General features: G+C 38.1%; 99 protein-coding genes and 3 tRNA genes (2 of these 102 cut by a window edge). 50 read left to right on the top strand and 52 right to left on the bottom strand.

The annotated features are described in order from the left end of the window. From IR083_RS11885 to IR083_RS11925, 9 genes are all read left to right on the top strand, one after another. Positions 1–1249, top strand: the 3' portion of a protein-coding gene (locus tag IR083_RS11885) for a SusD/RagB family nutrient-binding outer membrane lipoprotein (protein ID WP_194224493.1). It extends 230 nt beyond the left edge of the window; only the last 1249 of its 1479 coding nucleotides appear in the window; the start codon falls outside the window, past its left edge; it ends in the stop codon at positions 1247–1249. Positions 1250–1260: 11 nt separating this feature from the next. Then, the gene (locus IR083_RS11890; RefSeq protein ID WP_199343226.1) at positions 1261–2259 is read left to right on the top strand and encodes a metallophosphoesterase family protein; all 999 of its coding nucleotides are present in this window, start codon (positions 1261–1263) and stop codon (positions 2257–2259) included. An 851-nt stretch (positions 2260–3110) separates the two neighbouring features. Next, the gene (locus tag IR083_RS11895) at positions 3111–3278 is read left to right on the top strand and encodes a hypothetical protein (protein WP_242052406.1); all 168 of its coding nucleotides are present in this window, start codon (positions 3111–3113) and stop codon (positions 3276–3278) included. Between the two features lie 19 nt (positions 3279–3297). Further along, a complete protein-coding gene (locus tag IR083_RS11900) occupies positions 3298–5379 on the top strand; it encodes an efflux RND transporter permease subunit (protein ID WP_194224495.1) in 2082 nt (693 codons plus the stop codon). 7 nt (positions 5380–5386) lie between these two features. Then, entirely contained in the window at positions 5387–6619 is a 1233-nt protein-coding gene (locus IR083_RS11905) for a TolC family protein (RefSeq protein WP_194224496.1), read from the top strand. Between the two features lie 11 nt (positions 6620–6630). Beyond that, on the top strand, positions 6631–7524 hold the full coding sequence (locus IR083_RS11910; RefSeq protein WP_194224497.1) for a radical SAM protein: 894 nt from the start codon (positions 6631–6633) through the stop codon (positions 7522–7524). 10 nt (positions 7525–7534) lie between these two features. After that, positions 7535–8509, top strand: a complete 975-nt coding sequence (locus IR083_RS11915) for a beta-ketoacyl-ACP synthase III (protein ID WP_044215437.1) — start codon at positions 7535–7537, stop codon at positions 8507–8509. A 498-nt stretch (positions 8510–9007) separates the two neighbouring features. Continuing rightward, complete coding sequence (locus IR083_RS11920) at positions 9008–9292, top strand: hypothetical protein (RefSeq protein WP_006798111.1); 285 nt, start codon at positions 9008–9010, stop codon at positions 9290–9292. Next, positions 9279–9716 (top strand): RteC domain-containing protein, encoded by a 438-nt coding sequence (locus IR083_RS11925; RefSeq protein ID WP_052303045.1) that lies wholly within the window; start codon positions 9279–9281, stop codon positions 9714–9716. Before IR083_RS11920 ends, IR083_RS11925 begins: the two co-directional genes overlap by 14 nt. Before the next feature lie 350 nt (positions 9717–10066). Here the strand turns inward: IR083_RS11925 and IR083_RS11930 are convergent, their stop codons facing one another. Together IR083_RS11930 and IR083_RS11935 are read right to left on the bottom strand one after the other, a co-directional pair. Continuing rightward, positions 10067–10270: a hypothetical protein gene (locus IR083_RS11930; protein WP_006798115.1), complete on the bottom strand. Its 204-nt coding sequence runs from the start codon at positions 10268–10270 to the stop codon at positions 10067–10069. After that, positions 10251–11306 (bottom strand): mechanosensitive ion channel family protein, encoded by a 1056-nt coding sequence (locus IR083_RS11935; RefSeq protein ID WP_044215361.1) that lies wholly within the window; start codon positions 11304–11306, stop codon positions 10251–10253. Before IR083_RS11935 ends, IR083_RS11930 begins: the two co-directional genes overlap by 20 nt. Before the next feature lie 604 nt (positions 11307–11910). Here IR083_RS11935 and IR083_RS11940 point away from each other — a divergent pair. The 11 genes from IR083_RS11940 (at position 11911) to IR083_RS11990 (ending at position 20397) form a co-directional block, all read left to right on the top strand. Next, positions 11911–12168: a GlsB/YeaQ/YmgE family stress response membrane protein gene (locus IR083_RS11940; RefSeq protein WP_006798118.1), complete on the top strand. Its 258-nt coding sequence runs from the start codon at positions 11911–11913 to the stop codon at positions 12166–12168. A 110-nt stretch (positions 12169–12278) separates the two neighbouring features. Further along, entirely contained in the window at positions 12279–13721 is a 1443-nt protein-coding gene (locus tag IR083_RS11945; RefSeq protein WP_044215362.1) for an alpha-amylase, read from the top strand. Positions 13722–13750: 29 nt separating this feature from the next. Continuing rightward, positions 13751–14650 carry an SDR family oxidoreductase gene (locus IR083_RS11950; protein WP_006798120.1) on the top strand — a complete coding sequence of 300 codons (900 nt, stop codon included), beginning with the start codon at positions 13751–13753 and terminating at the stop codon, positions 14648–14650. 210 nt (positions 14651–14860) lie between these two features. Beyond that, on the top strand, positions 14861–15919 hold the full coding sequence (locus IR083_RS11955; RefSeq protein ID WP_006798121.1) for a lactonase family protein: 1059 nt from the start codon (positions 14861–14863) through the stop codon (positions 15917–15919). A 76-nt stretch (positions 15920–15995) separates the two neighbouring features. Further along, positions 15996–16484 (top strand): DUF421 domain-containing protein, encoded by a 489-nt coding sequence (locus IR083_RS11960; RefSeq protein WP_006798122.1) that lies wholly within the window; start codon positions 15996–15998, stop codon positions 16482–16484. 639 nt (positions 16485–17123) lie between these two features. Beyond that, entirely contained in the window at positions 17124–17666 is a 543-nt protein-coding gene (locus IR083_RS11965; protein WP_006798123.1) for a ferritin-like domain-containing protein, read from the top strand. Positions 17667–17894: 228 nt separating this feature from the next. After that, on the top strand, positions 17895–18071 hold the full coding sequence (locus tag IR083_RS11970; RefSeq protein ID WP_006798124.1) for a DUF3008 family protein: 177 nt from the start codon (positions 17895–17897) through the stop codon (positions 18069–18071). 92 nt (positions 18072–18163) lie between these two features. Continuing rightward, positions 18164–19138, top strand: coding sequence for an SDR family oxidoreductase (locus IR083_RS11975; protein ID WP_317174719.1), 975 nt, complete (start codon positions 18164–18166; stop codon positions 19136–19138). Between the two features lie 53 nt (positions 19139–19191). Next, positions 19192–19422, top strand: a complete 231-nt coding sequence (locus IR083_RS11980) for a hypothetical protein (RefSeq protein ID WP_006798126.1) — start codon at positions 19192–19194, stop codon at positions 19420–19422. A 416-nt stretch (positions 19423–19838) separates the two neighbouring features. Beyond that, the gene (locus IR083_RS11985; protein WP_006798127.1) at positions 19839–20222 is read left to right on the top strand and encodes a hypothetical protein; all 384 of its coding nucleotides are present in this window, start codon (positions 19839–19841) and stop codon (positions 20220–20222) included. Between the two features lie 22 nt (positions 20223–20244). Then, on the top strand, positions 20245–20397 hold the full coding sequence (locus IR083_RS11990; protein ID WP_006798128.1) for a hypothetical protein: 153 nt from the start codon (positions 20245–20247) through the stop codon (positions 20395–20397). A 247-nt stretch (positions 20398–20644) separates the two neighbouring features. Here IR083_RS11990 and IR083_RS11995 read toward each other — a convergent pair whose 3' ends face one another. From IR083_RS11995 to IR083_RS12085, 19 genes are all read right to left on the bottom strand, one after another. Beyond that, positions 20645–21097 carry a ferritin-like domain-containing protein gene (locus IR083_RS11995; RefSeq protein WP_194224498.1) on the bottom strand — a complete coding sequence of 151 codons (453 nt, stop codon included), beginning with the start codon at positions 21095–21097 and terminating at the stop codon, positions 20645–20647. A gap of 920 nt (positions 21098–22017) precedes the next feature. Then, positions 22018–22464, bottom strand: a complete 447-nt coding sequence (locus IR083_RS12000) for a hypothetical protein (protein ID WP_006798134.1) — start codon at positions 22462–22464, stop codon at positions 22018–22020. Positions 22465–22498: 34 nt separating this feature from the next. Then, the gene (locus IR083_RS12005) at positions 22499–22978 is read right to left on the bottom strand and encodes a GNAT family N-acetyltransferase (protein ID WP_006798135.1); all 480 of its coding nucleotides are present in this window, start codon (positions 22976–22978) and stop codon (positions 22499–22501) included. After that, the gene (locus IR083_RS12010; RefSeq protein ID WP_194224499.1) at positions 22965–24527 is read right to left on the bottom strand and encodes a sigma-54 interaction domain-containing protein; all 1563 of its coding nucleotides are present in this window, start codon (positions 24525–24527) and stop codon (positions 22965–22967) included. Before IR083_RS12010 ends, IR083_RS12005 begins: the two co-directional genes overlap by 14 nt. Positions 24528–24674: 147 nt before the next feature. After that, positions 24675–25799: a homocitrate synthase gene (locus IR083_RS12015; RefSeq protein WP_194224500.1), complete on the bottom strand. Its 1125-nt coding sequence runs from the start codon at positions 25797–25799 to the stop codon at positions 24675–24677. Positions 25800–25825: 26 nt separating this feature from the next. Further along, positions 25826–26131 carry a (2Fe-2S) ferredoxin domain-containing protein gene (locus tag IR083_RS12020; protein WP_135107408.1) on the bottom strand — a complete coding sequence of 102 codons (306 nt, stop codon included), beginning with the start codon at positions 26129–26131 and terminating at the stop codon, positions 25826–25828. A gap of 53 nt (positions 26132–26184) precedes the next feature. Continuing rightward, the gene (gene nifB, locus IR083_RS12025) at positions 26185–27447 is read right to left on the bottom strand and encodes a nitrogenase cofactor biosynthesis protein NifB (RefSeq protein ID WP_194224501.1); all 1263 of its coding nucleotides are present in this window, start codon (positions 27445–27447) and stop codon (positions 26185–26187) included. A gap of 26 nt (positions 27448–27473) precedes the next feature. Then, positions 27474–28904: a nitrogenase component 1 gene (locus IR083_RS12030; RefSeq protein ID WP_194224502.1), complete on the bottom strand. Its 1431-nt coding sequence runs from the start codon at positions 28902–28904 to the stop codon at positions 27474–27476. A 58-nt stretch (positions 28905–28962) separates the two neighbouring features. After that, entirely contained in the window at positions 28963–30300 is a 1338-nt protein-coding gene (gene nifE, locus IR083_RS12035) for a nitrogenase iron-molybdenum cofactor biosynthesis protein NifE (protein ID WP_194224503.1), read from the bottom strand. A gap of 19 nt (positions 30301–30319) precedes the next feature. After that, a complete protein-coding gene (locus tag IR083_RS12040; protein WP_194224504.1) occupies positions 30320–31699 on the bottom strand; it encodes a nitrogenase component 1 in 1380 nt (459 codons plus the stop codon). Between the two features lie 30 nt (positions 31700–31729). After that, positions 31730–33373: a nitrogenase molybdenum-iron protein alpha chain gene (gene nifD, locus IR083_RS12045; protein ID WP_006798143.1), complete on the bottom strand. Its 1644-nt coding sequence runs from the start codon at positions 33371–33373 to the stop codon at positions 31730–31732. Between the two features lie 44 nt (positions 33374–33417). Further along, on the bottom strand, positions 33418–33813 hold the full coding sequence (locus tag IR083_RS12050; RefSeq protein WP_006798144.1) for a P-II family nitrogen regulator: 396 nt from the start codon (positions 33811–33813) through the stop codon (positions 33418–33420). Positions 33814–33831: 18 nt separating this feature from the next. Next, positions 33832–34155: a P-II family nitrogen regulator gene (locus IR083_RS12055; RefSeq protein WP_006798145.1), complete on the bottom strand. Its 324-nt coding sequence runs from the start codon at positions 34153–34155 to the stop codon at positions 33832–33834. 72 nt (positions 34156–34227) lie between these two features. After that, positions 34228–35052 (bottom strand): nitrogenase iron protein, encoded by an 825-nt coding sequence (gene nifH / locus IR083_RS12060; RefSeq protein ID WP_194224505.1) that lies wholly within the window; start codon positions 35050–35052, stop codon positions 34228–34230. A gap of 210 nt (positions 35053–35262) precedes the next feature. After that, entirely contained in the window at positions 35263–35928 is a 666-nt protein-coding gene (locus tag IR083_RS12065; protein ID WP_044215364.1) for a sulfate/molybdate ABC transporter ATP-binding protein, read from the bottom strand. 23 nt (positions 35929–35951) lie between these two features. Further along, the gene (modB, locus tag IR083_RS12070) at positions 35952–36635 is read right to left on the bottom strand and encodes a molybdate ABC transporter permease subunit (protein ID WP_006798148.1); all 684 of its coding nucleotides are present in this window, start codon (positions 36633–36635) and stop codon (positions 35952–35954) included. Positions 36636–36694: 59 nt separating this feature from the next. Continuing rightward, positions 36695–37447 carry a molybdate ABC transporter substrate-binding protein gene (gene modA / locus IR083_RS12075; RefSeq protein ID WP_006798149.1) on the bottom strand — a complete coding sequence of 251 codons (753 nt, stop codon included), beginning with the start codon at positions 37445–37447 and terminating at the stop codon, positions 36695–36697. 27 nt (positions 37448–37474) lie between these two features. After that, a complete protein-coding gene (locus IR083_RS12080) occupies positions 37475–38743 on the bottom strand; it encodes an alginate export family protein (RefSeq protein WP_006798150.1) in 1269 nt (422 codons plus the stop codon). A 66-nt stretch (positions 38744–38809) separates the two neighbouring features. Continuing rightward, the gene (locus tag IR083_RS12085) at positions 38810–39160 is read right to left on the bottom strand and encodes a winged helix-turn-helix domain-containing protein (RefSeq protein WP_006798151.1); all 351 of its coding nucleotides are present in this window, start codon (positions 39158–39160) and stop codon (positions 38810–38812) included. Positions 39161–39458: 298 nt separating this feature from the next. Here IR083_RS12085 and IR083_RS12090 point away from each other — a divergent pair, with 298 nt between their 5' ends. After that, positions 39459–39665: a molybdopterin-binding protein gene (locus tag IR083_RS12090; RefSeq protein ID WP_006798152.1), complete on the top strand. Its 207-nt coding sequence runs from the start codon at positions 39459–39461 to the stop codon at positions 39663–39665. Between the two features lie 21 nt (positions 39666–39686). On the opposite strand, the gene IR083_RS12095 is transcribed toward IR083_RS12090, so the two are convergent. From IR083_RS12095 to IR083_RS12145, 11 genes are all read right to left on the bottom strand, one after another. Then, entirely contained in the window at positions 39687–40019 is a 333-nt protein-coding gene (locus IR083_RS12095) for a hypothetical protein (protein ID WP_006798153.1), read from the bottom strand. A 6-nt stretch (positions 40020–40025) separates the two neighbouring features. Then, positions 40026–40271, bottom strand: a complete 246-nt coding sequence (locus tag IR083_RS12100; RefSeq protein ID WP_006798154.1) for a hypothetical protein — start codon at positions 40269–40271, stop codon at positions 40026–40028. A gap of 320 nt (positions 40272–40591) precedes the next feature. Continuing rightward, the gene (locus IR083_RS12105) at positions 40592–41737 is read right to left on the bottom strand and encodes a site-specific integrase (protein WP_194224506.1); all 1146 of its coding nucleotides are present in this window, start codon (positions 41735–41737) and stop codon (positions 40592–40594) included. 269 nt (positions 41738–42006) lie between these two features. Next, positions 42007–42091: transfer RNA gene (locus IR083_RS12110), tRNA-Ser, on the bottom strand. 106 nt (positions 42092–42197) lie between these two features. Then, positions 42198–42917 (bottom strand): LytR/AlgR family response regulator transcription factor, encoded by a 720-nt coding sequence (locus tag IR083_RS12115; RefSeq protein ID WP_194224507.1) that lies wholly within the window; start codon positions 42915–42917, stop codon positions 42198–42200. Next, a complete protein-coding gene (locus tag IR083_RS12120; protein ID WP_194224508.1) occupies positions 42914–44020 on the bottom strand; it encodes a sensor histidine kinase in 1107 nt (368 codons plus the stop codon). Before IR083_RS12120 ends, IR083_RS12115 begins: the two co-directional genes overlap by 4 nt. A gap of 301 nt (positions 44021–44321) precedes the next feature. After that, positions 44322–45542, bottom strand: coding sequence for an ABC transporter permease (locus IR083_RS12125; RefSeq protein WP_194224509.1), 1221 nt, complete (start codon positions 45540–45542; stop codon positions 44322–44324). A 108-nt stretch (positions 45543–45650) separates the two neighbouring features. Beyond that, positions 45651–46403, bottom strand: a complete 753-nt coding sequence (locus IR083_RS12130) for an ABC transporter ATP-binding protein (protein ID WP_044215365.1) — start codon at positions 46401–46403, stop codon at positions 45651–45653. A gap of 4 nt (positions 46404–46407) precedes the next feature. Beyond that, positions 46408–47625 (bottom strand): efflux RND transporter periplasmic adaptor subunit, encoded by a 1218-nt coding sequence (locus IR083_RS12135; RefSeq protein WP_194224510.1) that lies wholly within the window; start codon positions 47623–47625, stop codon positions 46408–46410. 59 nt (positions 47626–47684) lie between these two features. Next, on the bottom strand, positions 47685–49013 hold the full coding sequence (locus IR083_RS12140) for a TolC family protein (RefSeq protein ID WP_006798161.1): 1329 nt from the start codon (positions 49011–49013) through the stop codon (positions 47685–47687). Between the two features lie 23 nt (positions 49014–49036). Beyond that, positions 49037–49600 carry a hypothetical protein gene (locus IR083_RS12145; protein WP_194224511.1) on the bottom strand — a complete coding sequence of 188 codons (564 nt, stop codon included), beginning with the start codon at positions 49598–49600 and terminating at the stop codon, positions 49037–49039. A 246-nt stretch (positions 49601–49846) separates the two neighbouring features. On the opposite strand from IR083_RS12145, the gene IR083_RS12150 reads away from it, so the two are divergent. The 7 genes from IR083_RS12150 (at position 49847) to IR083_RS12180 (ending at position 61478) form a co-directional block, all read left to right on the top strand. Beyond that, positions 49847–52702, top strand: coding sequence for a TonB-dependent receptor (locus tag IR083_RS12150; protein WP_194224512.1), 2856 nt, complete (start codon positions 49847–49849; stop codon positions 52700–52702). A 50-nt stretch (positions 52703–52752) separates the two neighbouring features. Continuing rightward, positions 52753–54282, top strand: a complete 1530-nt coding sequence (locus IR083_RS12155) for a hypothetical protein (RefSeq protein ID WP_006798164.1) — start codon at positions 52753–52755, stop codon at positions 54280–54282. A gap of 246 nt (positions 54283–54528) precedes the next feature. Then, positions 54529–57486: a PEP/pyruvate-binding domain-containing protein gene (locus tag IR083_RS12160; RefSeq protein WP_006798166.1), complete on the top strand. Its 2958-nt coding sequence runs from the start codon at positions 54529–54531 to the stop codon at positions 57484–57486. Positions 57487–57504: 18 nt separating this feature from the next. Then, positions 57505–57906 (top strand): septal ring lytic transglycosylase RlpA family protein, encoded by a 402-nt coding sequence (locus IR083_RS12165; protein WP_006798168.1) that lies wholly within the window; start codon positions 57505–57507, stop codon positions 57904–57906. A gap of 243 nt (positions 57907–58149) precedes the next feature. Next, positions 58150–58223 (top strand) — tRNA-Cys (locus IR083_RS12170). Positions 58224–58401: 178 nt separating this feature from the next. Then, positions 58402–60312, top strand: a complete 1911-nt coding sequence (gene rho / locus IR083_RS12175; RefSeq protein ID WP_194224513.1) for a transcription termination factor Rho — start codon at positions 58402–58404, stop codon at positions 60310–60312. Between the two features lie 227 nt (positions 60313–60539). Next, positions 60540–61478, top strand: a complete 939-nt coding sequence (locus IR083_RS12180; protein ID WP_006798172.1) for a cation diffusion facilitator family transporter — start codon at positions 60540–60542, stop codon at positions 61476–61478. A gap of 3 nt (positions 61479–61481) precedes the next feature. Here the strand turns inward: IR083_RS12180 and IR083_RS12185 are convergent, their stop codons facing one another. Together IR083_RS12185 and IR083_RS12190 are read right to left on the bottom strand one after the other, a co-directional pair. Beyond that, positions 61482–63449 carry a DUF3857 domain-containing protein gene (locus IR083_RS12185; protein ID WP_006798174.1) on the bottom strand — a complete coding sequence of 656 codons (1968 nt, stop codon included), beginning with the start codon at positions 63447–63449 and terminating at the stop codon, positions 61482–61484. Next, positions 63446–65272 carry a DUF3857 domain-containing protein gene (locus IR083_RS12190; protein WP_194224514.1) on the bottom strand — a complete coding sequence of 609 codons (1827 nt, stop codon included), beginning with the start codon at positions 65270–65272 and terminating at the stop codon, positions 63446–63448. The genes IR083_RS12185 and IR083_RS12190 overlap by 4 nt, the downstream gene beginning before the upstream one ends. A gap of 177 nt (positions 65273–65449) precedes the next feature. On the opposite strand from IR083_RS12190, the gene purH reads away from it, so the two are divergent. The 6 genes from purH to rodA are packed head-to-tail and all read left to right on the top strand — an operon-like array spanning position 65450 to position 72905. Further along, positions 65450–66973, top strand: coding sequence for a bifunctional phosphoribosylaminoimidazolecarboxamide formyltransferase/IMP cyclohydrolase (gene purH / locus IR083_RS12195; protein WP_194224515.1), 1524 nt, complete (start codon positions 65450–65452; stop codon positions 66971–66973). A 40-nt stretch (positions 66974–67013) separates the two neighbouring features. Beyond that, positions 67014–68039: a rod shape-determining protein gene (locus tag IR083_RS12200; RefSeq protein ID WP_006798177.1), complete on the top strand. Its 1026-nt coding sequence runs from the start codon at positions 67014–67016 to the stop codon at positions 68037–68039. A gap of 54 nt (positions 68040–68093) precedes the next feature. Continuing rightward, entirely contained in the window at positions 68094–68957 is an 864-nt protein-coding gene (mreC, locus tag IR083_RS12205) for a rod shape-determining protein MreC (protein WP_006798178.1), read from the top strand. A gap of 19 nt (positions 68958–68976) precedes the next feature. After that, on the top strand, positions 68977–69471 hold the full coding sequence (mreD, locus tag IR083_RS12210) for a rod shape-determining protein MreD (RefSeq protein ID WP_148401827.1): 495 nt from the start codon (positions 68977–68979) through the stop codon (positions 69469–69471). Further along, positions 69453–71420, top strand: a complete 1968-nt coding sequence (gene mrdA, locus IR083_RS12215) for a penicillin-binding protein 2 (RefSeq protein ID WP_006798180.1) — start codon at positions 69453–69455, stop codon at positions 71418–71420. The genes mreD and mrdA overlap by 19 nt, the downstream gene beginning before the upstream one ends. A gap of 27 nt (positions 71421–71447) precedes the next feature. Beyond that, on the top strand, positions 71448–72905 hold the full coding sequence (gene rodA, locus IR083_RS12220) for a rod shape-determining protein RodA (protein ID WP_006798181.1): 1458 nt from the start codon (positions 71448–71450) through the stop codon (positions 72903–72905). An 8-nt stretch (positions 72906–72913) separates the two neighbouring features. On the opposite strand, the gene IR083_RS12225 is transcribed toward rodA, so the two are convergent. From IR083_RS12225 to IR083_RS12235, 3 genes are all read right to left on the bottom strand, one after another. Continuing rightward, entirely contained in the window at positions 72914–73927 is a 1014-nt protein-coding gene (locus IR083_RS12225) for an ABC transporter ATP-binding protein (protein ID WP_194224516.1), read from the bottom strand. A 314-nt stretch (positions 73928–74241) separates the two neighbouring features. Beyond that, a complete protein-coding gene (locus IR083_RS12230; protein ID WP_194224517.1) occupies positions 74242–75273 on the bottom strand; it encodes an iron ABC transporter permease in 1032 nt (343 codons plus the stop codon). Positions 75274–75411: 138 nt separating this feature from the next. Beyond that, positions 75412–77046, bottom strand: coding sequence for a dipeptidase (locus IR083_RS12235; RefSeq protein WP_194224518.1), 1635 nt, complete (start codon positions 77044–77046; stop codon positions 75412–75414). 564 nt (positions 77047–77610) lie between these two features. Here IR083_RS12235 and IR083_RS12240 point away from each other — a divergent pair. Further along, positions 77611–78117, top strand: coding sequence for a helix-turn-helix domain-containing protein (locus IR083_RS12240; protein WP_006798187.1), 507 nt, complete (start codon positions 77611–77613; stop codon positions 78115–78117). Positions 78118–78178: 61 nt separating this feature from the next. Here IR083_RS12240 and IR083_RS12245 read toward each other — a convergent pair whose 3' ends face one another. Together IR083_RS12245 and IR083_RS12250 are read right to left on the bottom strand one after the other, a co-directional pair. Next, positions 78179–78694, bottom strand: a complete 516-nt coding sequence (locus tag IR083_RS12245; RefSeq protein ID WP_194224519.1) for an OsmC family protein — start codon at positions 78692–78694, stop codon at positions 78179–78181. 11 nt (positions 78695–78705) lie between these two features. Next, entirely contained in the window at positions 78706–80082 is a 1377-nt protein-coding gene (locus IR083_RS12250) for a tryptophanase (RefSeq protein ID WP_194224520.1), read from the bottom strand. Between the two features lie 361 nt (positions 80083–80443). Here IR083_RS12250 and IR083_RS12255 point away from each other — a divergent pair, with 361 nt between their 5' ends. Both IR083_RS12255 and IR083_RS12260 read left to right on the top strand, forming a co-directional pair. Further along, on the top strand, positions 80444–81226 hold the full coding sequence (locus IR083_RS12255) for a dihydroorotate dehydrogenase electron transfer subunit (RefSeq protein ID WP_194224521.1): 783 nt from the start codon (positions 80444–80446) through the stop codon (positions 81224–81226). Continuing rightward, positions 81214–82125, top strand: coding sequence for a dihydroorotate dehydrogenase (locus tag IR083_RS12260; protein WP_194224522.1), 912 nt, complete (start codon positions 81214–81216; stop codon positions 82123–82125). The genes IR083_RS12255 and IR083_RS12260 overlap by 13 nt, the downstream gene beginning before the upstream one ends. A gap of 78 nt (positions 82126–82203) precedes the next feature. Here the strand turns inward: IR083_RS12260 and IR083_RS12265 are convergent, their stop codons facing one another. Beyond that, positions 82204–82803: a SagB/ThcOx family dehydrogenase gene (locus tag IR083_RS12265; protein ID WP_006798192.1), complete on the bottom strand. Its 600-nt coding sequence runs from the start codon at positions 82801–82803 to the stop codon at positions 82204–82206. Positions 82804–83077: 274 nt separating this feature from the next. Between IR083_RS12265 and IR083_RS12270 the strand changes: the two genes are divergently transcribed. The 9 genes from IR083_RS12270 to IR083_RS12310 all read left to right on the top strand — a co-directional run bounded on the left by IR083_RS12270 (position 83078) and on the right by IR083_RS12310 (position 97588). Then, positions 83078–84301, top strand: a complete 1224-nt coding sequence (locus IR083_RS12270; protein WP_194224523.1) for a DUF4105 domain-containing protein — start codon at positions 83078–83080, stop codon at positions 84299–84301. Beyond that, the gene (locus IR083_RS12275) at positions 84298–85887 is read left to right on the top strand and encodes an alkaline phosphatase family protein (RefSeq protein ID WP_194224524.1); all 1590 of its coding nucleotides are present in this window, start codon (positions 84298–84300) and stop codon (positions 85885–85887) included. The genes IR083_RS12270 and IR083_RS12275 overlap by 4 nt, the downstream gene beginning before the upstream one ends. Positions 85888–85937: 50 nt before the next feature. Beyond that, a complete protein-coding gene (secA, locus tag IR083_RS12280; protein WP_194224525.1) occupies positions 85938–89252 on the top strand; it encodes a preprotein translocase subunit SecA in 3315 nt (1104 codons plus the stop codon). A 245-nt stretch (positions 89253–89497) separates the two neighbouring features. After that, the gene (gyrA, locus tag IR083_RS12285) at positions 89498–92089 is read left to right on the top strand and encodes a DNA gyrase subunit A (protein WP_194224526.1); all 2592 of its coding nucleotides are present in this window, start codon (positions 89498–89500) and stop codon (positions 92087–92089) included. Between the two features lie 23 nt (positions 92090–92112). Beyond that, a complete protein-coding gene (locus tag IR083_RS12290; protein WP_194224527.1) occupies positions 92113–93399 on the top strand; it encodes a tetratricopeptide repeat protein in 1287 nt (428 codons plus the stop codon). A 227-nt stretch (positions 93400–93626) separates the two neighbouring features. Next, entirely contained in the window at positions 93627–94727 is a 1101-nt protein-coding gene (meaB, locus tag IR083_RS12295; RefSeq protein WP_006798198.1) for a methylmalonyl Co-A mutase-associated GTPase MeaB, read from the top strand. Positions 94728–94857: 130 nt separating this feature from the next. Next, positions 94858–95820, top strand: a complete 963-nt coding sequence (locus IR083_RS12300) for an ROK family protein (RefSeq protein ID WP_006798199.1) — start codon at positions 94858–94860, stop codon at positions 95818–95820. Positions 95821–95983: 163 nt separating this feature from the next. Further along, positions 95984–97150: an AIR synthase related protein gene (locus tag IR083_RS12305; RefSeq protein ID WP_194224528.1), complete on the top strand. Its 1167-nt coding sequence runs from the start codon at positions 95984–95986 to the stop codon at positions 97148–97150. A gap of 216 nt (positions 97151–97366) precedes the next feature. Next, positions 97367–97588 carry a hypothetical protein gene (locus tag IR083_RS12310; protein ID WP_006798201.1) on the top strand — a complete coding sequence of 74 codons (222 nt, stop codon included), beginning with the start codon at positions 97367–97369 and terminating at the stop codon, positions 97586–97588. 56 nt (positions 97589–97644) lie between these two features. On the opposite strand, the gene gcvT is transcribed toward IR083_RS12310, so the two are convergent. Next, complete coding sequence (gcvT, locus tag IR083_RS12315; protein WP_194224529.1) at positions 97645–98739, bottom strand: glycine cleavage system aminomethyltransferase GcvT; 1095 nt, start codon at positions 98737–98739, stop codon at positions 97645–97647. Between the two features lie 33 nt (positions 98740–98772). Continuing rightward, positions 98773–99993, bottom strand: a complete 1221-nt coding sequence (gene pepT / locus IR083_RS12320; protein WP_194224530.1) for a peptidase T — start codon at positions 99991–99993, stop codon at positions 98773–98775. A gap of 273 nt (positions 99994–100266) precedes the next feature. Between pepT and IR083_RS12325 the strand changes: the two genes are divergently transcribed. Next, positions 100267–100340: transfer RNA gene (locus tag IR083_RS12325), tRNA-Thr, on the top strand. Between the two features lie 544 nt (positions 100341–100884). Here the strand turns inward: IR083_RS12325 and IR083_RS12330 are convergent. After that, the gene (locus IR083_RS12330) at positions 100885–102090 is read right to left on the bottom strand and encodes an FAD-dependent oxidoreductase (protein ID WP_194224531.1); all 1206 of its coding nucleotides are present in this window, start codon (positions 102088–102090) and stop codon (positions 100885–100887) included. Positions 102091–102542: 452 nt separating this feature from the next. Here IR083_RS12330 and IR083_RS12335 point away from each other — a divergent pair, with 452 nt between their 5' ends. Genes IR083_RS12335 through hemN form a run of 3 tightly spaced genes read left to right on the top strand, consistent with a single transcriptional unit; the run spans position 102543 to position 107250 of the window. Next, a complete protein-coding gene (locus tag IR083_RS12335) occupies positions 102543–104651 on the top strand; it encodes a TonB-dependent receptor (protein ID WP_194224532.1) in 2109 nt (702 codons plus the stop codon). A 9-nt stretch (positions 104652–104660) separates the two neighbouring features. Then, a complete protein-coding gene (locus IR083_RS12340) occupies positions 104661–105905 on the top strand; it encodes an MFS transporter (protein WP_194224533.1) in 1245 nt (414 codons plus the stop codon). Next, complete coding sequence (hemN, locus tag IR083_RS12345; protein ID WP_194224534.1) at positions 105883–107250, top strand: oxygen-independent coproporphyrinogen III oxidase; 1368 nt, start codon at positions 105883–105885, stop codon at positions 107248–107250. Before IR083_RS12340 ends, hemN begins: the two co-directional genes overlap by 23 nt. A 1-nt stretch (position 107251) precedes the next feature. On the opposite strand, the gene IR083_RS12350 is transcribed toward hemN, so the two are convergent. From IR083_RS12350 to IR083_RS12390, 9 genes are all read right to left on the bottom strand, one after another. Beyond that, entirely contained in the window at positions 107252–107620 is a 369-nt protein-coding gene (locus IR083_RS12350; protein WP_006798208.1) for a hypothetical protein, read from the bottom strand. A 22-nt stretch (positions 107621–107642) separates the two neighbouring features. Further along, entirely contained in the window at positions 107643–108752 is a 1110-nt protein-coding gene (locus tag IR083_RS12355; protein WP_194224535.1) for a metallophosphoesterase, read from the bottom strand. Between the two features lie 15 nt (positions 108753–108767). Then, entirely contained in the window at positions 108768–109925 is a 1158-nt protein-coding gene (locus IR083_RS12360) for a VWA domain-containing protein (protein WP_194224536.1), read from the bottom strand. 12 nt (positions 109926–109937) lie between these two features. Then, a complete protein-coding gene (locus IR083_RS12365; RefSeq protein ID WP_194224537.1) occupies positions 109938–110366 on the bottom strand; it encodes a hypothetical protein in 429 nt (142 codons plus the stop codon). Between the two features lie 33 nt (positions 110367–110399). Beyond that, the gene (locus IR083_RS12370; RefSeq protein WP_006798212.1) at positions 110400–110585 is read right to left on the bottom strand and encodes a hypothetical protein; all 186 of its coding nucleotides are present in this window, start codon (positions 110583–110585) and stop codon (positions 110400–110402) included. 12 nt (positions 110586–110597) lie between these two features. Continuing rightward, positions 110598–112889 (bottom strand): DUF5682 family protein, encoded by a 2292-nt coding sequence (locus IR083_RS12375; RefSeq protein ID WP_194224538.1) that lies wholly within the window; start codon positions 112887–112889, stop codon positions 110598–110600. Positions 112890–112897: 8 nt separating this feature from the next. Further along, entirely contained in the window at positions 112898–113443 is a 546-nt protein-coding gene (locus IR083_RS12380; protein WP_194224539.1) for a transposase, read from the bottom strand. A gap of 29 nt (positions 113444–113472) precedes the next feature. Continuing rightward, entirely contained in the window at positions 113473–114570 is a 1098-nt protein-coding gene (locus IR083_RS12385; protein WP_194224540.1) for an ATP-binding protein, read from the bottom strand. A 102-nt stretch (positions 114571–114672) separates the two neighbouring features. Further along, positions 114673–115343, bottom strand: the end of a protein-coding gene (locus tag IR083_RS12390; RefSeq protein WP_194224541.1) for a HEAT repeat domain-containing protein. The gene runs 1168 nt beyond the window's last position; only the last 671 of its 1839 coding nucleotides appear in the window; the start codon falls outside the window, past its right edge — the gene reads right to left on this strand; it ends in the stop codon at positions 114673–114675.

The raw sequence follows: 115343 nt of genomic DNA on the forward strand, positions 1-115343 counted from the left end.
GAACAGAGGGGATTATTCATATACGAAGATGAAAGACATCAGTAAGATGATGGAGGAAGCCCAAAAGATAAACGAGAACAGCTATATTGCTTTGGGTAAATTCTTTAGAGCTTATTATTTCTACGACATGGCTCTCCGGTTTGGAGACATACCTTATTCGGAAGCGCTAAAAGGTGAATCAGATAATATATTTGCGCCTGTATATGATAACCAGAAGGATGTGATAACAGGTATCCTCGACGAACTGGAGGAGGCCAATACCATTATTGAAAATGAGAAGGCTGCAATTAAAGGAGATATAATTTATAATGGAGATACAGATAAATGGCAACGCCTGATAAACTCGTTCCGCCTGAAAGTTTTATTATCCTTATCTCATAAGGAAAGCGATACAGACCTGAATGTCAAAAGCAAATTCGCTTCAATCGTTCAAAGTGAACCTCTAATGAGCGGCAATCAGGATAATGGGCAATTAGTGTATTTGGATCAGGCGGACAACCGTTATCCGGAATTCAATTCAAGTTCTTTCGGTTCCGGGATGTATATTGACTCTACGTTTATCAAACGGCTTCAGGATCACAAAGATCCTCGCCTATTCTTATTTTGTACTCAAACGAAAGAAGCTAAGGAAGCGGGAAAAGCCATTGATGACTTTACGGCTTACGAAGGCGGAGATCCGGCAGCACCATATGGCACAGTGAATGAGAAGGCGACAAAAGGGAAAGTTTCGAAAGTGTTGGAACGCTTCTATCAGGACCCGACCAATGAGCCTTCGATCTTGTTAGGATATGCAGAATTGCAGTTTATCTTATCAGAGGCTTGTGTCAGAGGCTGGATATCCGGTGATGCGGCTACATACTACAACAATGGTATAAAATCATCATTTAAGTTTTATGAATCGTATGCCAAAGGGTTAGGCGCCTATGTCAGCGAAGATATAGCAAACAGCTACCTGACTAATCCAACGAATAATTTTTCTACAAAATCGACGAATGACGAAAAAATACAAGCTATTGTGTTGCAAAAGTATTTTCAAAGTTTCTTTCAGGGAGGATGGACTCCATTCTATGAAAACTTACGAACCGGTTATCCTGAATTTCATCGCATAAAAGGCGTGGAAATTCCTTATCGCTGGATATATCCGCAATCGGAATATAACTACAATGCGGACAATGTATCAGCAGCTATAACAAGACAATTCGGAAACGGCAATGATAAAATAAATCAAAAAACCTGGTGGTTAAAATAAATATTGAATCGATGAAAAAAATAGTGTCAATATTGCTAATGCTTATATGCATTACGAATACTTATGCTCAGGGGAAGCTACATTTTAATGAAAATGGTAAATTCAAAATTGTACAATTCACTGATATACACTATAAATGCGGATCTGAAGAATCTGCAAAGTCTATCAGAATGATGAAAGAAGTGCTTGAAAATGAGAAACCTGATCTTGTCGCATTTACAGGTGATATTGTTACAGATACTCCTGCAAAGAACGGTTGGGATGAGGTTCTGGCTCCCGTTATCAGCAAAAAAATCCCGTATGCGATCGTATTGGGAAATCATGACGATGAACATGACTGGACCCGCCGGCAAATAATGGATTATGTGATTAGTAAACCATATTGCTATGCGCAGACAGGGCCTGCATATTTGACCGGGGAGGGTAACTATGTTCTTGAGATAAAGAATACCCAAGAGAAAACAGGGGCGATACTTTATTTTATGGATTCTAATGCGTATAATAAAGTAGGTGAACAAAAAGGATATAACTGGTTCGGCTTTGATCAGGTAGAATGGTACAGAAACAACAGCTCCTTCTTTACGAGAGAAAACAATGGCAAGCCATATCCGGCTCTGGCATTTTTTCATATCCCTTTACAGGAATATACGCTATTACCTGATACAACCAAGAACTATGTAAAGAATGCTCCTGTATTTGGCAATAGAACTGAGAAAGAGTGCCCCGGAATTATAAATACCGGAATGTTTGCGGCAATGGTTGAAGGTGGAGATGTAATGGGTACATTTACAGGACATGATCATGATAACGATTACATTGGATACCTGAATGGGATTTGCCTTGCGTACGGCCGTTTTTCAGGCAGTAAGACGACTTATACCAGCCTGGGATACGGGGCAAGGGTTATTGAGCTTACAGACAATGAGCGGGTATTTAATACATGGATTCATTCCAGTGATAATAATATTCTTTATAATGTGAAATATCCGGATTCCTTTGTAGGGAAATAGGGGCTACAGGACAATAATCGTTTGTTTATTAAACAGTAACAGGTTTAGACTTGTTACTGTTTGTTATTTTATAAGCCGTGACTATGTATATCATATTCAGATATTTAAAATTACAAAGTCCCTGTCACAAAGTAAAAAAGACTTATAATAAGCTCTTTTTTAAGTTATTTGTCCAATTTAGCGGAGAGAGAGCTGAACATCCCTCATACAATCGTTTACCAATCTATATTTTAAATATATTAAGATCTCTTGGGTGAACACTTTGGGATCAAGAAAAAGTCTTCTATTTTCTGACTTTTGTCCGCCTTCTTATATACTCTTCAATAGGGGGGGCAGCGGGTTTTGAAACAGGTATTGCAGGACTTTTAGTTGTGTTTTCGGTACTTTTTCAGAAAGTCGTAAGTAGAAAGTACAGCCTTCTTTTTGAATATTCGGGAGAAATAAGAACTGTCTTCAAAGCCAAGTGAGAAAGAAATTTCATTGATATTGTCAATGGTATAGATTAGCAAACGCTTCCCCTTTAAGCGAAATGACATCAGAGCCTAGTGAGTATTCGATTTCAGTCGCAAAGGTATTCCGTGTTTTGCACGCTGACAGCAAGGTCATGCCCTAAAGGGTTTGGCGAAAAATCTTCCTCTTTTCCTCCTTTGTATCTATTCGGGCGAGCGTATTTATTCGTCAAAACCTTGCACAGCTAAACACTACCCTTTTTAAAGCTTCTGAAACTCGAATACTCCTCACCAGCTCCGATACGGCATAGCGTTAAAAAAAAGGTCAGAAATTATGAAACAAACGGCAGAAAAAACAGGAAACAGCGAATCACCTACCTTCCAATTAGCATAGGTTGGGTTTTGAAAATAGTCTTAATTATCGTGGGTTATTCCTTATGGGGAGCAGGGTTTATCTGGGCTTTGGTGGGCTTGTATCTCTTCTATGATGTGATTCGGGGTATTCTTTCGTGCCTGCTGATGCTGGGTGCTGTAATAGCCTTTATTTATCTCATGCTGACTTATTTATAACCCTTTAAAATTTAGAATTATGAGCAGAATATTTTTATTAGGTGCGAACAAGGAAATAGACAGAGCCGAACAAGTGGTAGAAATCAATCAAGTCATCCAAATGGAAGGATATAGCTATCACAGCTATGTAGTGTACGACACTACAAAAAATCAATGGGGTATCACTTACAAATTGATAAACCTAATGACAAAAGATTTTCATACAGCCGATATTATCCGACCATTGAAAGAGAAGTTTGGCATTGGGTTCTATTACGACAGCGACAACCCTCAATTTATGGACAGCTTTGAAGTAGCAATATTGCTCCAAGAAGCACAAGCCAAAGCCAATGAAGAAGCGGACGAGAAAGAAAAAGAACGCATACGACTAGAGGAAGTCAAAGCGATAGGTAGCAAACGTTTTGCCGAGATACTTCCCGAAAATGCACAGGCGGTTATCGTGGCAAGATTGAAACAGAACGAGAGCGACAGCCAAAGCGACTATTTTGCATCAAGAACGACACGGACTGTCATTTTAGGCTTTTCCACCCACAAAAGAGACATCTTTTCTGAAATGCGGAAACACGCATCCAACTTCGAGGAAACAGCCTATTTAGCCGAATACAACGCAGATTATGAACATCGGGAGAAATATTCGATGATGGCTATTGGTGCGTTTTGGTTTTTCAATTTACCGCTGCGATTAATGCCATTTGTTGAAAGAGATCAATTTGCAGTAGAAATATTTCTACCCAATGGAAAATCAATATATCAAACAACAGAGATAGCAGACAGTTTGGATAATATTCTTAGAAAAGATGGTCGCGTTGTATCAGTTACCTCTTTTGTAGGTTTAAGCTCTCCGAGGTTCCATGATACTTATGTGCCACAATTCCCGTCGGATAATTTTGCGCAATTTATAGTTAATACTTCTGATAAAAAAGCAACAAAAGAGATTCTTGATGAATATAGCCGTAAATACTCTGATTATTTTCCTGAAGCGTATATAAAGTTTAAGCAGATGGATTTTTCGGAAGCCCGATATCCTGTCGAAATCAGAGTAAGCGGAGAAGATATTCTCACAATAAAACAAGCAAGCGAAACACTTATGGCAGAAATGAAAAAGATGCCGGAGTTATTACTTATAAGAACCAATTTTGAAGAAAATTTACCGGGAGTTTCAATTAGGCTAAATCAGAACGAAACGAATAAACTGGGCATCGACAAATCAATTATTGCAATGAGTACCGCCTTGGAATTGGGAGATGGATTTCCTATTACAAATATTTGGGAGAAAGATTATCCTGTAAAAGTAATACTAAAATCAGAAAGAAAACAGGAAGAATCATTTTCAAATATCGGTAATGTCAATATACCTACGATGGGTGGCATGTCAAACATTCCATTAAGACAAATTGCATCTATCTCTCCCGACTGGAATGAAGGACAAATAGTAAGAAGAAACGGTGTCCGCACATTGTCAATATTAGCCGAAGTGGAAAGAGGGTATAATGAAATAAACATAACAAATAAAATAAAAAACAAAATAGATGAAATTGAATTACCCGAAGGAATAAAAGTAAGTTACGGTGGTATGAAAGAAGCTGACGGAGAAAGACTGCCCCAAATCGTAAATGGTTTATTAATTACGGTTTGTTTGATGCTATTTATTCTAATCTTCCATTTCAAGAAAATAGCCTTAGCCTTACTCACACTAGGTTCCACAATGTTATGCTTATTAGGGACAAGTATTGGTATGCAAATAATGGGTTCCGATATCAGTGTTACCTCTATATTGGGAGTCGTAAGTTTAATGGGTATTCTATTGCGAAATGGTATCATCATGCTCGATTATGCAGAAGTTCTCAGAAAAGAGCAAGGATTAACAGTCGAGAAATCTGCTATTCAGGCAGGAAGCCGTAGAATGCGCCCGATCTTTCTTACATCTACAGCCGCAGCCGTTGGGGTTATACCTATGGTTATCGGCGGTAGTCCATTGTGGACACCGCTAGGTTCGGTTATCTTTTTCGGGACATTAATAACTATGGTATTTATTTCAACAATACTACCCGTAGCATATTCTGTAATATTCAAATTCAAGGATAAAGAACTAAATAAATAGTATTGAGATGAAAATATTTTTTCTGATATATATTTTAGTGTTGGTCAGTACCCATGATTGCTTTTCTCAACAAAAGCTAACACTAGAAGAATGTAAGGAGTTGGCAAAACAAAACAATTATGAGATGAAAAAATCGGTATTGAGCATACAAGAGGCTCAACATGGGAAAAAGAATGCTTTTACAAAATATTTCCCTTCGGTTCAAGCAAACGGAATCGGATTAAAGTCTAATTCCGGTTTATTGGAAACAAGCATAATGGGTATGGATTTATCTCTTATTAGAGAGGGTTTTTATGGAGGAATCAGTGTGACACAACCTATTTTCGCAGGTGGGCAAATAATGAATGGCAATAAGCTAGCAGATAAACTAGTTGATATTCAGAAAAATCAATCGGAGATTGTTGCAGATGAAGTAGAACTGCTCACCGAACAATATTATTGGCAATATATACAACTTAAAGAAAAACTAAAAACTCTCGAAGTCATCGAAGAACTAGTCGGTCAAACCCTCAAAGAAGTAAGTGCTTCAGTAAAGGCAGGTTTAATAACCCACAACAATGAATTGCAAGTTCAATTAAAACTGGACGAAGTAAAAGCGAGTAAAATGGAACTCTACAATAATATAGATGCTGTTAAAATGTTATTATCTCAACATATAGGAATAATATCAGACAGCATAGAAATTACAGAGGTGGCATTTGAAAATGCAATTCATCCAAACGCTTTTTCTGTTAATTCCGATGCCGCTTTGCATGCTAATAAGACATATAATCTACTAGATAAAGGTATAGAAGTATCCAAATATCAAACCCAAATTGAAAAAGGGAAATTATTACCAACGGTAGCAGTCGGAGCCAACTATTTTTTTGAAAATATGGTAGACAGAAAACATACTGTTGGAATGGCTTTTGTTTCGGTTTCCATACCCATATCTGGTTGGTGGGGAGGAACCCATTCGGTCAGACAAAAAAAGATAAATGAAAAAATAATAGTCCAGATGAAAAACTATTATAAAGAACTGGAAGTAGCCTATCAGCAAATACAAATAGCAGAGAGTTCTGTAAAAAACGCTTCAGAGAATCTAAGACTCAATAACAACTATTATAAATCAGGACTTATTACCCTGAATGATTTATTAGATGCTCAAACACTTTTGCAAAAGGCAAAAGACACATTGGTTGATAGGCATACCAGATATTTAATAAAGTTATCTCATTATAAAAAAATTACAGGTCAATAAAAAATAAAAATATGGATGTACATGATATGCACTTCACAGGAACCATATGGCGTCCTCCCTATGAAGCAAATTCCGCTCTGATTCAGGCAACAATAAGTTGCAGTCACCACAATTGTAAATTCTGTAGTTTATATCCGGATATAAAATTTAAGATGTCGCCCAAAGATGAGTTTGAACATGATTTAAAAATCATTCAACATTATCAACCCAAAGCCCGGCGACTATTCTTAGTCGGAGCAAATCCGTTTGTAATGAGTTATGACAGGCTTTTGGATATAGGAATTATGATACGTAAATATCTTCCTGAATGCAAAAGCATAGGTATGTTTGCACGGGTTACAGATATAACTAAAAAGAGTGTGGAAGAATTGAAAAACCTACGTCATTTAGGATTCAACGGAATTACAGTTGGAACCGAATCGGGAGATGATATAACATTATCATACATGAATAAAAAAACATCGGCAGCCCAAACAATTGAGAATCTGAAAAAATTTGAAGAAGCCGGAATAGAGTACTACGTATCTTATCTTACAGGATTAGCAGGGCATGGTAATGGAGAGAGAAATGCGTTGGCAACCTCGGATATGTTCAATAAGTTAAATCCTTATATAGTTTCGGTAGTTTCATTGACCGTGTTTCCTGATACTCCGTTACAAAATGACATTGAACAAGGATTCTTTAAAGAAGCTACCGAACATGAAAGGCTCAAGGAATTACGTACTTTCATTAAAAGTTTGAATATAAACACTAATTTTTTTGCAAATACAGTTTCTAACCCTGTACCAATGACAGGGTTCTTGCCGGCGGATAAGGCTAGGTTGATAAAAGAGCTTTCTACCATAATTGATAAAGTAGATGAGAAGAAACTTAAAAATTATAGAAAAAATATTAGGTCACTTTAATTATTTAACAATGAGAAGAGCAGCAATAAAAGGTGTTGGAGCTTACTATCCTGATGATATTATTACAAATGAGTATTTGTCCGAATTGGTTGATACAAATGATGATTGGATTACAACCAGAGTAGGCATTAAAGAACGGAGAGTACTGAAAGAAAAAGGCACTTCGTATATGGGGGTGAAAGCCGTAAAAGAACTTCTGGTAAAAACAAATACAAACCCGGATGAAATCGAAGTATTAATATTTGCGACAACAACCCCTGATTATGTATTTCCATCAACAGCGTCTATTACGGCCCGAGAATGTAATATAAAAAACGCTTTGGGATTTGATATACAGGCTGCTTGTGCCGGATTCATATATGCGTTGGAATTAGGTTCTAATTTTATAAAAGCAGAAAAAAATAAAGTTATAGTTGTTGCCGGAGATAAAATGACAGCAATTACCAATTACGAAGATCGTACTACATGTCCATTGTTCGGCGATGCTGTGGGGGCAGTATTATTGGAACCGACTCTTGATGATACGGGAATCATAGACTCTCTCTTACATGTGGATGGCATCGGTACATCACATTTAAATATGAAAGGAGGCGGGTCTATTTATCCTGCATCCCATAATACAATTGAAAACAAAATGCACTATGTATATCAGGAAGGAAGAATTGTATTTAAACATGCTGTGTCTCGAATGGCAGATGTGTCAACTCAAATAATGAAGCGTAACAATCTTGTAAACGAAGATATCAATTGGTTGGTTCCTCATCAGGCTAATATCCGTATAATAGAAGCTGTCGGTAACAGAATGGGACTAGAACCGGAAAAAGTAATGGTAAATATTCATAAATATGGAAATACAAGTGCAGGCACAATACCACTGTGTTTATATGAATGGGAATCGAAGTTAAAGAAAGGAGATAATCTAATTTTGTCCGCATTCGGAGCAGGGTTTACATGGGGAAGCATCTATTTAAAATGGTCATATTGAAACCAATAAAATGAAAAGACTATTAATTATCATCAATATTCTATGTGCGTTCATGCACCTCTTATTCGAGATACATATAGAGGACAGTGGAGGGATATATAGCTTTGTATTAGTAGAAAATTTAATAGTGACCTTCTCCTTTCTATTAATGGCATATCTTGTATTTGATTCAAGTAGATATATAAAAAACTTATATATCAACCTTATATTCTGGTTTACATTTGTAATAGGTGTCTTGCTTTTCAAGCCTACTGTAACAACTTTGCAAATACTTGAAGAATATTTATTCCAAATACCCCAATGGCTGATCCTTTTTGGCTTCGGCATCATTACTCTATTTTTTAATATTGTGGAAATAATAAAAAGAATTGGGAAATAAAGAGATAATTAAATGTATACGATGACACGTAATCTTCATATTTATGATGAATGGAAAGATAAAAATACTGATGTATAGTCAATTAAAAATTATTTACTATAACATTTAAATCAATTATTATGCAGAAGTTAATGCAAACGAGGTTATTTCGGTTATTATCGAAACCCTCACAAGAAGAACAATATATTTCACAATTAGAAGAATCATGTGATGAATTCGCTTTAAAGCTATTAACCAGGCTCCAATTTGAAACAACCCATATGGAATTATATTATAGCCTTGGTTTTGTCCATTTAAAACTTATCGGATTTTGTGAATTATTATCCGGTGAGAAGGGAAAAAAATGCTTTCAAGATTGTAATGAAGGCCGTGTATTTGGTTGGGTTGAGTATGCAGGTACTTGAATGGCGAATTACTACACCAAACAAAAACCTTAAATGTTTTTCTGAAAATAAATTTTCCTATTCAAACAAAGATTTGCTGTCCTATCATAATAATATAGGAAGTAATCTCCTAAATTCGAACTTGATTGAAAACCCTCCACCCCTATATCCTATATATCCTAAAACAAGGATAACTTGGACAGCAAACAAGATTGATTTGATTGAACTTATCTATGCTTGGGAAAAAGTGGGTTGTTTTAATTATGGAAATGTGAATATCAAAGAAATAGTTGCTTATATAGAAGTTGTTTTCAATATAGATTTAGGAGATTACTATGGAACCTTTAAAGAAATGCGTAACCGAATAAACCGTACCTCCTTTCTGGATAAATTGGTTAGAGTATTAAATGACCGTATGGATGAGATTGATAGAAAAAGTCAATAAGAAAAGCCTTAAATATAACCTAAATGGCATTCTCTCGAACAATGCTAATATTCAAAATTAAGAGAGGCCTAAAGATCCAATTTTATCTTATACATCAGTATTTCAAAAACACATCTATTTTTTTTAGTTACACTAGTATGTCAAAGAGAATATTAATTAAGGTTTAAAACTATCTAATTACGTAAAACGATAGGAATCTAAATTTGATTATTTATATTGGATATGATACTGGTATCATCAAGCACAGTACCAAAGAAGCACTATGTCTATTTATTTACATGGTTGTTTTATTGTACTATAAGATATTCAAATAAAGCTGATTGCTAAAAGACAAAATATTTCATCTTACTTTATTTTATATCACTTTTCATTCCCGCTTTATTATCGTCTATATATACATCCTCGCGAAACGCATGTAGATGTTCCGATTCCGTTCTCTTTTTATCGCTGCCAAGTCGGTCAGTTTTCTTCACAGAACTCCCTAATATTTTGTCTAAGTGAGGAGGAGTCATTCCGTATTTCATCATAATAGCATTAACTTGATACCTTTTCATCTGAATCATTTTTCCCTTCAAAATGTATTTGTATCGGATGAACAAATTTTAGTTTGGCCTGATTAAACGTCCTCAAAACTTCCATATTGACATCAGATGTAGTTTTTCCTATATCTCCTTCTTTATCTATAAAGTAGATGAACGTAATAACAAGTGCTGAATCGGTAAAGTCAGAAAAGTTAATGACCAGGTCATTTGGAGAAACATATTGTACTTTGGAAGGTATTTCTTTTAATATATTCATTGCGGCATTCATCATTTCATAAGTAGTATTGTAAGCCAGATTTATTTTCATTACCACCCGTCTCTTTGGTTCAACAGTGATATTAATGACATATGCATCGGCTACTTTATAGTTAGGAAAAGAGATGATTCTTTTATCATAATCCAGCATTTTCGTACTTCGTGCACCGATATCAATAATGGTACCTTCAAAATTATCTATCTTTACTGTATCGCCTATATTAAACGGTTTGTCTGTAAGTAAAGTAAAAGCCCCTAAAATATTTTTAACCGTATCCTGTGCTGCTAATGCAAAGGCAATACCACCAATGCCCAAGGTGCCCAATAATGCACCTATATTAACGCCTACGTTGCTTAATGCCATCACTAACCCTATTATCCATACCACGACGAGTAATGTACGTTTTACCACAGGTAGCATTCTTTGTGTATGATTTTTTTTGACCCAATATTCTTCTAACAGATTGCTCACTAACCGAGCTGCAAGCCATGTAATATTCAATATAATTAGTATTTTATATGCATTATCCACTGCATGGACAAAACCGTCAGGATATACAAGTCGGTGAATTGCGATCCATATTCCTATCAGCATTATAGCAAATAGAACAGGGGATCTTATCGAATCATAAATAATATCATCTAAACGATTAGAAGTCTTTTTTATAAATGAGCCCATTACTTTTTTTAAAAAGAATGAAACTAATTTTGCAATAATAAATGCACCGACAATGATGAGAATAGAAATACCCCAGTTAAGGATAGAATTTCCCCAAATTTCCTTTTCTAACATGATCATAATAATTAATTATTAAACTCTCTCGTTTACAGCACTTTTTACAGTTTTCTCGGATTCCATCATTCTCTTTTTAAGTAACTGCCAATTTTTACCTACAATATTTACTTACTACACTGAATACCTTCCAGTGTAGTAGAGCGCCCAGATAAACAGCAGTTAAGGAGATAAAGGTTATTACATCAGATAACCTTCTATTTAACAATGGATCTTTGCAGATTTAAACAGTAACAAAAAAGCAAAAGTTTAACGTAACAAGTTAAATAACCTATTTTAACGGTCATATTTACAAGCCATTAGGTACTTATTTTATTTTTATTTAAGAATAAAATAGATTCCACCTGTCTGTTTTAACATATACGCTATACATACAATACAGTCTAACCATCTGTTTATAAATAATTTAAACGAAATAGAAAAGAGTTATTTTGTTTCGGCCTAATTATTTAAAACAAATTTCATTTACAAAAAGTTCCTAATCCCACTATTTGGGTGACAATAAACAATCTATATACAGATCACGTTCTAGTTAATATCAATTCCTGCCACTTATTCTTGGTGGAGACTCGTACAGAACATAAATAATAAAAAAGGTATAATTATGGAAGGATTAGGAATACTTTGGGCCATTATTATTGGTATTGCTGCCGGTGCAATAGCCGGTTGGATAATGAAGGGGCATGGTTTTGGAATAGTAATAAACCTTATTGTCGGTTTAGTCGGAAGTCTATTGGGCGGATGGATTTATGGGTTGTTAGGTATAACTACGGGAGGAATATTAGGCGTGCTATTAATGTCTGTAATCGGTGCTGTAGTGTTACTTTGGATTATTTCATTATTCAGAAGAAAAAGTCCTTAGGCACATTCGGTTTTCAAAAGGTTCTTTCCCGAATCATAGAGAGATGAAGGGGAAGAACCTGAAAATAAGAAATAACCGGTTATTTTAAATTACAATTTTATTCTTGAAATATGAAAAATGGTGTGATGATGCAATATTTCGAATGGAATTTGCCCAATGATGGTACATTCTGGATACAGTTAAAAAATGATGCAAAACATCTTAGTGAAATAGGCGTGACCTCTGTTTGGATTCCTCCGGCATATAAAGCGGATGAACAGGAAGATGAAGGGTATTCCACCTATGATTTGTTCGATCTGGGAGAATTTGATCAGAAAAATACGGTTCGCACTAAATACGGCACAAAGGGAGAGTTGGTAGAAGCGATAAACGAGCTTCATAAATATCAGATATGCGTCTATCTGGATGCTGTGATGAATCATAAAGCCGGAGCGGATTATACCGAACGATTTATGGTTCAGGAAGTAGACCCTGAAAACCGGGATAATCCTATCAGTGAGCCTTATGAGATAGAAGGAAGGACAGGCTATGATTTTCCCGGAAGAGGTAATAAATATTCCGACTTTAAATGGAACTCGAGCCATTTTTCAGGAACTGACAAAAATGAAGCCGATGGCAGATGCGGCATCTACCGCATACTAGGTCAGGACAAATATTGGAGTCAGAGAGTAAACGGCGAAAATGGCAATTATGATTATTTAATTCGCAATGATCTCGATCTGAATCATCCCGACGTTGTAAAAGAATTGAATCATTGGGGTAAATGGGTTTCCAGGGAGTTGCAACTGGACGGAATGCGTTTGGATGCAATTAAGCACATGGACGATAATTTCATAAAACAGTTTTTGGATAAGGTAAGAGCTGAGAGAGGAGACAATTTTTATGTGGTTGGGGAATACTGGAAAGGAGACTTTGGCCTGTTGAAAAGTTATCTTGAATTCATGGAATGTAAACTCGACCTGTTCGATGTGCCTCTTCATTTCAAGATGTTTCAGGCATCGTGCCAGGGGCGTGATTTTGATTTCACGGGTTTTTGGGATGACACATTGGTAAGCAATTTCCCTGAAAATGCTGTAACCTTTGTCGATAATCATGATTCTCAATGCGGAAGCTCATTGGAATCTGAAATAGAAAGCTGGTTTAAACCACAGGCATATGGATTGATTTTATTAATGGAAAAAGGATATCCCTGTATTTTCTATGGTGATTACTATCGGATAGGAGATCAGGATTCCCCTCACAGGACGATTATAGATATTCTATTAGGAGTGCGTCAGAAATATGCTTATGGGGATGAAAATAGCTATTTCGACCATTGTAATACAGCAGGCTTTACAAGAATGGGCGATGATGACCATCCCGGTTCCGGCTTAGCCCTGCTTTTATCTAACGGCGATGATGGAGACAAAGTAATGTATGTAGGAGAACATCATAAAGATGAAGTCTGGTATGACGTGACAGGTAGTATAGATGACGAGGTCACCATCGGTGATGATGGGCAGGCTCTGTTTAAAGTCCGCGGAGGCAGACTTGCTGTCTGGATCAAGAAATAAACGGATATAGTTTTTTTAATAAAGAGAATATGAAAAAACAAGTACCAAATAAATTACAAAATCCTGTTACACAGTACAGGCAATATAGATTTTCTAAGCGAACACAGAAATATCCCGGCATACAATCCAAGATGCCGATGGAACCTGATTGTGGAGAAGAAAGTTATAAAGGAAATGGGCGCCTGGAAGGACGTAAAGCCCTCATTACCGGAGGTGATTCAGGTATAGGGCGGGCTGTAGCTATCGCCTACGCCCGCGAAGGTGCAGAGATAGCTATAAACTATTTGAAATCTGAGCAGAGAGATGCTGATTCGTTAGTAGAATTACTTGAAAGGGAAGGGAAAAAAGTGACTCTTATTCCAGGAGACTTACGCGATGAGAAATTCTGCAGGCAAATGATTAAGAAAGCTCATAAAAAATTAGGGGGGCTGGATATACTAACTTTTGTCGCTGGGAAACAAGTATCCAAAACGGATATAAAAGATATAACGACAGAACAAATAACAGATATTTTCAAAATAAATGTGTTCTCTTTGTTCTGGACTATTCAGGAAGCTTTACCTCTTCTTCCGCCGGGCGCTTCTATTATTACGACGTCTTCTTTACAAGCCTATCAGCCAAGCCCGGATTTATTGGATTATGCGGCAACAAAGAGTGCCATTATAAACTTTACCAGAGGTTTAGCAAAGCAAGTTGCAGTCAAAGGTATAAGAGTAAATTCAGTAGCCCCGGGCCCTATATGGACTGCTTTGCAATTAAGTGGCGGTCAGCAACAGGAAAGACTCTCCCAGTTCGGGAAGGGAACCCCTCTTAAAAGAGCCGGGCAACCTGTGGAATTAGCAGGTGTATATGTGTTTCTGGCATCACAGGAATCAAGTTATGTTACAGCTGAGGTTTATGGAGTTACAGGCGGAGATCATCTGAGCTAAGCTTAATAAATAGTTTTTATAAAATATTGACTATCTAAAAGTAGATTATCATATAAATTAGAACTCCCTATGAAGGCAAACATATGACAAATAAAAGCCAAAGGCTATAAATGATCAACAGGAGTATATGTCAGAAAGGATATATTACTTATACTGAAATATGCCTTTATTCTCTCTTTCAATCGTAAATAAACAGACAATTATTTGATAATGAAAAATAATATACATCTGCTCGCCGGTACCTATGCTACCGGTAAGGAAAACGGAATCTACGTCATTCGGTTTAACCAGAATAATGGTGAGTATGAAAATATAGGAAAAACTGAAGTTGATGACCCTTCTTATTTTGTCCTCTCCAACGATAGGAAATTCGTATATTCTGTTCTGGAGAATGAAGGAAGTCCTTCTTATGTAAATGCATTTTCATATAATAAGAATAAAGAAGAGCTTGATCAGAAAGACAGCATACTTAGTGGTGACAATGGCTCTTGCTATATCACTATCGACAAGGATGATAAATATGTAATAACAGCAAATTATGGAGGGGGTAGCATAAGTGTATTTCGCATCGATAAAAATGGGTTATTTTATAAAATGTCTCAATTGATAGTTTTCGAAGGACAAAGTGTTGATCCTGAAAGACAGACCAGGCCACATATCCATTGCGTTGAATTTTCTCCCGATGGAAGGTATTTATTAGCCTCGGATTTAGGTACAGATAAAATTTACCAGATAGAAATAGATCAAGAATGTGATGAATGTGGAAGAGAATTTATAATCAAAGAAACTATCAGAAATATTAAAGTCCCAGATGGTTCCGGTCCCCGGCACATTAAGTTTCATCCATCAGGACAATACTTTTACGTAATTAATGAGCTATCAGATACTATTATCACGTTTTCATATAATAAAGGTGAGATACTTCAACTACAGGAAATGCCTGTAGTAACAAATAATGCAAGAGGAAGCGCAGATGTTGTGATCACCCCCGATGGTAGATTTCTATATGCTTCGGTCAGGCTAAAAGAAGATGGAATCGCTATTTTCAGCATTAATTCCACTAATGGCATATTGGACAGGATTGATTATCAAATTACCGGGACTCACCCCCGTAATCTGCAAATTACTCCAAATGGGAAATTTTTATTGGCAGCCTGTAGAGATAGTTCTTGTATAGAGATTTATGAAATTAAAAAGGATACTGGCATATTGGAAAATATTAATAATGACATTCAGATAACAGAGCCGGCTTGTCTTAAATTCATTTAAATTAAAACTAAAATATATTGATCTACTGACCAATACACGAGTAACTGATTTTTTATAAAAGTGATTTATCTTTAATATGTTAGACAATATTCATTTAAATACCGTACTCAACTCTGCTATTATTTACATTTTTATTATTGTAGGGTTACGATTCCTAGGTAAAAAAGAACTAGGGCAACTCTCTGTTACCGACCTTGTTGTCATAATGCTTATAAGTGAAGTAGTCGGCGATGTAATGAGAGCATCGGATGACTCTCTATCCGGCGCTTTAATAGGAGCGGCTACAATTATGATCTTAAATAAAATTATTGAATGGTGGACTTATAAATCCAAAAGATTGAGGCAATTTATGGAAGGGAATCCTGTTATATTGATACGACATGGTGTATTGAATAAAAAGGAAATGAAAAAAAATAAAATAACCATTTCAGACATGGAACAAGTCGGCAGAGAACACGGTATAGGAGATATATCTAAAATTGCCCTTGCTATATTAGAAGTGGATGGGAAAATAAGTATACTCAAGGGAGAGTATATTAAAACGGAAGAAAAAGTAGGAGAATAATTATCAATAATGACTATTCAGTACTAATAGACAGTGTCCAGGATATTGTCTAGAATTACCATTCTTTGAGTCGGAACCTTTTTTGGAATTTTCATTTTTGCTCTTATTCGATCCGGATTATTTTTTTGTTCCTGAATCTTTAGAATATTCAGTTGTCTTCATAATTCATTTTTTTTTATTAAGTTACCCTCACTTATCTAATATGCTGAATGGCATATCTTTATTTTTTATTCAAAGAATTACATTCTTGCTTCAATTTTTATGTTTTGCTATACTTAGGTTTCAGAATAAAACTATTTCACCGAACCATAATAATAACCTTCACCAACTTATCTCAACTATATTAATGGTATTCCTAAAAAACAAGGATTATACCCATACTTCTCTTTAATTTATACTCATTTCAAATTACAACAAAGGATGATTTATTTAAGTTCTACTTACTGAGTTAAATATATACATTAAAAATGCAGAAATCATAAATCACTGTAAATATGGAAGATATAAACATAATTTATTTATAATTAAGGGTTTTCAGAAAACCGAGGCTATTACTTTACGGTTCTATTATGTAACTCCTAGAGCGTAAATACAGAATAGGAGTAATAAAAAAATAATTTCTAACAAAATTTTTTAATTATGACAACAACGAATAATAAAGGAAATAGTATAAAAACAAATGGAACGGATAATTCTGAGTTCCATGAATTTTTCGTGGAGGAATTAAAAGATATTTATTGGGCCGAACAACATTTGGTTAAAGCTTTACCCAAATTGCAAAAGGCATCGACAAGTCCTAAATTGGCTTCTGCTTTTGAAAAACATACACAAGAAACCAATACCCATATTACTACTTTGGAACAAGCTTTCGAATTATTAGGCGAAAAAGCCCAAGCTCACAAATGTGATGCTATGGAAGGTCTATTGGAAGAAGCTGATTCCATTATAAAAGATACAGACAAAGATACATTTATACGGGATGCGGGTTTAATTCTTGCAGCACAAAAAGTTGAACATTATGAGATTGCTACATATGGCACATTGGCAGTTCTGGCGAGGACCAAAGGTTATAATGAAGTTGCAGCTCTGTTGCAACGAATTCTTGACAATGAAAAAGCGACTGATGTAGCTTTGACTAAAATAGCCGAAAGCCATATAAACGAGCGGGCAGCAGAAGAATAATTATCTCTGAGGCTAGACGAAATAAGATTGATAAATAGTCATGTTATTAGAGTTTCTATTACTTTAATTTTATTTAGTCTTTGGCTTATATGAGCTTTGCAATTTTAAAGTATTGGATGCGTGAAACATTTTATGTTATTTAAGAACATTTATTATCTCTAAGGACAATGAATTTTTACGCATTGTTTTTTATATATAGAATATCTAAATAATAAAAAGAAAAATATTATGCCAGCAAAAAGTGAAAAACAAAGACGATTAATGGGAGCTGCTCTCGCTTATAAAAGAGGAGAAACCAAAAATGTAAGTGATGAAGTGAAAAAAGTGGCAGATAGTATGACCGAAAAAGAATTGGAAGATTTTGCTTCTAAACCGAAAAAGAATAGGAAAGAGGGAAAGTCGTAATGGCTTCTGCTTAATGACAATATACATAATCAGGCTGAAACACGGGCTTTTATCGGGTAGAGATAATGGAATCACCGGAAACAGTAACGGGCATGAGTTATTCCAAGGTTGAGGGAAAACTTACTGTTTGTATAATAAACGAACTTCAACTTTTAAACAAAGAAGAAATGAATAAAAAAGAACAAGATAAAATACAAAATCCTGTTACAAAGTATAGGCAAGATGGGTTTCCCAAACAATTACAGAAATCCCCGGGAGTGCAATCTGAAATGGAGCCTGTACCTGATTGCGGCGAAAAAAATTATAAAGGAAATGGGCGCTTGGAAGGGCGTAAAGCTCTTATTACCGGAGGTGATTCGGGAATAGGACGTGCGGTAGCTATTGCGTATGCCCGTGAAGGTGCAGATATAGCTATCACCTATATGAAATCAGAGCAAAAAGACGCTGATTCATTAGTAGAATTGCTTGAAAAGGATGGAAGTAAGGTTATTCTTATAGAGGGAGACTTGAGTGATGAAAAATTTTGTAGGCAAATGATTAAAAAGGCCAATGAAAAATTAGAAGGACTGGATATACTCGCTTTTGTTGCCGGCAAACAAGTTTCTAAAACAGATATACGTGAAATCACAACAGAGCAACTTATGGATACTTTCAAGATTAATGTATTTTCTTTATTTTGGATGGTTCAGGAGGCTTTACCTTTTCTTCCACCGGGCTCTTCTATTATTACTACATCTTCGATCCAAGCATATCAGCCGAGTCCTGATTTGTTAGATTATGCTGTAACAAAAAGTGCAATTCTAAACTTCACCCGTGGATTGGCAAAGCAAATTGCAGAAAAGGGCATAAGAGTTAATTCTGTGGCTCCGGGTCCTATATGGACTGCTTTACAAGTCAGCGGCGGCCAGCAGCAGAAAAAACTACCCAAGTTCGGACAAGCAACCCCTCTGAAGAGAGCTGGACAACCAGCAGAACTTGCAGGCGTATATGTATTCCTCGCATCTGATGAATCAAGTTATGTTACAGCGGAGGTATATGGGGTGACAGGAGGGCACCATCTGGGATAATTCAATAAACGAAATGTTTAAACTCAAGATTACTAATTAAAAAACAAACTATTATGGCAATAACAACTCCAAATGAAGGTAAATTTACAGTGGCAATAGAAAAGCAAACGTCAAAAATACCTTCGGCTGTTTATCTGGCAGCTTCATTAACAGTGATGGCGGCTTCACTCACTTTAAAATGTTGTGGTAAAAGACATATCGCTTTATTTGTCGGACAATGGGCCGCTCCATTTTTGATTATGGGATTATATAATAAAATTGTGAAAACGGAAGGTCATGATTAATCGATCAAAAAACATTGAAGGAAGGCATATTTTAGAAAAAAATATGCCTTCCTTTTATCAATAATTAATATCGGTCGGCGATATTGAATAAAATCTATCTTCATAGAAATTCTCAGGAAAAATATACGAAAGTTCATATACAAGGCGTTCTTTTTCCTCAAGTTTAATCTTTACCCTAACTGCCCTCTTCTAGTTTAGATATAGTAATTCTTCTCCTACATTTTGAGAGTAATATTTCATTTCTATTGTGTTTATTAACCTTTTATGTACCATATCCTTTGAGTATGTATATTTATGTCTGGGATTTATAATATAAATTAATTAATAACCTTTATTACAACCCGCTATATGTTTGACATGTTTTTTAATATAGACCGACATCGATCGGTTTTTTACTAATGAAACAATTATTCATCATGAAAGCAATTGATTTGAAAAAAAGTATTGTGTTATTATTCGCAATATTACTATCCACAATGGCAGGATTCTCCCAGAATGAGAAACGGACAGAAGCGGCAAAAGAAGCTGCAACTCTACTAACGGATACACTGACTGCAGCTCTTACTTTAACACCGGATCAAAAAGAGGCAGTCGCTGATTATAATGCAGCCTACACTCTGGCGCTTTTCACCACCATACCATTATCAGAAGATGCGGTTAAAGAGTTTGATTCAACACTGGATACTAATTTAAAAGGAGTACTCGATGATGAACAATATACACTATGGGGTGAAAAGAAAAAAGACTGGCTAAATATTATTAAACTGAAAGTTCCAAAAGAAGAACTACCGGAGCAATAATATTATACTAAATATGAATGTTATGAAGAAAATATTAATTCTCTTGTCGGTACTTATAGCGATCTTTTCTTTGAGTTGTACCAATAACAAGAAAGCAGAGCCGCCTAGTGATCCTGTAGAAGTAAAAGATTCCACACTGATAAATAAAAACAGTAATGATTCTTTGGAATATTGATACATCTATTTATTTGCAATCAATATAGAGAGGAATACCTTTTATAGAAGTATAAAGGGTATTTTTTAAAGTCCAATAGCATCAGAGATAAGTGAGGATTCACAAGAACTATGAATGCGGGTGAAAGTAATATGTGCGAGTACTGCAATAAAAATGACGAATGGGTAGAAGCTGAAGCAGGAAATCGTGAAAAATAAGGGAAGAGGCCTTTGTCTCTTCCCTTATTGCATTAAATAAATATATTTTCTTAACCAAGTGCATCACGCATTGACCTGATATGATCGCGTGAAATCTGTATTTCTGCCCGATGACGAATTACCTTTAGGCGTTGCTCCTGCGTAAGATTCTCGCAGTTCAATGCTTCTTCATAAGCACGCAAAGCAGCATCTTCACCCAGTTCGCAGCTCTCGAGAATAGCTCTTCGATTATTTCCCGAAAAAAATGCTTTCACCTCCATCCATGCACGATATATCTTACCGGACACCATTGTCCCTTCGGCAACTACCTCACCTGTGCGACTTACTTCAGGAACCAATTCATTGCGAAACTGACTACTTTGATTAACCCTTTCCTGGAATACGCTTCTTAACTCGGCATCTTCTGGTTGTAGCTCGTCAATTGCTTTCTGATAACCTTGCACTCTGTCGTTATTGATTAATATTAAATCATTCAACGTTTCTGCCTGTCTTTCTAAATTCATAATCGATTCCTTTCTTTTTAATTTAAATTGAATCCCACAAACTGATGTGTTTAAATAAAACAAATGTTGTTTTCTTATTGTTTTATAGATAGTTACTAATAAAGTATAATATATAAAAAAGTTACTGCCGGTATTACTATGCAGAACATAGCAAATCACAGAAAAATACACAAAAACAGCCTTATATACTAAAAATCAACTAAGTAAAGCTAAGAAAAACACAGAATAATAATCGTTACCATTTAGGGAATATGCGACGAACAGCAAATCTGAGAAAATCACAGAATTTTAATTTCCATCTTTTTATATAAGAAAAGTCCAAAACACAGTGGATAGAAGAATTCGAAATATAAGTATTCGTGTTTTTTGTTTACATCCTCTATTTAAAACAGAAAGGAATAAAATACGGCCAAATACTTAAGGTTAGTTTGTGGCCAAACCATTATCTTATTATGAGATGCATTTTAAACAACTCAGTAATAGAATTCAGTTGTAAATTATCTAGTACTCCAACTCTGTGAAACCCATAGTAAATCGATTGAAAGGGAAAAGTATTGAGGCTTTCGTGACTAATGCTACAATAGAAAGCTCACTCAAGAAGAATAGTCGAAAATAAATAAATCACATTTAAATCATTATTATTCAGTCATGTATAGGTACATGTCCTTTTATATCTTATAATTGAAAGTGGTAGATTCGACCAAAATATAACTGTGTCACATGAAAAAATCTGTAGATAACGATAGAGCATGCCAAATCAAATTAAGTCTCTCTTTTTAAGAATCGATTTGATTAGTAAAATATAAGTGAGTTATTCTTTTATTTTTAGGCTAAAAAGGATATCGAACAATAACATGGTCCAAATATTTCGTTTTTTTAATCTCGTACTTTTTAAGTTAGTGTTGAAAAACTATTTTTGATCATTTGCTGAATAAGTATGATATTTCATCCTTTCTTTTTTCAACCCATTGCTTTAATACCTCAATCCCCTTTACCATTTCTTGCAAATCTTGATGTGATGGAGTACGATATCCGAAGCCTTCAATGGAACAGATTGCTTCAAACTTACCCACAAAAATTGCTGTTTGTTTTATTGATTCAGGAAGTTCGGAATCAAAGTCTAATGCCTCTTTATACATGGCTAATGGCATGTGATGAGAAGCATTCCAATCATAACGAGCTAGAAGCGCAACAAAATATTTTTCGGTGCTCATTATAGCCAGATTATACAAAAAGTCATTATCAAAACGGGGCTTTGGGGTATTGATGCTTTTTGCCAACATTGAATAATAAGAGTTTGCATATTCTAAACTTGTACATAATACAGCGTACAAATCTTTTTCCGGAATTATTAAATCTGTACTCATTTATTTTCTTTAAATTGATTGATGATGATTCGATCTAGAGTAAATTTTTTCGCCAATAATACATTGACGGTTCTGTCTCCACAAATCCCATTTTCTTATATAAGCTCTGAGCGACTAAATTATCAGTTCGAACTTCCAACGTAATTCTACTGCATTTCTTGCCGTATGCTATTTCTATTATCTCTTTCATCAATAGACTCCCTATATCTTTACCTCTGTATGTGGGCAAAACTATCAGGTCATGGATATTAATCATAGGACTAACCGTAAATGTGGAAAAATTCTCAAATGCGACTAATAATCCACAAAATACATCTTCCCACATGGCTAATAATACAATTGAGGTTGGGTGTTGATTTAATCCATCAACTAACTTCAATTGTTTTAATTTACTCAGAGTTTCCCCTCCACCCATATTATCTGCTATATATGCGTTCATTAAGTCACCTAATGCATTCAGATGATCCGTATTTGTATAGTCACATCTAATTATATTTATGTTAACTGGCTTCATTCGTAAGATTTTTATAGTCCTGTATCTGAATGTTATACTTATTAATCCTTAGTCCCATTATGCGCTCTGTTACACCTAATTGACCAGAAGCTTTGACAATGCTTCCGTGTGCGGCTATTAATGTATCTATAATTAGTTGCTTTTCGACTCGCTCCAATATGCTGTTTAACGTTCCTTTATCTACAGTATCAGAGGAGACTCCGGTTTGTAATGTGGGTGGTAAATTATACGAGTGTATAACTCCGTCAGTAGTTAATATCATAGCCCGCTCTATAACATTTTCCAGTTCCCGGATATTACCCGGCCACGAGTACATCATTAACATATCCAATGCACCTCCGGTTATACGTTTTACATTTGTTTTATTGATCTTATTTAATTTTGCAATGAAATGATCGGTCAATATTGGTATGTCAGCTCGTCTTTCTCTCAATGAGGGTACATAGATCGGAAACACATTTATCCGGTAATAAAAATCTTCCCGAAAAGTATCCTGCTTGATCATTTCTTCCAGATTTCTATTTGTTGCTGTTATTATCCGGACATTTATATTTATTGTTTTAGTTCCTCCAACTCTTTCAATTTGCCGTTGCTGTATTACTCTTAATAACTTTACTTGTATTGAAAGCGGAACATCTCCTATTTCATCTAAAAATATCGTACCTCCGTCAGCCATTTCAAAGCGTCCCATATGTGACGCATTGGCCCCTGTGAAAGAACCTTTTTCGTGTCCGAATAATTCGCTTTCTATCAGGTTTTCCGGAAGGGCCGAACAATTTACTTTGATAAAAGGCTTCGAAGCTCTTTTACTGGCATTATGTATAGCTTCGGCTATTAGTTCTTTACCAACTCCACTCTCTCCTCTAATCATAACTGTACTATTGGTGGGAGCAACTCTATTTATAAGGTTATACAAATCATTCATCAAAGATGAATTACCAATAATATTATCGGGCTTTGGAGAGTTTTCTCTTCTGAGTTTTATATTTTCTTTCCGTAATTCTTCTAATTCTTCTATATGCTTACGTCTTATTGATACATTTTTTCCTATTAGCATCCCCACGATATTCAGGAATTTTATTTCCGCTGAAAAATCTACAATACCTTGGTGAGCCTTATGAATACTCAATGTTCCGGTTATTTCATTCTTCAGAATAATAGGAACACAAAGAAATGCCATCATCTGATTGTTATTTCTTTTTATTCCTGTTTTATTTAAAAATTTAGAGTTTTTAGAAATATCTTTTATAACAATAGGTGTTTCAGTCTGAACGACCTCTCCGATAATACCTTCTCCTATTTTGTATACACCTCTGCTTTTCTCCTCTTTAGTTAAGCCATGAGCTGCACTAATCATAATTTTATCATAATTTCGGTCCACAATTGTTATCATGCTGTATTGTGCACCTAAAAAGTCGCATAAATCATTTAGCACCAATTCCATATCTTTATATATATCCTGACTATGACCAATCGCGTTGCTTATATTAACCAAAAACGTTAAATCAGTTTCAGCATAGCAGCTACGTTTCATTTTATCGCAATACATATTTTTTCCATTTTAACACAGTATACACAAAAATAACTTTATGAAACAAAAATAATTATTTTCACATCAATAAGTTGTTAAAATTAATTATATATATCTTAATGGTATGAATTTATTTGTTTTAAAGTCATATTGATAGAAAAATAGCTATTCCAGGTCCCAATATGCTTCTATAATCTCTGTGCCATATATGCTCCGTTGATAAGTCTGTGCCATTTGATGAATTATTGCCATTAGTCTATCTATTTTAGCATTATCTATTATAACATGCTGCTTGTTTAAAAAATCTATGACAGCACCTTTACCAGAATGTTTTCCAAAAAGATTCCTCGAACTTTCTCTACCAATGAGTTTTCCATCAAATGCCTGAAAAGCATTTATATCAATCAAAGAGCTTTTAGCGTGAATACCTGATTCATGGCTGAAAACTATATTTCCGGAAATAGCCTTTCCGACAGATATTGGACGCTTTGCTGCTATTGATACATACTGACATAACGAGTATAATGTTGAAGTTGAATATTTATTTTGTTTTTCTATTAATAACATAGTCATAATAACCTCTTCCAGAGCCGAGTTACCAGCCCTTTCACCCAATCCATTGACCGTTACACTCAATGTTGACGCGCCGGACTGCCATGCAGTAATAGCATTCGCTGTTGCCATACCTAAATCATTATGTCCATGGAAGTCTATATCCAGATAGGGATATCGGTTCAATATTTTTTTTATTAAATCCATAATTCCCATAGGAGTGAGAATTCCGACAGTATCGGCAAACCGTATCCGGCGAACACTTAATTCTTCGGCCATGCTTATAAATTCGAACAACCTCTCTATTCTGCACCGGCTTGCATCCTGAGCACCTACACTCACATAGTCGAAATAAGATTTTGCTATTTCAACCATCTCTGGAAGGCTGTCTCTCATCATTGCCCATTCTTTATTCATACTTGCTAACTGAATGTCTGATAATGGGAATGCGATATGGATACCTTGAGCTCCTGTCTTGGCTGCAATCAATATATCTTGCTTTACGGCACGGCTCCAGACCGAAATACGAGCACTTAAATTCATTGCTGAAATTTTGCGGATTATGCGGCATTCATCCTCACCCATAGCAGGTGTACCGGCTTCTATTTCATCAACACCAACCCCATCCAGCATTTGAGCTATATGGATCTTTTCTTGTTCTGAAAATACAACACCTGGGGCTTGTTCTCCATCTCGAAGTGTAGAATCTATAATATAAATATTTTTGATTGCTTCCATAGAGTGTATTTATTTAATCCTAAAAATTAATCTGTAATCAAATATTCACTCACAGCTTTGTCTTCTTCCAGGGCATCTAATATTTCATCCAATTTATCTTCAGTCACACCTCCATACCAAAAATTATTGGGCTGAATTACGACTACCGGCCCCTGACTGCAAACACTCAGACAAGCTGTGGTGGTAACAACTGCATTAATACCCCTATCTGAGCACTCTTCGGAGATATATTGGACAAAAGATGTTGCACCTTGCTTATTGCAGAATCCTTGTGCATCACCGGCAACTCTATAAGAATTACAGACCATTATCATGTAATCAGGTTTTTTCATATATTTTTCTATTTTAGTTTTTTGTTGTAATTGATCTTTTATTTAATATAAGGTTATCCGCAGCCGCTACCAGTGCCCCGGCATGTTTCTCCACATTTTGTATATTCACTTCTACATAGCGTCTTTATTGGTAGATTTAGGTAAATAGCATCTAAACCTGCATCTATCAAACCATTCATTTGGATTACTTTAACTCCGTTTTCCTGCATTACTTTCATTGGTGTTTCTCCTATCCCGGCAACGAGTATCGCCTGGCAATCTATCAATGTCTTTTCTGCTAGTTCCTTCCAGCGATTCATTCCGGTTCCTTCAGGTGGAGTATTTCGAGTTTCTACGAAATGATATCCGTTTTTAGATTGTTCGAATATGTATACCTTACGGGCTTCCCCCAAATGCATATTTACTAATAATCCTTCATTACTGGCAACGGCTACTCGCTCACGACCCTTTCCCTTATTGACGACCAAGGAAGAAAACTGACCTATCATATTCATTGCTTCGGTATTGTCGTGTCCTAGCAACCCGGCTGCATCGGCTCTGCAACGAGCACAATGTGCCATTGGTTTAATGTACTTCGAAATTCGAGCTTTTATATCCTTCATCATCTCTTTCGAGGGTTCCTTTAAAATTTCGAATTCAGTATTTTCTGTTGGATACATTGGTATGCAATTCATGGTATCGGCACCTAATTCAGCAACCTTTTTAGCCAAGTCCTCTATTTCGTGATCATTAATCCCCGGACATATAACTGTATTTATCTTTACTGTTATATTTTTTTCTTTCAACTTTTGTATACAATAAAGTTGCTGTTCCAACAATACTTTACCTCCTTCTTCACCTCTGTATACACGTCTTTTGTAGCGTACCCAACGATATATTTTAGCCAGTGTTTCAGGGTTCAGCGAGTTTACGGTTATCGTTACATGAGACACTCCTATTTCGGCTATTTCATCTATGTATGGAGCCAAGTCTAATCCATTGGATGATAGACAAAATATAAGATCCGGAAACTCTTTTTGAGCCAACCTCATTGTTTGCAAAGTTTCTTCGGCATTAGCGAATGGATCACCAGGCCCTGCAATACCTACGACACTTATGTTCGGTATTTTTTCGGACAATGCTTTCATATAATGAACCGACTGTAATGGAGACAGGATGGTACTTGTCACTCCTGGACGGCTCTCGTTACAACAATCGTACTTTCGATTGCAATAATTACACTGTATATTACACTTAGGAGCTACCGGCAAGTGTACTCTTGCATATTTATGTTTTGCTTCAGCATTAAAACATGGATGTTGGGATAAATCTTTCATAATATTTTCTCCTTTTTAGTTATTTATTACATATACTTATACCCAACGGGCGATTTTCGTTGTTTATCTTCCAATAATGTATTCACAATTTGCTCGAACAAAGCTGTTGTACCTTCGTATCCTAAAGTTTTAGTATGTTGAGCACCAATGCGGTCATGGATTGGAAAACCTACTCTAACAATAGGGATATCCATCTTACGGGCAATATAGTATCCTTTACTGTTCCCTAACATTAAATCAGGCTGTAGATCTTTCGTTACCTCTTCCATTCTTTCGAAGCTCATACCCTGACCTACAATTATATCTTCATCGTACAGGTCACCTAGTGTTTGTTTGAGTGTTTCACGCAGTTTTCCACTTTCGCCACCTGTAGCACACAATACCGGTTTTATCCCGATTTCTGAGGCAAAGGCGGCAAGAGCTACAACCAGATCTTCTTCGCCATAAATGACCGCTTTTTTGCCTGAAACATATTTATGTCCATCGATATATAAATCGACCAAACGTCCTCGTTGTTTTTGATACTTCTCAGGAATAGGGTTGCCGGATATAGTGGCTAAGAGATTGAAAAACTTATCAGACTCAATTATACCTATTGGCAAACCCGTTTTACGGCAAACGACATCGAATTCTGTCTGTAAATAATCTCCTGCCGATTGAGCTATTGCATTATTTTTTATTTTACCATTCTTACCTCCCGAATTTAAGATGTACCCCAATTCAATAGAAACCGATGCAAGGGCACTCTTTCTCAAAGCAGCGATTGTGGTTCCTCCTTGTGCTATACGGTGATATGTATCCCACGAAGTACTATCCAGCGTATCAGAGTAATCAGGGAATAACATTATTTCGAGTTCGAAATCATTAACTATCTCTTTCAAATGGCGAATATCCTCGGGCGATATAAAATTGCTAAACAAATTGATGTGAGATCCTACGGATCCCCGTCCATCAGCCAAAGCTTTTACAGTTGCATATACAGCTTCGTGGAATCCTTCATAATGTGTTCCCTGATAACTAGGGGTAGAGGCAAAAATCATTTCAGGAAGATTATCTGTATTGTGATGAATACTTTTATATTCATTTATCAAACGCTGAACATCTTCTCCTATCGTTTCACTTAAACAAGTACTTGCAATGGCTATCACTGCCGGATGATACTGACTGATGATATTATCAATTCCTGTATTAAAGTTCCTATTCCCTCCAAAAATGGTTGTTTCTTCACTAAAATTGGAAGATGCAATATCCATCGGTTCACGAAAATGGCTTATCAAATAGCGTCTTATATAAGTCGCACAACCTTGCGAACCGTGAAGCATAGGCAATACTCCCTCAATTCCTTTAAAGGCAACACATGCCCCCAGTGGGGTACATTGTTTGCAGGCATTACAGGAGGAAGAGAAGTTATCGCCGGAAGGCATATCTTTCGTTCTGTTTGATTCTGCAAGATTCATATTCTTATATTTTGAGTTGATCAATATTAAATAAATAAAGAATTTGATCTGTAATGTTTTAGAATGACCGTTTTACAAACTGCCAGACGGGACTGCTTACTGTTTCATATACCTCTTTGGCAAAATTGAGCATACCTTCATATCCGGCTAAGGCCAATTTTCGTTCATGGTTATGATCGCAAAAGCCTATGCCCAATTTATATGCTATTGGGCGCTCCTTCACACCTCCGATAAATAGGTCAGCACCTGTTTGTTTCACAAACTCAGATAACTCTACGGGGTTAGAGTCATCGACCAATATACAGCCATCATCGCAGATAGCTTCTAATAACTTGTAATCCTCTGTATTTCCGGTTTGTGTACCGGCTATTACAGTTTTCACACCTATAAGACGCAATGCCTTAACTAATGATATAGCTTTGAATGCACCTCCCACGTAGATAGCTGCTTTCTTGCCTTGTAAAGCGATACGGTAGGGTTCCAGTGCAGGAAGAAGTTTAGATAATTCTTCTTTTACCAGATCTCGAGCTTTATCCATTGTTTCTTCGCTTTTAAAGAATTTGGCAACCTCATAGAGTGCGTCAGACATATCCTCAATACCGAAGTAAGAAACCTTCATAAATGGAATTCCATATTCTTCCTTCATCGTCTTGGCTAAATGCATCATTGACCCGGAGCATTGAACCACATTTAAGGATGCCCTGTGAGCATTCTGAATGTCTTTCACCCTGCCATCACCTGTTATAGAGGCTAGTATATGAATACCCATTCTTTTATAATACTCTGTTAGCATCCAAAGCTCTCCGGCCAGATTAAAGTCTCCAAGTATGTTTATACTCATCGGCGATATTTCTTTCGAATTGTCAGTTCCGATAAGGCTTGCCATAGCATCACAGGCTATTTTGTAACCATCCTTTTTTGACCCTTGAAAACCTTCAGCCATCACAGCTATTACGGGGATATCTTTTTCTTTGGCTACCCGCTTACACACAGATTGTACGTCATCTCCGATAACCCCGACAATACATGTCGAATATACAAATGCGGCTTTAGGGTGGTGCTTATCGATAAGCTCATGAAGGGCTTGATACAATTGTTTTTCTCCGCCAAAGATTACATGCTTTTCACGTAAATCTGTAGAAAAACTGCTGCGATGGAGTTCTGGTCCTGAAGACATAGCGCCTCTTATGTCCCATGTGTATGATGCACAACCGATAGGGCCATGTACCAAATGCAGGGCATCGGCTATTGGATATAACACGACACGAGAACCACAAAAGACGCAGGCTCTTTGGCTGACAGATCCGGCCAAGCTGGGCTTACCGCCAATCAAACTCTGTGAATTTCCACCTTTGGTAAAAATCTGTTTTTCTCTATCTTTTAAAAAGCCTGCCATTTTTTGTTATTTCTATTTGTTACATTTGGAATTCCACCTTTTCTTCGGAACAAGTTCTATCCTGATAGTCCAAGAATTTCTCAAGAATATTTATTGCAATATTAGTAGCCCCAATATACCCTGTGTGAGGAAAGAAGTTGTGACCAGGACGATCTACAATCGGAAAACCCATACGTATGAATGGAATATTCTCATCACGAGCAATGTATTTTCCATATGAGTTTCCTATAAGCAGATCTACTGGTTCTTGTTTGATCCATTGATGTAATTGGAACATATCAGCTCGTTCACCACTTTTGAATTTGGCTTCCGGTATATCTTTCAATATATTCGTCATTTCTTCATCGAAGTGCTTGCCGGGAGTTCCTGTAACAATATAGACAGGCTTCATATCCAATGTTACCAAAAACTCAGTAAGAGGAATCAATGTGTCAGGGTCACCAAAAAGAGCAACCCGCTTACCCCAGAAATATTTAGAATTATCTGCAATAAGATCTATTAATCGTCCTCGCTCTTCTGTCAAAGAATCGGGAACAGGAAGATTGGCATGACGACTAAGGGAAGTGATGAATCGGTCAGTGGCCTTCAATCCAATAGGAATTTCCAATACATCAAATTTGACCTTGCATTTGTTCTCCAATTTAATACAGGCATCTTCTGTCGAATAAGCTCCCAGACCAATAGAAAATTTACTATCACCGGTCGCTATCATATCCGATTGAGTCGTACCTCCGCTAGGATACATCTCATATTTTCCTGTTAGAGGCGCATCCAAAACACCTGACATATCCGGAAACATTATTGTACGGGCTTCCATAACTGCTGCTATCCGTTTTATTTCGCGCATATCAGAAGGTTCCATCCATCCGGCAATAAGATTTACTACATTTTTCTTCTTGGGGGTGGCGGTTGAATAGAATTTGACAAATGCAGCCAATTGATTGGAATATCCTGTAACATGTGTTCCAACATAACTGGGAGTATTACAATAAATAACTTTTTTCCCATCTGGTATTTTCCCGTCCTCATTCGCTTTCGATATAATCTGAGTCATATCATCTCCAATAGTTTCAGATAAACAGGTTGTATGTACAGCAATAACATCGGGTTCATATACTGTAAATATTGTTTCGATTGCAGCCACAAGATTGGATGATCCCCCAAATACCGAAGAACCTTCTGAAAAAGAACTTGTAGCAGCCATAATCGGCTCTTTGAAATGTCGGGTCAAAGCACTTCTGTGATAAGAGCAACATCCTTGCGAACCATGGCTATGAGGCAGGCATCCATGTAATCCTAATGCAGCATACATCGCACCAACCGGCTGGCATGTTTTTGCCGGATTAATGGTCAAGGCCTTCCGATCTATTTCTTTTGCTGTAGTATGACGTAGTAACATAATTTTTATTTTTTAGTTGTTCATAATAGTTTAGCAAGCATACTGAGCTTCAACATATGCATCGCTCTCCCAAGGTGCTTTTATTTCCTTCCAGATATTTGCACCTACCATCATTTCGATGTCTTTATAAAAGTTAATAGCACCTTTAAATCCGGCATATGGTCCACCTACATCATAATTGTGAAGTTGCTTCAAAGGAATACCCATTTTCTGAACACAGAATTTTTCTTTTATACCAGCACAGAATACATCCGGATGATACATTTCAATCAGTTTCTCCATCTCATAATGGCTAAGGTCATCTATAACAAGAGTCCCTTTTTCCATCTGATCCATGATCCCTTTGTACTCAGTGAATTCAAGTTCTTTGTTTAATTCTTGTAATTCGCTTTCTGTCTTGCGCGGATTGTAACGTGTAGCATCTTTAGTTACGGTTATCTCTTCGATATTGCGACTATCAGCATCGATCTGTATCGTTGGTATTACACGGCGTCCTTCATAATCATCACGGTGTCCGAATTCATATCCGGCTGCAATTGTAGTCATTCCCAGTTCTTCAAACAAGTCTTGATAGTGGTGTGCTCGTGATCCTCCGACAAAAAGCATTGAAAGCTTGCCTTTGGTTTTCGAATATATCTTCTCCCTTACAGCTTCTACTTCAGCCATTTCTTCAGCTACAACCTCTTCGACCTTATCTATTAATTCCTGATCACCAAAATATTGTGCAATTTTGCGTAACATTTTAGCTGTTGATCGTGCTCCTATCGGCTGAACTTTGATCCAAGGAATACCGAATGCTGTTTCCATCATTTCTGCAACATAGTTGATAGAACGATGACACATAACCATATTCAGGTCGGCTGTATGTGCATTTTCGAAACTCTCGATAGTCGAGTTTCCACTAAATGTAGATACAAGATTGATTCCGCATTTTTCGAATACTCTTTCCAATTCGAAAGCATCGCCACCGATGTTATATTCACCCAACAAATTGACGCGATATTTAAGACTTCCTCTTACTTCGTCATCACGACCTATCAGGTTTTTAAATAATCCATTGTTTGCAATGTGGTGACCGGCAGACTGAGATACACCACGATAACCCTCACAAGAGAATCCGAATATATTGATGTCGCCACCTATTTCCTCCATCATATGTCGTGCTACCCGATGTACATCATCACCAATCAGTCCTACGGGACATGTTGAGAATATAGCAATCGCTTTCGGATGAAATAATTCGTAAGCTTCACGAATAGCCTGCTTTAACTTATCTTCTCCTCCGAATACAATATTTTTATCTTGCATATCGGTTGAAAAACAATAGGGTATAAAGTTTGCTTCTTCATCCGTTGTCGGTTTTGTCTGATTACGTCTTGTTAGCCATGAGTAAAATCCACATCCGATAGGGCCGTGTGTAATATTTACGATATCACGGGTTGGTCCCAATACTACGCCCTTACATCCGGCATATGTACATCCCCGTTGAGTTATGATACCGGGTATAGTACGTACGTTTGCTTGGATTTCGGGTGTTTGTTCAATATCACTGAGTATAATTGACTTGGCTCTTTTTTTACCGACCTTTTTGGGATATTTGGTTATCACCTCATCTTTAAAAATTTGTAAATCGGCAATTATACCATCTTTGATTTTATCTTTATCGTCTACCATAATTTCTTTTGATTATAGATCTTTCCTTCGATCCTATTTATTGTTTAATCCAATGTTGCATCACCAGCTTCACCTGTATGTACACTGTATGAACCCAATGCATTTAAAACAAAGACTTTTCCATCGCCCGATTTTCCTGTTTGGTTTGCTTTCAGAATGGTTTCTATAGCCAACTCTTTTTTTTCATCGGTAACTACAAGTGTTATCATTCGTTTTGACTTCAAACGAGGTACTTCAGGGATAAATTCCAAGGCATCTTTCAGATCTTCCGGTGCGGCTTCGTTGTGCTGAGATATTGCTTTTATCTTTTCCAAATCGCCATGTCCTTGCCCTCTTCCTAAAACATGCATTGCAGTAAAGGACGGAAGCCCCGCAGCGGCTAAAGCCTCTTTAGTCTCACTCATTTTTGCGATTCTTATAATTGCTAAGATTAATTTCATGCTTTTAACGATTTAATTTTATTCTTTCTTACGGCTTGATATGGTGTAAGTTTCCTCTATTGGAGTAATGAATATTTTTCCGTCACCGGCCTGTCCTTTTTCTCCGGAACGGGCAGATGCTATAATCGTTTCTACGACAAATTCTTTGTCCTTTTCGTTGATTGCAATTATTAGTAAATCTTTGGGTAATTCATCGTATGTTACGTTGCCGACTTTTAGTCCGCGTTGTTTCCCGCGACCGAAAACCGACAACTTCGTAACAGCCGGAAAGCCGGCATTAAATAAATCTTTCATAACCACTGGCGATTTCTCCGGACGTACTATGGCTCTTATTAATAACATAAAAATCCTCCTGATATTTAATGATTGTAAATTGAATAATTTTAAGAAAATAGGACTATATTGAATGTCTGATTAGTTCATAATACCAAATCCGACAAGCAATTCTTCCAGTTCTTCCATCTCAAGAGGTTTGGGTATTACATGCATCTTGTTTCCGTCTATTTTTCTGGCAAGGGTACGGTATTCATCTGCCTGAGGATGCTCCGGTGCATGATCTATAACTGTTTTACGATTAATTTCGGCATGTTGAACCATATTGTCCCGAGGAACAAAATGAATCATTTGTGTTCCAAGTTTTTTAGCAAACTCTTCAATCATATTTGCTTCATTGTCTACTTTACGCGAATTACAAATAAGGCCTCCTAGGCGTACATCGCCTACTTTACCGAATTTTGATATAGATTTGCATATATTATTAGCAGCATACATCGCCATCATTTCACCAGAACAAACAATGTACACTTCCTGTGCTTTTCCATCGCGGATAGGCATCGCAAAACCTCCGCATACAACGTCTCCCAATACATCATAAAATACATAATCCAGATGTTTATCGTCATCGTAAGCACCAAGTTGCTCTAACAAGTTTATGGATGTTATGATACCTCGACCTGCGCAACCTACACCCGGTTCAGGCCCCCCAGACTCTACACAACTTGTTTCTTTAAAACCTTCTTTTAACACATCGTCAAGTTCGACATCTTCGCCTTCATCCCTTAATGTATCCAAAACTGTTTTTTGAGCTAGTCCATGAAGCAGCAGACGAGTAGAATCTGCTTTGGGATCGCAGCCAACAACCATTACCTTTTTTCCCATTTCGGCTAAACCGGCTACAGTATTTTGTGTGGTTGTTGATTTGCCAATTCCACCTTTACCATAAATCGCAATCTTTCTCATAACTTTGAATATTATTATATTTATAATAGAAATTTTAGTTTCACGAAAACATATATTCAAAGCATGTGCCATAACATGTTAAACCGTTATACCTTGAATAATATAACGGTTTAATATCCTGATCGATAGATTGATAATCTTTGATCGTTTTGAAATAAAAAATAGCTGATTTTATAAAATGTTCTAAAATGTAAGATTTAAAAGTGAATCCTACAAAAATGTAGGATTCAGTAGCTCGCTGATTCTCTCTGTTCCTATGCAAAGGACATGTGTCGCTAGTCTTTTGACTTCTTCTTTATCATGACTTACAATAAGTGTTGTTGAAGCAAATAATTCATGAGCTTTTAGTATTTCAGATTGAAGAGATAATCTCATCGATTCATCTAAAGAAGACAACGGTTCATCAAGAAGGAGTACATCTGGTTTTCTTGCAATGGAGCGAGCCAAAGCTACTCGTTGTTTTTGTCCTCCTGATAATTTTGATGGCTTGCGCTTGCGCAGCATATCTAGTCCAAAAGTTTCTATTAATTGGTCTGTATACTGTTTATTTTGTCCTTTATCTTGTCCAAAACGTATATTTTCTTCCACCGTCATATTAGGAAAAAGGGCATAATCTTGAAACATAAAGCCAATATTCCTTTTTTGTGGAGAGAGATTGATCTTCTTTGCCGAGTCGAATACTACGTTATCTCCTATAGCGATAACGCCTTTATCAGGCTTTTGCAACCCGGCAATCATTCGTAATAAAGTTGTCTTTCCTGCACCTGAATGACCAAAAACAGCAACAAGATGTTTATCTTCTATATTAATATCTATATTTAATGAGCGCTCACCTTCGGATGTCAACATTTTCCGTTCTACATTTATATAAATCATACCTTTCGCTTATATATGGAGGTTTATTCACCTCCGGTTTTCATCCTGAATCCTTTATTAATACTATAAATGATTGTCAACAACACAAAAGAAGTAACAAACAAGATAAGAGAATACTTATTAGCTACACTATAATTCAAAGTTTGTACCTCATCATAGATCGCGATTGATGCTATTCTTGTTTGTCCCGGAATATTACCCCCAACCATAAGTACAATCCCAAACTCACCTATGCAATGGGCAAATGTGAGAGAAATACCTGTTATTATAGAAGGTTTTATATTAGGCAATAAAACACGGAAGAATGTTCTTATTTTTGATTTACCTAAGATATACGATGCTTCTCTAAAACTTGCGGGCAAACTCGTAAGCCCGCTTTGAAGAGGCTGTATCATAAAAGGTAATCCGGCTATTACGCTTGCAATCAATATTCCCTCAAAAGAAAAAGCTAATCGGACATCGAAGTATTGCTCAATGAATCGCCCGAATCCATTTTGCGGGCTAAACGCTACTAGCAGATAATATCCTAATACTGTCGGAGGTAATACCATTGGCATGCAAATCAAAGCTTCAAAGATCACTTTTATCCGATATTGGGTATAAGCCAATATATATGCAACAGGTAATCCCAAAAGGAAAAGTATACCTGTTGTTGCTGTCGCTAATTTAGCCGTCAGTAAGAGGGTATCTATAAAATCTGTTTCCATATCTCTATATAATAAGTTCCCTATTGTTCTTAGTGTAACAATAGGAAATTGATCTGTTACTATTTCTTTAATAAGCCGTATCCATAGCTACTCCAAAGCTTATCGCACTTTCGACTCATCGCATAGTTTATAAACTTCGCTGCTTCCGGATTTTTCTCCGAACCTTTTACTAATACATAAGCTTGTTCAATAGGAGGGCAATCCTTTTCGGAGAATACATAATATTTACCTTTGCTTCTCATTTCTGGAGCCATAGCCAATGATAGCGCAACAAAACCCAGTTCGGCATTTCCGGAGAAAGCAAATTGTGCTGCCTGACCAATATTGTCGCCCCACACAATCTGACTGCTTATCTTATCGTATAGTTTCTTTGATTTGAGCAAGTTAGCAGCGGCTTCTCCATATGGCGCACCCTTGGGATTGGCTATTGCTATTTTCTTTACTGATGACTGAAGTACAGTATTAATCCCTTTAGATACGTCGAGAGTAAGACTCCAAAGAGCTAATTTTCCATATATGTATGTTTTCACTTCACCATTTGCAAAGCCACTCTCTTGCACTTTTTTAGGGAAATCAACATCCGCAGCCATAAAAAGATCAAATGCAGCTCCATTAACTATTTGTTGAGTTAACGTACCAGATGAGCCAAATGTGATATCTATTTTAGCTTTTGGATTTTCTTTTTCATATAGTTTTTTTATGTCTTCAAGTACATATCTGAGATTTGCTGCAGCAGCAACTTTAACATTCTGTGCATTTGTATATATAAAGACGGAAAGTAGCAATAGTGCTGTAAATAATAATCGCTTCATAGTTCTTGTTATTTAATTATTAGTATTTTATTTTTTAGATAAAAAGGTAGGCTTAAATGAAATCATCACATATGCCCAAGTTGGAAATTTAGTATCAATGTTCACTTGTTTTTTTACTGTATTGGTCTGATCCGTTTTGAAATAAGCACTCCAACCTCCTTGCAAAGTTATTTCGGGTGAAATGGTATAGTTCGCCGTGATATCTACTTCAGAACCAATATTCTTTTTATCTGTTGAACTTAATTCTTTAGTCAGAGAGAATGTGTGAAATGTTGCATCAATATTAAATTTTGAATTGGGCTTAAATGTAATGCCTGCATATAAATCAGATAACCCCTGTGTTGGTAAAGTAGCCCAATATTCCATTGATCCGTTAAATGAGTGGTTTACACCATATAACTTGTTGAAAGTACGGTCTTTTCCTGATTCCATATCTGATTTCGATCCCGAAAAATAGTCTCCTCCTAGTGTTATGCTCCACTTATTTGTTATCGAATATTGATTTTTTAGAGCCAATAGATAGCCTCTTAAACTTTTATCTTTAGGGTTGTGTCCAAATTGATAATAGGCTGTTGCATAGAATGAATATGGTATTGTCTTATCTTTAAAACCTAAGTTTCCGCCTACTGTATTTCGATAACTCAACTTGTTTATCAAATCATTTGTTGTTCCTCGTTGAAAACCATCGTTAACCCATAAAGCTGTGGCATCGAATTTTCCAAAAGATTTAGCCAGCCATATATAAGTCAGCATTTTATATGATTTACTTACGTCGTAAGCAGATTCATAAAGGACATCACTGCCATTGTTCCATTCACTTCCAAGATGTGCCTTAATACCTGTTTTAGTTTCATACTTCAGCAACAACAGATCGTGCGAATTGCCTGTATTGCTCCAATTTGCAGCAGAGAAAAGGCGTTTATCGTCATATTCGAGAGACTGACGTCCTAAGGTCGCCGAAAGTTCAGGAGTAAACATATATGCTCCCCATGCTTCGTACAATCCAAGAGAATTATTCGTACTATTAATACCTGTCTGACCATAGGTTCTTGAATCTTGCAATGTTATCTTAGCTTTGATTTTATCATCGCTGTAAATAACATTTAGTCTCGTTCGAAGAGAACCTATAGTTGCACTATGCAATGTATCTGCTAATGGGCTCTGAAATCCATTTCGATACTCTGCTCGTGTCCGTATTTCTCCGTCAATCTTTACTGATTGTGAATAAACGGGTCCTTGAAGAAAAATTAAGAATAAACCAAAACAAATTACTGAATAAAACTTTTTTTTGTCCATAACCTAAATAAATTAAGATGAAATAGATCGATATAAATTGAAAAGAATAACGATTCGTAAAAAAAATCAAATAAAGCATGCCAGTATATCATCTTCCATTTCAGAGATATACCTGTTCTGTTCCGAAACCATTCTCTCGAAACTTTCTATTAATTTGAATCCGAAATTTGTAATTAATGCACCACCTCCATTTGTTCCACCGCGTTGACGTGTGACAACAGGTAATGGCGAGATACTATTAAGTTCTTTGATTATAACCCATGCTTGCTGATAAGACATTTTCATATCTTTGGAAGCTCCCAAAATAGATCCACGACTATTAATCCGCTTCAATAGCTCAATACGTTTCGCATTGAGAAAACAACTTCCATTTTTTTCTATTTCTAGCTTAGATATAATTCGAAAGGGTTGATGCATGTTCTATTTCTTTTCAGTATTATATCAGAAATCATGCCATTGGATGTAAGTTTTAGATATACAGCGATATATGATTATATGTATAATGAATCGCTCTCGTAAATCTACATATATGTAGTCTAATGAGATCGTTTTCACCAAAATGTAGATGGATTAAATCTTACGAATAAGGATATTCAGACATTTGATAAACTTAGAGAAGCTACTTTGGTGAGTTCAATGAAAAAGCATTCGATATAAAATAACAAAGACAACGGGTTTACTGTTATGCTATTATAATCAATTAAAACTGTAAAATATGAAACTAAGTGCTCGCAATGATTTAAAGGGAACTATTACAGACATCAAGAGAGGAGCTGTAATGGCTAAGGTAACTATTGATTTGGGGAATGGACAAACTATAGTATCAGTTATAACGGTAGATAGTGTGGATGAACTGGAGTTAAAAGTCGGAGATGTTGCTCATGCCATAATAAAGTCAACAGAAGTGCTTATCGGGAAATAAACATTTTTGTAAATAAAATGTCTATTTATAAAATGTGAGGGAGAAGGTTTGTTCTCCCTTATCTTGCTTCATATCGAATTTCCCCTTATTAAGGAGAGTCATTCCATTTAGTTGAGATGAAATCATTAACTTCTCGAGTATTATCAAACTATTATGTACATCACAATCTAGATTAAAGAAGCATTCTAAGAGGTTTTGATTATTGTCACAAACTTTGATTAGAAAAACACCGTGTTCTGCAAAAAACAAATCTTCATAGGCATACATAACGTCTAAGCCGATGGCATCTTTAATTATAAAACGAATTTTTTCTATATTGGGTATGATAATGTTTTTGTTTTCTATTGTATCCATAATAAGTCATTTTTCGGGATATAAATTATATAGCCATTCTATTTGCTTAATTTTTAAAGCTTCATTCTCCGTTTGGCATTTAAATAATGATGCACTAATTGCTTCACGAAACTCTTCTTCTGTAAATGCAATCTCATAACATGCTAGTATAGTTATCAAATCAGTCTTTGATTTGCAATTATAACAAGATTTTCTAAAATCATTACTTAATTGAATATACTTTATAAAAGCAAAAGCATTACTAAGAGCCATTTGTTCTTTTGTTTTAGTAATAACAAATATTGAGCCAACATTTATATATATGATAATGAGTGCTGATGTTATTTATTGAAGATTAAAACATACAAGAATGTGGGAAATTCTTCAGTAGGGTGGATATTAAAAATGAATTTACAGATTATGAAAGAAACAATTCTTGATTTGTAAAATCACCCATTTTTCGGTACCGCTAGAAAATCATTTGATTAAAACCGTATAGAGATAATACAAATCATTTTTATAAATATAATTGAAGTTTAATCTTATTTTATATATTTGCAAATATTGAGTCGCTCTTTAGTATAGTTAGAAAATTAAGCATATCTAAGAACCAAGCTGGTTTCTAAATCGTTACCTATTAAAAAACGAACAGTTCGTAATATGCTGGGTAGTAGTCGATAAGATGTTTTATTGTGTCTTGCAAGATGGAAGCTCAACTGCTTATCAATTCCACATAAAGAGCCAATTTCCTTCAAATATGCATTTACCTTTTGATTACTTGGAACCGGAAGTACACGATCATCAGATAATGCTCCTTCATATTTATTCAGGATTTTTTGAGGAATATCAAGCAAAGGAATAGTAAAAGACACCCCTGTCTTTTCTCTTTTACCTATTAACCAGAGTTTGTCATCAAATGATATACGAATATTTTCTTTTCTCAGATTTTTTACATCGATATAAGCCAATCCGCAAAAACAGGAAAAAATAAAAATATCCCGAATCTGATCCAGGCGCTTTATCGTTATCTTCTTGTTAATGATAGATTCTATTTCATTCTGTGTTAAATAGCCTCGATCGACTTTCTTAATCCTGATCTTATAATTTATAAACGGATCACTCTTTAACCATCCGTTATTCTTGGCTAGAATAACAATCCGTTTAAAAAACTGCATAAATTTGGCTGTTGTATTCGGATTACATCCGGCTGTGGTCAAGAGGTAAACCTCAAAATCAGTTATAAAAATAAAGTCGATTTCTTTTAGTGCGACATCCGAACGATTGTATTTTTCTTTGATGAAAGAAGTCAGATGTTTTCTGGTAACTTCGTACTTTTGGTAAGTAGCCTTACTTTTATTTATGCCGATCAGTTTCTCAACATCTTCATTATGCTTCCTAAAAAGATCAAGCAGCATTTGCTGTTGAATTTCAACACCAAAGAAGATGTTTTTAATACGTTCAGGGGTAACAGAAACTTCTCTTTCCTGTAGTTCTCTGTAAATCTTAGTCATCGTTGCTTTGATACTATCAAGCACTGAGTTTGTGTTAATGACTTCCTGTGTTTTTCCGACAAGCTTACCTGCCGTTACATTCCATAATTTAGGATCAACATCAACCTTTGTTCCAAACTGGATCGATTTTCCATTCACGGTAATTCGTCCCATAACCGGCATCTTGCCGTTTGCTTTTAATCCATTCTTTTTTCCATAAAAAAGGATACTGAATGTCGTCTTTTTCATAACTCAAAATTTAATTTCAAAAATACATTCAACAATCAAATAATGAGATAAATACAGGCTTCCAAAAACAGACTCCCAACTGCCTAAATCAGACAAATCGTAACCTATTTTGATTTTTTGACAATAGGTTACGAATAGGTTACGCAGCTATGTCAAAAAATGGCTTTTTTATGGCTTCTATATGAAATGGGGATAAACGAAAAAGTCCCACAAATCACTGATTTGTAGGACTTTTCTTGTTTTTGGCTTCTTTTGTCTTAGCCTTTCCGCGGAGAGAGAGGGATTCGAACCCCCGGAACCTCGCAGTTCAACGGTTTTCAAGACCGCCGCAATCGACCACTCTGCCATCTCTCCAGTGTTCATCTTAACACTGTGCTTTTCCTCAAAAGCGATGCAAAGATATGTACTTTTTTCTAATTCCAAAATAAATATCAGCCTTTTTTGCGATAAATCTGCATCATTAAAAGAAATGCTTGTTGAGGAAGTCCATAAATTTCGCCTTATATGATTCTGACACAGGGATATATTCCTTTCCGAATACAATACAGTTTCTTTCTATCGTTTTTATCTTATCCAGATTAACAATGAAAGAGCGATGTACACGCATAAACTGCTTTTCGGGAAGTTTCTCCTCCAACGATTGCATACTCATCAGAGAACTTACCGGCTCCTTTTGAGTTTCCAAATGAAACTTTACATAATCCTTTTGGTTCTCTATATAGAGAATATCGTCAAACTCTATTTTCTCCATTCTGTAACCCGATTTCACGAATATACTCGTAGCGGAGGATGCCGCATTATCATTTGATGAAGCGGCTGTCAACTTAAACCATTCAAGAGCTTTATTTGCTGCTTGCAGAAACTCTGTATAATTAATTGGTTTCAGTAGATAGTCCAGTGCATTTAGCCGGAAACCATCCACAGCATACTGGTCATATGCTGTCGTAAATATAATCTTTGTAGTGGGAGGGAGGGTTTTGGAAAATTCCAGGCCTGTTATCTGAGGCATATTTATATCCAGAAACAATACATCTGTTTTTCCGTTATTTATCGTGTCTATAGCAGACAAAGCGTTATTAAAAGTCCCGGTCAATTCTAAAAAGGGAGTTTTAGCAACATATGTCTTCAACAAATCTATCGCTAAAGGCTCATCATCTATTATTACACATTTCAGCTTCATAATATATTATTTTCTTTCCCAAAATCGATTCTTAATAATGTAAAGAAACTGTTTGTCCGTTTCTCTGCGATAAATTCATGCCTGTTAGGATATAGAAGGTCAAGTCTTTTAGACAGGTTGGTTAAACCAATGCCGGAATTATGCTCTTCCATGTTCATATTTTCTTCTCTTTCCACAAGGCTGTTCTCTACTGTACAAAGTACTCCTTTACCCGGATCTACCAAAATACTAACATCAATAAAACTTTCTTCACCATTATTTATCCCATGTTTAAAAGCATTCTCTATCAGGGTGATAAACATTAATGACGCAATCATATCATGGCTGCTTTTGCCGTCTATCAGCACATTTAGTTTCACGTTAGCGCTAAGACGGAGTTTCACTAAATCAATATAGTTCTGAGTAAACGTCAATTCCTTATCCAAAGGAACAAATTTCTCATCATTATCGTACATCACATAGCGTAAAAGATTACTGAGCCTATGGACGGCATCCTGCGCCCTGTTCTGATCGATAGCAATCAGTGAATATATATTATTCAGTGTATTAAAAAGAAAGTGAGGATTAAGCTGACTTCTCAAATTACGCAAATCGGCCTCTAGCTGAACACTTTTCGCCTTCTCAAAATTAATTGAATCCCTATACCAGCGAATAGTTGTTTTTATTGCCACAGCGAGTCCTATCACAAAAATAATAGATACATAATCGAATATGAAACGCATCAGAAGTGGTGGTCCACCATGCTTGCCTTCCGGAAACCGGCCCATATGAGGCGGTTTCTTCCGCATACCTTGTTCTATACTCTGTACCACCTCCGGATCAGGACGCATACATTCTGATACAAAAGTCTGAAGGATTACCAGAACAGCTATAAGCGCTATATTTGTAACAACATAAAGAGCAAACTTCCTGTTGAATAAATATTTTTCTATCAAATAGGAATAATTTGCATAAAACAATATGGCAAATATTCCCATGCGAATAATATAATTATAATAAGGTTTATAATCAAATGTTCCTTCACGCGAGATCAAGTATATCGGAACCAATAATGCAATTGTCCATATAATGATGTGTGGAAATATTTTTATAAAGTTTTTCATGCTCATATCATTTTAAAATACAGTAAGTTAAGCTTAAATGACTTAAGTATATATTTACGTTTATTAACCATATTTAGTTAAAAAGCAACAAACGTAACAGTTTTTTTCAGTTATCAGTAAACAACTTATGTTTCGTACCTCTCATATAACTTTCAACTTAGTGCTTGTTAAAAAGTAACAAAGGTAACACATTATTCATATTTTATTACTGTTACTTTTTCCCTAAACCAATAACAAAATTAAATATCTCTGTGCTTATTACACAACTATATAGATAAACAATTTAAGAGATAATTCAAGCTTATTCATATCTCAGCGCTTCGATCGGATCAAGGTATGATGCTTTTTTTGCAGGATACCAACCGAAGAAAATTCCTGTGGCAGTACATACAATGAAAGACAATACAATAGTATATACCTGAATACTGATAGGCCATGCCAAAAGGTAATTTACCATAAAGGCACTGCTGACCCCGAGTATCACACCTATTATACCTCCTGTTACGCTCAGAAGAATGGCTTCGATCAGGAACTGCATTAATATATCCACACCTTTGGCACCGATAGACATACGCAGCCCGATTTCACGGGTACGCTCTGTTACTGATACATACATAATATTCATAATGCCTATACCACCGACCAACAGCGATATACCTGCAATACATGCCAAAAGGATTGTCATCATATCCGTTGTAGAACTCATCATGGAGATAAGCTCTTTCTGTGAACGTACATTGAAATCATCCTCATCATTCGCCCCTATTTTGTGACGCTGCCGCAAGATGTTTTCTATACTTGTTATAGCATCTTCGGTAGCATCCTCTGTTACGGCAGAGGCCGATATAGACTGAATGTAAGTAATGGCCAGAATACGCTTCTGAACTGTAGTATAAGGAGCGATTATCAAATCGTCCTGATCCATCCCCATTGTATTGTCACCTTTCGAGGTAAGTACTCCTATTACTTTAAACGGTATTTTGTTGAAACGGATAGTCTGTCCAACAGGGTCTTCACCGTTTGTAAACAAATTGTCTACAACTGTTTGCCCTATTACACAAACTTTTGCAGAAGTCTTAACATCTCCTTCACTAAACATTTCGCCCTGAGCAATAGTATATTTGCGGATATCGAGGTAGGAGGGATTTACACCATAAATGGAAGTAGGAGAGTTGTTTGCGCCATAAATCACCTGTCCTGATGATTGTACTTCGGGTGATGCTGCCGAGATATATTCGGCCTGCTCCACAATAGCCTCATAATCTTCGAGTTTCAGCGTCTGCATGCTCGATGCGCTCTGTCGTACTCCACCAAACTGACCTGTTCCGGGACGGATATTTATCATATTCGAACCCATGGTGGATATCTGGTCCTGTATACTCTTCTTCGAACCTTGTCCTATTGCAAGCATGGTAATAACGGCCGCTACACCGATTATAATCCCAAGCATGGTAAGGAAGCCCCTAAACTTATTACCGCTCAGTGCCCGAAGAGCTATTTTGAATAGATTTACTAAATTCATAATTTTTATGTGCCGATTTGAAAGTGAAAAACTAAAAGTGATAAGTGAAAAATATTTATCGTTTTTCGTTCTTCACTTTTCGTTTAAAAATATTGGCATATCATCTCATTAATTATCCTCTTTCGGCAGTTTTGCTAAAAATTCTCTTGCCGACTGTATATTATCATTATACTTATCTTCCTTGATACTACCATCACGAATGACAATATTGCGACTGCTGAATGCCGAGATCTCAGGATTGTGTGTTACAAATATGATTGTACGCCCTTCTTCATCATGCATGCGTTGCAATACCGAAAGAATTTCGAAAGATGTACGGGTATCGAGGTTTCCGGTAGCTTCGTCAGCCAGTATTATTACGGGTTCATTTACCAGCGCACGGGCAATAGCCACACGTTGCATCTGACCTCCCGACATCTGATTGGACTTATGGTTGAGCCTGTCACCCAACCCTACTTCTTCCAAAGCTTTGATAGCACGCTGATGACGTTCTTTTGCCGAAACATCAGGGTTGTACATCAAGGGCAATTCTACATTCTCCACAGCTGTTGTCTTCGCCAGCAGATTATAAGACTGAAATATAAATCCGATCTTACGGTTACGTAGTGTAGCCCTGTCATTCTTGCCCATTTTGCGGACAGAAATCCCATCCAGATAATATTCTCCCTCTGTAGGCGTATCCAGACACCCCAATATATTCAATAAAGTAGATTTTCCGGAACCGCTGGTACCCATGATGGTCACAAATTCGCCCTCCTGTATGCTGAAGCTGATACCCCGTAGGGCATGAACCGTTTCATCGCCTACAATATAGTCGCGTTTCAGATTTTCTACTCTTATAATTTCCTTATTCTGATTCATTACATTATCTCCTCCTGTTACCGCCCGGACGCTGAGGCATAAACGGGCTCGATTCGCCATTTGCTTTTTCAGGCTCGGACATACTGCTATTTGTCTCTTGCGAAATACCTGTGACAACTACTTCTCCCTGATTAAGTCCTTCCTTTACAGATACATGTACGCCATCGGTGGTTCCTACTGTAACCTGTTTAGGTGAAAGTGTATTTCCCGATTTTACCCAAACTACTTTCTTGGTTTTATCCTTCGGATCGAACTGCAGAGGCTGTCCCAACGTCAGATCTTTGAAATTCTTCATTATATCGGGATCAGGATTGAAGCGTAAGGCCTTGGATGGTACTACCAGCACATCCTGTTCTTCCTGTGTATAGATATTGACACTGGCAGTAAGTCCCGGTTTCAGTTTCAATTCGGGATTCGGAGCGTCTATAACGACTTCATATGTAACAACATTCGATGTTGTTGTAGCTTCGAGCCTTACCTGTACCACTTTTCCTTCAAATTCATCATCAGGGAAAGCATCCACTGTAAATGTTACACGTTGTCCTTCTTTCACTCCGCCTATATCAGCCTCGTCCACATTGGCGATCACACGCATCTTTGTCAGGTCGTTAGCTATAGTAAACAGGGTAGGGGTGCTGAATGAAGCGGCTACGGTTTGCCCCTCTTCTACCGCCCGGGATATAACTACTCCGTCGATAGTAGATGTGATGGTTGCATATCCCAGATTGGTTTGTGCTTTCAGTACAGCAGCCTTCGATGAAGTTACTGCCAACTGTGCCGTCTGGTAGGTAGATTCAGCGTTTTCCCAGTCTACTTTACTGATTGCCTGCTTTTCCCACAGGCCTTTCTGACGGTCGTAATTTTGTTTTTGTAATATAAGCTCAACCTGTCTTGTCTGTAGATTCGCATTTGCATTTTCCAGTTCCGATACCAGCAGTCTCTTATCCAGTTCGGCCAGTACTTGTCCGGCTTTTACTTCTGAATTAAAGTCCACATATATTTTAGATATAACACCCGATACCTGTGTACCTACTTCTACTAATGTTATTGGCTCTATAGTACCTGTTGCTGTAACGGCAATAGAGATATTCCCTTTTTCTGCCTTCGCCGTATCCAGTATGATGGCAGAGCCTTTTGCTGACGGCAGTAGTAAGAATATCCCTGCAGCTACAATTGCTATTATGGCTGCAGTAATCAGGTATTTTTTTAGTTTCTTATTCATATTTAATTACGAGTTACGACTTACAAGTGATTTATTATCTGTTAAGTGCTGATTATTAATTATAATGCGATCTCCTGCCCCTGATAAAAATTAAGTAATTTGAGACTTACCAACGCTGTATATTTAGCTTGCAGCAAATCCTGCAAAGCATTGGCATAATTATTCTTTTCGGTCGTCAGTTCAACTGTATTACGCATTCCCAGCGCATATTGTTCCTGCACCAGTTCATAGCTCAATTTGGCCGAATTAAGCTTGTCTTTTGCTGCATTGTATTTACTTTGTCCCGATACCGCGTCCTGATACAGGTTTTCTATTGTAGAGAGCAATGTCTTTTGTGTATCGATCAAATCCAATTCAGCCATTTGAATATTCAGATCGGCTTTCTTTACATTCGACCGGTTCTGTTTATTATCAAATATAGGGATGCTGACCGTCAGCCCTACACTCTGATTGAAATTACGCCCTATCTGTGTCGCAAATGAGGGATTGCTGTTGAATATATTTCCTGTACCGATACTTCCCGATACGGATACTGTCGGTAAATAGCCCGCTTTGGCTGACGATTTATTGAGTTCTGCCAGTTTAATATTCGTCTTGCTGCTGGTAATTTCCGGCATAATATTCAACGCTCTCTGATATACTTCATACTTCGAAGGGATAAAAGATAATATATCCTGATCGTCAATCCGTGGAAAATCGATATCCATTCCTTCGTCATAATCAAGTTCCAGCAGCTGTTTTAGTTGTAGCTTATAAATCTCAAATGAATTCTGGGCCTGTACCAGATTATATTTATCGGCACTATATTGCGCTTCCACCTGCGCATACTCGCTCCGTGTTATACTACCGGCATCCAAAAATATTTTAGTCTGTTCCAATTGAGCTGAATCCGATGCGACTATATTTTCATTATTCTTTATCGATTCCCTGCTATAAAGTATTTGCAGGTAGGCTTGGGTTATAGCTATTTCAATATTGTTCTGGGTATTCTGGGTATTCAGGTTCTGCATTTCTTTCTGCAATTGAGCCTGCTTTATATCATTCCTGTTTTTTCCTCCATTGTACACAGTCCAGTTCGCATTCAGGGTATATTGCCCGTTGAATAAACCTTCGTACCGGTAATCCCCGTTCCCATCAGGCGATTGTGAATTTGTATACCGTTGCGAAACACTTCCGCTGAGGGAAGGGAACAACGCGGCTTTTGATTGCGAAATATCCACATCATAAGTTTCTGCTGTAATGTCCGATTTTTTCACCTGAATGTTTTCCTGGCGTGCATAATCGATACAATCCCGCAAAGTCCATTTCTTTTGAGAAAAAGCAATGGCTGGTATAAGAACACCAACCATTACCAAACCAAACAATCTTCTAATATTATACGTGTTCATAAAATATCTGATTCATGAAATTATCAAAACATATCGTCATCCGCCATATCCGGACGGCCTCCGTTATCATCGGGTCTTTGTGCAGGTGGTTGTTGCCTGTTACCCCTATTGGGTATGCCTTGCCCTCTGAACTCTATATTCTTCTTATTCGCCGAGAATATATTATATTGCTCATCGGATAGGATAGAACGATACTTCTTGTCATATTTTTCTTCTTTCTTTTTTATCTTTTCATCTATTTTAGCCATCTTCCCGAAAAGTTTCTGCCTATCTTTTTCCGCCATTCCGGGGTTCTCGGAATCTATTTTCAATTCCTGCTTTTCCTGCATCAACTTTGAAATATCCTTACGTTCATTGGTTATTTCTTTTCCCAGTTTTTCTCGTTGTTCCAACGTTAAATCAGGTATTTCGGGTATGCCCATTATCATAAAACTATCCTGATTTTGCCCGTGCTTGTTCATCATAGGCGGACGGCCTCCACCCGGACCACCCTGAGGTCTGCCTCCGCCTCCTCCACCCATTGGGGGCTGGGCTGCCAGACCGGAGCAGATAAGGATAAATGTTATTGCCAAAATCGACTTTTTCATATTTCATATTTTTATTTCTATCTCAAAATTATGAGGAGGAAGGATGGTAAACAACGCTAATCGACAGACAGGCGTTTTTAATCGAAGTATAGGCGTTTTGACATGACAAAAAGAAAGCTATCCCTGTTAATGCTGTTACAAAACGCTTAACAGGAAAGAGATAATTTCTTTGTTCAACCTTATTTTTTATGTAGCGTTTCTGTAACAAAAATACAGGTGCTTTGTATCGTAAAATTCAAAGAAAATATGTACAAGGAAATTAGGAATATGTTTAAACAACGTAACTACTTATTAAAAACTTTTTTTGCGGTATTTATATTACTATCAGCAAACACCCTGTCGGCACAGACAATAATAAAAGGGTCGGTAAAAGATGCCAAAACACAGGAAACACTGCCCGGAGTTGCCATATCGGTGAAAAATACCACAATAGGTGTCATAACAAATGAAAACGGTGACTACGAACTAAATGTTGCCCCCGGAAAATATACCATCGTTACATCTTATTTATCCTATCAGCCGATGGAGATTACAGGTGTGGAAGTCAAAAAAGGAGAACCCACCATCGTGGATATTCCCATGAAAGAATCGGAACATGCGTTGGGCGAAGTATATGTAGTAGCGATAGGCCGTATAAACTCGGAAGTATCCCTGCTGAGTTCGATAAAGAAATCCAATGCCGTTATAAGCGGAGTATCCTCACAACAAATATCGAAAAGCCAGGACAGGGATGCATCGGAAGTAATAAGACGGGTACCCGGAATTTCTATCATAGACGATAAGTTTGTAGTAGCCAGAGGATTATCGCAAAGATATAATAATGTGTGGGTAAACAACAGTACTATCCCCAGTTCGGAAGCAGATACCCGTGCTTTCTCATTCGATATCATCCCCAGTTCACAGATAGAAAATATCATGATCGTAAAATCACCGCAACCGGAACTGCCGGCCGATTTCTCGGGAGGTTTTATCAAGGTGGAGACAAAAGGTATTCCGAGCGAAAATTCAATTCAGTTAAATTATGGTCTCGGTATCAATACCCAGACTCAGTTTAAGGATTTCAAATACAGCAAGAGTAGTGGAACCGATTTTCTTGGTTTCGACGATGGAATGAGAAGTTTGTCCAGTGCCTTTAATTCAGGAAGAATCGACAATACCAATGCAGAACAGGTGAGTAACCTGACAAAGAACGGTTTCAATAACGACTGGTCTGTAAATACAAAAAATCCATTACCCGACCAACGTTTAGGTTTCGTTATAAACCGTAAATATACCGGACAGGACAATAGTATGTGGGGACTTATCGCTGCATTGAACTATAGCAATACAAGCAAGACATATACCGATATGGAAAACTCCAGATACGGTGTATATGATTCCGATAATGATAAACCATATTTTACATTCAAGTACAAAGATAATCAGTATAATAATGATGCAAGGGTAGGGGCTTTGGCCAATCTTATATATATGCCGAACGACAAGCATCGTTTCGAATTCAGAAATATAGTAAACCAGATAGGGAAGAACAGATATACCGACCGTGAAGGATATCAGAACACAAGTGGGTTTTACGGACAACGCAAGGCCGAATATATCTACAGTAGCCGCCTGGCTTATTCAGGACAATTAGCCGGAAAACATACCCTAACCGATAAAGACAATCTGGACTGGGTCACAGGTTTTTCCTACAGTAACAAGAACCAGCCGGACAGACGTATTATCAACTGGGAAGAAAACGGATATTCCGGAGATGCCCATTACAAAGAATACCAAATAGACCAGAACGATATAACACGCGACTATAATAAGCTAAACGAATACAGCTATACTTTATCGACAAATTATACACATGATTTTTCGTTCGACAATGGCTTCAAACCTTCTGTAAAAGCCGGAGTATACGGTGAATACAGGGACAGAAATTACAATACACGGTTTTTTAAATACCGCTGGATACCTGAAAACCTGCCCAATGATTTCGGTTACAGAGATGCTATCTCAGGGATACTGATTCCGGAAAATTATGGTGCAGATAAATTATACGCTTATGACGATACCGACAGGCTTAACGATTATTCGGGTACGAATACACAGGCAGCAGGATATGTAGGTTTCAACATTCCGTTCAGCAAGTTCAATATTTATACGGGTGCCCGGCTGGAACACAATAAGATGTCGCTGAAAAGCTATACAACCATCTCCGGGGACAAATCAAAGACAACTGATTATTCATACACAGATATATTCCCTTCATTGAATGCGTCATACAATCTTACAGACGACCATCTGGTACGCGTGGCTTACGGACGCTCTACCAACAGGCAGGAATTCAGGGAAATATCATCATCTTCATATTATGATTTCGACCTGTTCAGCTTCGTATCGGGTAATCCGGACCTGAAACCTGCTTATATCGACAATTTCGATATCAGATACGAGTTTTATCCTTCATCTTCGGAAATATTCTCCGTAGCCCTGTTCTACAAACGTTTTAAAGACCCTATCGAATGGACTTACCTTGACGGAGGAGGAACCTATATCTATACATTCAAAAATGCGGATAAAGCAGATAATTACGGTATAGAAGTAGATATCAAAAAGAAACTGGATTTTATGGGACTGAAAGATTTCTCCCTGACATTCAATGGTTCATTGATTAAAAGTAAAGTGAAGTTTAAAGAAAACTCGGGCGCCAATTACGATCGTCCGATGCAGGGACAATCTCCATATCTGATAAATGCAGGTATATTTTATCAGAATGAAGCCCTCGGACTGAACGCGACAGTACTTTATAATATTATAGGTAAACGTATTGTGGGGATCGGACGTATATCCACTTCTTCAGGCACTTCGATCAACAATGATATACCTGACATGTACGAAATGCCCCGCAATGTACTCGATCTGACCGTGACTAAAAAACTGGGTAAACATTTCGAGCTGAATGCCGGTATAAAAGATATCCTGGCCGCGAAAGCAAAGTATGCACAATTTCCCAAATTTGTAGACAAGGATGGTAATACTCAAGAGAGAGAGCAAATAACAAAGGAATATAAAACCGGACAGAATATTTCATTAACAGCCAGATACTCATTCTAATTACATATATAGGTATCAAATAGTAAAACATTTTTTTAATAATATTGATTATGAAAACTTTAAGTTTATTTAAAAGCGCATTTTTTATTGCATGTATAGCTTTGTTTACGGCATGTTCGGATAGCAATGACGATACAGATGGTGGAAACGGAGGCGGAGAAGAAACCGAACAGATCCTATTTAATAACGGAACAGAAATCGGTAATGGTGAGCAAAATTTCTTGGTAAAAGAAAGCCATACAATCAGAAAAGGAACCTATGTACTCAAAGGCTGGGTATATATTGAGGATGGAGCCACTCTTACAATAGAGCCGGGAACTGTCATAAAAGGGGATAAAGACACCAAAGCCGCCCTGATAGCTAAAAGAGGAGGAAAACTGATAGCTAAAGGAACTGCTGCCGAACCTATCATATTTACATCCAATCAGGCAAAAGGAAGCCGTAAACCTGGCGACTGGGGAGGTATTATCTTGTGCGGTAAAGCTAAGAATAACATTGATATTGTAGACGGAATGCAGATAGAAGGCGGTGTAGACGCCAAGCATGGGGGAAACAACGATGAAGATAATTCGGGTGTAATTAGTTATGTGAGAATAGAGTATGCCGGTTATCCGTTTGCTACCGATCAGGAAATAAACGGTCTGACAATGGGATCGGTAGGTCGCGGTACACAGATAGACCACGTACAGGTATCTTATAGCAACGACGATTCCTTTGAGTGGTTTGGCGGAACTGTAAACGCAAAATACCTTGTGGCATATCACGGATGGGATGACGATTTCGATACAGACAATGGATATTCAGGTAAATTGCAATTCCTTTTGTCGGTAAAAAATCCGAAAATAGCAGACCAGTCCTTATCAAATGGCTTTGAATCTGATAACAATGCAAATGGTACAACTGACGAACCATATACTAAAGCCGTATTCAGCAATGTTACTCTGATAGGCCCAATGGGACAGGCTACAGATTTTGCCAATACCACACAGTATGTTACAGGCGATGGACTGAATCCTAACAATGGATCAAGACTTGGTATATTCCAGGCAGCAATACAAATTCGCCGCAACTCACGTCTGAATCTTTTCAATTCCGTTGCTACAGGATATCCGGTAGGTCTGTTATTAGACAACCAAAAAGGTACTACTCAAAAATGGGCTACAGACGGTATACTTAAATTACAGAACAATGTATTTGCCGGAATGGGAATCACTGGTTCCGATATCAACAAACAGGCTAATGGATGGACAGACCAGTTATCGACAGATGGAACAAATGTAACTGACGCTACAAAGGCTTCATTCTCCAGTACATTCTTTAAGAAAGAAGGTAATAACAACACGGTTCTGGATAATATATCAGACCTCAAGTTAAAACAACCTAATAGTAAAGAAGCTAATCCTAATTATGGACCTGTTTCAGGAAGCCCTGTTCTTGGCTTAGGCGCATTTACAGATGCCGCGCTAAACGATGCATTCTTCACCAAAGTAAACTATTCGGGAGCTTTTGCCAGCGACTCTGATAATGACAACTGGCTAAAAGGATGGACAAATTTTGACCCTCAAAACACTACTTATTGATATTATTTCAAATTTTCATAAAAGGGACGGTTTATTTAAATCGTCTCTTTTTGTCTAAAATATTGAGAAAGGCAGACTCCATTCCTGATAAAAGAAAGAGAGAAGCTGAGTGTATTTTACATTCGGCTTCTTTTTTTGCATTATATTTGTGACTTATATATTTACTATAACAAGCAAAAGTCTACAAAAAATTATATTACTAAAAATAGACTTGCTACTTGTAACCAATAACTGTAACTGCTTTCTATGAAACGAATACCAGATATCAAAGATTTCCGTATCAAAGATACTTCATTCGCCAACCTGATGAATAAACGAATCTATAATGTTTTGCTGATAGCGACCAAATATGATTCGTTTATCCTCGAAGACGACGGACGTATCGATGAACAGATTTTCAATGAATATACATCCCTTAACCTGAACTATCCACCCCGTTTTACACAGGTAGTTACTGAAGAAGAAGCTCTGACCGAACTTAGTGAGAATCACTATGAACTCATAATTCAGATGCCGAATATGGACGAAACCGATATGTTTGCCACGGCAAAACATATAAAGGAACATTTTAATGATATACCGTTTGTTGTCCTTACCCCATTTTCGAGAGAAGTAACCAAGAGGCTGTCGCAGGAAGACCTGTCCGGCGTAGATTATGTGTTTAGCTGGCTCGGCAATCCCGATCTACTACTGGCCATCATAAAACTGATAGAAGACGCGATGAATGCCGAACATGATACGGAAAGTGTAGGTGTACAGATTATCCTTCTTATCGAAGATTCGGTGCGGTTTTACTCATCGGCACTGCCAACCCTGTTCAAGATAGTTATGGAAGAGTCGAAAGAATTTTCGAAAGAAGCCCTGAACGAACACCAGCAGATGTTGCGTATGCGTGGCCGCCCTAAAATCATGCTTGCCCGTACCTACGAAGAAGCTGTAGGGATATATACCGAATATAAAGATAATATACTTGGTATAGTGACCGATATGAGCTATATGCATGGGGGCACCAAGGACAAACTGGCTGGCTATAACTTTGCCAAATGGGTAAAGGAAAAGGATCGTTTCAAGCCGATTGTCTTTACTTCGTCCGAAATAACGAACAAAGTATATGCAGACGAATTGGAATGCAGTTTTATCGATAAGAATTCGAAAAGTTTTCCCCGCGATTTAAGAAAACAGGTTGTAAATAATTTTGGTTTCGGCGACTTCGTTATTATCAATCCCGATACTCAGGAAGAGATATTCCGTATCCGTAACTTAAAAGATTTACAGAAAAATATATTTAATATACCAACCGATTCTCTGGTATATCATATGTCCCATAACCATTTCTCACGTTTTTTCTATTCCCGTGCACTGTTTCCGCTGGCAGAAGGGTTGAAGAAAATAGATATTTCGGACTTCGATAATGTGGAAGACGCCCGTCAGATCATTTATGATATGATAATAAAATACCGGCGTATCAAGAATTCGGGAATTGTAGCCGTTTTCGATAAAGACCGGTTCGACGAATTTTCCAATTTTGTGCGAATGGGAGATGGGTCTATAGGTGGAAAGGGGCGTAGTATTGCCTTTATGGATAACATTGTTAAAGAACATGCCGAACTGAACAATGACGAGAATATTGTAGTAAGGATTCCACGTACAGTAGTTTTGTCCACCGATCTCTTTGATGAATTCATGGAAATAAACGACTTGTACCCCATTGCTTTATCCGACAGACCCGATGAGGAAATCCTCCGCTATTTCCTCAAAGCCGGATTACCCGACCGCCTGATTGAAGATTTTATGGCATTTCTGGATGTAGTAAAAGCGCCCGTAGCTGTACGCTCCTCAAGTTTATTGGAAGATTCCCATTACCAACCATTTGCCGGCGTCTATTCCACATATATGATACCATTGCTACCCGATAAGTATGAAATGCTGGGGCTTTTAGGGAAAGCGATTAAAGCCGTCTATGCATCTGTATTTTACAGAGACAGCAAGACATATATGGTAGCCACACAAAACCTGATTGACCAGGAAAAAATGGCTATTGTATTACAGGAAGCCGTAGGAAGCCGTTATGGAGACCATTTCTATCCTACATTGTCGGGAGTTGCCCGTTCACTCAATTTCTATCCTGTAGGTAATGAAAAACCTGAAGAAGGTATTGCAAATATTGTATTGGGACTGGGAAAATATATTGTCGAGGGTGGAGCCAGCCTGCGCTTTTCGCCTGCTCATCCACATAATATAGTCCAACTAAGTTCCGTTGATTTTGCATTAAGAGATACACAGCGCTTCTTTTATGCGTTGGATATGAAAGACACAGATAAGGAATTCTCTACAAATGACGGCTTTAACCTGTTGAAACTAAATCTGAAAGATGCTGAAAAAGACGGCTCTATCAAATATATATCATCTACCTACGATCCGGTAGACCAGGTAATTTATGACGGTTATTATGAAGGAGGGCGTAAAATCTTATCGTTTGTAAATATATTGCAACACAATGTTTTTCCTTTGGCTGAGATACTGAAACAAACGCTGAAAATAGGCCAGGAAGAAATGGGACGGGCAGTGGAAATAGAATTTGCCGCCGACCTGAAAGACAAAGGAGAAGGTACTTTCTATCTGTTGCAGATACGCCCTATTGTACAAAACCGCGAGTTGCAAAGTGAAGACCTGTCGCAGATAAAGCCGGAGCAGGAAATATTACATTCCACAAGTGCGCTCGGCCACGGGGTAACCAGTGATGTGTACGACATAGTTTATGTAAAAACCAAAAGCTTCAGCGCTGCAAATAATCAATCGATTGTCGCAGAAATAGACAGTATAAATAGAGAATTTCTGGATAACGATAAAAATTATGTACTTGTTGGTCCGGGAAGGTGGGGTAGTAGCGATCCCTGGCTGGGAATCCCGGTACGCTGGCCACAAATAAGCAATGCGAGGGTGCTTGTAGAAATTGCGCTGGATAACTATAAGATAGAACCAAGTCAGGGTACTCACTTTTTTCAGAACCTGACCTCTTTCGGAGTCGGCTATTTCTCTATCAATCCGTTTTTACAAAACGACGGACTATTTGACGAAGAATACCTGAACAGTCAGCCGGCTGTCTATGAAACAGAATATCTGCGCCATGTCCGTTTTCCTAGTCCGGTTATAATAAAAATAAACGGTAAGAAAAAGATCGGTGTGGTATTGAAACCCGAATAATAAAGTAATTATTTCCTCATGAAAAAAGCAGTATTTATACAACTATTGTTTATTATAGTCCTGATGGTTAATGCTCAGCATACCGGAAAGGCTACATTCTATGGAACTAAATTCAATAACAGGAAAACTGCCAGCGGAGAGATATACAGAAAAGACAGTATGGTATGCGCCCATAAGACATATCCATTTGGGACACTATTAAAAGTAAAGAACCTGCATAACGATAAGGAAGTTGTTGTACGGGTAATAGACAGAGGGCCTTTCAGAAAAAAATTCATTATAGATCTGTCTTATGCCGCAGCTAAAAAAATAGATATGTTAAGCCGTGGTGTTGCCGATGTAATGGTATCGGAACATAAATATAATTTGCCGGCACCTTTTACAATTTATATGTTTGATACGTTAAAGCTTCCAAAATAAGCAGGGAAACCGAATTATTTTTATTAAATTTGAAATTGTCAGATAAATCGTAGTGAGCATCAGAATCAAATCGGCATTTACCTATAATCCTAAATAATAAGTAAATACAGGATTTTATAATAATCGAAATTCTTTTGCGTTCTATACTATAACCGGAGAGAGCCTTGGTTTCGGGATAAAAAAATTTATAAAAACTTGTCTGTTGAATAAATTGTTATATCTTTGCATTCGCTAACCAAAAATGGTTCCTTGGCCGAGTGGTTAGGCACCGGTCTGCAAAACCGTTGACGGCGGTTCGAATCCGCCAGGAACCTCCAAAAGAGCAAACTTTTAGGCTTTATTTTATGATAATAATCACTTTGGGTTATTATCTTCTAAAAAAGAATAAAATCCATAATAATTATTTTATAAATAGTATTTGAACTACCAAAAGGTTATTCCTTAATTATTTTTTGAAAATACATACAAAATCAGTATAATTTAATATAGATATACATGCGTATATATAACATTCTTGAGCTTAACGAAAAGCTCACAATAGAACTAAGAACTATCGCTAAAGAACTTGGAATCAGACGGCCCGACGCTTATAAAAAAGATGAACTTATCTATAAGATATTAGATGAACAGGCCATTATGGAAGCTAAAAATAAAAATTCGGAAAGCTACCAAAGTGAAGATAGGATAGAACAACAGCAGAAAAAATCGCAAGCTGCTGCTAAAGGAAAACAAAAAGCCCAGAATCAAACAAAAAAACAGGACCAAACTCCTAAACCTCAAACCACACCTCCTGCTCCTGCAAAAGAAACTAAAGTAGCAGCCGTACAGCCAAAGAAAGAGGACACTCCAAAACCAACCCCTCAGAAAGAGGTAAAAAAGGAAGCTAAACCGGAACCGGTTAAAGCCCCTGTTGCAGAGAAGAAAGAAGCTACTGCACCCGTTGTAGCTGCTGAAAAAGCTCCGCAGAAGGAAATTATTGTTAAAAAAAATAACGGAGAGCCGAAGGAAAATAAACCTGAGGCCGAAGCCAAGCCACAACAACCGGCAGCAAAACCAACACAGTTGGTTTTCCGTTCAAACAAGGTGAGAGAAGAAGAGCCGCAGGAACCGATTCCGGGATTGCCTTTGCTTAGCCCACTGGAAGTAGATTCGGAAGTTACCCCTGTAGAAATTGTAGTACCTGAAGTCCCTGCAAAACCTGCAGCCAAGCAATCGCAACAAAATCAACAGCATAACAATAATAATCAGAAACAAAATAACCAACAACAGGATAATAAACAATTCGATTTCGAAGGTATATTGAATGCTACCGGCGTACTCGAAATTATGCAGGAAGGTTACGGATTTTTACGTTCGTCCGACTATAATTATATGTCATCTCCTGACGATGTTTATATTTCTCAATCGCAGATCCGTCTGTTTGGCCTTAAAACAGGCGATATTGTAGAAGGTCCCATTCGTCCTCCAAAAGAATCGGAAAAATTTTTCCCTTTAGTAAAAGTAGACAGAATCAACGGACGCACACCGGACGAAGTTCGCGACCGTGTTCCGTTCGACCATCTGAAGCCACTTTTTCCGGATGAGAAATTTAAGCTCACAAAGGGCCGCAATGATAACTTATCGTGCCGTGTAGTGGATCTATTCTCTCCGATAGGAAAAGGACAGCGCGGACTTATCGTTGCACAGCCGAAAACGGGTAAAACCACATTACTGAAAGATATTGCAAACGCTATTGCCGACAATCATCCCGAAGTATATATGATTGTACTTCTTATCGATGAACGTCCTGAAGAGGTAACAGACATGGAACGCAGTGTAAATGCAGAGGTGATTGCTTCTACATTTGATGAGCCGGCCGATCGCCACGTAAAAATAGCGGAAATAGTACTCAATAAAGCTAAACGGATGGTAGAATGCGGACATGACGTAGTTATCCTCCTCGATTCCATTACCCGTCTGGCACGTGCTTACAATACAGTGCAACCGGCATCGGGTAAAGTACTGACCGGGGGGGTGGATGCAAACGCCCTGCACAAACCGAAACGTTTCTTCGGAGCTGCCCGTAATATAGAAAACGGAGGTTCGCTTACCATTATAGCTACTGCGCTTACAGAAACAGGTTCTAAGATGGATGATGTTATCTTCGAAGAATTTAAAGGTACTGGTAATATGGAACTTCAACTCGACCGTAAACTATCCAACAAACGTATCTTCCCTGCTGTGGATATCATTGCATCCAGTACACGTCGCGACGACCTGCTGCTTAGCAACGATACACTCAGCCGTATGTGGGTTCTGCGCAACTTCTTATCGGATATGAATTCGGTGGAGGCAATGCAGTTCCTCGAAAACAGATTGAGAAAGACAATAAATAACGAAGAATTTCTCATTTCGATGAACGACTGATAGAAGAGATTTATAATTTTAAATACTTAAAGCAAGGGAAAAAGGTTTAACTTTACCCTTGCTTTTTTATTTCAAAAAAACGGATAGTGCTTTTGTTTGCATATTATAAACAAGTTATTATTGCCAGACGTTTACATAAAGAGCATATTAAAAGTAGCTTTAAAACAGATTGGATATTCATTATTTTTGCTACTTCCTTATATTCATCACTTTAACTAAATAGTTTTATGGGACATAATCATAACCACGATGATCACAATCATGGGCATTCACACGGAGGTCATAGCCATAGTCACAACGCAAACAAAAAAGCATTGACTATCAGTTTTTTTCTGATATCCGGATTTATGTTTATCGAATTTATCGGGGGATATCTGACAAATAGTCTGGCATTAATTTCCGATGCAGGGCATATGTTAAGCGATGCCGTAGCATTAGGTTTAAGTCTAAGCGCACTAATCTTCGGAGCGAGAGCAGCTACTCCGTCCAAAACATATGGTTATAAACGTTTCGAAATTCTGGCTGCATTATTGAATGGAATTGTATTGGTACTATTGGCTGTTTTTATCTGTAAAGAAGCCATCGAACGCCTGTCTTCTCCGCCTCAGGTAATAGGCAAGGGGATGATGATAATATCTACTATAGGATTGATCATTAATATTATTGTTGCGTGGATATTGCATTCACAGGGTTCTACCGAAGAAAATCTGAATGTCCGCAGTGCATTTCTTCATGTTATCGGAGATTTGCTCGGCTCAGTAGGCGCTATTATTGCGGCTGTGCTTATTATGCTGTTCGGTTGGTATATAGCCGACCCGATAGCCAGTATGATTGTTTCCTTATTAGTACTTTACAGTGGCTGGAATGTGCTCAAAGAATCCGTAAACATACTGATGGAAGCCAAGCCTTCCCGTATCGATTCGGAAGAGGTAGTAAATGTACTCAGATCGGTAAATGGGGTAGAGGGTGTCCATGATCTACATATATGGATGATAACATCCGACTTCTCCGTGATGACTGTACATCTTAAAGTAAATCCCGAAGCGGATCGCGACCTTATCTTGGAAAAAGCAAAACAATCGATCGGCAAGCAATTCGGCATCAGACATGTTACTATACAAACCGAAGGCCGTGAGTTGTGCCTGTGCGACGAATCATGTAATTGATGGTTATTCCTTCACCAATACTATCATTTCCGAGAATTTCTTAATCATATTAGCAAAAGACATTTTCAGGCTATTGTAATCTTTTGCCTGATATACACTTTGTTTCAGATTATAACCGGCAGATACCATTATTTTGCTACTATCTCGCTCTATTGCATAATTTATAGCGATTAAATTATCATCCACGCTGAGTGATTCAGGTATATATTCGACCTTATACCCTTCAGGAATCTCGATTGTAGACCGGTATATGTCTCCCCTGATATATACCATATCCACAAGATTGGAACGGCTTGTCTGTTTAAATGGATTTTCACTTATCGACAGATTACAAAAAGGATTCAGAAACAATTTATTATTATTGTTCTCTAAAGGTGCATCAAATGAGAACGAGAAAACAAAAGGCTTACTTAACCTATCTACTGGAACAACCTCTATCTTATCATCTTTTACTTCTATATTATTATCATTTTTAAGATATGCAGACAGATTATTATCCTTCCCTAAATGGATGGTACGGTATTTATACGCATTAAGCCCTGTTCCTATATATTTGGCATCAACAGCCATCTTTCCTTCTTCTGGTAATATCTTTAATGTAAAATCCTTTTGACCTATAGAAAGCGCCTTTTGCCGGATAACAGCCCATTCTTCCGACTTGGGTTTTATAATCAGCCCCTCTATATTCAGACACCGTTCCGGCAAGTCGCTAAAGTATAACAAAGGTTCGGTGGCATCTATGAAATATATCTTGTCTTCGACTTTGACCATGGCGATGACATAATTGAAAAATTGCTGAAAAGGATGTCCTTTACTTATCGCTCCGTTTTTACGTGTACTTAAAACAACCGGATATACATCTACTCCGGCTGCTTGTAACAAGCCGACAAGGAAAAGATTGATATTGCCTACATTACCTTTCTGCTGTTTAAGAAAATCAGATAAGCCTACTTGCGCATACTTTCCATTATTGCCATCCCAATTATACTTCGATTTAACGTATTGAGTAATTATATCTATCTTATCAATAACCGGTTTGTCAGTTAAATCAAGAGTTGCTATTACTTTTTTTCCTTCTTTCTCGCTGTTCCTTATATACTTACCAAAGTCACTATTTTTAAGAAAATCATCACACATAGCCGGCCATGTAGTCATAATTTCGCGTTTACCACCGGTAGGATAATAGATCTTTGATAACTGAAAGTTAAGGCTAATCATGTAGTCCTGTGCAGATGTAATAAATTCTTCATCCCTAAATGCAGGAATGTCTTTCATCCCAAAAGTATATTCCACCTCTTTATATACCAATCGTCCGAAACGGATTTCATCATTCAGGGTTTTGGAAGTCATTTCATCCAGTTTATTCGCCCCTTTCAAAATATAAGTGTATTCGTAATATGGCATAGCCCTGTACTTCAACTGGCTCTGTATGACCGGAATACTACCTTGAAAATCCCATTTCCTCATATTGAAAAAATATGGGGTTGATACCTTATAACTAAACTCTATAACCGAACCTTCCCGCACATCGGCCAGTGCTATCTTCTTTACTTGTAGATTTTCATTTATTTTCTCTTCAAATATATTTTTATTTATAAGCTCTGTTTTCTTTAGTTGCCCATCTTCGAAATTATAAGTAGTGGCCTGTATGTCTTCAATATTTTCCCAATCCATTCCTTCCATATAATATGGTATTTCGAAATTTGCATATTTGACACCGGCCTGTTTGAGAATCTTTATCTTAATACGCTTCTCCATACGAAGCAAAAAACCACGGGTATTATCTCCCTGAAAATAATATTTTCCAAGATCGTAAATCACCAGCGCCTCGGCATCCTTATCCTTTTCATATTCAGTCATCGACATTTCATACTGAGTCACCTTACCGGCTTCCTGTGTATAATCAGCCTGAGAAAACAGGCTCATTGTTATATGAAACAATAGGAAAGAAATAGCAATCGTTTTTTTCATAATATTTCGAGGTAATAGTTTTTACTTTCATTATTTCGGATGAACATTATAAAATCATAGAAGTCTTTATATCTATCGAGAGAATATCTTCCCGGATTAATTAATATAGTCTTATATACAATCAATTTATTCTCATCCGCTTCAAATTTCAGGGAATACTCTCCAAATTCTGATTTTAATTCCACTGAATCCGGCATTTTCGATATTGTCTTATCCAATTCGTAATGAATCGTATCTTTATAATACTGAGGATAATCCAATTGTACATCCTGAGTTCGCTTTTCCGGCGACTCAAATGAAGATATGGGTATAGGAAAAGATGATAATATTATATTGTTTCCGTATTCTTTGTATAAATTATGGATCTTACAATTTGCCAGCAGGCTTATTTGCGCTCTGTCAGCTTCCTCCTCCTTGTCAAATTTGAAATCTAATAATTCATACGATCCGGATAGAATGTTGTTGCGGATATATTTGTCCACTGTATTTTTATTTACTTCAGATGCAAGGCTGTTAAACAGTTCATACCTGTCTCCCCGTTCTGTGGCGGACAGACTTACTTCCGAAGTATTTGTATTCACCAACAAACTTCGCGAACACAATACATCGTTTTGCTCCAGTGAAGGTATTGTTACGAAATGAGTGTTATGCTCATCCACCAGCAAAGCTTTACGTCCCTGAGTAAAGGTTCCCATATAGCCGAAAGGTGTATTCTTAGACGTACATTCCAGATACACTGTGTCTTTCCCGAAAGGAACAGTTAGTATCGCATGATTAAATACCTGTGCCGGAAACCCGGTATCTACGTCTATCACTCTGTCATCAGCATAGATAAGTGTATAATAAGATTTTATACCTGAATACTTTAGTATTGCCTGCATATAATTTGTCAAAGCCTTACAGTCTCCATACCTGTTAGCACATACATAGCTCGCCGGATACGTCTGTAATCCTCCAAGATTTATACTTACATTTATATACCGAGTATAGTCCTGCATATATTTGTACAGCACTTTTGCTTTTTCCATATCATTGTCTATGCCGGACAACATTTGACCTATCTTCTGTTGCTCGGCAAGAGGCAGGACATCTTTATCCTTATTCAGGCGAAATATCCAGTTACCATAAGTAACCCAGCTATCAAAACTTCCCGATTCACCAAATTTAAAATTGAGAGGCACAGTGTATATAGAAGGAGCTTTCGACGTATTGGGCGAACTGTATAATTCTGTATTTTGAGTCGGAACGTAGCTGTAAGTCCAGTTATACCTTATAATATCACGCAAAGTATCTATTTGCAGCTCATGCACATTTTTTTCCTTAAAACGTATAGGTTGATCGAACGGTGTTTCAACGATTAGATTACCCTCCCGCAAAGGTCTCCGGCTATTCACGTAATTCAGGGTTGCAGAACTGAGAAACCTTGAATGGCTTATTTTGAAAGAATAAACTATACGATATGGGTAGATATGGTGCTTTAAAGTAAATGATTTTACAAAATCATCCTCATATAAAGATATATCAGAAATAGAACTCCTGTCTTTCACCTCATTACCTTTCAGTTTCCTTACTATATTGCCGTTCATATCTTCAATCCAGGCATCACCTATCGACACTTTATCCCCTTTAGAATATGGAATAAGTATTTCAGCATCATGATCTCCCATTCGTTCATTTATTTGCAATACAACAGAATCGATACGTTGAAGCTTATCTCCATTGATCTTATTTACGGATGTGTACTTAATAGTTTCGCTCCTGAATGCCTGAGCAGATACCAAGATAGGAAGAAAAAATGCTATGATAACAAGTACGTTTTTCACAGGCACCCGAGTATTAGGATTTGTTTGCAAATATATGAAAATATGTAAATATTCATGCGATTTTACACTATTTTTTCCGAACAGATATATTCCTGAAAAATTATATCAAAAACGGCCTGTAATAACAATAGTTTTTATAACTTTGTTCCCCTAAAAAAGTCGGATAATTAACACATCATGTCTTCAGAGAAAAAAATTAAAACAGCGTTAGTTTCAGTTTATCATAAAGATGGATTGGATGAGATCTTAAAGAAATTAGATAGTTTAGGTGTTCGTTTCATTTCTACAGGCGGAACGAAGAGTTTCATTGAATCGTTAGGCTTACCATGCGATGCGGTGGAAGATGCAACAGGTTATCCTTCTATTTTGGGTGGACGAGTAAAAACATTACATCCGAAGATATTTGGTGGTATCCTCTGTCGCAGGGAGCTACCCGAAGATATGAAACAAGTGAAAGCATACGATATACAAGAAATTGATCTGGTTATCGTAGACTTATATCCTTTTGAAGATACAGTCGCTTCAGGCGCCAGTGAACAAGATATTATAGAAAAAATAGATATAGGTGGAATTTCCCTCATTCGTGCTGCAGCAAAAAATTTCAAAGACGTAATTATAGTTGCTTCAAAACAGCAATATCAACCATTGATGAACCTGCTTGAAGAAAAGGCCGGAAAATCGGACATTACAGACCGTAAATTCTTTGCCAAAGAAGCCTTTTCGGTATCTTCTTCTTATGATACTGCCATATTCAATTATATGGACAATAATGAAGGAACAGCATTCCGTTATGCAGAAGACAACGCCATGCATCTTCGTTATGGAGAAAATCCACATCAGAAGGGTACATTCTATGGTGACTTCAATGCTATGTTTGATCAATTACACGGCCGGGAAATATCATATAACAATTTGCTGGACATAGAATCTGCTATAAGCCTTATCAGCGAATTCGATGAAACAACTGTCGCCATACTTAAGCATAACAATGCCTGTGGTATAGCCTCACGTCCTACCGTAGTAGAAGCATGGAAAGATGCTTTAGCCGGAGATCCGGTTTCGGCTTTTGGCGGTATCATCGTCAGCAACCGTAAAATAGATAAAGCAGCAGCAGAGGAAATCAACAATATATTCTTCGAAATAGTAATTGCACCTGAATATGATAAGGATGCACTTGAAATTTTGGAACAAAAGAAAAATCGCATTATCTTAGTGCAGAAACAAGGATTGACCGGAAATAAACAGTTCCGTTCGCTCTTGAATGGTGTTTTAGTACAAGATAAAGATTTAAGTATACAAACAGCAGATGATTTAAAATTGGTAACAAACAGACCTCTGCAAGGTACAGAACTTGAAGACCTGTTATTTGCCAATAAATTAGTGAAGCATACTAAATCGAATGCCATCATTTTGGTTAAAAACAAACAATTGTGTGCCGGAGGTACCGGACAGACTTCGCGTGTCGATGCATTGAAACAAGCGATAGAGAAGGCTAATTCTTTTGCCTTTAATCTCGATGGTTCTGTTATGGCTTCCGATGCATTCTTTCCGTTTCCCGACTGTGTGGAAATAGCAGGCAATGTAGGAATCACAGCTGTAGTACAACCGGGTGGATCGGTGAAAGATAATTTATCGGTTGAATATTGTAATGAACACAATATTTCGATGGTAATGACTGGTATCCGTCACTTTAAACATTAATAATTAACTGGTTAGTAAGCAAATATAAACAAGCTCAAATATGGGATTATTCTCTTTCACACAAGAAATAGCGATGGATCTTGGCACCGCCAATACTATCATAATACATAATGGCAGAATTGTTGTAGACCAGCCCTCAGTAATAGCACTGGAACGCAAAACAGGGAAAGTTATTGCTGTTGGGGAACAGGCCAGGCAGATGCACGGTAAAACCCATGAAGACATCCGTACTGTAAGACCATTGAAAGATGGTGTTATTGCAGACTTTACGGCTGCCGAACAGATGATTCGCGGATTGATAAAGATGTTCAACAATAAGAGCCGTCTCTTCTCTCCGTCGTTACGCATTGTTATTTGTATCCCTTCAGGAAGTACCGAAGTAGAAACCCGCGCTATCCGCGACTCTGCAGAACATGCCGGAGGACGCGATGTGTATATGATATACGAACCGATGGCTGCGGCTTTGGGTATCGGTATCGATGTAGAAGCACCGGAAGGAAACATGATCGTAGATATAGGCGGTGGTACAACAGAAATCGCTGTTATTTCCTTAGGCGGTATCGTATCTAACAAATCGATAAAAATTGCAGGGGACGACCTTACTGAAGATATTCAGGAATATATGGGACGCCAGCATAATATCAAAGTAGGGGAGCGTACGGCAGAAAATATAAAGATAGCTGTTGGCGCTGCTTTGACCGAACTGCCGGATGAAGAAGTTCCGGAAGATTTCATCGTACACGGCCCTAACAGGATGACATCATTGCCGATGGATATTCCTGTATCATATCAGGAAATGGCTCATTGTCTCGATAAATCTTTATCCAAAATGGATTCAGCTATTCTGAGTGCTTTGGAACAAACACCTCCCGAATTATATGCTGATATTGTTCGCAATGGTATTTATCTGACAGGAGGAGGCGCTTTACTAAGAGGTCTCAGCAAGCGTTTCTCAGACAGAATAGGCATACAGTTCTACGTTGCCGAAGATCCGCTTCACGCAGTGGCTAAAGGAACAGGAATTGCCTTGAAGAATATTGAGAAATTCAATTTCTTGATGCGGTAAGGTATTCGGGATTATTTCTTTACCTGACTGATTTATAATAGATAAGAACAGATTATGCGCAACCTGATAAACTTTTTATTAAAGAATAGTTCTTGGTTTGTTTTCATTATACTTGAAATAATCTGTTTCTATTTCGTTTTTAGCGGGAATTCATACCAGAAAAGCGTATACTTAAACTCTTCCAATGAAATAACGGGAAGAGTTTATGCTATATCGGGAAGTATCTCTTCCTATTTTGGGTTGAGGACAGAAAACCAGCAGCTTTTACAAAGAAGTGCTGAATTACAAGCTGAAATAAACGAACTGAAAGATTATATATTTGCGATAGAAGCCGATTCGTTGAAAACAGAGGCTTTCCTTCGCGATTCGTTAGGACGAAGAGTTGAGCCTCATTTTGTAATTGCCCGGGTAGAAAAGAACAGTATCTCTCTTGTCGATAACTATATGATTATCAACAAAGGCAAGAATAATGGTGTACGGGCCGATATGGGTGTTGTTTCTCAACAGGGAATAGTCGGTGTTGTTATCGATGCTAGTGCAAATTATGGTATAGTGCAGCCTGTATTGAATCCACATAGTCGATTCAGTTGTAAGATACTCAATTCGAATGCTGCAGGTATACTTATCTGGGAAGGGGGGGACCCCCGTTATGCTATGCTTACCGAATATCCTAAATATGAGGATGTGCAGATAGGTGATACGATTGTAACAACCGGCTTCTCAGACTTCTTTCCCGAAGGGATAATGGTGGGTACAATAGAAGAATACAAGAGTGAGACAGATGATAATTTCAACAGTTTGAAAGTGAAGTTATCTACAGATTTTGGTTCTCTCAAAAATGTACTTCTCATTAACAATACCAATGAGGAAATAAAAGAACTGGAGAATAAGATTAAAACTAAGAATGTTAAAAAGTAGCGTCTTAAAATATGCCTTGATGTTTGTACTGCTTGTATTATTACAGGTATTGGTACTTAACAGGATTTCTTTTCTAAGTTATGCTGTACCTTTCGCATATATCTACTTTATACTGAAGTTACCGGTCGGATTCAATAGAAATCTATCCACTTTATTGGGATTTATACTTGGCTTCATTATTGATCTCTTTTGTAATACACCGGGTATAAATGCTGCAGCCACTACTCTTATTGGTTTTCTTTGTCGCCCTGCACAAGGATTATTCTTTATGGTAGATGATTATGATGAACAGACGCCCGGATTGAGACTATTAGGGACTGCATATATGAAATTTGCATTCTTTTTGACTCTTATACACCATGTAGCATTAATCTCAATAGAGTCATTCTCATACTTCAATATAAAACTTGTCTTAATAAGGATACTACTATCGACAGTACTCACTACTATCCTTATTTTTGCATTTGAAGGATTTTCGTTAAAGCAAAAGAGTTCATGGCAAAAATCAACTTAGACCTCACTAAACGAAAATATGTTTTGGGCGGGATAGCCTGCAGCATAGTACTTATATATATAGTTCAATTGTTCAACCTGCAGATAGTCAAGAGTGAATACAAAAGTTCTGCCGATGGAAATGCATTCTTCAACAGAACATTATATCCTTCGCGCGGAAAAATATCGGACAGGAACGATAAACTCCTCGTCTTTAATCAGCCTACATACGACCTTGTATACATTCCCCGCGAAGTACAACCTTTCGATACACTAGATTTATGTAAAGCTCTTGATATTACCCGCGAACAGTTCGATAAGCGTTTGGCCGATGTAAAAGACCGCAGGCAGAATCCGGGTTATTCGACCTATACCCAGCAAACTTTTATGACCCAGCTTACCACACAGGAAAGCGGGATCCTTCAGGAGAAATTATATAAGTTCCCCGGATTTTTCATACAAAAGAGAACTCTGAGGCAATATAACTATCATAACGCAGGCTTGTTGTTAGGGTATGTAGCCGAAGTTAGCAAGACGCAGATGGAAAACGATGATTACTATGTCAGGGGTGATTATGGCGGAAAGTCGGGGCTAGAGTCATCTTACGAAAAGTATCTGAGAGGAGAGAAGGGTGTGGAAATACTACTTCGTGATGCTCACGGGCGCATACAAGGTAAATATGAAAATGGTAAGAATGATATAGCACCAATTTCAGGGAAAGATTTAACCTTATCCATTGATATTGAATTACAGGCATATGGAGAATATCTGATGCAGAATAAGGTTGGAAGTATTGTTATGATAGAACCTGCAACCGGCGAAGTCCTATGTTTGGTGACATCTCCTACTTATGATCCGTCCATGTTGCTTGGCGGACGCGATTTTAAAAAGAATTATCTCGAACTGGAGAATAATCCTTTGAAACCTCTTCTGAACAGACCTATACAAGGTATGTATCCTCCCGGTTCCACATTTAAGACTACACAGGGATTAGTATTTCTGCAAGAAGATATTATCACAGAGAATACCATGTATTCCTGTGCCGGTGGATATCCTCCATTAGGAGGCAGGCCTAAATGCCACCCGCATGGTTCTCCTTTAGCTTTGATTCCGGCTATTGCAACATCCTGTAATTCATACTTTTGTTATGGATTATCTGCAATGCTCGGAAACAGAAAGAAATATAAGAGCACCCCAGAAGCATTTGAAGTATGGAAAGACCATATGGTAGATATGGGATTCGGCTATCCGCTGGGAGTAGACCTACCTTCCGAAAAGAGAGGCTTCATTCCTAACAGCAACTTCTACAACAGAGCATATAAGAATAGCTGGAATGCTTCTACTATCATATCTATAGCAATCGGGCAAGGAGAAGTCACAGCAACTCCGTTGCAGGTTGCTAATTTGGCCGCAACGATTGCAAACAGAGGCCATTATATCGTACCTCATGTAGTGAAGAATATACAAAACACTCCACTCGATAGCCTTTATACTCACAAACGGGAAACCGGTATAAAGAAAGAACATTACCAATCTATAGTAGAAGGTATGGCACGTGCTGTGACCGGAGGTACATGCCGCGGAGCAAACCTTCTGCCGGATATTGAAGTATGCGGTAAAACAGGTACAGCTGAAAACCCTCATGGTAAAGACCACTCTATATTCATGGGGTTTGCACCTAAGGATAACCCTAAAGTGGCCATATTTGTGATTGTTGAAAATGCAGGATTTGGAGCCACATTCGGAGTTCCTGTAGGAAGACTGATGATGCAAAAATATCTGAAAGGAGAAGTACCTGCCAGTGATAAGTATATCGAAGACCGGATTGTGAATACAACAATACTTCCTCAGACATTCTTCAACTGGAACCGTACCAACAAACGAACAATGGAGTTTTCTCAGCCTACACCAGCAAGCAATGATGTAGAGAGGGATGAAGTGAAACCATTTACTCCGGAGAGCGATAATTGATAACTATAGACCGACCATACACTTAAGATGTATCAGAGAGAAGATGAAAATATAAAGAAGAGCCTCGATTGGTTTACCATAGCCTTGTATATCATATTGATACTGGGCGGATGGTTCAGCATATATGGTGCCAGCTATCAGTATGAAAATGCGACCAGTATGTTCGACTTATCCGGGAGGGCAGGTATGCAGCTGATATGGATGGGGACATCCATTGTTCTGGGCTTCATCATCTTAAAGTTGGATAGTAACCTCTATGATATACTCGCTTATTATATATATGCTGCTTTCATACTCCTTTTACTCGCAACGGTCTTTCTGGCAACGGATATCAGAGGGTCACGATCGTGGCTTAAGATAACCAATTCGATACAGATCCAACCCGCCGAGTTCGCCAAGTTCGCTGTAGCACTGGCTTTAGCCCGATTTCTCAATTCCTATAATTTCAAGTTGCTTACACCCAAGAATCTGGCTATAATAGCTACTATGATTCTAGTACCTATGGCTCTGATTATGTTACAAAAGGAGACTGGTTCGGCACTCGTATATACAGTATTCATACTAATGCTGTACAGAGAGGGACTACCCGGAATTATCCTTTTCCTAGGTGTTTCGGCTGTGGTACTCTTTGTTGTAGGACTTAAATATTCCGAAACTGATATGGGAATTATCTCTACAGGCGAGTTTATAGCTATTATATTAGTCATTATCATCAGTGCCGTATTGGTTATGAGTTATCGCAAAGATGGCATAACCGCCCGTAATATATTCCTTGGAGCAACAGCCGTATTCGGCATTTCATACTTGCTTTCATTAATTAATGTTCCCATCGACTTTGGTATAGTTGCTCTGGCTGCCCTGGCCATTCTGATTGGCTATCTGCTATATCTGGCTAAGAAGTACTGGTCGAAAGTCTATCTGCTGACAGCCGTATTTGCCTTTGGCAGCTTATTATTTGTAAGCTCGGTCGACTATCTTTTTACCGATATTATGCAGCCCCACCAGCAGATGCGTATCAAAGTTACGTTAGGTATGGAAGAAGACCTGATGGGTGCAGGGTATAATGTCAATCAGTCAAAGATCGCAATCGGTTCCGGTGGAGTGCTGGGTAAAGGATATCTGAATGGTACTCAAACCAAACTGAAATATGTTCCGGAACAAGATACCGACTTCATATTCTGTACAGTTGGTGAAGAACAAGGTTTTGTCGGTTCTGTGCTCGTCTTGCTCTTATTCTTGGCCCTGATTACCAGATTGATATATCTCGCTGAAAGACAAAAAAATACATTTGGCCGTGTCTATGGCTATTGTGTAGCCTGCATTTTCCTGTTCCATCTGGCAATCAATATCGGAATGGTTATCGGACTAACTCCCGTGATTGGTATTCCACTACCATTTTTCAGCTATGGGGGATCTTCCCTTTGGGGATTTACCATTCTTCTGTTTATTTTCCTGCGTATTGATATGGCAAGAAAAAGACGATAGATAAAGTACTATATACCGGACAGATAATCTGACAGTTGTTCATAATTAGCTAACTTATCTACAATTTCATCTTTTTTTACTATCCGGATAGAAACAGCAGATTCCACTATTACTGAGAACAGGGTATCCTTCTCTTCTTCAACCACTCCAAAACCGTGTCTTTCCAGCATATTTTTAGTCCAGTGATATAGATATCCTTCTGCCTGTAAATGTACCTTTTTGCGACTTTCTCTGTTTGGCAGAAAATTTCCCGAATTCTTATCAAAAAGAATGTTATCTCCCTTAAAGAAATTATCCATTGTACCGGATAACACGACATCTTCTGTTACTCCGCCTGTCAGGCCCTTTTGCCGGGATAATAGCCATAAACGGTCGGCGAGGAGCAAGGCCAGATCTATGTCGTGTGTGGAGAGCAATATTGTTTTACCCTGATTCATAGTCAGGTTGTGAAGGAGATTCATTACTTCTATACGACTCTCGATATCCAGAAACGCGGTAGGTTCATCTAATAAGACAACCGGACATTGTTGCGCCAATGCTTTGGCTATCATAGCCTTTTGCCGTTCGCCATCGGATAGTTCGGCTACATATACATCTGCTTTATGTACAATGCAGACATCCTCCATAGCCTTTTGCACTATCTCTTTATCTTCTTTTGTCAATTGACCGAAAAATCCGGTGTAAGGATATCTTCCCAATTCGACTAATTCCCTGACCAACAACCCTCCAGCTGAAGTCTTGTCCGTTAACACCAAGCCTAATGACTGGGATAACTCCTTTTCAGAATAAGCATTTATATCTTTATTTTCCAAAAGTATATTCCCCTGCAAACTGGGTTGCGAAGCACTGATTGTACGCAACAGAGTGGATTTACCTGCGCCATTAGCACCGATAAGGCAAACAAGTTCTCCCTGATACAAATCGAAAGACAAATCTTCATACAAAGCAGTCTTATCCCTATGCTTCGTTTTTGCATATCCTATACTTATGTTTCGTGCAGATATTATCGCTTTTCTATTCATATTTAATCTTATGCTTCCAGTAAAATAAAATTACATATTTTAACCGTATATAGTTAAAAAGTAACAGAAGTAACGGAAATTAATTAATAATTGAGAATGAAGAATTAATAATCCTCATATTACTTTTTCCCTCTATTTTAACAATATACAATCCCTTCGATATATCAAAAAACCTTAATTTAATGTGTATAGTTAAAAGGTAACAAAGTAAACACTTTTTACCATATTCTCCTATTTGTTACTATTTCACCCCTTCATTTTTTCGGCTATAAGCTAATAGCCAAATGCTAATGGCTTATATTCATATAGATAAATTAATTGAAATATTGTATCTTTTTCTGGTTCAAAATCACATATATAATAACCGGAGCACCGAATATCGGAGTTATCGCATTCAGGGGCAATGAACCCGAAGCGCCCGGAAGCACACTTATCAGGTTGCATATAAGAGCCATTACCGAACCTATCAGAATAGTAAAAGGCAACAACGACTTATGATTGGATGTTCCCAACAGCAAACGCGCGATATGGGGAACTGCCAGACCGATAAATGCAATAGGCCCGCAAAAAGCACAAGTTATTGCCGTCAAAAGACCTGCACATAATAATAAAAGGAAGCGAATCAATTTTATATTCACCCCCAGATTGGCTGCATACCTTTCTCCCAATAACAAAGCATTCAATGGTTTAATCAATAAAACAGACAATAAAAGACCTATACTCACCACTATGCAATAAAATGGTAATTGTTCGGTGGATACACCTGAAAAATCTCCCATGCCCCAAATCATAAAAGAGTAAGCGTCTTCGCTTGTACTCCAAAATTTAAGGATGGAAATAACGGAAGAAGTAAGATAACCCACCATAATACCTATTATTAGCAGCATAACATTGTTGCGAATAACAGATGCGAAGCCCATGATAATGGCAAGAATGAGAGCTGCCCCCACAAAAGCGCCGAATACAATACTCATCGAATAAGAGAAATCGAATCCACCAACAGAACCTATTGTGTTACCTATCAGCAAAATAACAAGCGCCACACCTAAGTTTGCCCCCGAACTTATACCCAAAATCCCAGCATCGGCCAGCGGATTACGAAAAGCTGTCTGCAATAGCAATCCCGATACAGCTATGCCTCCTCCGGTAAATAAAGCAGTGATGGCCTGTGGCAATCGGGATTGTAACACAATATATTCCCATGCCTGCTTCTCAACTTCATTTCCTGCCAATATATTGAAGATAGCGTGAGCCGGAATGGATATAGAGCCTAGAAATAGGTTTGCGCTAAACAAAATAGGGATACTTATCGTAAATAGAAGGCTATATATGAGACTTTTAGACATTAATTTTCGTTTAGTTCCTTTGTCATTCTGAACGGAGTGAAGAATCTCGTAAATTTACACTAGATTCTTCACTCCGTTCAGAAACAACGTTCGATAGAGCGAAGCGGAGTCAATGACAAATTTTTCTATTTATTATGTTTAATACAATACTTTATATTTATCTCCGGTTTCTTTCACCACCTGCCGGTAAAATTCTTTCGGATAGCCCACACGCTCTGGTGAAGATGGTTTTCCGTGTTCATTACGGATAAACTCTCCGTCTTTTTCCTTGCGTACTACGCCGTCCATATATTTAATAACAAGGAACTCGCCCAGCTTCTTCCATTTGTCAAATGCATACTGTGCTTGTTCTCCACTATATTCAGTAAGGAACTGAACAGCTTGTTCCGGTGATTTTTCATACAATGCAAGAGCTTCTTTATCGGTTTTGTCCTGTTCGGCAAAGAATTTACTTTCCAATTCCTTTTGTATCTTTTCCAGATCCGGGTGCATATAGCTATATTTATTATATACCATGTTCGATACCCAGTTCTGAATCCAGAAACTGGATGTCCATGAGAAAGTATACAAATCGCCGTTTCCTTCGCGATAGCATTCCGGCACTTCGGTTATAGAACAATACATAGGGGTGAAAACTGTCTGATCGGCATCGTCCGTTCCAAACCAAAGGATACCACCTATTGGATCAGGCAACCATGAGCGCATTTGAGATGTAAACACAAATCCGGTTTGCTGAGTCGCCACAGGACGTTCGTTACAATACTGAACCGAATCCGACTCCCAGGTCAGAGGAGCCCATCGATATGGAGACTTGAACGGGCCGGCACCTACATCATTGGTCCAGTCCAGTTCAGTACCTTCATAGTGGTCACGCATCATTTCCTGCACATCAGCTATTGATAACTTTCTGTCGGGTTTGATGTATAGAGGCATTGGCTCTTGAGTCTTACCTTGTGCATAAGTCACAAACTTTGCCATATCTTTATTATAGCGGTTAAAGAAAGTCCATACACGGGCTTCACAGAAACGTTGTCCGCCAAAATCTAGAGGATTGTAAGCTTTAGCAAAACTGAAATCAGCATCCTTTCCTTTATAGTACCCTTTTTCTTTAGCAAAAGAAATTACGTCTTTCGAATATATACAATTTTCCGGGTCGTTTAGCGGAAACTGTTGTATACGTGCCTGATTGGCATGAGCGGATATGCAATCGTCAGGAATACGCACAGCTACCCAAACGGCACCTTTGTTCCCTTTGCCTTTACTTATCATCTCCAGTACCCAGATTTCATTGGGGTCGCCGATAGAAAAAGATTCGCCACCACTATAATAGCCATATTCGGCTACCAAGTCTGTCATTATCTTTATTGCTTCCCGTGCATTCTTCGCTCTTTGCAGAGTTATATATATAAGACTACCATAATCCATTATTCCATCCGGATCAGCCAGTTCTTCCCGTCCTCCGAAAGTTGTTTCACCGATAGTAACCTGATGTTCATTCATGTTTCCCACCACATTATAGGTCTGGGCAGGTTGGGTTATCTCACCCATATATCTTCCGGTATCCCATTCATACACTTTCAGCATATCGCCTTTAGCCCATTTTTTAGCAGGCCAATGATAGAGTTCACCGAATAAAGCGTAAGAATCGGCAGAATAACTGATAATAGTTGAGCCGTCGAGAGATGCTTTTTTGCCAACTAAAAAATTTGTGCAAGCAAATACGTGAATCTGGGCGACTAAACAAAAGAGAGTAAATAAAAATATCTTCTTCATAGTTCTAATTTTTATAATGGTGTAAAGATAAACTTTATTCTTTATATATAAGGAAGGCATATGGATAAATATACAAAAGTACCGTAATGTAAATTTACAAAAGTGTACAAATTGTAATATCCAAGAGTATATTAATCGATATTCAAATGTAAATAGATAAAAATATACTTTGAATAATAGTGGTGTATACATTTGTTTCACCTTCGGAAATATACATATATACACTGTTAAAATAATATATTTTAAACATTATAATAATCTATATTCCAGTATATTAATATATATATTTAAAGCGATAATTTAATATAATAACTAATAGAGTAGGGGATATGACGATATTTAGGGGATACATAAGCTTATACACACTAATATATATATAATTATTAATATTTTAAACAAAATATATGAAGTAATACTTATTGATATATTGATATGAGTACATTTGTATCGCAATACATTGTAAACAGATGGCAACAATTGTAAACAACAAAAGTAAACAAACAAAATTTCCTTTTGTAAAATATATTATTTACATTTGTTTCATCATTATATACATTACTATATATGAAAGACCGTATCAGATTAATAATGGAGCGTGAACATCTTACTCCATCTGCGTTTGCCGACAGGTTACAACTTGGTCGGGCTGTTATATCACATATACTTAATGGACGAAACAATCCCAGCCTGGATGTTGTTACACGTATTTTATCCAAGGTTAATTATATCAATCCCGATTGGTTGCTTACCGGAAATGGAGACATGGTCAAAACTGAGGGAGGAAAAACTTCAACTATGCAACAAGTATCTGCTCCTTCATCCTATAATTTTCATCCGGGCCAAAATCAACCGGATTTATTCTCCCAGAATTCTGTATCTCCGCCCATTTCCCCGGCAGAAACTGAATATCGCAAGGAAAATATAGTTGAGCAGGCTCAAAATACGTCCGAAAAACATACAAATCAGACAGTTATATATCAAAAAGCACCTGAACGAAAAGTAAGTAAAATAATTATTTATTACTCGGATAATACATTTGAGACGTTCAATGCCGATAATTCACCTTTATGATAAAAAAATAAGGGTGAAAAATCTTTCACCCTTATTTATACTATGAAAGTTTCCGTCAGAATTAATTTATTATTTCGTATTCTACCGGAGTTGGATTATCTACATTGTCTATAACTGCTCCGATTCTCAACACATCATTTATAAACAATTTCTTTTCTTCTTTTGTCATATCGGACTCGAACCGGATCTTGAGGTTCAGTCCTGAAAACCCTGCACGATTGGCATCGTTTATACCTAATGCTTTTGAGAAATCAATGTTGCCTTCGATTTGCACAAATATATCTTTTATAATTAAGTTGCGCTGCAATGCTAAAAGTTGCATGGTAGACACTACACAACTCCCATAGGCTATGGAAAGCATCTCCGGAGGAGTTGGTCCCAAATCATCTGCGCCGAATGCTTTAGGTTGATCTACAATTATCGTATGATTACGTACCCTACATTCCAATGTGCGGTTTCTTAATTCCGAAATTTCTGTTTTTACCCGATAAATAGCAGGATTATTTATACTGTCATTCTGAGCGTAAAAGTTTACTGCCAACAGAATAAATAGGACGAGATTTATTATTTTTTTCATATAAATATCTTTTACTTGATTTTCTCCAGTTTTACTGTAAAATGCCGTAACAAATCGGCTTCCCATACTATTTCTACACCCTTAGTGATAGATTCGCGACGGTCGAATATATTTTTCAACGCCACAGCTACCACATTCATATGATTGTCGGTATATACACGCCTCGGAATAGCCAACCGCAATAAGTCCAATCCGTTGAAACGGTTTTCGCGTGTTACAGGATCACGGTCAGCCAATATATATCCTATCTCGCATCCACGTATACCTGCTTCCAGATATAATTCCACAGTGAGGGTCTGCGCCGGAAATTGTTCCTTAGGTACATGAGTCAGTACTTTAGCAGCATCTACGAATATAGCATGCCCTCCTGCAGGACGTTGATATGGTATGTCGTACTCGTCGAGTTTCTCACCCAGATATTCTACCTGTTTAATGCGGCTCTCCAGATTATCAAATTCGGTGTTCTCGTCAAGGCCTATGGCTAGTGCATTCATATCCCGGCCATTCATGCCTCCATAAGTTATAAAGCCCTCGTAGGCAATTCCTTTTACCTTGGCCATATCATACCACGATTTCAGCCGGGTAGCAATGAACCCACCCATGTTTACAATTGCATCTTTCTTGGCGCTCATTGTCATTGTATCAGCATTTGTAAACATTTCTATACATATCTCTTTGATTGTCTTATTCTTATACCCATCTTCGCGCATTTTTATAAAATAGGCATTCTCGGCAAAACGAGCCGAGTCGAACAGTACTTTTTTGCTATACTTGTCTGCCAAAGCACGTACTTCCTTGAGATTCTGCATAGATACAGGTTGCCCACCCGCCGTATTATTTGTTATGGTAACGATAATAAACGGGATGTGGTCGCCATATTTAATCAAAGCATCTTCGAGTTTTTTTATATCCACATTCCCTTTAAACGGAATTTCGAGCTGTGTGTCCTTTGCTTCATCGATTGTACAATCGAGTGCAACAGCTTTTCGGGACTCTATATGACCTTTTGTGGTATCGAAATGGGAATTACCCGGACACACATCACCTTCTTTCACCAGACATGAGAATAATACGTTTTCAGCAGCACGTCCCTGATGAGTCGGCAATACATATTCAAATCCTGCGATACGGGTCACCATATCTTTCATATTATAATAAGACGTTGCTCCGGCATAGCTTTCATCTCCGAGCATCATGCCGGCCCACTGACGGTCACTCATTGCACCTGTACCCGAATCGGTGATAAGATCTATATATACCTGCTCGGCTTTCAGTTGAAACATATTGTATCCGGCTTCTTTAAGCCATTCTTCACGTTCTTCTCTTGTACTTTTTCGGATCGGCTCAATCATTTTTATTTTCCATGATTCTGCAAACGGTAGTTCCATATATTAGTTATAAATTTTAAGTTATAAATTATGAATTGAAGAATGTATATACTTTAATTATATATATAACTCATTGACTAAAACCTACTTGTTTTAGAAAACGATAAATAGAATAATGAAATAGGAAATTTATAACGTAAAATGATCTCTATCCTTAATATTAAGGAATATGGGGCAGAATGACGTATTTTTGAAACTTAAAACCATAGCTTTCTATTGTTTCAGGTTATGAACTATATCATAAAGATACAAAATCTTTCCGGAAGAATTATTCTTCCCCGGCAATTTTCTAGTACGCCCAAACTTTACTAACTTTGTACCTGAATAAATCAGATATTTATCTCTAAAAAAACTAAGGTAAATGAAAAAAATGCTGGATTTAGTTGTTACCGAAAACAACCAACTAAACCAAAGTTATTGCCTCATAAAACTTACCACCACAGACAATTCCCCTTTACCGGAAATGTTTCCCGGACAATTTGTTGAAGTAAGAGTAGATGGTGCACCGTCCACCTATTTACGTCGGCCTATTTCCGTAAACTTTGTGGACAAAGCAAAAAATGAGTTGTGGCTGCTTGTACAGGCAATTGGCGAAGGAACACGTAAAATGTGCGAATATAAGAAAGATGATATCGTAAACCTTCTTCTTCCGCTAGGTAATTCATTCTCTATCCCTACCACGAAAGAAGGACAGGAATTACTGCTTATCGGCGGTGGTGTGGGTACAGCTCCGATGCTTTATCTTGGTGCATGCCTGAAGGAGAAAGGATTCAATCCGAAGTTTTTGTTAGGAGCCAGATCGAAAAACGATTTACTCCAACTGGATGACTTTGTCCGCTATGGAGAAGTGTTTTGCACGACTGAAGATGGTAGCTATGGAGAAAAGGGATATGTTACCAACCATTCAGTGTTAAAAAACAACCGTTTTTCGTCCATTTACACCTGTGGACCAAAGCCTATGATGGTAGCTGTGGCAAGGTATGCAAACGAATATAAAATCAACTGCGAAGTATCTCTCGAGAACATGATGGCATGCGGGTTTGGCGTATGTTTATGTTGTGTGGAAAAGACAAGCGAAGGAAATATATGCGTATGTACAGATGGTCCCGTATTTAATATAGAAAAGTTGACATGGATAAACTAACTGTAAACATAGGTAAACTACATTTGAAGAACCCGGTTATGACCGCATCCGGTACTTTTGGCTATGGAAAAGAGTACTCGGACTTCATAGACCTATCGCGAATAGGTGGTATTTTTGTAAAAGGAACAACCATTCGGAATCGTCAGGGAAATGATTATCCACGTATGGCGGAGACTCCATCAGGCATGTTAAACGCTGTGGGACTGCAAAATAAGGGTGTTGACTATTTCGTATCGAGTATCTACCCCGAGATAAAAGACTTCGATACAAATGTAATAGTCAATGTATCGGGTTCCACCATCGAAGATTATGTAGAATGTACCGAAAAACTACTCGGTTTGGACAAAGTTCCGGCTATTGAGCTGAACATTTCCTGCCCGAATGTAAAGGAAGGCGGTATGGCTTTCGGGGTATGTGCCGATTCGGCAGCCGATGTTACAAGAGCCGTTCGCAAAGTATGGGACAAGACACTGATCGTAAAATTATCCCCCAATGTAACTGATGTCACCGAAATAGCCCGTGCCGTGGAAGCCGAAGGAGCTGACTCTGTTTCTCTGATAAATACATTATTGGGAATGGCTATCGATATAAACAAAAGACGTCCGGTACTATCTACTGTAACGGGAGGTCTTTCCGGCCCATGTGTAAAGCCTGTTGCCCTGCGGATGGTATGGCAAACATACAATGCCGTGAAAATTCCGGTTATCGGAATGGGCGGTATCTCCTGTTGGCAGGATGCCATAGAGTTCATTCTGGCCGGTTCATCGGCAATACAGATAGGTACGCACAATTTTATCGACCCTACGATTTCTGTGAAAGTTGTAGATGGTATAAAAGAATATCTGGATAAAAACAATATCAGCTCAATCTGCGATTTAGTCGGTGCATTGGAAATATAGAACTAACAGATTTACATATATTAAAAAGGCTATGAGAAAAATTCATAGCCTTTTTAGTTATCTTTCATATAGCAAGTTTTATTTAATAAAACCTACAGCCTGTACCAGAGCTACTTCTTGTTTATCTGTCAGCTTCAGTGCATTATGCACATCCGGCCTCTTAAATGAACCACGGGCAACAGAACCCAGTCCCGCCGAAGCGCAATAGAGATATACATTCTGAATAGAGAATCCGGCATCCATCAGTCCCGCATCGCGGCTGTTTTTATCCAGATTGATAACGTAAATCAAAGAAAGTGAGGCATTCTCTGATATATTCGGTTGTCCTAAGGCTGCTCTGAAATCACCTTTCTCTTTCAATACCAATTTGTTTGCTTTAGCATCGTAGAAATAAATGCCATTGCTAAACATCACATATACATCCACTTCCTGTTTATTCTGTGAAGAAGGTACTGTACGTTTGTCTTCTCTGTTGAAGCCATATGCAGCCCACAGCAAATCGGATAAAGTCTGTGCCGGCAAATCTTTCTGTTCAAAGCTGCGATGCGACTGACGGTCGTTTAACGCTTCCATTAATGGTTTCCCTCCTGTTTTAGTAGGTGGAACCAGTTGTATATCCTGAGCCGATATATAACTAACCAAACACAATAAAGCAATAACAAATAATCCTCTTTTCATAATTAAAGCACTTTTAAATTTTAAAGGTCGGAGACCTGTTTACTATTTTGATAAGTAAAAAAACAAGAGTAAGTTCTGATTTTGATTATACACATCAAATCTTATCTGTCACTTCATATTTACAAAAATAAATAATAATAACAATTAAAACTTCCGTTTGAGGATCTTTAGCACTTCTTTTTAAGTAAAATTCACAACATTATACACGAATGAATCTTCTATTCCGACATATTTTTCACCATATATCTTATCTTTGCAATGAAATTTTTTAGTAATGCGAAAACTCATTTTATTACTTACACTAATTATTGGATTTACAGCCCAAACGAAGGCTCAGGAAATACAGAGAATTGTATTGAGTGACTCGGCGAAAGTCAGCCTTTTGACCAATGCGCCATGGGACGAAGCTGTTTATTCTCTTTTTGGACATACGTCGATGCGTGTAAGCGACCCTACGCAGAACATTGATTATGCTTTTAATTTTGGCTTGTTCAATATGTCCAAATCCAATTTTATATTCCTCTTTATGAAGGGAGAAACCGATTATATGGTTGCTCCGATACCATACAACACATATTATCAGGAGTATAAAGAAAGAGGTGTAGGCATTATAGAACAAGTATTTAACCTTACCCAAAACGAAAAACAGGACATATTCGATGCATTATTAGTCAATTGTTTACCTGCAAACAGAGAATACCGCTACAACTACTTTTATGACAACTGCTCCACACGCCCCAGAGATATCTTCGAAAAATATATCAATGGAAAAATAGAGTATACGCCTACAAATAAAGAGCAGACATATCGTGATTTAGTAATAGAATGCACAAATAGCAGGCAATGGTTCCGCTTCGGAATAAATCTGGTAATAGGCGCGGATGCAGACAAAGTGATAACAGACCGGCAAAAGGATTTCCTGCCCCGCTATCTGATGAATGCTTACGAAGGAGCAACTATAGCAGGAGACAGTATACCAAGAGACATTTTATTGTCAACCAACACTATTCTGGAAGCAAAACCTTTCGAAAAAGATTTTCCGGTTACACCGTTATACGCCGGCATCATACTACTGATTATCAGCATACTTATTTCATACATAGTATATAAAAAGAAAATGGTAGGACTAGGAAAGGCTTTCGATACAACCTTATTCCTGATTGCAGGGATAGCAGGCTCTATTATTTTCTTTCTTATGTTCTTTTCGGTACACCCTTGTACCAATCCAAATTGGAACATCATATGGCTGAATCCGCTGCAACTCATTGTGGTTCTGCTATTCTATGTAAAATCACTGTCAAAGTGTATTTATTATTATCATTTTATTAACTTTGTGGCGCTTTTAGCGTTTCTTTTGGCATGGAATTTGATTCCACAACAATTAGAAGTGACATTCATTCCGTTCATTTTGTCCATTGGGCTAAGATCGTTTATGAATATATTGCAACAAAAAAAGTTTAAGAAAAAAGCTGATTATAGCTTACCTAGAGCAAAATGATAAGAATAATAACCTCATTAGTAGCAGTACTGACTATTACATCCATTCAGGCACAAAGTTCTGTGCGTGAGACTCCAAAATTGGTAATAGGCATTACTATCGACCAGTTAAGGGGGGATTATCTCGAACTTTTCAGAAACAATTTTTCAGAAAGAGGATTCAAGCGCCTGTTGAACGAAGGCTTGGTCTACCAGAATATTAAATTCGATTTCCCGTATCTTGACGATGCTTCTGCTATAGCAACCATATACACGGGTACTACGCCCTTTTATCATGGCATAGTAGGTAATAAAAAATATCTGGCAGCCAAGAATCAGGAAGTATTCACGTTTTTCGACCCTGCCTATTTAGGAAATTATACGGATGACAAAGTTTCTCCTTTAGCCCTCAAATCCTCGACTATTACAGATGAATTGAAACTGGCTACCAAAGGCACTTCGGATGTATATTCGTTTGCACCGCAGATATCGCAAGCCCTGATTACGGCTGGCCTTAGAGGCAATGCCGCATACTGGGTCGATGACTATACAGGAAAATGGGCATCCAGCACCTATTATAAAAACTTCTACTGGACAGTAGATCAGGATAACCGGGGCAATTCCGGTTTTTCGGTTCAGGCATGGGATATGCGATGGACTCCGCTTTTGAGTATCAGCGATTATAAGGCTTTTCCTTATGTGGAAAACAAAGCCTCTTTTACACATCATACGGGTACTGACAAAGCGACATACTTACTGGCAAAACAGACCCCCATCGTAAATCAGAATGTGACAAACACGGCTCTGACTGTGCTCTCTAAGGCGGAATTAGGAAAGCGTACAAGTCCGGATTTTTTGTCGCTTACATTCTATGCAGGAAATTATCCTAACGTAAGGTCTGATTATTCATACGAAATCCAAGATGTATATGTACGCCTTGACCGTGAAATAGAAAAAATCCTGGATGAAGCAGAAAAAACAGTCGAACTGAAAAACACATTGATATTCATTTCGTCTACAGGATATTACAACTCGAATGATGTCAGCTACTCGGACGGGCAAAATATTCCTGAAAACAAATTTTATGTCAATCGTTGCGAGGCGTTGCTGAATATGTACCTGATGGCCATTTATGGTAGAGACAACAAATGGGTAGACAAAATTTACAGTGGACAGATATATCTCAACAGGGAATTAATCAAGCAAAAACAGATATCATTACAGGAAATACAAGATAAAGCAGCCGAGTTCGTTTCCGAGTTCACAGGGGTACAAGAGGTATATACTTCTTATCAGATACAGCACGGGCAATGGAATCCTGTAATGGAATATTATAAGAATGGTTATACGAAAGAAACTTCGGGTGACCTTTTTATCGAGTTACAACCGGGGTATAAAATCGTAAACGAACAAGATGCTTCATTTAAAGAAAAACAGGTACGGAACAATGCTATTGTCTGTCCTGTTATATTCTTCGGAAATAATATAAAGGCTGAAAGAATAAAAAGGACTATAAAAGCTACAGAGATAGCCCCTACGGTGTCATACATCATGCGCATACGTTCACCGAATGCGGCGAGGGAGGAAGCCCTATCTGAATTGCTTTAGAAATCTTTAAATCTTGAAACATTAAATTTTGAAATAAATAAACTAAATATATGGGATTCGCTGATATTTTATCATCATTATTCGGAAACAAATCTCAACGTGACTTAAAAGAGATTAATCCGTACGTAGACCGCATCAAGGCTGTATATCCGTCGATAGAGAAACTCTCTCATGACGAACTGCGTGCCAAAACTGCTGAAATCAGGCAACAGGTACAAGACTATGTGGCCACCGAAAAAAATAAGATTGCCGAACTGAAAGCCGGAGTTGAAGCACTGGAAATAGACCAGCGCGAAGACGTTTGGGCAGAAGTGGACAAACTGGAGAAAGAAGTTACCGATAAATATGAAGAAGTACTCGAAAAAGTACTTCCTGAAGTATTTTCAATAGTAAAAGAAACCGCTCGCCGCCTCACAGAAAATGAAGAAGTTGTAGTCACAGCCACTGAGTTTGACAAGGAACTAGCCGAAAATCATGACTTTGTAAGTATAGATGGCGATAAAGCTATTTATCACAAACGCTGGACTGCCGGAGGAAACGAAATAGTCTGGGATATGATCCACTATGATGTACAGCTCTTCGGAGGGGTTGTGCTACATAAAGGTAAAATTGCCGAAATGGCCACAGGGGAAGGTAAAACGCTGGTAGGTACTCTGCCTGTATTCCTCAATGCCCTTACCGGAAACGGTGTGCACGTGGTAACAGTGAATGATTATCTGGCGAAACGTGACTCGGAATGGATGGGGCCTATCTACATGTTCAATGGACTGTCTGTTGATTGTATAGATAAGCATCAACCAAACTCGGAAGGCCGCCGCAAAGCGTATCAGGCAGATATCACATTTGGAACGAATAATGAGTTCGGTTTCGACTACCTGCGTGATAATATGGCGATTAATCCGTCAGACCTTGTACAACGCAAACACAATTATGCGATTGTGGATGAGGTTGACTCGGTATTGATTGACGACGCACGTACTCCGCTGATTATCTCAGGGCCTATTCCCAGAGGAGAGCAGCAATTATTTGAGGAATTCCGTCCGCGTGTAGAAATTATAGTAAAAGCACAAAGGGATCTTTGTACTAAATTACTTGCGGAAGCTAAAGCCAAAATGTCATCGGAAGATAAAAAAGAACAGGAAGAAGGTAGTTTATTGCTATATCGCTCATTCAAAGGACTTCCGAAGAACAAGCCGCTTATTAAATTCCTGAGTGAACCGGGGATAAAATCTTCGATGCTGAAAACCGAAGAGCACTATATGGCAGAGCAGATGCGCAATATGCATATTGTTACTGATGACTTGTACTTCGTTATCGATGAAAAGAATAATAGCATAGAGCTTACAGATAAAGGTATCGACTTGCTTACAGGTAATTCCGACGACCCGTTATTCTTTGTATTACCGGATATCGGCGCACTTCTTTCCGACTTGGAAAATCAGTCGTTGACCGATGCTCAAAAAGCGGAAAAGAAAGACGAACTGATGCAGAGTTACTCTATCAAATCAGAGAGAGTACATACAGTGAACCAATTACTTAAAGCATATGCTTTGTTTGAGAAAGACGATGAATACGTTGTTATCGACAACAAAGTAATGATTGTAGATGAGCAAACAGGCCGTATTATGGATGGCCGCCGCTATTCTGACGGTTTGCATCAGGCTATAGAAGCAAAAGAACGTGTGAAAGTGGAAGCTGCCACACAAACATTTGCAACGATTACCCTACAGAACTATTTCCGTATGTACCACAAACTTTCGGGTATGACCGGTACGGCGGAAACAGAGGCAGGCGAGTTGTGGAACATCTATAAGCTGGATGTGGTTGTAATCCCGACCAACAGGCCAATCGCACGTAAGGATATGAACGATCGCATCTATAAAACGAAGCGAGAGAAATATACTGCAGTTATACACGAAATAGAAGAGCTTGTCAATCAAGGCCGTGCCGTACTTGTGGGTACTACTTCTGTAGAAATTTCTGAGCTGTTAAGCAAAATGCTTACCATGCGCAAGATCAAACATAACGTACTGAATGCCAAGCTACACCAGCGTGAAGCAGAAGTTGTGGCCTTAGCCGGACAACCGGGGGCAGTTACCATTGCCACCAATATGGCCGGTCGTGGTACCGACATCAAGCTTGCTCCTAGCGTAAAAGAAGCCGGAGGATTGGCTATTATAGGTACCGAAAGACACGAATCGCGTCGTGTAGACCGCCAGCTGCGTGGTCGTGCAGGACGTCAGGGAGACCCGGGTTCTTCTGTATTCTATATCTCACTGGAAGACGATTTGATGCGTCTGTTCGCATCGGAACGCATTGCCGGAATGATGGACCGTATGGGCTTCAAAGAAGGCGAAATGCTTGAACATAACATGCTCAGCAAGTCCGTAGAACGTGCGCAGAAAAAAGTGGAAGAAAATAACTTCGGTATCCGTAAACGTTTGCTGGAATACGATGATGTGATGAATTCGCAACGTGAGGTCATTTACAAACGTCGTCGCCATGCACTTATGGGCGAACGTATCGGAATCGATATCGTGAATATGTTCTACGACACTGCCGTGAATATAGTAGAGCAATATGCAGACAATCTTGACTACGAAGGATTAAAGATAGACCTGCTGCGCCTGCTTGCAATTGAAGTTCCGTTCGATGAAGCGAGCTTCCGCACAATGAAATCGGATGCAATGGTAGAGCAGATATACGATACGGCAGTTCAGAACTTCAAACATAAGATGGACCGTCTGGCAGAAATCGCAAACCCGGTAATCAAACAGGTTTATGAAGAGCAAGGCGATAAATTCGAAAATATACTGATCCCTATTACAGACGGAAAACGTGTCTATAATATATCTTGTAATCTGAAAGAAGCATACGACAGCCAGTCGAAAGACATTATCAAATCCTTTGAAAAAGCAATCGTATTGCATACTATAGATGAAGAATGGAAAGAACATCTTCGTGAAATGGATGAACTTCGCCAGTCTGTACAGAATGCAAGCTATGAGCAAAAAGACCCTCTGTTGATCTACAAACTGGAATCATTCAACTTGTTCAAATCCATGCTCAACAGCGTTAACGGGAAAGCCGTAACAATACTGATGCGCGGACAGATACCAGTACGTGAACCGGAACAGGTACGCCAGGCAGCTCCGGAACAAAAGACAGATTATAGCCGCTATCGTACCGAACGTAATGAAATGGAAGACGGAAACGCTCCTCAGGGAGGAGGGCAAAGGCCTCCACAACCACAGGGAGCACCCAAGATAGCACCCGTACATGTAGATAAAAAGCCAGGAAGAAACGACCCTTGCTATTGTGGAAGTGGTAAAAAATATAAGAACTGTCACGGTAAAAACGAATGATCTTAATACACGAGAGAAATGAATTGGCAGGTTATATTTTGAATGCTTGATTTATCACTCAAACCTGCTAATAATTAAATATAAAAAGCCCGATGAAATTTAGTATTCATCGGGCTTTTTTGGCATATTATATTTTCTTAATACAAAGAAAATTTGTATCTTAGCATGTTTTTTGAACACTAGAAAATACCTCATTTCAGAGGTACTTCACAAATATTTGAGAATAAAAATTTTATCTTAAAATAATGGCAGAAACAGAGGACAGAATTATTAAGATTAACATCGAGGATGAGATGAAATCGGCCTACATTGATTATTCAATGTCGGTAATAGTATCGAGAGCATTACCTGATGTAAGGGACGGATTCAAACCCGTTCACCGCCGTATCCTTTTTGGTATGAGCGAACTTGGTAACGCATCTAACAAACCACACAAAAAATCCGCCAGAATTGTCGGAGAAGTATTAGGTAAATATCACCCGCACGGCGATTCATCAGTTTATTTTGCGATGGTGCGTATGGCTCAGGAATGGAGCATGCGCTACCTGTTGGTAGACGGACAAGGTAATATGGGTAGCGTAGATGGTGATATGCCGGCTGCCATGCGTTATACAGAGGCAAGACTTAGTCGCTTGGCCGAAGAAATGCTAAAAGACATAGATAAGGAGACTGTTGATTTTCAGTTGAATTTCGATGATACGTTGAAAGAACCGACTGTCCTCCCTACACGTATTCCAAATTTGCTTATTAATGGTGCATCGGGTATAGCCGTGGGGATGGCAACCAATATGGCTCCGCATAATATGACCGAAGCTATCAACGCCACTATCGCATATATAGAAAATAAGGACATTGATACCGCAGGATTGATGCAATATATAAAAGCCCCTGATTTTCCATCAGGAGGTTTCATCTATGGATATCAGGGCGTTATAGATGCTTTTGAAACAGGTCGCGGACGAGTGGTTATGCGCGGTCGTGCCGAAATAGAAATGGAAGGTAATCATGAAAAAATAGTGATTACTGAGATTCCGTATCTGGTAAATAAAGCCGAGTTAATTAAGCACATAGCTGATCTGGTAGGAGAAAAACGTCTTGAAGGTATCAGCAATGTCAATGACGAGTCAGACCGCCAGGGTATGCGTATCGTCGTGGATATTAAGCGCGATGCAAATGCGAATGTAGTCCTTAATAAACTATATAAACTGACCGCATTACAATCTTCATTCAGTGTAAATAATATCGCCTTGGTAAAAGGTCGCCCTAAAACATTGAATTTAAAAGAAATGATAGGTTTCTTCGTTGAACACAGAATTGACGTTGTAACCCGCAGAACTATCTTCGAACTTCGTAAGGCAGAAGAACGCGCTCATATATTGGAAGGATTGATTATAGCTTCAGATAATATCGATGAAGTCATAGCCATCATCAGAGCTTCAAAGTCTCCTCAAGAGGCCATAGAACGCTTGATAGAGCGATTCAATCTATCTGAAATACAAGCCCGTGCTATTGTTGAAATGCGTCTGCGCCAGTTGACAGGACTGGAACAGGATAAGCTTCGCAACGAATATGATGAAATACAGAAGTTAATAGCCTATCTGAATGAGATTCTGATTAATGAAGAACTTCGTATGAAAGTTATTACGGATGAATTAATCGAAGTAAGGGATAAATATGGTGATGCACGCCGCACAGAAATTGTATATGCATCAGAAGAACTAAATCCCGAAGATTTCTATTCCAATGATGAAATGATCATTACCATTTCTCACCTTGGCTATATAAAACGTACACCTCTATCTGAATTCAGAGCCCAAAACAGAGGTGGAGTAGGAGCAAAAGGTTCGGAAACTCGTGATACTGACTTCATTGAGCATATCTATCCGGCATCTATGCACAATTATATGCTGTTATTTACACAGAAAGGTAAATGTTACTGGCTGCGTGTATTTGATATACCTGAGGGAACTAAGAATTCGAAAGGACGTGCGATTCAGAATCTGCTGAACATTGATTCTGATGATAAAGTAACAGCATTTGTTCGTGTGAGAGGTTTCAGCGATACCGAATTTATAAACAGTCATTATCTGATTTTCTGTACAAAAGAAGGTGTGATAAAGAAAACAAGCCTGGAAGCCTATTCCCGCCCTCGTCAGAATGGAGTGAATGCGATTACTATCCGCGAAGAAGATAAAGTAATTGAAGTACTGATGACTGACGGCGAAAGTGAAATCTTACTTGCTAACCGTAACGGACGCGCCATCCGCTTCAATGAAAAAGACGTGCGCGTAATGGGCCGTACAGCAACGGGAGTACGTGGAATGCGCTTGGATGAAGATGGACAAGATGAAGTTATCGGTATGCTGGCTATGTCGAAAGAAGCTCAGAAAAACGAAACGATTATGGTGGTTTCGGAACAAGGCTACGGTAAACGTACAAATCTGAACGAAAAGGACGAAGAAGGAAACGAAATTCTCGATGAAAACGGCGAAATAGTACCGGTTTATCGTATTACCAGTCGTGGTGGTAAAGGGGTTAAAACCCTTAATATTACTGAGAAAACAGGTAAACTTGTTTCTATAAATAGCGTTACTGACGAAAACGATTTAATGATTATTAACAAGTCTGGTATCACTATTCGTCTAAAAGTTTCAGATATTCGCACTATGGGACGTGCTACTCAGGGAGTAAGGCTCATAAATCTGGGTAAAAGAAATGATGAAATCGCATCAATCTGTAAAGTAGAATCTGAATCAGAACCAGATGATATAGAAGAAGTTGACATTCTGGATAATGAAACAGACAATACAAACAATACAGAAATAACTGAGGAATAATTAATTTTAAAATAAATGGTTTTATGAAACGTATATTATTAGTAACATCATTATGCTTACTTGCCAGCTTTTCGTTCGCTCAGAAGAAAGCTGTGAAAGATGCTAAATCAGCAATGAAAAACAATGTTCCGGAGGCAAGAGAACTTATTAAACCAGCTCTGACAGATCCGGAAACAGCGAGTGATCCTGAAACATGGAAAATAGCCGGAGATATTGAATACAAAGCATTCGACGATGAGCGTACTTTGGAAATGCAAAAAGAAATAACAGGAAAAGGTGGCAACGAAGAAGCTATGTATGTTGGGCTATACAATATGTATGACCCATATATCAAAGCAGACGAACTGGGCCAGATACCTAATGAAAAAGGACAGGTAAAAAATAAATTCAGAAAAGATATCGTTAAGAATATGAGAGACGGCCACAGATTCTATATCAATGGCGGTGTTTTCTATAACGATAAAAAAGATTTCAAAAAAGCAGCAGACTTTTTTGAAAGATATTGGGAATTACCAACACTTGCAATGTTTGAAGATACTCAAGCAGATTTCAATCTGCAAGATACTACATATCAAACCATTAAATACTATGCAGTAATCAGTTCAATCCAGTCTCAAGACCATCCACGTTCAATAAAGCTGTTGAAAAAACTAACATCAGAACCATACATTCAAAACAGTACATACAAAGAAAGTGATGTTTATGAATTGCTTACAAGTGAGTATCAACAAATAGATGATAGCGTAGCTTATGTAAATGCTTTATTGGAAGGTGCTCAAAAATTTCCTAAGAATAAATATTTTACGCCAAATCTGATTAATGAATATATCAGAGGAGGTAAAACTACAGAAGCTATCGCATACCTTGATCAGGCAATTGTAAATGATCCTACAAATACATGCGACCTGATGAGTGTGAAAGCATCTTTATATTCAGAACAAAAAGATTATGCTCAGGCAGAACCTGCATACCAGACCGCTTTGAATGCTGACGCTAATTGCGAAAGAGCATTAGAAGGATTAGGTGTACTATATGTATTGCAGGCTCAGGATATGAAGGAAAAAGCCGGACAATCTACTAACAGAAAAGAACAGGCTGATATGGACAAACAAACAACAGAGTTATACTCTAAAGCATTGCCATACCTGGAAAAATATCGTGATATTCTGAAGAGTAAAAATGCTAACAGTTCAGACTTAAGACCAGCATTAATGAAACTACAGAATGTTTACTATAACCTAAGTCTTCTGAATGTAGATAAATCGAAAGAATTAGATGCAATAGACAAAGAACTTAGCGCATTGAACTAAGTTTATAAATAAATACATAAGAAAGCATCTATAGAGATTTCTATAGATGCTTTTTCTTTTTATTATCTTCTCGTTTTTTGCTATATTTACAAGCTAAATTAAAGATTTAATTAATCAAGGAATAAACTCAGATAAAAGTTATATAATTACTATTATGTTTAATTAAACATTTCAAAAATCTCATATAACTTTCCTATCCTGACTTATTCATAGCAATAAGCATATACATGGAACATTTCGAAAATGATGAACAATTTCAGGGATTGCGCGTAAATAAAGGTACAGAAGAACAGCCGACAGTCAATCCTTACTTAGATAGCTTCAAAAAATTCAAACGTAAAACATATACCGTATCCGAATATGTTGAAGGTATACTCAAGGGAAACATAAGCATCCTGGGACAAGCTGTTACACTTATAGAAAGTGCAAAGCCAGAACATCAATCTGTGGCACAGGAAGTTATCGAAAAATGCCTACCATATACAGGCAACTCTGTACGTGTGGGCATTACAGGCGTTCCCGGTGCAGGAAAAAGTACTTCGATAGACGTTTTTGGGATGCATATCCTTAAAGAAAATGAAGCATCAAAGGTTGCAGTATTAGCTATAGACCCATCCAGCGAACTTACCAAAGGAAGTATTTTGGGAGATAAAACCCGCATGGAACGATTATCTGTAGAGAAAAGGGCCTTCATCCGCCCCTCCCCTTCTGCAGGCTCACTTGGTGGTGTTGCACGTAAAACAAGGGAAACAATTATTCTTTGCGAAGCTGCCGGATTTGATCGTATTATAGTTGAGACGGTTGGAGTAGGTCAATCTGAAACGGCTGTACATTCGATGGTCGACTTCTTTCTATTGATTCAATTAGCCGGTACAGGAGATGAATTGCAAGGAATTAAGCGTGGAATAATGGAAATGGCAGATGGAATTGTTATCAATAAAGCGGATGGCAATAATATCGAAAAGGCCCGTTTGGCCCAATCTCATTTTCAGAATGCTTTGCACCTGTTTCCCCTACCTGATTCCGGCTGGCAACCTAAAGTGTTGACATATTCCGGTTATTATGAAATAGGAATTGATGAAGTATGGAATATGATAGATGAATATATCGATTTTGTTAAAAAGAGTGGATATTTTGAACATAGACGCAATTCACAATCCAGATTTTGGATGTATGAAACGATTAACGAACGACTGAAAAGTAATTTTTATAACGATCCGGAGGTGCAGAAAGAGTTGATTTTATGTGAAAACCAAGTGTTAAATTCACATATGAGTTCGTTCGTTGCAGCCAATAAAGTGTTGGATATATACTTAAAACGCTCATAAATAACCTCTTTTTAACTAAAGGGAAGCCTTATTATTCACTTTTAAAGTCCTTATTTTACCACAGAATTAATTATATTTGTACGCATTATCACAAAAATAATTTCATTGTTGAATTAACATAATATAAATCATGGAAAAACCATATGCTATTGGAATCGATATCGGTGGAACTAACTCTGTTTTCGGTATAGTCGACAAGCGCGGCCATATCATAAATCAGGGTTCTATAAAAACAGGTGCTTACAAAGAAATAAACGAATATGTAGACCATTTATCTGCTGGCGTTCAGGAGATAATAGACCAGGTCGGAGGTTCGGGAAATATCAAAGGTATTGGAGTTGGAGCACCGAATGGTAATTTTTTCACCGGTTGTATCGAATTTGCACCAAATCTCCCATGGAAAGGTGTAATTCCATTGGCTCAAATGCTTACTGACAAATTAAATATACCTGTAGCTCTTACGAATGATGCAAATGCTGCCGCAATTGGGGAAATGACCTATGGTGCTGCACGCGGAATGAAAGATTTCATTGTTATTACATTGGGAACCGGTGTAGGTAGCGGTATTGTGGTTAATGGACAATTAGTATATGGACATGATGGATTTGCCGGAGAATTAGGGCATACAACAGCTATTCGTGAAGGTCGTATGTGTGGTTGCGGAAAAAAAGGATGTCTCGAAACCTATAGTTCAGCAACAGGTGTTGCCCGTACAGCCAAAGAATACCTGCAAACAAGAAAGGATCCAAGCGTTTTGCGTGAATTAGCCATAGATGAAATCACATCAAAAGATGTATATGATGCTGCTGTAAAAGGCGATAAACTGGCTAAAGAAATATTCGAATATACAGGTCAGATTTTAGGTGAATCATTTGCAGACTTTGTTGCATTCTCCAGTCCTGAAGCTATTATTTTATTTGGAGGTTTAATAAAGGCCGGCAAACTCATCTTTGATCCTGTACGTAAGCATATGGAAGAAAATATGTTACCTATCTACCGTAATAAAATTAAGTTGCTAATGTCGGAACTTAAAGAAAGCGATGCAGCCGTACTTGGAGCCAGCGCATTAGGCTGGGAAGTAAAAGACTATTAAAAAGTTAAGCCAAAATAGTAAATGTATATAAACAGCCTGTAGAATAAAGATATTTGCAGGCTGTTTCCTTTTAGCAATTGGAGTTTCAAAATCAGGTTGATTTTATTAACTTTGCCGGGGAATAAATAGGTCTGAGATTAAAATAAACTTATTAATAACAAACATGAGCGATCAACGATATAACCAGCGAGGAGTTTCCGCATCGAAAGAAGATGTACACAATGCTATAAAGAACATTGACAAAGGAATATTTCCAAAGGCATTTTGCAAAATAATTCCTGATATACTGGGCGGAGATCCCGAATACTGCAATATAATGCATGCCGATGGGGCTGGTACTAAATCATCCCTTGGCTATATATACTGGAAAGAAACCGGTGATATATCTATATGGAAAGGTATAGCTCAGGATGCATTAATAATGAATATCGATGACCTTCTATGCGTGGGAGCAACTGACAATATACTGCTGTCATCTACCATTGGCAGAAATAAGATGCTGATTCCAGGCGAAGTTATATCAGCCATTATAAATGGGACAAATGACTTGTGCGAGGAACTTTCTAGCCTCGGAGTAAATATATACCCTACAGGCGGTGAAACAGCTGATGTGGGCGATTTAGTGCGTACAATCATTGTAGACAGTACTGTTACTTGCCGCATGAAACGGTCTGATGTGATTTCCAATGACAAAATACAGGGAGGAGATGTCATTGTCGGCCTTTCATCGTATGGTCAGGCAACTTATGAGAAAGAATATAATGGCGGAATGGGCAGTAACGGCCTAACATCTGCACGCCACGACGTATTTGCCAAATATCTCGCCGCCAAATATCCTGAAAGCTATGATTCCTCCATTCCTCTGGATTTGGTGTACTCCGGAAATATGAAGCTGACCGATGAAATAGAGGGCTTGGATATAGATGCCGGAAAACTGGTACTCTCCCCTACCCGCACCTATGCGCCCGTTATCAAACAGATATTGGAAAAGCTAAGATCTCATGTGCATGGTATGGTACATTGCTCCGGTGGCGCTCAAACCAAAGTTTTACATTTTGTTGATAATGTAAAAATTACAAAGAAAAATCTATTTCCTGCCCCCCCATTATTCAAGCTTATTCAGGAGCAATCCGGTACAGATTGGAAAGAAATGTATAAGGTATTTAATATGGGGCACCGTATGGAGATATACTTATCGCCCGAATATGCTCAGGAAGTGATTGAGATATCCAAATCATACGGAATTGATGCACAGATAGTCGGTTTTGTTGAAAAATCAGATAAAACAGAGCTGGTGATAGAAAGTGAATTCGGTCGTTTTATCTATTGATCAAAAGGATAACATTGATGATATATTATCTTCATGCTAGCTGTTAGTTGCACTTCAACTAAACAAAGTAATAGATAGGTCTGTGACCTTAATTTAGAATGATTACCTATAAGGCTTTATATATTTAACTTCTGTTAATAATATTATAACCGAATAGCACTTATATTTGCAGTATTACCAAACTCAGTGTGTAACTAACAATTAAAAAAGAAAGAGATGAAAAAACTTCTAATGTCAGCTATTATGTGTATCGCTTTTGTTGCATCATCAAGTGTTATGGCTCAGGATACTACTCCTAAAAAAGAGTGCTGCAAAGCCAAAACAGAATGCACAAAAGATAAAAAAGAATGTGCAAAAGACAAGAAAGAATGCACTAAGGACAAGGCTGCTGACAAAAAAGCTTGTTGTACCAAAGATAAAAAAGCTGACAAAAAGTAATTTTAAAGAACTAATACGAAAGGGATTCCGATGGAATCCCTTTCGCTGTTTATATACTATAGCTTCCTGAAAGGCGGTTTCACCACTTCTGCTTTCAGATTTTTATCACGTACTTTAATGAAAACCGGTGTACCCAATGCTGCATACTCTGGTTTAATATAGCCAAGTCCGACGCCTATTTTTGCAGTAGGAGACATTGTTCCGGATGTTACTATTCCGATTTTCTCATTCTTATCGTTTACTATATCATATCCATGACGCGGTATCCCCTTTTCCAACATATGAAATCCGCACAACTTACGGCTTACACCATTTGCCTTTTGACCCTCCAATATGGCACGTGCAGTAAAGTTACGGCCTTCAGTAAATTTAGTTATCCAGCCCAGTCCTGCCTCAATAGAAGTAGTTGTATCATCTAGATCGTTTCCATAGAGGCAAAATCCCATTTCGAGACGTAATGTGTCACGTGCGCCGAGTCCGATCGGCTTAATTCCGAATTCTTCACCAGCCTCAAACAAAGCATTCCATATATCTACACCATATTGCGGGTAAAAGTATATCTCAAAGCCTCCCGCACCGGTATATCCGGTATTGGATATAATCACATTATCCAGCCCGGAACCGGTCAAATTACCTATAGCAAATGAGTAATAAGGAATCTTGGTCAAATCTATTTTAGTCAGTTTCTGCAATGTAGCTAAGGCTTTAGGTCCTTGTATGGCCAATTGTGCAATTTTATCCGAAGCATTTTCCAAGTCAGCAAATTCATCGTTATGCTCCGTAAACCATTTCCAATCTTTCTCTATATTGGATGCATTCACAACCAGCATGTACTTTTCCGGTTCGTAATGATAAACGATAATATCGTCCACAATCCCTCCCTGATCGTTTATTATGGCAGAATACTGCGCTTTGCCTATTTCGAGGGAAGCCACATCATTACTCATCATCCGTCGCAGGAAAGCTTCGGCGCGTGGACCTTTAACCCATATTTCACCCATATGCGAAACATCAAATACTCCTACTCCTGTGCATACAGTCATATGCTCATCTATTATACCGGAATATTCAATAGGCATATTATAACCTGCAAATTCATGCATTTTCGCCCCGAGTTCAATGTGGATATCCGTAAAAGGTGTTTTCTTCATATTTGCTTATATATTTTAAGTATTAACATTATTCTATTTACTTGCAACTATCTCTGTCAGTTTTACAATTACCTCCACAGCTTTTTCCATCGATTGCACAGGAACAAATTCGTAGCGTCCATGGAAATTATGCCCTCCGGCAAAAATATTCGGACAAGGCAATCCCTTAAATGATAGCTGCGCGCCGTCTGTACCTCCTCGTATAGGTTTCACAACAGGGGTCACCCCTACTGCTTCCATAGCTTCAAAAGCCATATCCACAATATGTTTTACAGGTTCTACCTTTTCGCGCATATTATAATACTGGTCTTTTATCTCTACTGTAGTACTATTAGGATACAATTTATTGATGAAGTCCACAGTTTCGAGCATCAAACGCTTACGTCCTTCAAACAAATTCCGGTCATGATCGCGTATAATATAGCCTACTGTAGCTGAGTCTACTGTCCCCGACACATTGGTAAGGTGGAAGAAGCCTTCATATTTGGTAGTATGTTCCGGCCTTTCGCTGGCAGGAAGTAAGGATATTAGTTTATTGGCAACCACAAGTGCATTTGTCATCTTATCTTTTGCATATCCGGGATGTACACTTCTGCCCTGTATATTAATCTTTACACCGGCAGCATTAAAGTTTTCATACTCCAGTTCTCCAATAGGGCCGCCATCCATTGTATAAGCCCATTCACAACCGAATTTTTCCACATCAAATTTATGTGCTCCCAGTCCGATCTCTTCATCCGGATTGAATCCGATACGGATTTTCCCATGCTTTATTTCAGGATGATCCTGAAGATATTTGATTGCTGTAATAATTTCAGCTATACCCGCTTTATCATCTGCCCCCAGCAATGTATTGCCATCTGTTACTATCAAATCCTGCCCTTTATAATCGAGCATTTCAGGAAAATCGGCAGGAGAAAGCACTACATTGGTTTCCTTATTCAGTACTATATCAGTTCCATCATAGTTTTTTACAATACGGGGATTTACATCTTTTCCTGTCAGATCAGGGCTGGTATCCAGATGGGCTATAAAACCGATAGAAGGAACCTTTTTGTCCGTATTGGCCGGAAGAGTAGCCATCAGATAGGCATTATCATCCAGTGTAATATCTTCCAAACCCATTTCACGGAGTTCTTTTTCTATTTCACGAGCCAAAACCATTTGCCCCGGAGTACTTGGGGTTATACCTGTTTCTGTATCCGATTCTGTATCAAATTTTGCATATTTGATGAAACGATCTGTTACTGTCATGTTATTTTGTTTTTTTCTTAATATTTTTTCGTATAAAACGTCAATTTATAAGTCACTGATATCTAACTTCTTTTTCTGGAAAAGACTTCCAATACAAATGTAGTAAAAGGAAATCAAAGGAAAAAATCGAATTCACATTTTGTGAATATGAAAAATTTATCTACTTTTGTCGCGGGTAAGTCCTATACGGTCAGCTCCCGATTAATCCCCCAGGGTTTGATCGCAGCAAGGGCCGTCGGTTGTAGCGACGCGATATAGTCAGCTTACCCACTTGCCTCTTTAGCTCAGTTGGCCAGAGCACGTGATTTGTAATCTCGGGGTCGTTGGTTCGAATCCGACAAGAGGCTCAGAAAAAAGACCGTTTGAAATATTCAGACGGTCTTTTTTATTCGGTGATCTTACAGTTTATTAAAAAAGGGCAACACTATAACCTACGACCACATATACGTTTATTAACTATGTTTAATTAAAACCTGACACATCTGACAGCTTTTTCATCTTTTTCCTCTTGTCATTTTTGCATCCGTTAACTATAATATATAGTTAAAAGGTAACAAAGGTAACACATATTTCAGCTTTTAGCTGATAGCTTTTAGCCGTTAGCTTTGGCTATCGCATAAGTGATTTAACAGTAAACAGTCATCAGTAAACCAACTTGTAACTCGTAACTGCCCGCAGGGCGAAGTAACTTGTAACTGTTAAAAGGTAACAAATGTAACACCTTTTCATTCATTTGCTAATATGCTAATTCTCAAATCTGCTAATCAATCTGTCAAAGAACTATAAGCTAACAGCTAAAGACTGTCGGCTCTTACTATATAGATAAAGTATTTTTCAATTATCAAACTATTATCATTGATCTAAAGATAGCAGAGATATATTCATCGTGAATCAATGCATTGCGCAAAATCTCTCAGATTCGTCTAGCGACCGATGAACACAGTCTTCTAAAGAGAGTCCGTAGAAATAGTTACCAAGCAGATAAATAGTATCTGATTGCTTTGCTCTGGCTACTTGTTCCGCCATATTCAGATGCGGCATACGCAACGAAGGCAATATATGTCTTATCATTTTCCATTCCAGTATATCTTTGCGGGAAATATTCAGCACCCTGCATATAATATCAAACTTTTCATCTTCGTCTTTCTCTCCCTTTTCGAAGTGAAATGTAAAACTTCTCAGCTTTTCATCTTCGACCAGGTCGCGGGATACCGCGGAATGAAAGTCGTCCGAAACAGGTATTATTCCCGCTACATCATGTATTGCCAGCCTGTCCTTCGGCACTATAACATTCAACGATTCGGTCTGAAACAAGGGTATCGACGCGAGTAGTACCGACAAGGGTGTCTCTATATCCTCAATCAGTCGCGATGCAGTCTGGGGATCTGTGGCTATTGCTATACGAGGAGTATTAAATACTTTTCCTTCCATAGTAATTATCCTATACCCGTCACTATTACGCTGAATATCCAACACCTCACATGATTTTTCAATTTGCAGCTTATCTTTTTCTATTATGGAATTCAGGAACGACGACAAACCTTTATTAAAAGTATATTTCCGTGGGAATTCTTTATACCTCTCTTTCCTGTGCTTTAGAAACAATTCGGTTGGATAATCATCCGCACTTTGAGAAATGACGGCTCTGAAAAGCCTTGAGAACAATCTATTATAGTTAGACACCCCCACAACCCTACTGAAATATTCCTTTACGGTTTTATTCTTCTTCGATATAAAGAACATTTTTGGCCCGTTCAGGATAAGGGACGGAAGATACATTTCAGCAAATATCTTTCTTATCTGCCCCCGGGAATATGTTACATAATTCCCTTTACCCAATGGCCTGATCAAATCTGTAGATTCGATATCTCTTAAAATTGACAACAAACGAGTGTAAGAATTGTAACAAGTATGCGCACCAAACTCTCTCCAATAATCAGGGTATTTCTCCGAAAACAGACTTTGCACCTGCCCTCCCGTATTATCATCTTTTTCTATAATCAATACCTTTTTTCCTGCCCTATGCATGTAATGAGCAAAAGATATTCCGCTTATTCCCCCTCCTATCACAATACAATTATACATTGCTTCACTCATATATTTCCTTTTAATATTAGCACAAATAACAAAGATAGTCAGTTAACAGCCATCAGTTAGCAGTTAACAGTAATTCTTTCTAACCTCCTTTTTAATTAACATTAGTTTGCAATATATAGTTAAAAAGTAACAGAAAAACCAATTAATAATTAAGAATGAAAAATTAACAATTAGCTTTTTACTCTCTCTGTAACCTCCTTTGGGGAGGTTGGAGAGTTCGTTCAATACTTCAAAGAGCTATCGGCCAACAGCTAATGGCTACCGGCTAAAAAAATATATAGATAAACTTTTTCTACTTTCTTCTCTATAGTAATAATTATTACACTTAAAAACAGACTCGCATACTATCTTTAATCTATAATTAAATTAAAAAATATCACTACATCTAGTGATTGACTTTTATTAAGGCTTTTACTTAAATTTGCATATCAACTAAAATACATCGAAGCATCTTGAAAAAGAAACCGGACATCAAAAATATTATCAAGATAATATTTTTATTTACAGCTACTTACACACAAGTAAAGGCAGAAGATATACAGGGAGAGAACGATTCTGTGAAAATGAAATTCACAGCAAAAGAAATTGTTATAGAATCATTTAAGCAGAATAACAATCTCTATATACAGCCTGTATCCGCTTCATTACTGACTGGCAAGGAGGTAAAGGATTTTAATATTATAAACATAAAGGAAATCACTTCCCTTGTTCCAAACCTGTTTATTCCCGACTATGGTTCCAAAATGACATCGCCTGCATATATCAGGGGAATAGGCTCACACCGCAATGCTCCGTCTGTAGGGCTTTATGTGGATGGCGTACCGTATTTCGACCGTTCCACATTCGATATCAACATCAACGATATCGACCGTATTGAAGTATTGAGGGGCCCACAAGGTACTATCTACGGACGCAATACCATGGGGGGCATAATCAATGTATTCACCAAATCGCCATTTAAATACAAAGGTACAAACCTGAATCTGACAGTAGGGAATTATGACAATTATCAAACAGGGCTCTCTCACTATGGCAATGTGGATAACAAGGTCGGTTATGCCATATCGGGAAATTACCTGCACTCGGGAGGATATTTCAAGAATACGACAACCGGAAAGAAAGCCGATCCTATAGATGCCGTTTCCACCCGTGCGCGCATCAGCTGGCGTGTGCAGCCCCAATTGCTGATGCATCTGATAATGGCGTATGAATATTCCGATCAGGATGGCTATCCTTACAGGGTACTACATAAAGACACCGGAGAAATAGACGAGGTGAATTACAATGCCCGCAGCTATTACCTCCGGAATATGTCTACAAACGGATTGAACATAGAATATATAACCGACCTGTTTAAACTTAGTTCTCAATCGTCTTTTCAGTTTTATGATGGCAAGCAGGGACTGGATCAGGACTTTACGCCTAAGGATTCCTATTATGTAGATTTTTATCAGCGTCAACAGATGTACTCACAGGAATTTAATATCGGGTCACTGAAAGACGACAGCCGTTATGTATGGCAGTTCGGCCTGTTTGGTTTTCACCAGAGTTATTTCCAGACAAACGATGTTAATAATCTTTTAACAGGAGCACATACAATCCAAAGCGCAAAGAATCCGACTGACGGATTTGCAGCCTACCATCAGTCTACGATTAACGATATTATAACACCCGGTCTATCCCTTGTGTTGGGTGTTCGTTACGATCGGGAGAAAACTAAATCCACTATGATAGGTACCCCGTTGACAAAGGCGGGCGAATCCATTACCGACAAGACTTCTTTTTCGCAATTAACTCCTAAAGCGGCGATTCAATACTCTTTTAAGCAAGACGGATTAGCTTACTTTTCAGTAACAAAAGGGTATAAGACAGGTGGCTTTAACAACACAGCCGAAAAGGAAGAAGACCTGATATTCAACCCCGAATATAGCTGGAGTTACGAGATTGGTTCACGCTCCGGATTTTTCAACAATCTTTTATTCCTCGATTTAGGTTTGTTTTATATCAACTGGGAAAACCAGCAGATATCACAGACCAAGACCAGTGGGAAAGGCTTTATAATCAAGAATGCAGGCAAATCGTCCAGCAAAGGAGTTGAGCTGTCGGCACAAGTGAACCCTGTGAAAAATCTTAGCTTTCAACTGGTGTATGGCTATACAAACGCAAAGTATAAAGACTATAAGGACTATAATGCCACTACCGGGGTAACAACTGCATACGATGATAATTACCTGCCGATGGTACCGCAAAATACAGTTTCCATATCAGCGAACTATACATTAGACATGAACCGGAAATGGCTGGATAATATCATATTGAACGCTCAGTATATTGGAGCAGGCAAATTATACTGGACCGACAAGAATGATATATCACAGGATTATTATGGCCTGTTCAATGGCAAAATTTCTTTCGTAAAGAAAGATTTTTCCATAGATTTGTGGTCGAAAAATATTGGAGGGGAAAAATATAATTCTTATTACTTCTCCACATCGAGTCAACATTATGTGCAAAGAGGCAGGCCGTTTACCTGCGGAGTAAATATGAACCTGAAATTTTAAACTATCGGGATGAAGCTAAACTATCAAAAAGGAGGACACCTGTTTACATTTTTTTGCCTGTATATTGCACAGTCGATCCCGATGAGCTTTTTTTCCACGGTGCTTCCTGTTATTATGCGGCAACAGAATTTCTCCCTGGAAACAATAGGTATGCTTCAGTTGCTCAAACTGCCCTGGATACTCAAATTCCTGTGGTCGCCGATGGTAGACCGCTCAACCTATAAGCTGAACGACTTTAAGCGCTGGATATTCTCATCCGAACTTATCTATGCAAGTATTATCCTTGCCGTTTCGTTCCTCGATTTCCAAACCACTCCCTACCTGATAATAGGCCTTGTCATATTCTCATTCATTGCATCTGCCACACAGGACATAGCAACCGATTCATTGGCCGTACTGTCATTCAGTAAAAAAGATAAGAGCCTTGCTAACAGTATGCAATCGATGGGCAGCTTTGCCGGGGCAATGGTCGGTGGAGGTTTTTTGCTGCTGCTTTACCATAAATTCGGATGGGGTAACCTCCTGCCCTTTCTCGCCTTATTCGTCATCATAGCGATTATCCCCCTCTTTTTCTTCAAGGGTAACAGGGGACATGAAATCATAAAAGAAAAGCAAGCCGAAAAAGCTACGGCAAATGATATACTGGGATTTTTCAGGCAACGGGGTATATGGAAACAAATCGTTTTCCTGTTTTTCTATTATGCCGGGTTGATCGGTATTTTGGCCATGTTGAAGCCTATGCTTGTGGACTATGGGTATGATATGAAAGAAATAGGCGTTATGTCGGGTATTGTAGGTACTTCCACCGGATGCCTTGCTTCCTTCGGAGGCGGTTTCATCGTGCGTAAAATAGGGCGGCACGCCGCACGTCTTATATTTGCCGTATTCACGTTAATTACTACTATATATTTTTGTCTGCTGGTAACTGTACTGCCTGTCAATATAGCGACATTACATTTAGGTATCTCGCTGTTGTGGGGAAGCTACGGCCTGTCTGTCATTGTGGTATATACCACTGCTATGGACTGTGTGCGCAAGGGATACGAAGGTACCGATTTTACTATACAAACGGTTATCACGCACCTTAGCGGCATCATAATGGGCGTCAGTTCGGGTAAGATAGCCGCCATGATTACATACAAAGGTCTGTTTGCTGTGGAAATGTGTATTGCGGCCATTTCATTTACATTTATACTCTTTGCATTCAAATTAAAAGCACCGAAAGAAAAAGATGAAACAAGAATTACTGAATAAATACAGCATACCTGTACCAAGATATACGAGCTATCCACCTGCAAACTTTTTCAACGAATCGTTTACAGCCGGAAAATTCCGTCAGATCGTTATAGAATCGAATAAGGAAAATCCACGGCATATTTCTGTGTATATCCATATTCCTTTTTGTTATCATATGTGCTTCTATTGCGGATGCAATTCACAGTTGCTAAGAGATAACGACATTGTACTGAAGTATATAGATGCATTGAAGAAGGAGATCAGAATGGTGCTTCCCCTACTCGACCGTAATCGAAAGATATCGCAGATACACTACGGCGGAGGTACACCGACATCGCAACCCGTATCGGTACTTAAAGAGCTGAATGAACTGATATTATCCGAATTCGATTGTATAGAAAATCCCGAAATAGCCATTGAATGCCATCCCGGCTATGCCGATGAAGGGTATTGGAATGAGCTTGTAGATGCCGGATTCAACCGTATCAGCCTCGGAGTACAGGACTTTGACGAAGAGGTATTGAAAGCATCGAACCGCAAAGCCCCGAGAATGGCTATGGAAGATGTAGTCCGCATATTACGCAACAGGAATGTGTCGTTGAATATGGATTTTATATATGGGCTGCCGCTGCAAACACCCGAATCATTTGCCAAAACTATAAATAGAGCCATCGCACTGCGTCCCGACAGGATAGTTACTTTCTCTTACGCCCATGTACCCTGGGTAAACGAATTGCAGAAGAACCTGGAGAAAGTTGGCTTACCATCGGTGGAAATAAAGAGCCAGCTATATACAACAGCAAAAAAACTATTAACCGATGCAGGCTATAAAGTTATCGGACTCGACCACTTCGTACTTCCTGACGATGAATTATTCGCTGCTCAACAATCGAAAGCACTGCACCGTAATTTTCAAGGATATTGTACCCGCAGGACTACAGGGCAGGTTTACGCATTCGGCATAACAGGTATCAGCCAGTTGGCAACAGCCTACAGCCAGAATACTAAAGACCTGAATACTTATATCAGGCAAATAAACGAAGGCGTTTTTCCTATTGCAAAAGGCTATATATTGAATGAAGAGGAACAGATTACACGCGAGGTTATTTCTCAACTAATGTGTAATTATACGGTAAATTGGCCGGAGTTGTCCAATACATTGGATATTCCTGTGGCGAAGATAAAATCTGCTGTTAATTATAACGAAACAGCATTACAGGCATTTGCTGCCGATGGGATTATAGAATATAATGAGGATTATATAAGCATCCTTCCCGATGCTGCTCCTTTTGTCCGCAATGTAGCTGCATCTTTCGACAAACTGATAGATACAAAAGAGAACAGATATTCTAAATCTATCTGATTCAGCTATAAATCAATATTTCATTTATAAGGAATACGGCGACACATAACATTATCGCAGTAACAAGACATATAGACAATGACCTGACGTTTCGTTTCGCTGTCGATGCTATTGCCCAGATCAGGGTGATAAAAAACAAAGTTCCATAAATAAAATCCCTGACCGGATATTTTACCGTTTCTATATAATAGGATTCCGCAAGCGGTACTTCTCCTGTAGGTAGTTTCGATACCGTTTCGAAAAAAGTGGCATTTCCAAATGAATAAAAGTATGTACACATCATATATCCACTCAGTAATATGGTGAAGATGGATATTATACGGAAACCGACATTGGTATGCTGCTTATAGTTATTATAATTTTCGTTCATGGGATTTATCGTTTTCCTTAAATTAAAAATTTCTTTTTTGCCCTTTGTTATCAACTATATATTGAATACCATTTTCGATATATAAGGCTGAGCTGTTTTCATAATGATCTACATCTATACGAATAACTTTTCCGCCATAATCTTTCGATATGCTGTCTATTGGTGTATGCCCGATCACAATTGACTTACCTTCAAAATACATTAAAATATCGTTTACCTGAGCTTCTGTCGCTTTTTTATACTGTTTATTGTCATCATCTTCAATGAGACCTCGATACCAGAGAATTCCCTCTTGTGTAAGTAATTCCAATGATTCATCTGTCTTAAAATCATTTGTATCTATAGCTCTCGAAACCTCAAAATTAATTTTTTCCATAGTCAGGTTATATTTTAAGACAGATGGGCTTATACCGGCATGAACAAAAATATAATCTCCTATTTTTATAATTGAGCTTTTACTCCTTATCCATTCACCTAGTTTAGTCTGCTTAGAATACATATGCGAAACATTTGTATGTAGACTTTTAAAAATATCCTTATATTTCTGAGCACAATAATTATCATATCCCGATAATAGAAGCTGTTCGTGGTTTCCTAATAGATAATGTACTTCACCACCATTTCTTTTTGCTTCCTTCTCTAAATAGTAAGTCAGCCATAAGCATTGTGTAACATAATTACCTCTGTCTACCAGGTCGCCAATGATAACCAAATGCCCTTTTCCGAATGTCCATTTATATAATGAGTCTATTACATTATTTGCTAGTAGTAAATCATAATATTTCTCGTAATTTCCTTCAATATCCGATACCGCCAATACTTTATCTGGCATAGGAAATATTCCTTTTTTGTGGATATTTACAGATTGAGAATCAATATTAAAAGACAGCGCGGGATATGGAATACCATCAAATTCATATCTGAAAGTTAAATTCTGCAATTCGGAATTCGAAAAATACAACGAATCAAATATACCATCTCGCTTTTGTGTTATGACCATTGCCGAGTCCCCTTTCATAAAGAGATAAGGACCATCGCCACATGATGTAATAGCATGACGGGTATCTGTTACACATGAATTAGTAAATATAATTATTAGTATTAATAAAACAGAAGTTACAAAGTATCTCATAATACCAATCTATAATCAAACCTTATCCTTTTGCCCAAATTTTGTCAAATCCATACCTTTCAAAGCTGCTTCAACTAATTCAGGCAACTTATCCGGTGAGCAGGCAAAACAGGCGATTTCCAGTTTACTGATTTCTTTACCCAGATTTGCATCATAATCGGGACGTCCGCTATCGGATAACGCCAGCAAAGTTATAACTTTTACGCCATCTTCGTGCATTTGCGACAATCTTCGTAGCAATCCCGCACGCACACCGCCTTCATAGAGGTCGGAAATGAGGATAAACATCGTCTTGCGTGGGTTGGTTATCAGGTCCTGACAATAGGCCACGGATTTGTTGATATCTGTACCACCTCCCAATTGTACGCCGAAAAGCATATCCACGGGGTCGTTTCGGCAAAGCTCCGTCAGGTCTGTAACTTGTGTATCAAACGCCACCACATGTGTATCTAATGCAGGCATACTGGCAAAGATAGAGCCCATCACAGATGAATAAATAATAGAATCGGCCATCGAGCCACTCTGGTCTATATCGAGTATTACCGTCCAGTTCTTTTGCTTCTGGCTGCGTTCGAAGAAGTAGAACTTTTCGGGGATAAGGCGTTTTGTCTTCGTATCGTAATTCTTGAGATTACGGTTTATTGTCCGTTTCCAATCTGTGGAAGCAAAATTACTGATAGGTGAATGCGCTTTTTTATTCAATGCGCCTGTGACTGCCCGGCGCAGGTTCTGTTCCATGCGTTTCATAATTTCGTCTACCACTTCTTTTACCAGTTGGCGGGCAGTTTCTTTCGATTTTTCGGGTATTTGTCCTTTCAGAGCCATCAGCGTACCGACCATCGAGATATCCGGTTTTACATTTTTGAGTGTTTCAGGCTCAAACAATAGCTTTGTCAATCCTTTACGTTCGATAGCATCCGATTGTATTACACTCACCACATCCTGTGGGAAAAACGTACGCACATCGGTAAGCCACTTTGCCAGATTAGGAGCCGAGGGTCCGAGCCCGCCTTTCTTACCTGCTGCCCCACTTTGCGACGTATTCCCATCATAAATGGCAGCAAGGGCGGCGTCCATTACCGACTGTTGTTCGTTCAGCCCTACATTCGCCAAAGCACGGGTATCAGAGCCGAGTATGAGGCGCCAGCGGGTTGTATTTTTGTTATCATTCATCGTTTTACTATATTATTCTTCTGTCTGATATTTATAATACTCCAATGCTTCTTCTTTTGCAAAATCATCGGCTTTGCGATGCTCGGCATATCCTTTCATCCGATTAATATATTCCAGCCTGCGGTTTTTGTTCTTTTCTGCATTGATAATCCTGTTGAACATCCACAAGGTCATATAAGTCGGCTTTCTATCTAATGAAGTAAACAAGAATGGTTCATACTCTCCTGCAAAACTTTCCAATGTATGAACTATCGGACCCGGACTACCCAAATCGTGCATAGGATATCTTTCAAAGATGGATAGTAAAGCCTCGATAGCTAAAGATGCATCTATATTCTTTTTCAGTTCATCAGTTATTTCGTACAATTTTGTTGTATCTGTGGCATCATCTCCTACAGGCTCAAAATCATTCAGTAATTTTATTATATCATTTGTATTCATTACAGGCCAATTAATTTATTAAAAACGATAAGATTACAGGTTACCTTTCTTCTTTTTCACAGTACTACGAATAAACCAAAAAGCCAGCCCGCCTGCAATCAAGAATGCTCCCAGTTTCTCGAAAGCATGGATTATTTCGTCCTGTCGGAATATATCAATAAGCAAAGTCAGAGCAACTAATGTGAAAAATACGCCGAATATGATTTTTACAATTTTCATTTTTATATGTACTTAAAAGTCAAAGTCAAAATCATTTAATTCATCCAATTTCTCTGTTTCTGTCTCGGTCAATTCAGATTGCAATATCTCAGCTGTTGCTTCCGCACTTGTCCCCCAGATGTCGCCCAGCAACTCGGCAATGCTGTTTTTCTGATTTGGTTCAAACTCCCCGAATGCACGCCGCAGGAAAACAACCGAACGGAAAAACTCTTCATCGTCTAACTGTTCAACATACTTGTCCAATTCTTTCCAAAGCGAGACACGGGATAATAACGCATAGCGGTTCCTCCCCGACAGGCCTTCGAACCATCCCGCACCCAAATCGGCAGGAACACCGGGCGATAATCGTCTTGAAACTTCCTTCGCGCAATCGTCTTCACTGGCTAGATTGTGTTCCAGCAGAATAGAAAATGCCGTACCCGACAGTTTTGTATTCAAGTCGTCGCGCCAGGCCAGTTTCAGCAATTCTTTCTGCCATGTTTCCACATCGACCGTTTCATATTGCTGTTGCGATATCAGCTCCATCACATTGATGGCTTGTGCGGTACTACCGGCGGCCTTATCGTCACAAGACGAAGCATCTAACAATAGCAGAGATGAACGCAGGAACAATTGTTGCAGGATAGGGATTAAGGGCTCCAGATTGAACTGCCGCAAGTCACCGTATTGTATCAATATAGATAATTCATGTGCAGCATACGCCGTTTCCTTGAAATCATTGGAATCGACAAGCAAGCGCTGTAAGGTACTCAATGCATTATCAAATATATTTGTCAGATGGCATTCGCAAGCCTGCCGGATAATTTTGGCAGCAAGCGAAACATCGGCGCATTCATTCAATTGTTCTTTCAACTGGTAAGCGGCCGCTATTTCAAGTGTTTCACCTTTCAGATTAGCTTCTACTATTTCAATCTCTACTTCAGGTGTCCAGCGCAAAATCCATTTTTCGGCCCATGTGGCACTATCCTGAGATACACGTACCTCTTCTGCAAAATGTATACCTAATACCCTTAACCGATGCAAAAAGGTAGAGCGGTTCAGATCAATAAAAGCAGCTTCTTTGGTCTTTACTTTCAGGTTTTCGCGCAAATCAAGCGTAAGTTCCTGCGCTACTGCTGATTTATAATTGGTTAGTTTCAGGCGTTTCAGTTCCTGATTCATATCTTCCTGCACGGGAGTTTGACTCACGCCTTCGGGCAAACTACCAATGGCCGTTCCTATATCCACCTTGTTGATAGCCTCGGCAACAGAAGGTAAATCACCCCCGCCAAAGCAAGTGACAACAGCATCATGCAAGTCTTTCAACACAGGGAGCGAACCTCCACGCATCGAAGTCAAAGCATTTGCCAACCGTACAGCCTCGATCACACTGGCCGAAGAAGCGTTATCTCCTTTTTCACGCAAAGCTTTTGCTATTTTTGAGAGATAGACAGCCGATAAATCACTCATTCTATCCTGCTGTATCGCTTTCCACATCAATTCAAAGTAGTACGGTGCACGATTTCCGGCACCATATCCTGTACGGCTACTCAGGCGGAGATATGAATAGGGCATCAGCGTAATTTGGGAAGCAGCACGGGGAATATTCTTAAGTTCTGCATCCGACATGGCAGGCAAATCGCATTGAATACCCGATACATGGTATGCACCAACAATAAGAACTATATCTTCCGGCTTAAAACCTTCTGCGATAGCCCGTTGTATCTCCCTCCGCATATAAGCCTCACGGATAAGATTATACGAGTAATCATAAGGTACACTTTCGTATTCCTTGTCCGCTACCATATCCCGTATCTGTCCCGATTGGTAACTCAGACCATCTCTGAATCTACCGGCATTAAGATTATGTTCGAAATTCCGTTCCCAGTAACTTTCGTAATCGTCTTCTTCATAGTGCCTTGCTACTTTGTCGTAAAGCCCATTATGGAACATATAGAATTCGTCTGCTGCTTCGTTAGCCTCCCTGTTTCTTTCCTGTTGTAGTTTCAGCATTATATCGGAAGGAAGGTCGATAAACCGCACATCCAGTTTCTTTTTCACACCCCAGCATATCGCCTGATATTCGGGAGAATAGGATGCAAAAGGATATAACACGGTCTCGATAGGCAGTTCGGTGGTATATGCTAATACTGCAATAGGCGGTTTTACAGCCTTGTTTGCAATATTATACAGCATATCCGTAGCATCGGAAGGTCCTTCTATCAGGATACATTTGGGTTTCTTTACCTCCAGATATTGTATCAGGTGATAGGATGCTCCCGGCGACAGATGGCGCACACCGAAAATATTATATTGGTTGGTCATTTTTTATTCTAATTGTAATAATCGTCTGTTTGCCAATGTTTAGGATTTTCACAGATGTATTCCGTTATTTTTTGGTATGAGTCATCGTTACGGATAATGTGTTCGTAGTAGTTGCGTTGCCAGATAGACGCTGTTTGTCGTAGGGGCGAATAAATATTCGCCCGCATAACATATTCTTTATAACGTTTCATTACACCTATTTTAAATCCGCGAATAACAGAACCTATCGTTTTAACAGGAGAGCTGAATTGAATATTATCGGGCGAATGTTTATTCGCCCCTACAGCAGCACAGATTCCTATAATCCCATGTATGTGATTTGGCATTATAACAAATTCATGCAGTTCCACATGATGGTAATGCTCAGGTATGGCCAGCCAGCATTCTTTTGCCATATTTCCCACATCATTCAAAACCATCTCCTCTTCTACAATTTCTCCAAATAAACATACCTTATCTTTCGTGCAAATGGTCACAAAATATAATCCTTCTTGTGAATAATCATATTCATAAAGGCGGATGCTTCGACGTTGAGATATACTTTGATTGGCCATTTCCTGTGTTTTTCAATATGAAAAAGCTATTACCCGTTCATATCACTACATGTATTATACAATCCGCGCCACGATGCCCCACGTTTTTTCATTACGTTTTCGAGGTATTCTTTCCATACCAGCTTGTCTTTGTCTTCGTCTTTTACAACAGCACCCTGTAATCCGGCAGCAATATCTTCATCAGTAATAGTACCGTTTCCAAAACTGGCAGCAAGTGCCATACTGTTCGTGATCAGAGAAATTGCTTCCGCAGTAGAAATTACACCACTCGGCGATTTTAGTTTTTGTTTTTCATCCAATGTCAGACCCTGACGAAGTTCGCGGAAAATAGTAACTATCTTTTCTATGGCTTCATTGGTAGGCAAGTTAGCTTTCAGACGGTAGTTACCGGATATTTCGGCTACACGTTTGGTTACGATTGATACTTCCGTTTCCAGATTCGCTGGGGCAGGCAATACGATGATATTAAAACGGCGTTTCAATGCCGAAGACATATCATTCACACCCCTGTCTCGTGTATTCGCTGTGGCGATAATGGAGAAACCACGCTGTGCAGGAAGTTCTTTTCCCAGTTCGGGGATAGCTATTGTTTTCTCCGACATTATAGATATCAGTGCATCCTGAACTTCAGACGCACAACGTGATATTTCCTCGAATCGGGCAATACTACCCGTTTCCATCGCACGGTATATCGGGCTTTTTATCAATGCTTCATTAGACGGGCCGTTAGCCAGTAACATAGCATAATTCCATGAATAGCGGATAGCTTCTTCGCTTGTTCCGGCTGTACCCTGTATCACCTTAGCCGAATCGCCACAAATAGCAGCCGTAAGATTCTCCGACAACCATGATTTTGCTGTTCCCGGCTCTCCGATAAGCAGTAAAGAACGGTCGGTAAGAAGTGTTGCAATTGCTATTTCTACAAGGCGGTTGTGGCCTATATATTTGGGTGTGATGTCTACACCGTTGGCTTTGCCTCCTACTACGAATTTCAATACTGCTTTTGGTGAAAGTTGCCAACCAATGGGCTTTTCCTCTTTTTTATCTTCTTCTTTCAGCGCTTCCAATTCATGCGCATATAGTAACTCGGCGGGTAACCGTAGTACGTCTTGTTTTTTTTCTGACATTATTCTTTTGTTTTATATGTTTAATAATTTCAAGATTTCAGGTTTCAAGATTTCAAAATAATGAGAATTTTGAGATTTTGAAACCTGAAATCTTGAAATACCTTATTTATTCTCTATTTCGTCTGCTATATCCTCATATATCTGCAATGGATTCTTCTTATATAATTCTCTGTATTTAGCAGCATATTCTTTCGGAAGCTGATTCCATATCCCTATATTTTTAAGAGAATTAAGCACATAATAATAAGTTTTAGGTGCATACTTAGCCATTGCTGAATAAATAATTTCAAAACGGTCTTTTACCTTTCGTTCCATTATCATTCTGAAAATAATAGCCTGTTCTCCCGGCATAGTGAACCCAACTAATTTCACGAGTAACTTATCCAACTTTTCACTTTCAGCTTCGCAAGCACTGATAAGGAATAAAGCCCAGCTATGTTCATGTCTCCATTTATATTTATCGACAGTAAACAGGCTGTAAAGAATTTCTAGCCAACGTTTGTCTATTTTAGCTGTATCTACTTTGATATTACGGTTGCTCATATTGCTATAACCATAATTCTCGTCATCGGTATATACTGTATACAAATGATTAATGCCAATAGTGCCCTGCCTGAACTGAGGGCTGAACACATCAAACATTTTCTCTTTTGAATATCCGGCTTCCATTGCATCATAAAAATAATGCCCCCACATAAATCTGTTCCAGTTAGTCCTTGGGATTTCATTCAAATTAGTTTCATAGAATTCAATAATCCGGGCTTTAGGAAAAG

The sequence above is a fragment of the Dysgonomonas sp. GY75 genome (assembly GCF_015234155.1).
Taxonomy (GTDB): Bacteria; Bacteroidota; Bacteroidia; order Bacteroidales; family Dysgonomonadaceae; genus Dysgonomonas; species Dysgonomonas gadei.

Excerpts from the sequence above, each read along its gene's own strand:
- IR083_RS11890 (WP_199343226.1), top strand. The coding sequence starts at position 1,261 with ATGAAAAAAATAGTGTCAATATTGCTAATGCTTATATGCATTACGAAT.
- IR083_RS11900 (WP_194224495.1), top strand. The coding sequence starts at position 3,298 with ATGAGCAGAATATTTTTATTAGGTGCGAACAAGGAAATAGACAGAGCC.
- IR083_RS11905 (WP_194224496.1), top strand. The coding sequence starts at position 5,387 with ATGAAAATATTTTTTCTGATATATATTTTAGTGTTGGTCAGTACCCAT.
- IR083_RS11910 (WP_194224497.1), top strand. The coding sequence starts at position 6,631 with ATGGATGTACATGATATGCACTTCACAGGAACCATATGGCGTCCTCCC.
- IR083_RS11915 (WP_044215437.1), top strand. The coding sequence starts at position 7,535 with ATGAGAAGAGCAGCAATAAAAGGTGTTGGAGCTTACTATCCTGATGAT.
- IR083_RS11920 (WP_006798111.1), top strand. The coding sequence starts at position 9,008 with ATGCAGAAGTTAATGCAAACGAGGTTATTTCGGTTATTATCGAAACCC.
- IR083_RS11925 (WP_052303045.1), top strand. The coding sequence starts at position 9,279 with ATGCAGGTACTTGAATGGCGAATTACTACACCAAACAAAAACCTTAAA.
- IR083_RS11930 (WP_006798115.1), bottom strand. The coding sequence starts at position 10,270 with ATGAAAAGGTATCAAGTTAATGCTATTATGATGAAATACGGAATGACT.
- IR083_RS11935 (WP_044215361.1), bottom strand. The coding sequence starts at position 11,306 with ATGTTAGAAAAGGAAATTTGGGGAAATTCTATCCTTAACTGGGGTATT.
- IR083_RS11940 (WP_006798118.1), top strand. The coding sequence starts at position 11,911 with ATGGAAGGATTAGGAATACTTTGGGCCATTATTATTGGTATTGCTGCC.
- IR083_RS11945 (WP_044215362.1), top strand. The coding sequence starts at position 12,279 with ATGAAAAATGGTGTGATGATGCAATATTTCGAATGGAATTTGCCCAAT.
- IR083_RS11950 (WP_006798120.1), top strand. The coding sequence starts at position 13,751 with ATGAAAAAACAAGTACCAAATAAATTACAAAATCCTGTTACACAGTAC.
- IR083_RS11955 (WP_006798121.1), top strand. The coding sequence starts at position 14,861 with ATGAAAAATAATATACATCTGCTCGCCGGTACCTATGCTACCGGTAAG.
- IR083_RS11960 (WP_006798122.1), top strand. The coding sequence starts at position 15,996 with ATGTTAGACAATATTCATTTAAATACCGTACTCAACTCTGCTATTATT.
- IR083_RS11965 (WP_006798123.1), top strand. The coding sequence starts at position 17,124 with ATGACAACAACGAATAATAAAGGAAATAGTATAAAAACAAATGGAACG.
- IR083_RS11970 (WP_006798124.1), top strand. The coding sequence starts at position 17,895 with ATGCCAGCAAAAAGTGAAAAACAAAGACGATTAATGGGAGCTGCTCTC.
- IR083_RS11975 (WP_317174719.1), top strand. The coding sequence starts at position 18,164 with ATGAGTTATTCCAAGGTTGAGGGAAAACTTACTGTTTGTATAATAAAC.
- IR083_RS11980 (WP_006798126.1), top strand. The coding sequence starts at position 19,192 with ATGGCAATAACAACTCCAAATGAAGGTAAATTTACAGTGGCAATAGAA.
- IR083_RS11985 (WP_006798127.1), top strand. The coding sequence starts at position 19,839 with ATGAAAGCAATTGATTTGAAAAAAAGTATTGTGTTATTATTCGCAATA.
- IR083_RS11990 (WP_006798128.1), top strand. The coding sequence starts at position 20,245 with ATGAAGAAAATATTAATTCTCTTGTCGGTACTTATAGCGATCTTTTCT.
- IR083_RS11995 (WP_194224498.1), bottom strand. The coding sequence starts at position 21,097 with ATGAATTTAGAAAGACAGGCAGAAACGTTGAATGATTTAATATTAATC.
- IR083_RS12000 (WP_006798134.1), bottom strand. The coding sequence starts at position 22,464 with ATGAGTACAGATTTAATAATTCCGGAAAAAGATTTGTACGCTGTATTA.
- IR083_RS12005 (WP_006798135.1), bottom strand. The coding sequence starts at position 22,978 with ATGAAGCCAGTTAACATAAATATAATTAGATGTGACTATACAAATACG.
- IR083_RS12010 (WP_194224499.1), bottom strand. The coding sequence starts at position 24,527 with ATGTATTGCGATAAAATGAAACGTAGCTGCTATGCTGAAACTGATTTA.
- IR083_RS12015 (WP_194224500.1), bottom strand. The coding sequence starts at position 25,799 with ATGGAAGCAATCAAAAATATTTATATTATAGATTCTACACTTCGAGAT.
- IR083_RS12020 (WP_135107408.1), bottom strand. The coding sequence starts at position 26,131 with ATGAAAAAACCTGATTACATGATAATGGTCTGTAATTCTTATAGAGTT.
- nifB (WP_194224501.1), bottom strand. The coding sequence starts at position 27,447 with ATGAAAGATTTATCCCAACATCCATGTTTTAATGCTGAAGCAAAACAT.
- IR083_RS12030 (WP_194224502.1), bottom strand. The coding sequence starts at position 28,904 with ATGAATCTTGCAGAATCAAACAGAACGAAAGATATGCCTTCCGGCGAT.
- nifE (WP_194224503.1), bottom strand. The coding sequence starts at position 30,300 with ATGGCAGGCTTTTTAAAAGATAGAGAAAAACAGATTTTTACCAAAGGT.
- IR083_RS12040 (WP_194224504.1), bottom strand. The coding sequence starts at position 31,699 with ATGTTACTACGTCATACTACAGCAAAAGAAATAGATCGGAAGGCCTTG.
- nifD (WP_006798143.1), bottom strand. The coding sequence starts at position 33,373 with ATGGTAGACGATAAAGATAAAATCAAAGATGGTATAATTGCCGATTTA.
- IR083_RS12050 (WP_006798144.1), bottom strand. The coding sequence starts at position 33,813 with ATGAAATTAATCTTAGCAATTATAAGAATCGCAAAAATGAGTGAGACT.
- IR083_RS12055 (WP_006798145.1), bottom strand. The coding sequence starts at position 34,155 with ATGTTATTAATAAGAGCCATAGTACGTCCGGAGAAATCGCCAGTGGTT.
- nifH (WP_194224505.1), bottom strand. The coding sequence starts at position 35,052 with ATGAGAAAGATTGCGATTTATGGTAAAGGTGGAATTGGCAAATCAACA.
- IR083_RS12065 (WP_044215364.1), bottom strand. The coding sequence starts at position 35,928 with ATGATTTATATAAATGTAGAACGGAAAATGTTGACATCCGAAGGTGAG.
- modB (WP_006798148.1), bottom strand. The coding sequence starts at position 36,635 with ATGGAAACAGATTTTATAGATACCCTCTTACTGACGGCTAAATTAGCG.
- modA (WP_006798149.1), bottom strand. The coding sequence starts at position 37,447 with ATGAAGCGATTATTATTTACAGCACTATTGCTACTTTCCGTCTTTATA.
- IR083_RS12080 (WP_006798150.1), bottom strand. The coding sequence starts at position 38,743 with ATGGACAAAAAAAAGTTTTATTCAGTAATTTGTTTTGGTTTATTCTTA.
- IR083_RS12085 (WP_006798151.1), bottom strand. The coding sequence starts at position 39,160 with ATGCATCAACCCTTTCGAATTATATCTAAGCTAGAAATAGAAAAAAAT.
- IR083_RS12090 (WP_006798152.1), top strand. The coding sequence starts at position 39,459 with ATGAAACTAAGTGCTCGCAATGATTTAAAGGGAACTATTACAGACATC.
- IR083_RS12095 (WP_006798153.1), bottom strand. The coding sequence starts at position 40,019 with ATGGATACAATAGAAAACAAAAACATTATCATACCCAATATAGAAAAA.
- IR083_RS12100 (WP_006798154.1), bottom strand. The coding sequence starts at position 40,271 with ATGGCTCTTAGTAATGCTTTTGCTTTTATAAAGTATATTCAATTAAGT.
- IR083_RS12105 (WP_194224506.1), bottom strand. The coding sequence starts at position 41,737 with ATGAAAAAGACGACATTCAGTATCCTTTTTTATGGAAAAAAGAATGGA.
- IR083_RS12115 (WP_194224507.1), bottom strand. The coding sequence starts at position 42,917 with ATGAAGCTGAAATGTGTAATAATAGATGATGAGCCTTTAGCGATAGAT.
- IR083_RS12120 (WP_194224508.1), bottom strand. The coding sequence starts at position 44,020 with ATGAAAAACTTTATAAAAATATTTCCACACATCATTATATGGACAATT.
- IR083_RS12125 (WP_194224509.1), bottom strand. The coding sequence starts at position 45,542 with ATGAATTTAGTAAATCTATTCAAAATAGCTCTTCGGGCACTGAGCGGT.
- IR083_RS12130 (WP_044215365.1), bottom strand. The coding sequence starts at position 46,403 with ATGAATCAGAATAAGGAAATTATAAGAGTAGAAAATCTGAAACGCGAC.
- IR083_RS12135 (WP_194224510.1), bottom strand. The coding sequence starts at position 47,625 with ATGAATAAGAAACTAAAAAAATACCTGATTACTGCAGCCATAATAGCA.
- IR083_RS12140 (WP_006798161.1), bottom strand. The coding sequence starts at position 49,013 with ATGAACACGTATAATATTAGAAGATTGTTTGGTTTGGTAATGGTTGGT.
- IR083_RS12145 (WP_194224511.1), bottom strand. The coding sequence starts at position 49,600 with ATGAAAAAGTCGATTTTGGCAATAACATTTATCCTTATCTGCTCCGGT.
- IR083_RS12150 (WP_194224512.1), top strand. The coding sequence starts at position 49,847 with ATGTACAAGGAAATTAGGAATATGTTTAAACAACGTAACTACTTATTA.
- IR083_RS12155 (WP_006798164.1), top strand. The coding sequence starts at position 52,753 with ATGAAAACTTTAAGTTTATTTAAAAGCGCATTTTTTATTGCATGTATA.
- IR083_RS12160 (WP_006798166.1), top strand. The coding sequence starts at position 54,529 with ATGAAACGAATACCAGATATCAAAGATTTCCGTATCAAAGATACTTCA.
- IR083_RS12165 (WP_006798168.1), top strand. The coding sequence starts at position 57,505 with ATGAAAAAAGCAGTATTTATACAACTATTGTTTATTATAGTCCTGATG.
- rho (WP_194224513.1), top strand. The coding sequence starts at position 58,402 with ATGCGTATATATAACATTCTTGAGCTTAACGAAAAGCTCACAATAGAA.
- IR083_RS12180 (WP_006798172.1), top strand. The coding sequence starts at position 60,540 with ATGGGACATAATCATAACCACGATGATCACAATCATGGGCATTCACAC.
- IR083_RS12185 (WP_006798174.1), bottom strand. The coding sequence starts at position 63,449 with ATGAAAAAAACGATTGCTATTTCTTTCCTATTGTTTCATATAACAATG.
- purH (WP_194224515.1), top strand. The coding sequence starts at position 65,450 with ATGTCTTCAGAGAAAAAAATTAAAACAGCGTTAGTTTCAGTTTATCAT.
- IR083_RS12200 (WP_006798177.1), top strand. The coding sequence starts at position 67,014 with ATGGGATTATTCTCTTTCACACAAGAAATAGCGATGGATCTTGGCACC.
- mreC (WP_006798178.1), top strand. The coding sequence starts at position 68,094 with ATGCGCAACCTGATAAACTTTTTATTAAAGAATAGTTCTTGGTTTGTT.
- mreD (WP_148401827.1), top strand. The coding sequence starts at position 68,977 with ATGTTTGTACTGCTTGTATTATTACAGGTATTGGTACTTAACAGGATT.
- mrdA (WP_006798180.1), top strand. The coding sequence starts at position 69,453 with ATGGCAAAAATCAACTTAGACCTCACTAAACGAAAATATGTTTTGGGC.
- rodA (WP_006798181.1), top strand. The coding sequence starts at position 71,448 with ATGTATCAGAGAGAAGATGAAAATATAAAGAAGAGCCTCGATTGGTTT.
- IR083_RS12225 (WP_194224516.1), bottom strand. The coding sequence starts at position 73,927 with ATGAATAGAAAAGCGATAATATCTGCACGAAACATAAGTATAGGATAT.
- IR083_RS12230 (WP_194224517.1), bottom strand. The coding sequence starts at position 75,273 with ATGTCTAAAAGTCTCATATATAGCCTTCTATTTACGATAAGTATCCCT.
- IR083_RS12235 (WP_194224518.1), bottom strand. The coding sequence starts at position 77,046 with ATGAAGAAGATATTTTTATTTACTCTCTTTTGTTTAGTCGCCCAGATT.
- IR083_RS12240 (WP_006798187.1), top strand. The coding sequence starts at position 77,611 with ATGAAAGACCGTATCAGATTAATAATGGAGCGTGAACATCTTACTCCA.
- IR083_RS12245 (WP_194224519.1), bottom strand. The coding sequence starts at position 78,694 with ATGAAAAAAATAATAAATCTCGTCCTATTTATTCTGTTGGCAGTAAAC.
- IR083_RS12250 (WP_194224520.1), bottom strand. The coding sequence starts at position 80,082 with ATGGAACTACCGTTTGCAGAATCATGGAAAATAAAAATGATTGAGCCG.
- IR083_RS12255 (WP_194224521.1), top strand. The coding sequence starts at position 80,444 with ATGAAAAAAATGCTGGATTTAGTTGTTACCGAAAACAACCAACTAAAC.
- IR083_RS12260 (WP_194224522.1), top strand. The coding sequence starts at position 81,214 with ATGGATAAACTAACTGTAAACATAGGTAAACTACATTTGAAGAACCCG.
- IR083_RS12265 (WP_006798192.1), bottom strand. The coding sequence starts at position 82,803 with ATGAAAAGAGGATTATTTGTTATTGCTTTATTGTGTTTGGTTAGTTAT.
- IR083_RS12270 (WP_194224523.1), top strand. The coding sequence starts at position 83,078 with ATGCGAAAACTCATTTTATTACTTACACTAATTATTGGATTTACAGCC.
- IR083_RS12275 (WP_194224524.1), top strand. The coding sequence starts at position 84,298 with ATGATAAGAATAATAACCTCATTAGTAGCAGTACTGACTATTACATCC.
- secA (WP_194224525.1), top strand. The coding sequence starts at position 85,938 with ATGGGATTCGCTGATATTTTATCATCATTATTCGGAAACAAATCTCAA.
- gyrA (WP_194224526.1), top strand. The coding sequence starts at position 89,498 with ATGGCAGAAACAGAGGACAGAATTATTAAGATTAACATCGAGGATGAG.
- IR083_RS12290 (WP_194224527.1), top strand. The coding sequence starts at position 92,113 with ATGAAACGTATATTATTAGTAACATCATTATGCTTACTTGCCAGCTTT.
- meaB (WP_006798198.1), top strand. The coding sequence starts at position 93,627 with ATGGAACATTTCGAAAATGATGAACAATTTCAGGGATTGCGCGTAAAT.
- IR083_RS12300 (WP_006798199.1), top strand. The coding sequence starts at position 94,858 with ATGGAAAAACCATATGCTATTGGAATCGATATCGGTGGAACTAACTCT.
- IR083_RS12305 (WP_194224528.1), top strand. The coding sequence starts at position 95,984 with ATGAGCGATCAACGATATAACCAGCGAGGAGTTTCCGCATCGAAAGAA.
- IR083_RS12310 (WP_006798201.1), top strand. The coding sequence starts at position 97,367 with ATGAAAAAACTTCTAATGTCAGCTATTATGTGTATCGCTTTTGTTGCA.
- gcvT (WP_194224529.1), bottom strand. The coding sequence starts at position 98,739 with ATGAAGAAAACACCTTTTACGGATATCCACATTGAACTCGGGGCGAAA.
- pepT (WP_194224530.1), bottom strand. The coding sequence starts at position 99,993 with ATGACAGTAACAGATCGTTTCATCAAATATGCAAAATTTGATACAGAA.
- IR083_RS12330 (WP_194224531.1), bottom strand. The coding sequence starts at position 102,090 with ATGAGTGAAGCAATGTATAATTGTATTGTGATAGGAGGGGGAATAAGC.
- IR083_RS12340 (WP_194224533.1), top strand. The coding sequence starts at position 104,661 with ATGAAGCTAAACTATCAAAAAGGAGGACACCTGTTTACATTTTTTTGC.
- hemN (WP_194224534.1), top strand. The coding sequence starts at position 105,883 with ATGAAACAAGAATTACTGAATAAATACAGCATACCTGTACCAAGATAT.
- IR083_RS12350 (WP_006798208.1), bottom strand. The coding sequence starts at position 107,620 with ATGAACGAAAATTATAATAACTATAAGCAGCATACCAATGTCGGTTTC.
- IR083_RS12355 (WP_194224535.1), bottom strand. The coding sequence starts at position 108,752 with ATGAGATACTTTGTAACTTCTGTTTTATTAATACTAATAATTATATTT.
- IR083_RS12360 (WP_194224536.1), bottom strand. The coding sequence starts at position 109,925 with ATGAATGATAACAAAAATACAACCCGCTGGCGCCTCATACTCGGCTCT.
- IR083_RS12365 (WP_194224537.1), bottom strand. The coding sequence starts at position 110,366 with ATGAATACAAATGATATAATAAAATTACTGAATGATTTTGAGCCTGTA.
- IR083_RS12370 (WP_006798212.1), bottom strand. The coding sequence starts at position 110,585 with ATGAAAATTGTAAAAATCATATTCGGCGTATTTTTCACATTAGTTGCT.
- IR083_RS12375 (WP_194224538.1), bottom strand. The coding sequence starts at position 112,889 with ATGACCAACCAATATAATATTTTCGGTGTGCGCCATCTGTCGCCGGGA.
- IR083_RS12380 (WP_194224539.1), bottom strand. The coding sequence starts at position 113,443 with ATGGCCAATCAAAGTATATCTCAACGTCGAAGCATCCGCCTTTATGAA.
- IR083_RS12385 (WP_194224540.1), bottom strand. The coding sequence starts at position 114,570 with ATGTCAGAAAAAAAACAAGACGTACTACGGTTACCCGCCGAGTTACTA.